Raw genomic sequence first — 115,343 nt, 5'->3', positions numbered from 1 at the left:
CCATGGTGCCAGATCTCACCCCCATATTTACCCAGTACGAAAAGCTGCGCGCCCTGGTGGACCAGGCCTTTGCCACGGTTGGCCAGAAGCACCCGGACTGCATGGCCTGCCATGTGGGCTGCAGCGACTGCTGCCATGCGCTTTTCGATGTGTCCCTGGTCGAGGCCATGTATATCAACAGGGCCTTCAGGCAGAAGTTCGACTACGGTCCCGAGCGCTCTGCCCTTCTGGAAAGGGCAAGCAAAATCGATCGTCAGCTTGCAAAGGTCAAGAAGAACCTCTTCAGCGAATACAAGCAGAGCAGGGATGCGGAGAATATCCTGCACGAGGCTGCGGAAATGCGCATGCCCTGTCCATTGCTTGACGAAAACAACAAGTGCCTCCTCTATGAGGCAAGGCCCATCACCTGCAGGGCCTACGGTGTTCCCACAAGCATTGCTGGCCAGGGGCACGTGTGCGGGCTTGCCGGCTTCAACCAGGGCGGACAGTATCCGACCCTGAAGCTGGACAGCATACAGGCTGCCCTGAACGATATGAGCATTGCCATCGAAAAGGCCGTGCACAGCCGTTTCGACAAATTGCACGAAGTACTCATGCCCGTTTCCATGGCCCTGCTCACTTCCTTTGACGACACCTTCCTGGGCATTGGACCAGCCAAGCGGGAACGTGACTAGAGGAGCATCCCATGCCGAGCTTTCTTTCCGAAATACACGCCTTCATGTACCGCGACGGCACCCCGCAGGAGCTGAACGAGGAGCAGGAGGCCAGCAAGCGCGAGATGTACGAGAGGATGAGTCCTCGCGGCAGGCGCTTTGTGGACCGCATAGGCTACGAGAACTGGGACCCCTTCCAGAAGCCGAACGATCCCCTGGACATACGTCAGGATGCGACCAAGAGGACAACACAGCAGCTTGTGCGCGAGTTTTTGCAGCTTGTGAGCAAGAGCGAGTCCTACAGCAACGAGTATGGCAGAGGTGCTTTGCAGGCAGCCTTGGGCATTGTCAATCGCGACGAGACCATGCGCGGCACCTTTGATTTTTGCCTGTGGTACGCGGATCTTCTTCGCCGCGAAGGCCACGTGAAACCCCATCTTGAGACCATGCCGAAGTAGGCATCCCCATAAACCAGTAAATAAGGGGATTTGAGCTCCCCGCCCAAGGTTTTTCCATGAAAGACAAGTACGACGACATCAACGAATATATCGCAGACCTTCAGGACGCCATTGCCAAATCCGATGGTGCCTGCGCCGCACACCACTACAACCTTGGCCTTGCCCTTTTGAGCAAGCGCGACTTTGTGGGCGCAGAGGGCGCTTTCCGCGATGCCTTGCGAGAATCTCCGCACATGGCCGAGGCCATGGTGCAGCTCGGCGGCATCTGCCTGCAGAGGGGCGACCTTGAAGGCTGCCTCAACTACAACACGGAAGCTACCACCTTCCGTCCCAAGTTTGCCATTGCCGAGAGCAACATTGCCTTTGTGCATCTGCAGCGCCGCGAGCCAGACAAGGCATTGAAGCACCTTGCCAAGGCACTCAAGTGGGAGCCCAAGTTTGTGCAGGCGCGCAACGACGAGGCCATTGCCTACTTCATGCAGGGCAACTACGAGCAGAGCGAGAAGTCGAGCCGTGCGCTCATCGCGGACGAGCCGAACTTTGCTCCTGCCTGGCAGAACCTCTCCCTGGCCCTTTTCGAACAGGGGCGCTACCCCGAGGCAAAGGAAGCCATGGAAAAGGCAGCAGAGCTTGGCTTTGACGTGCCCGAGGGCTACAGGCAGGAACTGGCAGAAAAGCTCGCCTAGTTTTTTTGAGGCACTTAAGCAAATTGAAGGGGGGACACCGGGATGCTTTCCGGTGTCCCCTTGTACATTGAGCTTGGGTTCAGGGTAATCAGAATTCCAGGGCAAGGCCCACGGGACAGTGATCCGAGCCAAACTGGCCGCTTTCGATCCAGGCATCGGCTATGTTGTCTTTCAGATCGCTTGTCACGAAGAAGTAGTCTATGCGCCAGCCGATGTTCTTCTCCCTGGCCCTGGACTTGTAGGACCACCAGGAATAGGCGTCCTTTTCGTCCCCGTGCACGTGGCGGAAGGTGTCGATCCAGCCAAGTTCCACAAAACGGTCCAAAAAGGCGCGCTCAAGAGGAAGGAAGCCAGTGTTCAGCACGTTTTGCTTGGGCCTTGCAAGATCGATTTCCCTGTGGGCTATGTTGAAATCGCCGCAAACCACCACGGGCTTTTTCTTGCGCAAATCCTCGGCATAGGAAAGGAAGGCCTCGAAAAAGCCCATCTTGTAGTCGAGGCGCTTGAAAAGCCCTTGATGCTTGCCGTTTTCGTCCAGGATTTCGGCTCCACCATTGGGAAAATAGCCGTTGATGAAATGGAACTTCTCGTATTCCAGATGAAGGATGCGTCCCTCGCCCTGCCATTTTTCGTCCGGAAGCTCATGGCGGACGCTTATGGGATCAATCTGGCTGAAGACTGCCACACCCGAATAGCCCTTCTTCACAGTGCTTGAGGCAAAGTAGCTGTGCCAGCCTTTGGGACTGGCAATTTCCGGAGCAAGCTGCTCCTTTGTGGCCTTGGTTTCCTGCAGGCCTATGATGTGGGCAGTGTCCCTGTTGAACCAGGACCAGTCCGGCTTGGCGGACACGGCCCTCAGGCCATTAACGTTCCAGGAAACGAGTCTGACTTGCATGCTGCGCGCTCTCCTCTTGGTCGGGCCCCATGCACGCAATGGTATCCCAAAGGCGTCCTGAGCCCGAAAAGGGTTGTGAATCAAAAAACTTAGGCAAATTGCATTTTCTATCGTCCTCTGCCATACTATCAAGGCTTCTGGCAAGCGCAAGAAAGGCCTGGCCTTCCCTGTTGCCGGCGAATACGAAAGCAAGGCAAAGGATTTGGGATCAGGATGTCTTTTTCGCGCACATACAGGACAATCTGGCTCAAACATTGAGAACAAAATACAACCATGCATACCGGGATACTCCCGACGCTGCCCAAGGAGGGCGCATGAGTTCAACCGCTCAGGTACTGAAAAACTGGGACTGGGACAAACTGCAGGAAAAAAGGGCCAAGCAGAAGGGGTTTACCCCTCCGCCGCGTGACCCAGAGCCCGAGGAGCCCAGACCCGACAACACGGACGACAGGGAACGCCGCGATTTCTTTGGCGGCGGCAATGGTGGCAACAACGGCGGCAACAATGGTGGCGGCGACAACGGCGGAGGCCGTGGCCGCGGGCCGCGCGTGGTCGCCTTCAAGGTGCCAAAGCCCGGCTTTGCCACAGGCAAGGGACTGTGGATGCTTTTGGGCATACTGCTTGCCGTCTGGCTCTTGTCCGGCATCTATATTGTCGAGCCGGACGAGGAAGGCGTTGTCCTGCGCTTTGGAAAATACAACCGCAGCACAGGCCCTGGCCCCCACTATGCCCTGCCTGCTCCCATTGAAACTGTCTACACGCCCAAGGTCACCCAGGTTTTGAGAAGCGAAATAGGCTACCGCAACGTGGGCGGCCAGTCGGCTACCTTCCAGCAGGGCAGAGTGCGCACCATGCCCCAGGAAGCTTCCATGCTGACAGGCGACGAGAATGTGGTGAACGTGCAGTTCTCTGTGCAGTACAAGATCAAGGACGCTGTGCAGTACCTCTTCAACGTGGCAGATCCTACCTCCCTTGTGCACAACGCAGCCGAGGCTGCCATGCGCGAGGTCATAGGCAACAACCTCATCGATTCGGCCATCACGGACGGCAAGCTGCAGATTCAGAGCGACGCAACCCAGCTTCTGCAGACCATTCTCGACCGCTACGGCGCTGGCATCCAGATCCTTGCCGTACAGCTGCAGGACGTGCATCCGCCGCAGGAAGTCATCGAGGCCTTCAAGGACGTGGCCTCTGCCCGCGAAGACAAGAGCCGCATCATCAACGAGGCCGAAGCCTACCGCAACGCCATCCTGCCTGAGGCACGAGGCGAGGCATCTGCCATACGCAACGCTGCCGAAGCCTATGCCGCAACCCGCGTGCAGAATGCCGAAGGTGCCGCAAGCCGCTTCAACGCCCTGCGCGTAGAGTACGAAAAGGCACCCGAGGTCACGGGACAGCGCCTCTACTACGAAACCATGGAAGACATTTTGAAGAAGGCCGAGGAGAAGGTTGTGCTGGACGGCCAGGCAGGAGAGCGCGCTCTCCCCTATCTGCCGCTGCCAACCCTTGGGGCCAAGGCCCCGAAGGCCGGGGAGGGAAGATAAATGAACAAGAAAGTCTCCTCTCTGGCCCTGATAGCCCTTCTGGCCCTGGCATTGCTCAGCCAGTCCATCTTTACAGTCAACCAGATGGAAACGGCCATAGTTCTCCAGCTTGGCGAGCCCCTGGACGATGTGTACAAGCCCGGCCTGCACTTCAAGCTCCCCTTCATCCAGAAGGTCATCTACTTTGATGCCCGCGTGCTGGACTACGAGGCAAGCTCAAGGGAAGCCTTCACAGTGGACAAGAAGGCCATAGTGCTGGACAACTACGCCCGCTGGCGCATCACGGATCCCCTGCAGTTCTACCGTACCATGAGAACCCTTGTGGGCGCACAGGCCCGTTTGGACGACGTTGTCTACTCGCAGCTGCGCGCCATGGTCGGTGCCTACACATTGTCCGAGGTCGTCTCTACCCAGAGGGCTGCCATCATGACCGAGGTCACGGAGAAGGTGAAGGGCATCATGAAGGGCTTTGGCGTGGAAGTTTTGGACGTGCGCATCAAGCGTACAGACCTTCCTGCAGAAAACCTGCGCGCCATCTTTGACCGCATGCGCGCGGAACGCGAGCGCCAGGCCAAACAGTATCGCTCGGAAGGCGAGGAAGAATCCACGCGCATCCGCTCCGACGCGGACAGGCAGAAGGCCATCATCCTGGCAGACGCTGCCAGGGACAGTCAGATCATCCGCGGTGACGCGGACGCGCGCGCTGCCCAGATCTATGCTGACGCCTACAACAAGAACAAGGACTTCTACGCCTTCCAGCGCTGGCTTGAAGCCATGAGGACGTCCTTCAACGAAAACAGCAAGATGGTCCTCTCCTCGCCGGAGGCCTTGCTGAAGCATCTGAAGTAGGTTCACGCCTTTTGCAAGAGAGCCCCCTTTGCGGGGCTCTCTTCGAACTGAAGCAGGAATACAAGACATGTATCGCATAACGATGGCTGTCCGGGAAGGTGTCCTGAAACGGGGCGCCTTTCTGTTTTTGCTCCTTTGCCTCACAACCCTTCCGGCCTGTGCTGCCCAAAAGGCGGAGGATGCACATCTTTCGTCAGGGGCAGACATTGGCAATGTTTCTTCCCATGGACTGATTGCGCCAGAGTGGCAGCATCTGCAAAAAAGGCTTGCTGCGGACGGCCTTGCCGGGCCAGAGGTAGACAGCCTTCTTGCGAGCCTTGGGCCCAAAAGCTCTGCGCCCATGGGCCGCAAGATGACTGAGCTCTACAAAAAGAACTTTTTGCCAAGCCCAACGCCCCCGAAAAAGCCGTCTGCAGATGTGTACAAGGGCGTTGTCACAGCAAAGAATGCGGACAAGTGCCTTGCCTTCATACAAAAGCATAAAGGGGCCTTTGCCCGGGCCGAGAAAAAATACGGAGTAGAGCCCTCTGTAGCCTGCGCGCTGCTCTTTGTGGAAACACGGCTTGGAGCGTATCTGGGCGCCAAGGGGGACAATGCCCTGCAGACGCTTGCAAGCATGGCCGAGAGCAGGGAAAAGTCCGATATCGCGGACTGGCTTGGCAGAATGCCAGGGCACGAGGAGCACGAAACCTGGTTTGCCCAAACCATGCGTAAGCGATCGGAGTGGGCCTATCGCGAAACCAGGGCCCTTGTGCGCTATATGGTGGACAACCGCATAGATCCTGCCACACTGCCTGGCTCTGTCTACGGGGCAGTGGGACTTTGCCAGTTCATGCCGAGCAACATTGCCCCCTACGGGGCTGACGGAAACGGCGATGGCATTGTCAACCTCTACACCCCTGAAGACGCAGTTGCGAGCCTTGCCAACTACCTTGCCAAACACGGCTGGAAAAAGAACGGCTCAAGGGCGCTCAAGCACAGGGTGCTCATGCGCTACAACAAATCCACTCGCTACGCCAACACCATCCTTGAACTTGCAAGCCTCACTGCCAAAAGGGCCGGCAAGACGCGCTAAGACATGAGCCCTGTCCCACGCGGGCAGGGCAAGGAGAAACCCTTGTCCACTTTTGATCTCGGGCAGATATTCCCACCCAAAGTGTCCATTCATCCCATAAGCGACAGCGCATGCCGTATTGCCCGCGAGCATATGGACATGCAGGCAAAGCCTGCCAAAAGCCTTGGACGCCTTGAAGAAATTGCAGAGCGCCTTGCCGGCATGAGCTATCCCCCTGCAGTTGAGCCTGCCAGACTGTTTACCGTGGCAGGGGATCACGGCGTTGCAAGGGAGGGTGTTTCCCTCTTCCCGCAGGAAGTAACGCGCCAGATGGTGGCAAACTTTCTCGCAGGCGGAGCTGCCATCAATGCCCTGACAAGGGCAAGCGGCATGGAGCTAGTAATTGTGGATGCTGGCTGCGCTGGCGGTCCCTTTGGCAGCCCTGTTGTGGACGCCCGCCTTGGCGATGGCACAGCCAACATGTGCGAGGGGCCTGCCATGGATGAGGCAACCTGCCTTGCAGGCCTTGCAAACGGCGCGCGTCTTGCCATGCAGGCAGTAAGTGAAGGATGCCACTGTCTTGCCATAGGCGAGATGGGCATAGCCAATTCCACGTCAGCCACTGCACTCTACTCCCACCTTCTGGACCTTCCGGCAGAAAAGGTGGTGGGGCCTGGCACGGGCGTGGACGACAGGGGAATGGCCCACAAGGCAGAAGTGGTGCAAAGGGCCATCGAAGTCAACAGGGAGCTGCTTGGGCGCAAGGATGAGCTTTGGCCAGATCCCGTGGCTGCCCTGTCCTGCCTTGGCGGATTCGAGATCGTCACCATGGCAGGCATAGTCCTTGGCGGGGCTGCCATGCGCGTGCCTGTCCTTGTGGACGGATTTATCGCCTCCTCAGCCTACATGGCTGCAGTTTTGCTCTGTCCCTGGGCAGCCCAGTACTGCTTTGTGGCCCACGCGTCCGCAGAGCCAGGGCACGAGCTTTCCATGAAAAGGCTTTCCTCTCTTCTGGATGCGCATTTTGGGCAGAACACGAAGCAAACGCATCCCTGGACGCAGGGAGAGCGACTGACTGCACCCCTTTTGAATCTTGGCATGCATCTTGGCGAGGGGACTGGCTGCGCGGTGGCCTATCCCCTTTTGCGCGCAGCTGTTGCTGCCTACAGGGAGATGGCTACCTTTGGCGAGGCTGGTGTCTCGACTGCGGACAAGGCTGACTAACGGAGAGACAAGGTGGACAGGGATTTGCTGGTAGTCGAGGATGTGAGCAGGGTCTTTCCCGTGCGCTCGCGCGAGGGGCTGCGCATGCTTTTTGCGGTAAACAAGGCAAGCTTTTCCCTTGAAAAGGGGGAATGTGTGGGCCTTGTGGGCGAATCCGGCTGTGGCAAATCCACGCTCGGGCGTCTGGTGTGCGGGCTGGATAGGCCAACATCCGGACAAGTTCTGTTCGACGGGGAGCCTCTGCCACTGGCCTGCGCTTCCTCGCCCGCAGTAGGCCGCATACAGATGGTGTTTCAGGACGCCTTCTCCTCCCTCGATCCCCGCCTGAGCGTAGGACGCACAGTGGCCGAGGGCCTCGAGAGCCGCGGTTTTCAGAGACGCAGGAAGATGGGCAGGGCGGAAATACGCGATGCTGTGCGGGACATGTTCGCAAAGGTAGGCCTGGCCGGCATGGAAAAACGCTTCCCCCACGAGTTTTCCGGTGGGCAACGCCAGCGCGTGGCGCTTGCCAGGGCCCTTGTGACAAGGCCGGATCTTGTGGTCTGTGACGAGCCTGTGTCCGCCCTGGACGCCTCCGTGCAGGCCCAGGTTCTCAATGTAATGCGCGATCTGCAGGAAGAATTCGGGCAGGCGCAGCTCTTTATCTCCCACAATCTGGCAGTGGTTGGCTACATGTGCTCGCGGGTGCTGGTTATGTACCTTGGACGCATCGTGGAGATGCTGGAAGCGAAGGATCTCGGCCGCGCAGCCCATCCCTATACCAGGGCGCTGTATCGGGCAATGCCGGGCAGAACAAGGGCAGGGGAGGGGCTGGTGGTCCTTGAGGGTGAGCTTCCCTCGCCGCTCAATCCTCCCCAGGGCTGCCATTTTCATCCGCGCTGCCCCAAGGCCCAGGACATATGCAAGGAAAAGGCGCCAGACTGGGAGGAACTTGCCCCAGGCTGGCGCGTGCGTTGTCATTTTGCGGAATAGTTTCAGGTTTTGAGCCCCAGCAACCTGCTCTCGATGGCCTTCATGAGCGTCTCAAGGCCTGTTCCCTTGAGGGCAGAGACGTGCAGGGCATCCGGCAGGGCGTCTCCCAGCTCGGCCTGCACGGCAGGGTCGAGCAGATCCCACTTGTTCAGCACAAGCAGGCGGGGGACCTTGCCAAGGTCCAGGGTATCCAGGATGGTTTCCACGGACGAGATTTGCAAAAAAAGGTCCGTGTGGGATGCGTCCGCCACGTGTATGAGCAGATCCGCGCTGTCCAGCTCCTCCAGGGTGGCCTGGAAGGCCTCCATGAGTTCAGCAGGAAGGTTGCGGATAAATCCCACTGTGTCCGCGAGCACGATTTCGCGCTCTGCCGGAAAGCGCAGGCGCCTTGTGGTCGTGTCCAGGGTGGCAAAGAGCTTGTTCTGGGCAAGGACCTCGGATTTCGTGAGGGTATTCAGAAGCGAGGATTTGCCTGCGTTGGTGTAGCCCACAAGCGCAGCCAGAGGAATGCCGTTGCGGCTCCTGTTGTTGCGCACATAAGACCTTTGCCTGCGCAAATTGTCCAGTTCCTTGCGCAATCTTCCCATGCGCTCGCGGCTTCTGCGCCTGTCTATTTCGAGTTTGGTTTCGCCTGGACCTCGGCCGCCTATACCGCCCATGAGTCTGTCCATGGCGCGGTTTTTGCCTGTCAGACGCGGTAGCATGTATTTTAGCTGGGCCAGCTCCACCTGCAGTTTGCCTGCCCTCGTCACTGCGTGCTGTGCAAAGATGTCCAGGATGAGCTGTGTCCTGTCGAGCACCTTGCGTTCTGTGATATCCGCGAGATTGTGCAGCTGGGCAGGGAGCAGTTCACCGTCAAAAATCAGCATGTCGGCCTGACCTGCCAGGGCCTGGACTTCCAGTTCCGCCATCTTGCCACGGCCAAGTATGTTTCTGGGCTGCAGGTTTTTGGTGCGCTGTATCATGCGCCCGCAGACAGTGATGCCAGCGGTTTTGGCCAGCTCAGCCAGTTCGTCCAGATTGCGCTCCTGGATTGAGCGCGGCTCCTCGGACACGGACACAAGGATGCAGCGGTTTTCCGAGGAAGAGGTTTTCCCGTCCGAGGAAACTCTTGCGAACTCCTCTTCAAGGGCCTGGGCCTGCTCTGTCAGATCGATGGCAGTGTCGCTCCAGGCGCGCATGGGCTCCACACGGTAGGGCTCGCTTGCTGTGGGCGGCAGAAGGTGCGCAAACTGCCACTGCAGGGGAAAGCCTTCTTCCGTGATGGTGAGCACGACCATGGCGTCAAGGCGCAGGAAGAGCATGTCCATGAGGTCTTCTTCGCTTAGGCCCTCCGATCCTAGGTGGGTGTGGAGAAGGCGCAGGCCTCTCAGTCTTTCTGAGCCCATGCGAGAGCGGGAGAGTTCCGGAATATAAATGCCGTCCGCCTTGCCCACGATGACCAGGGCGACACGACCCCTGCGATCAAGCAAAAGCCCTATCTGTCGCTCCAGGGAGCGGGACAGTAGGGCCAGTTCTCTTGCCTGATCGAGGGTGTAGACATCCCCTCTGGGAAACTTGCGTGTGCCAAGGCGCTCAAGGGACTTGAGCTGACTTGGGCTCAAGCCCTGCAGATTTCCGTCAAGACGTGAAATGGGAAGCCTCCGAAATCAGGGGCGGATAGGTTAGGGACGGATGTAGGAGGTGATGAGAGCGTCGTAGCGCGAGGTCGCGTCAAAGGCTCTGGAGGCCATGCGCTGGCGGAAGAGCAGGGAGGAGCACATGTTGTGTTCCTTCAGATCTTCCATGGCAGGCCCGTACCATTCCGTGCCGGGGATCACGAGCATGGAGTGGAAGTTCTTGGCTGCGGCCCTGATGAGGCAGGGACCGCCGATGTCGATTTCCTCCACGGCCTGCTCCAGGGAGAGGTGACGCGCAATGGCGCCAGCAAAATTGTAGAGATTGACGCAGACCAGATCAAAGGGTTTGATCTGCATCTCTTCGAGAACCTGCATGTGCTCTGGCACGTCCTTGTTGGCAAGGATGCCGGCATGAATTTTGGGGTGCAGCGTCTTGACCCTGCCGTTCAGGATTTCGGGGAAGCCTGTGACGGAGCTGACAGAGTGTACGGGAAGGCCAGCGTTTTCCAGAGCCTTCATGGTGCCGCCAGTGGACACGAGTTCCACTCCGTTGCTGCTCAGAAAGGAGGCAAATTCCACCAGCCCGCTCTTGTCCGTGACACTGAGAATTGCCCGCCGGATGGGAAGAAGTTCCATAGTGTTCTCCTGCGTGGAACAAAAAAGCGTTCCTCGCCATTGGTTTTCGAGGACAGAGTGAAGTATTGCACAAGTGTTGGGAAAAAGCAAAATGGGGAAAGGCTCCGTGCACGCGGCTAAAGTGGGTCGCACTGTGGATTTGCAACGTGGGGGAACAGGCCCTGCAACATGGCCTGGCAACCCTTTTGTCACAATGTCGACACCTGTTCGGTCCTTGACTTTTGCCCTGCTATTGGGCAAGGAAAAACTGCCTTAGGGCTGCTTTTGTCAATACCCCGTGTTTGCTCTTCTCTCTCACAAGATCAAATACCCGGCAGCTCCTTTTTGAGACGTGTCGCTACTGGTACCAAACCACAGGCTGGACACGTTTTTTTCTGTCTTGCGAAGCCCTTGGCCTTTGCAGGGCTGGGGAACAAGTGCATTTGGGGCCAGAAGCTCCAAAAAAAGCGGGCATGGCCTGCCCAATCCAAGGGGAGAACTAAAGGAATTGAACAATTTCCGTAGCTTGCTGCAGCCGTGGCGCGTCGAGGACAGCGCAGAGCTCTATGGCATCCATTCCTGGGGTGCCGGTTACTTTGACGTTTCCTCAAACGGCGATGTTGTTATCTGTCCCAATGGCCCCCAGGGTCCCAAAGTGTCCATTCCCGAGATCATCGAAGGCATCAAGGAACGGGGCTACGACATGCCCTGCCTGCTCAGGGTGGAAAACATTCTCGACACGCAGATTGCCAATCTGCACGAGTCCTTCCGCAAGGCCATCAAGAACCTTGGCTACAAGGGCAGCTACCGTGGCGTCTTCCCCGTCAAGGTCAATCAGCAGCAACAGGTGATTGAGGAAATCGCCGACTTCGGCTCGCGCTACCACCACGGCCTGGAAGTGGGCTCCAAGGGCGAGCTCATTGCCGCAGTCTCCCACCTTTCCGACAGGGAAGCCTGCCTTATCTGCAACGGCTACAAGGACGGGGAATTCATTGACCTGGGCCTTCAGGCACAGCGAATTGGTCTGAACGTCTTCTTTGTCATCGAAATGCCCGGCGAGCTCGAAACCATACTGCAGCGCGCCCGCATCCACGACATGCGGCCAAAACTTGGCGTGCGCTGCAAGCTGTCCACCAGGGCAAGTGGCCACTGGGCAGAGTCCGGTGGCGAGCGTTCGGTCTTCGGCCTCTCCCCTGCAGAAATCGTGGATCTTATTGACAAGCTCAAGGCAAACGACATGCTCGATTGCCTGCGCCTGCTTCACTACCATCTGGGATCCCAGGTTTCCAATATCCGCGACATCCGCCTGGGCGTGCAGGAAGGCGCCCGCTTCTACGCGGGCCTTGTGCAGGAAGGCGCGCCCATGGGCTACATCGACCTTGGCGGCGGCCTTGCCGTGGACTACGACGGCTCGCACACAAACTACGTCTCCTCGCGCAACTACACCCTGGACGAATACAGCGCGGACATAGTGGAAGCCATCATGGGCACCCTGGACGAGGTAGGTGTGCCCCATCCGCACATTGTGACCGAATCGGGCAGGGCCACGGTTGCCTACTATTCCCTTCTGCTCTTCAACATTCTTGACGCAAGTGTAGTCGAACCCATGCAGCTGCCCGAGGATTTGCCAGAGGACAGCCCGGAGCCAGTCAAGAACCTGCGCGAGGTTCTTGTCAACATTACTCCCCGCAATCTGCAGGAATGCTACAACGACGCCATCTACTACCGCGGCGAAATGCGTCAGCTTTTTGCCACAGGCGCTGTCAATCTGCGCCAGCGCTGCCTGTCCGAGCGCTTTTTCTGGGCAATCCTCATGCGCATTTCCGAGGAGAAGGACAAGCTCAAGGTTATTCCCAGGGACTTGCAGGACATCGACGCCTATCTTGCGGACATCTACTACGGCAACTTCAGTATTTTCCAGTCTCTGCCGGACTCCTGGGCCATTGATCAGCTCTTCCCCATCATGCCCGTGCACAGGCTGAAGGAATGCCCCACGCGCCTTGGCATCATTTCGGACATTACCTGCGACTCCGACGGCCAGATCAACCACTTTATCGATCAGCAGGGCAACAAGAGAACCCTGGAACTCCATCCCCTGAAGGCTGGTGAGGAGTACTATCTGGGTGTCTTCCTTGTTGGCGCCTACCAGGAAACGCTGGGCGATCTGCACAACCTCCTTGGCGACAACAACGTTGTTTCCATCCGCATCGAGGAAGACGGAAGCTACGAGTTTGTGCGCGAACAGGAAGGCGATACGGTTGCAGACGTCCTCTCTTATGTAGAGTACGATCCTCGGCGCATCATGGAATCCCTGCGCAGCATGGCAGAGCGTGCCGTGCGCGAGGGTCGCATAACTCCCAGCCAGCGTTTTGCCTTCCTGCAGATCTTCGAGGACGGCATACGCGGCTACACCTATTTCGAACGCTAGTCTTCTCCTGCCCATGGCAGGACAGGCAACAAATGGGCCGCTTCTCTTTTCAAGAGAGGCGGCCCATAGTGTTTTGGTACCTTGTGACGGCTAGATGGTCTCGGCCTTTGGTTCGGGCTGCTTCGGAGTGGCGGGCGTCTGAGGTGCCGGAGCAGCGTCCCTGGTGTTCGAAAGGATGGGCTTTGTATTGGTGGCAAACTTTGCTGCCTGATCCTCGAGGACTGCCTTGCCCACAATGAGCCACTTCTCGCCAACCTTGCGCAGGGCAAGCCAGCTTGTCATATTGGCAGGAGTCGTCACCCTGGCGATGGCAGCATCAGTGCCAAGTTCCTTGACCTCGGCCTTTTTCAGGGCCTGGGGTTCCCAGGGACAGTCGGAGCTCTGGGACCTTGTGCACTGGGCAACGAGCTCGCCTGTGCCCACCATGCGGGTGAAGGTCCTTGTGTACTGGCTCTTCAGATCCATGGCGGACTCAAGCCAGCGGTCCATCTCGTTGCCAATGCCGAACAGGGTGCCGAGATCGCCGGCAAAGTTGAGGAGACTGTTGTCTTCCTTGAGATTCACGAGCTCATGGCTGGCAAAGGCGTCCATGTCGAACTGTGCCATAAAGGCCTGGCTGTTCTTGTCCGTCAGGGCCTTGGCAGCGTCGTTGAGGGTTTTCTGGGGACCGGAGGTCTGGCAGGCTGCGAGGAGCAGGGCAAGCCCCAGAACGAAGATCAGGCTGACAATGTTTTTGCGCATGGGAATTTCTACCTCGTTTCGGCAACAAGTGCCGAAAGATATGATGTTTGCGGATTGTGTGCGTAGCGCTTTTTGAGGGCTTATTCGGTCACGGGCAGTGTAGCGAGGAACAGGGGGCCGGGCAAGCCCGCTGAAAACGCAAATGCAGGGCCTGACCCAGAGCTGCGTCAGAAACGGACCTTCCAGATTTGGACTGCAATGTCGGCCATGTGTTTCTGTCTTTTGCCAATGGTATCCGCGCACCATTCCCCGTAGTATTCGGCAATAGCCCTGGTCGTCTGGAAGACGCTTGTTTTGTAAACCTCCCGCTTTTGCTCGTAGGAGGAGTTTCCGACAGCGCGGTTTGAGGCTGCTTCAAGCAATGTCATGTTGCCAAGGCGAAAGACCATGCGCTGCATCTGCCTGAATTCGGCCGGACTCCAACCATCTTCGGGAGTGACGGGGAAAATGTGCTCTATGGTGTATTTGGGGGTGAAGGGGTCACAGGAGATGATAGATTGTTGCTCCTCTATCCTGAAAAGAATGTAGCGTACAAGTTCCCTGCTTTTTGGGGGTACAGTGTTGATAGACTTTCTTGAAAAGGACAGTCTGAAAAGATCATCTTCAGGGTAGAGGGCTTTGAGCGCATCGAGAATCTGCTGTTCTGAAGTGTACTCTTGTGCAAGAATTTTCAGGCAGATGTCATTGTAGATGCGCTCCTGCTCATTGAAAGTTGTGTTTCCGGCAATGCTGGAGCGAAATGCAATGCCAGCTGCAGCCTCGACGATTCTGGTAAATGTCTGCCTGCTGGATGAGAAAAAGACCTTGTAGCAGGTCAGAAGAAGAGAGAGGGGAGCTGTACTGTCCAAGATCTCGATCTCCCGCAGGGCAGCCTTCTCCCTAGGGTTCCACACAATGTCGGAAGGGGTGCGCAGTGCCGCGTACTGAGGTGCCGCACTCCCCAAATCTTTCAGCAGGACAAAAGCCTTGCGCGGATCCCGGGCCTCTCTGCTCAAAGTGGTGAAAAGGGCGTTTTTGCGGACAATTTTGTGTTGGGAGTTCCAGAATATGCGCAAGAATTCGCCAAAGTTTCCTTCTCCAACACAGGAGGCAATCTGATACCACCGCATCTCGAGATCCTGCAGGGCTGGCGGGCTTTCCATGTATTCGCTGGCAATACTGCTGAAAAGACGGTTTTTCAGAAGAGCTTCAGCCGAGAGTAAGGCACCCCGGGCATTGAGGCTTTCGAAGAGCGCAAATGCATCGCTCTCGTTGCTGACTGTGACCGTGGTGAAAAAGAGTCTGCTCACTACTGTGTCCACAAGGGCCGCAATGTGTGCACCTCTGTCCTTGTCTTTGGCGCAGAAAGCTTCCAGCTGCCCCTTGAACCAGAGAAAAGCCTGCCGCATAAGAATCTCGGACTCGTTCCGGCCCACGCTAGGCAGGTCCTCAAGCGCTGCAAGATAGTGTTGATAGTAGAAGTTGGTGTTCGGGTTCAGTGTGAGCTTTGTCGACACATTCAGAGTCACGAGATTGATATTTCCGATATAGCTGTCAAGAAAGAATTTTCCTCTCTGTGTGTTCAGCTCTGTATTTTCCCCATTGCTTGCCATATCCCGCAAAAGGCTTATGGCAGAAAGTATGAGGATACCGATGGTTGTCAGTCGCTGTTGCCCATCGAAAATGGTGAAATGCGCCCTGTCCTGTGCATAAAGGACAAGTAAGCCCATGAAATGGGACTGGGCAGTGTCGTCCAGTGGCAGACTAAGGATGTCCTGCCACAGAGCATCCCATTCGTGCTCACCCCAGGCGTAGCTTCTCTGAAAGAGGGGCACCTTATAGAAGCAGCCCGGCTCCATCACCTGCCTGAAGGTCATGTTTCGGAACTTGAAGGGAACAGTCGCCATGACAAGATCCTCATCAAATGTCTCAATCCGGAAGTATTCTGGCCCTGCCGTTGGTGCACTCTGCAAGGGCAAGAGTGAGTTCGTCTCTCCTGTCTGCCGGCATTTCCAGGGAAAGAACCATGGAGGAAGCAAACTCCTCTCCAATAATATTTGCCGCATGAGCTGGCAACAGGCGGTGTACCCTGTCGCTGTCCGCGTAGGCTATTTCCACCTTGAGGCTGGCAAGTTCTGTCTTGGCGCAGACAGGAAGGTTTTCGAGGCAGAGGGCAACGCTTTGCTGATAGGCGCGGACAAGGCCCCCTGTGCCAAGCTTGATGCCTCCGAAGTAGCGGGTGACCACGCAAAAAAGCTCTCCAACGTTTGAGTGCAGCAGGGTTGTGAGCATGGGCCGTCCAGCTGTTCCGTGAGGTTCCCCATCATCGCTGCAGCCAACCTGGGCGCTTGAGCCGGCAGGGCAGGCCACAAAGGCCCAACAGTTGTGGGTTGCGTCGGCGTAGGTGCTGCGGACGGCCTCGATGCCGTCCTTCGCCTCGGCCACGCTGGAACAGTGTCCTATATGGGTGATGAAGCGGCTTTTCTTTATAAGGAGAGAGGTTTCGTGCAGCTCTCCCATCGCAAGCGCAGGTATGAGGGATGTCGTCTCTTGTGTCATAAGATGCAGAAAATGTAGGAGGGAAGAAGCCCTTTTGTGCCCTGTCACACAAAATTTTGCAATCTGCCCCTTTACAGAAGAAATTTGGGCATTAGATATTGTCTGTCTGTGGCAAACAGACAACTATTATCAATAATTTTCAAATACCCTTGTGAAGAGAGGTTTACCATTATGAGCAAGACCGAGAAAAATTTGATGGACGCCTTTGCAGGCGAGAGCCAGGCCAACCGCAAGTACCTTGCCTACGCAAAGGTGGCAGATCAGGAAGGCAAGGCCCAGATTGCCAAGCTGTTCCGTGCAGCCGCAGCCGCCGAGACCATTCACGCCCATGCCCATCTGCGCAATGCCGGCAAGATCGGTGACACCGCTGCCAATCTGAAGGACGCTCTTGAGGGTGAAACCTACGAATTCACCAAGATGTATCCCGAAATGTACAAGGAAGCCTTGGAAGAAGGCAACGAGAAGGTGGCAAAGTACTTTGATTTCGCCAACAAGGTGGAAGAAGTGCATGCCAAGCTCTACAAGAAGGCCATCGAGGACGCCAACGCCTTCACCGGTGACTACTACATCTGCCCCGTGTGCGGCTACACCCACGAAGGTCCCTTTGACGGTGCCTGTCCCGTGTGCGGCGCCAAGGGTTCTTCCTTCATCAAGGTTGACTAACCTCGGGATAGATTCCTTTCCGGCCGCAAGGCCCATATTCTGAATGAAAGAGGGAGTGTTTTCGGTTTTTCCGAAGGCGCTCCCTTTTTTGGGTTCCCTTTAGCGGAAGTCTGCTTTCTCATTGCCTTTTGCAGGGAAAAAAGGCACGATGCGGCAACATTTTTCTGGAGGATAGCTTCATGCGACACCGCCTTGCAGGGGTTTGTCTCCTGCTGCTTATCTTGTGCTGCGGCTGCAGCATGCCTGTGCCCGCAGGGGCACAGCCTGCAGCGACAAAGCAGGCTCAGAACGAGGGCAAACAGCAGCCCTTGAGCAAATTCGACGCCCTGCGCCGTTTCGGACAGGTCCTCGACATAGTTGAACGTTCCTACGTGAACGACATAGGTCAGGCAGAACTTGTCGATGGAGCCATCAAGGGGATGCTGCAGGGGCTGGATCCGCATTCCTCCTTCATGAGCGCAGACGAATACAAGGAAATGCAGGAAACCACGTCGGGCGAGTTTTTCGGCATTGGCGTGGAAATTGCCATGGAAAACGGCCAGGTGACAGTGGTTGCCCCCATCGAGGACACCCCTGCCTTCAACGCCGGCATGAAGACCGGCGACATCATCCTGACCATCAACGGCCAGTCGACCCAGGAAATGACCCTGCAGGACGTGGTTTCGCGCATTCGCGGCCCCAAGGGAACCAAGGTCGAGCTTTCCATCCTGCACACCAATGGCAGGGAACCCGTTTCCTTGAGCATTGTGCGCGGGGCAATTCCCATTGTCAGCGTCAAGAGCAAGAAGCTGGAGGACGGCTACTACTGGATCCGTGTGACCCGCTTCTCGGAAAAGACCACGGACGAGCTCATCGAGGCTTTTGCCAAAGCAAAGAAAGAAGCCGGCAAGACAGGCATCAAGGGTATTGTGCTTGATTTGCGCAACAACCCCGGCGGTCTTCTCAGCCAGGCAGTGAGTGTTTCGGATCTCTTCCTGCAAAAGGGAACCATTGTTTCCATCAAGGGCAGAAGCAACGTGACCGAACGCGTGTACACGGCTCAGGCCCAGCCCACGGATGTTGAAGCTCCCATGGTTGTTCTTATCAACGCAGGCTCTGCATCCGCATCGGAAATCGTGGCAGGAGCCCTGAAGGATCAGCACAGGGCTGCCATTGTGGGCGAACGCTCCTTTGGCAAGGGTTCTGTGCAGAACATCATTCCCTTGGCAGACGGTTCGGGCCTCAAGCTCACGGTCGCCCTCTACTATACCCCGGACAACAGATCCATTCAGGCAGAAGGTGTTTCTCCGGACATAGAGATTCCCTTTGAAATGCCTTCGGACAAGGACAAGGAAAATCGCTTCCTTTTGCGCGAGGCAGACCTGAACCGCCATCTGGAAAACAGCAATGCCGAGGGTGATGCGCCAAACGCAGAGAAGAAGAGCGAAGACAAGCAGACGAAGGAGCAGCTTGCAAAGGACAATCAGCTGCGCCTTGCCCTGCAGATAGTAAAGGGTCTGCCGAGCATGCAGGCCATAAAGAACAAGTAGTTCGGGAACAGCCCGGACAAAAATACCGCAAGACAGATCAATGCCTGCCGCAATCGCGGCAGGCATTGTCATAGTGGAGGACAAAAATGGCAGAGCTTTGTGTGGGTATTCTTGGTTGCGGCAATATGGGCGGCGCCATCCTCAAGGGGCTGGCTGCTACTGGAAAGTACAGCCTTATTGGCTGGACAAGAACCATGAAAAGACTCGATCCGCTGCTTGAAATGGGAGTTGAGGCTGCTACGGACGCCAATGATCTTGTGCGCAAGAGTTCTGTTTTGATCCTTGGGGTCAAGCCCTATCAGATAGAGGATGTCATAGAGAGCCTCGACAAGAAGCTTCTTTCCGGCAAAATCCTTGTTTCCATCGCTGCCGGCACAAGCCTGAAGACCTTGAAAAAGGCTGCGGACAATTGCTGCACTGTGGTTCGGTGCATGCCGAACACGCCTGCCATGGTCAGCCGTGGCGTCTTTGCCCTGTGCTTTGACAAGAAGGCCGGGGAAAAAGAGAAGGAGTGCGTGAAGGGGATCTTCGCGGACCTTGGCCTGTGCCTGGAACTGACAGAAGAGCAGTTCACCCCCTTCTCGGCCCTCATAGGTGCCGGGCCTGCCTATGTCTTCGATCTCATGGAGGGCCTTGTCATGGCAGGCGTCACCCTGGGCTTTTCCCATGCCCAGAGTCGCAGTATGGTGACGGAACTCTTTGCAGGATGTGCGAAGATGGCAGCGGAAAATTCCGCAGAACACCTCATGGCCATGCGCGACAACGTGTGCTCGCCTGCTGGCCTCACCATTGCCGGGGTGAACGCCATGAACGAGGAAGGCCTTTCCGCAAAGCTTGGGCGGGCGGTGTTGAAGGCCAACGAGCGCGGACGAGAGATGGAAGACTAGGGTGCCCTTGCAGCAGCGGCGCCAACAGAAGGACGTGTAGCGGGACTCCGGTTCCGCTGCACGCAAAAAGAGGCAACATCGGAACACGCATGGACGAGTGCGAAAGGAAGATATTCGAGGCTTTGCGCCTTGGCGAGCGGGAAATGAAAATTCTACGCTCCCTGGCAAACTACATTTGGTGGAAGACTCCAGAAATGACGCTGCAAAGGCCGGATATGCTGATAGCGCAGGTCATGCAGCTGGGGACCTTCGAGGACAGCATGCGCCTTCTGGAAGCCCTGGGAAAGGAGCGCCTGCGCTGGGTCCTTGAGCATGCGCAGGCAGGGCAGTTCACACAAAGGCCCTGGCACTACTGGCACTACATGGTGGCAGACACAAGTGTGGGCGAGGTGCCGCCATTGCCTGTACGGAGGTTTTCATGACGACAACGCTCCACTACGAGATTCTCCCAAAGAGTCAGCAGGGGCTTTGGGCAGAGCTTGGGCCCGTCTCGCAATTTGGATTTGTCCTCTATGGGGGAACAGCAATAGCCCTGCAGCTCGAACACAGAACATCCCTTGATTTCGATTTCTTCACATCCTGCGACTTCGAGAAGACGAAGCTCCTTGAGATGCTGCCAGCTAGAGCAAGAGGAGCCATAGTTCAGGATGAGAGAAATACCCTGTCCCTGAAAACGGAAGAGGGTGTCTATCTGTCCTTCTTCGGTGGCATTGGCATTGGGCGTCTGGGAAGGCCGGTTGTAGACAGAAAATACGGGATACAGCTTGCCTGCCTTGAGGATTTGCTGGCGCTCAAGCTTGCGGTAGTGACGCAAAGGGCACAGTGGAAGGACTACTTTGATATGGCAGCCCTCCTGCGCGCTGGCTTGAGCCTTGCGGATGGCCTTGCAGGAGCAAGGGCTCTCTATGGCTCGGCCTTTGCTCCCAGGGCAGCCCTGCAGGCGCTCACCTTTTTTGAGGACGGGGATCTGGGAAGACTTGCAGTAAAGGACAGGGAAGAGCTTGTCCGTGCCGTGCAGCAGGTGCGTGCCCTGCCGGAAAAAGAGATTGTCTCGGCATCCCTGTACGATGCAAGCCAGGATGGAGCCATGGAATATTAGACTCTCCCATCTGCTCTCTGATTGGTCCTGCAGGTTAATCCGGGAGTATTTCGGATTTTGGAGCGTGTTCCCCTGCCACAAGATAGCGCTGGCTAGGACCTCTGCCCTTGCGCTCAAGATAGCCTTCCTCCACATAGAGCTGCAGATCGTACTGGGCTGTGCGCACCGAAACCTGAGCGAGCTCCTGATAGTCCTTGCGGCTGAATGAGCCAAGCTCGGTAAGTTTTGGCAAAAGCTTCTGCAGTCTCGGAAATTCGGAAATATCCTTTCTTCCGTCCTGGAATTCTGCGCTGGCTTCCGCTCTTTTTGCGGGTTCAGGGTTTGCTTCCCCGGGAGCAACCTTGGTCGGAGCAGGTTTCACAGCTTCCGAAATGGATTCCGGGAGAGGAGCCGGGACGGGTGCTGGCGTTTGGGGAACAACTGCCGGGAGTACGTTGTCGGTAGCCTTTTCGTCCTGCTTCCTGCCAGCTACGTCCGGCTGCTGGGCCTTGGAAGACTTGCCTTTGCGCAATTTGCCCTTTTTGTCGTTCTGGGAAGAGTCTGCTCCGAGATGCAGGTGATGGGGCAGGATGATGTCCCCGTCGCAGAAGGCTGCAGTGCGGAAAATGGTATTGCTCAGCTCGCGCACATTGCCTGGCCAGTGGTAGTGCATGAGCTGGCTTAGGGCGCCCTTGCTCATACGAGGAATGGGCTTGTTTGAATGGGCCTGAGCGCGAGCCTCGCGCAGGAAGAACATTACAAGATAGGGGATGTCCATCTTGTGTTCGCGCAAGGGGATGGTATGGATAGTGATGACAGCCAGGCGGAAATAGAGATCCTCCCTGAAGGTCCCCTTTTGTATTTCCTCGCGCAGGTCGGCGTTGGTGGCTGCAATGACCCTGGTGTTGAAGGGAACACTTGTATCCGAGCCAAGCGGGGTGATGCGCCTGTCGGAAAGAGCACGCAAAAGAGCCTGCTGGACCTTTGGGGAGGCGTTGCCTATCTCGTCGAGCATGAGTGTGCCACCCTCGGCAGTGAGGAAAGCACCCTTGCGCGCCTCGCGCGCTTCGGTGTAGGCCCCCTTCACGTGACCAAAAAGGCTGTCCATGAGAAGGCCTTCATCGAGAGCACCACAGTTGATGGTCATGAAGGGGCCTTCGCTGTTGGCAGAATGCATGTGAATGGCGCGGCTGATCAGTTCCTTGCCAGTACCGGTTTCTCCCATGACGAGCACGTCTGCCTGGACTTTGGCTGCCTGAAGGATGTTCTGGCGCAGGTTTCGCATCTCAAGGCTCACGCCTATGATGCCGTCCGGCGGAACGGGAATTTCGGTGGGCATGTTGTGCGCTTCCTCGACCTCTATGCGGGCAGAGGCGAGGGTATTTTCCATGTCTCGCTCGTCTTCAAGATTCCGCAGCTGTTCGAGCAGGCGATTGACCGATTCGCGCACCTCCTGCACCTCCTTCGGCGCGCTGCGGTCGGGCAGGGGCTTTGCAAGGGCAGAGGAGGTGGATTCGGCTATGTCGCGACCAAGGGTTCTTAGGCTTTTGCGTATGGCCATGCCGATGAAAAAGAGGGAGACGGAAAGAAGCAGGGCTGCAACGGCACAGGCCACAAGATAGCGGCTGTGGAGCTTGGAGCGCTGGGATGCGGCAGCAAAGGATGTGTCGAGAACAACTATGCCGCCCACAATGTCCCTGCGTCCCTCGGCACCGGACATATAGGTTACCGGTGCGTAGCTGACGGTTTCGACAGGAATGCCATCCTTGTTCCAGGGAATCCTGCTTGTCTGGAATTGGCCGGCCTCGTTTTTCTGGATGTGGTTCATCATGGTCCAGTAGGAATAGTACTCGGCTCCTGGGCGAAAGCCCGGGGCATAGCCTGCCCTGCCAAAATCGCCCTGGAAGCCCGAGCGGACCATGTCGATGACGGCTGCTCTGGAATGCCCGTTCTCCTTTTGAGCCCCTGTCTCGAAGATCATCCAGCCTGCGTTGTCCACAAAAAAGGTCAGAGGCGTTTGTTCCCCCTTGCGCATGGCTACCGCGCAAGAAGAAATCGTATCGCGCAACCAGGCAAGATCCACAGAGAGGATGAGGTACCCCGCAAAGGTTCCGTCCGAGAGTGTCACAGGAGCGGTAAAGCGCATGAGCTGCAGGGTCACCTGGGTCTGCGGAGTCTTGTTGGCGGGATCGCTGAAGGAATAGGAGACCTCTGTGGGAATGGAGAGCACAACTTCGTGTTCGCCTGGCTGACGCAGGGGAAGATGGAAGGGCGAGGCAGACTGTATTTCGATCTGCTCGGGGTCAATGGCTCTCATCTTGCCCTTGTCCTGGATCCAGAGGAAGCGTTTGCTGGACAATTGTCCCAGCCCCAAAAAGGCCGCTTCGCAAAAGCGTGCATCACCCATGGCGTTGAGGGTTTCGAGTCTGCGCCAGATGCGATGCCTGAGTTCCTCGAAACTGTTCGAACCGGTTGCGAGTACTGCAATCTGGTTGCGAGTTTCCTGCAGTGTCTGGGATAGCGCAATTCCCATGCTCTGGGAGAGGATATAGGAGTTTTGCGCGATTGCGTTTGCGAGATTCTCTTCCACGTTGCGATGCGTGATTAGAAAAAGCGCAACCAGGATTATCAGGGGAAATGGCAGGCAAAAAAGCATCAGCCTGCGGACAAGCCCGGATTTGCCCCAAAAGCGGGGTTTGGAAACGCGAAAAAGGCGCGGAGAAAAGTGCAGATCAGACATTGCGCGACTCCGGTGATGGTGACACGCCTTGTGTAGCATTGGAACAGTCAATTTGCAACTTTTTTCACAAGACACGGGGCTTGCATGGGTTTCTAAAAAATTTTTTCGCGCAAAATCACGCAATGGCACGCTTTATGCTACATGCCAGCTGGATTTCGAATTGATGCGCATTCACCCCATAATCAGGACTTGCGCTCAAGTCTCAGAACGATTTGACAAGGAGAGAGTCATGACGAAGCTGAGAAAACTGTCACTGAAAGTTTCAGCGTGGTTCGTAGGCTGTCTGGCAACAATGTTGCTGATAGCCCCTGGTTTGGCCGTTGCTGCCAAGAAGGCGGCAGCCAACGTGGTTATTGTCGCTGACACCAGGCGCCTCGACGGCATTCTGCTGTGGTGGGCCCAGATGTACAATGACAGCCATCTGTACTTCATGCTTCTGACCATCGTCATCATTCCGATTACCGGTTGTGTGTTCGGTATGCTGGCTGACCTGGTCATGAATCACATCGGCATCGACCTCAAGCACAGGAAAGCGGCCGAATAGGGAGGTACATTATGGACTGGTTGTATGTTTTGATGCCCATTTCCGGCTGCACCGTTTTCTGGCCCGGCCTCATCATCCTGGGTCTTGGTGTCGGCATCATCGGCGGCTTCTTCGGCATGGGCGGCGCCTGGATGGTTACCCCCGGCCTGAACATCCTTGGTTTCCCGATGGCCTTCGCCATTGGTACCGACGTGGCTCACATGGCTGGTAAATCCCTTATTTCCACCATGCGTCACGGCCGCTTCGGCAACGTTGACTACAAGCTCGGTCTGACAATGCTTGTCGGTACCGTGGTGGGCGTGGAAATCGGCGCCCAGATAGTCATGCAGCTCGAACGCCTCGGCAGCGTCGATCAGGTTGTCCGCTGGCTCTACGTTGTCCTGCTCATCCTCATGGCCTGGATGGTCTTCCATGACGTGGCCCTGCGCAAGAAGAAGGAACGCGAAGCCGCTGCCAAGGGCGAAGTCCTTGACGAAAAGGCCACCGGCCTTGACTGGGCTACCAAGCTCCACGCCATCAAGATCCCCCCGATGGTCCACTTCCATCAGGCCGGCATCTACTGCTCCGCATGGCTCCCCATCTGCGTGTCCTTCCTCACTGGCGTTCTCGCCGGTATCCTCGGCATCGGCGGCGGCCTCATCCGTATGCCCGCCCTGGTGTACCTCGTTGGCTGCCCGACCCACATCGCAGTCGGCACCGACCTCTTTGAAGTTGCCATCTCCGGCCTGTACGGCGCTGCCACCTACACCCTGAAGGGGCGTACCGAACTGGTTGCCGCTCTTATCATGCTCATCGGTGCTGCCGTTGGCGCCCAGATTGGCGCAGTTGCCACAAAGTACATCAAGGGCTACGGCATCCGCACAGCCTTCGGCCTGGCCGTCCTCGGCTGCCTGTGCTCCGTTGTCCTCAAGCTGATACAGCCCTACTTCCCCGCCTACGCTGGCTTCATCAACGGCGTGTCCACTGTGGTGGTGCTCGGCTTCGTGTCCGGTATCTCCATCTACATCGCCGCCAAGATGGTCCAGGGTGCCAAGCAGGAACTCGCGGAAAAGAGACGCGCTGCGCAGAACTAGGAGGACATCATGAGAACGTATTACAAGATATTGGCTTTGTTCGTCCTCTGCCTCGGCCTGGCTGCATGCGAGTTCGGACAGGTTGAACAGGGGCGCTGTGTGGCCTACGACGCCAGCAAACAGACCTTTACCATGGTCCTGGACGTCAATCACGATGTGCAGAATCCTTCCTACACCGGTGGTGTGATGACCTACACCATGCCCGCAGATCCTGCTGAAATCGGCCCCGAGCCCGTTCCCGGCGGACGCGTGCAGATCAACACCGAGAAGAGCGAAGTGATCATCTTCAGGGATGGCAAGCTTGAGACCGTCAAGGTCGAGTTCACCGACATCCAGAAGAACATCCTGCCCTCCAACCCCAAGGTTGCCGGCCACAAGTTCCCTGTCATCGACAAGGACAACGGCACCATCACCGAATACTCCAAGCGCCTGCATGAAATCGTCACCTTCAAGGTGCCCGCAGAATACCTTGAGCTGCCCCCCAGCACTTGGGAAGCCGGCGACGAATGCCGCATTTACTACAAGGAAAATGCCAAGCATCAGGCCCTGCGCTTCATGAACGTGTCTAAGACGAACATCTTCAAGAAGTAGCAATCCTACATTGATGTATCCCCCTTGGCGGGGCTCCCATTGGGGGCCCCGCCTAAGGGAGAAGGAGTGTAAAAATGAGAAGAAACAGCACAGACAATCAGTACAAGAGAACCATATGGCTGTGTGCCATCCGCGTAGCAGCAAATCTGGTCATGCTGGCTGCCGTGTGTGTTGCCATGTATCAGTCCTATCTGAATCCGGCTTCTTCTCTTTCCGTTTTCTGCCAGTACTTTTTCGGCATCACCATCGTGACATGGACTGCGGCAAGGTTTGCCTGTTCCCGTGTGCGCATGATGTACGCCGATGCGGACGAAGGACTTGTACGCCTGCCGGGCCACAAGAAACATTCCCTTGTGCACTGGAAGGTGGCCGAATCTTCCCTGTGTGTGCAGCGCCCCACACAGATCGCGCTCTAAAAATCTCCACAGACATCCCGCTTGTCGGCTCCCCTTGCCCGGCAAGTGGGGATGTCACCCTACACTGCCCCATTGGTTTGCGGGCAGTTTTTTTTTGCCCTCTTGCCTTTGCCTGAATGTCACAAGCATTGTGCTTGCCCAAGAGGCTGCTTCCATCTATTCTTGCAAAGGACAAATTCACAGGAAGGTAGATATATGCAAGCACAGACCCCTCAAACACCCCCGAGTGACGCCCACGAGGAACAGATGGTCAGGGACAGTATCCCGCTGGCCGAAAGCCCGGAATGGCTGCTTTACTCCGGCGCACGCAACAGGCAGCGCCTTGCGGGCGTTTTTGCCGCGGTGCTCCTTATTCTGGCCTTTGTGGTTCTGGCAGACGGTCTCTTGTCGCGCATGCGCGGGGGCGGATCCTACAGACTGGAAATGCTGCCTGGCACAAGCGAGGCAGTTTCCGGCCCCATGGGCAGCGGGCCTGCGCTTGCAAGCGAGATGCGCGCCTTCCCGATTCCGGCCGACGCCCCTCTTTCCTTCGAGTTTCAGGGCTTTTTCACAAGCTACTGGTTCGGAACAGGCATGTGGCGCGGCCTTGTGCATGTGAGTGAAACAGCACCCAGTGGAACCTATGCCCTGGCTGTGGGCATCGAGGGGCAGCCATCCTCTTCCTTCCAGACCTATACCATCAGTGTGGCTGCAAGCGCGCGGGAGCAGGATCGGGCCTCGCTTTCCATGGTTAGGCGCTACACAGGTTTCAATCCCTTCTACCTGGCAGCCATATTTGGTGTTTTTGGCATAGGTACGGGCATATCCAGCTTCTTTTTGGGCAGAAGACAAAACGCCCTTTTGCGGGATCTTGGCCTTGCCGAGATAGTGCGCGTCCAGCCAGAAGGCAATTTTATGCGTGTCTATGCAGTACAGGGAAAGCGCGAGGTTACGGGCAAGAGCTTTGTGGCCTACGACAGGGACATGAATCGTCTTGGCAAGGTTATCTACGACGAGGAAAAGAACGGTATTGCCAGCTGTCTCTTTATTCCTGCGGACCACGGGCTTCCCTCTTCCGGATCTTTTATAGCCTTCTGGGAAAGGGAGGATTTTGTGGGAACTCCCATGCGCAGGGGAGTCTTTTCTCCTCTCATTGAAAGGGGCATGCAGGGCATGCATGACAAAAAGGGCTGCTGCAAACAGGAAGAAGGAAGCCGGGACACTGATAATCGGCATACCAGGAACGGGCAATAGTTCCGGATCCATGCGTACGGCCACAGGGCTTTGCTGTCAGGAACGCAAGGTATATGTTTTTTGAGGATGCGAAAAAGGCCGAACACAGAATTGGGCCAAGGAGCAACATCCATGAGTGCAAGGAATGGCAAAAGCAGGACAGGGGCAGCACAACAGGCTGGCAAAAGGCAAAGGGATGACCTGTGTCCCTGCGGCAGTGGCAAGAGCTACAAGGAGTGCTGTGGACCCTACCATGGGCTCATGTATTGGCCAGAGGATGCCGAGACTCTGGTTCGTGCCCGTTTTTCGGCCTATTGCCTGCAGAACTGGGATTTTCTCAAGGGAACAGAGTACTACGACGAGGTCCCGGGCGAGAATACCTATGCATGCGAGGATATGGAAAAGGAAGCCAGGGAGGAAGGAAGGACCTGGAGTTCCTTGCGCATACTCGAGAGTGGCAGGGACAAGGACAGTGCGTATGAGTATGTGCGCTACGAATATACGCTCATGGATCCCAAGACCGGTGTGGAATACTGGGAACAAAAGGACTATTTGACCACGATAGACGGGAAAATATACTATACTACAGGGACAGACTTTATCGAGCGTGAGGCCCCAAGGTCAGAGTCAGATTTCTTGCGCCCTGCTGATGACGACAAGTGTCCCTGTGGCAGTGGCAAAAAGTATGGCAAATGCTGCGGTCCATATCTTGATGGCCTGCGCTGGCCCAGGGACGCCAAAACCCTGGTGCGTGCGCGCTTTGCTGCATATCGTCTGCAAGACTGGGATTTTCTGAATACTACGGAACACCTTGACGAGAACCCCGGCGAGACAACGTACTCGCTTGCAGACCTGCAGGAGGCATCGGCAAGCGGATGCACCTGGAGTGGACTGCGTATACTGGATGGCGGCAGAGATGATGACGGCTACGAGTTTGTGGAGTACGAATACAAGACAGAAGAGCCGGATGAGGGGGAGAGGAGAGTTGAGCAGAGGGACTATTTTGCTACCATAGACGGGAAAGTGTACTACACTACGGGGAAGGACCTCATTGACTCCGAGTATCTGGATGATACCGGGGGTGATGCTGATGCCCTGAAGACTTCCCATACGCCCTTTGAAAAGCCGGATCCCGACGCTTGTCCCTGCAGCAGTGGCAAAAAGTATGACGAATGCTGTGGTCCGTATCTTGAAGGCAAGAATTGGCCTGAAGATGTGGAGACCATGGTTCGTACGCGCTACACTGCCTGTGTACATCGTGACAGGGAGTATCTGGACAAGACTGCCAGGCTGTACACTCCCGAGGAAGAACATTTTTCCACGCAATATCTTCAGCAATATCTTGACGATCCGCAAATGCATTTCTTCACTTTTATCCTGTATAACAAGGGGGTGGACAGCGAAGGAAGGGAATTTGCAGACTGGAAGGCTCTGGCCGTAAGGTCCGAGGACGTGAAGGCTGGGCAATGGGTGGAGCGATCCCTCTGTGAGCGCATAGATGGGAAACTCTACTATGTAGACTCTTCTGCAACACCAAGGAGCGAATACAGGATTGCCCAAAGGGGGTATCCCTGCCCCTGTAGCAGTATGGAGCCGTACGAAAAGTGCTGCGCCCCGTATCTTGAAGGGAAACTGTGGCCAGAAGACGCCAAAACCATGGCGCGCACCCGTTTCTGTGCCCTTGCCTGCAACAACTGGGAGTATCTTGAGCGCACAGCCCTGCCCAGGGAGGGGAGAATCTTCTTTAGACCGGAAGAGCTGAATGCTCTTGCGGATGCTTGCGACATTGCGTGGGGATCAATGGATTCCCTTGAGCGCGGGGAGAAGGACGGCGAAGAATATCTGGAAAATCTGTACTTTGGAGAGATGCTGGACGGGGACATTCAATTGGAGACGCGCTGCTACTACAGGCGTGTTGACGGCAAAATCTACTATACCGGCTCAGAATCAGAAGACATACTATCCGAAGGACGCGATATACTCTGCCCCTGCAAAACGGGCAGGTACTTTGACGATGACTGGAGGTACTATCAGGAGTGTTGCGCACCGTATCACGATGGTTCCCGTCTGCCTGAAGATGCACTGACCTTTATGCGCACACGTATAAGCGCCATGAAGCTTGGCAGACGAGACTATCTTGAAAGGACATCCCGTCTCAAATATGGGGAAGACCCCCTGTCTTGCGATATGCTGATCATGCTCTATCGTATGGGGCTGATTTTGAGTGATCTCAAACAGTACTCGCAGGGTACAGACGAGCAGGGGCGCAACTACATTGATGGCACAGTTTGCTGGCTGGACTGCGAGGCGACATATCCACATGTTGCACGCTATTATTACGAAACAGAAGACGGCAGGTTTTTCTATACGGGCATGCGCGAGCTGACCTGGGAGGAAGCTGCCGAAGCCGGAGATTTTGCATTCCCCTGTCCCTGCGGAAGCGGACAGACATACGGAGAATGCTGCGCAAGGTACATTACCGGAGCAGAAGAGCCAGAGGATGCCGTCAGCTTTGTACGGGCAAGATGTTGTGCCTTTGCCATGGCAGTATTGCCTGATTTTCCTCAATTGGAGCCAGAGATGCTCGACTTTGACGAGGACGACAGGCGCAACCCCAATCTGAGGGATATCCTGCAAGAGTTCAGCACAGATTATACAGATATCCATGTGAAGCAAATGGTTATCTTGGGGAGGGGCAGAGAAGACCTTGGGGACAGTCAGCTGGATCTGGCTGCCCTGGACCTGGGTCTGGAGCACATGGAGTATGTGGACTATCAACTCGACTGTACTGCCGTGTACGAATGGCAGCCGTACGATGAAGATGGTGCTGACGATGACGAGTACGATGAAAAGTACGACGTTCAGGAGCACAGGATTCTCGAGAGGGCCTTGTTCGTAAGCTTTGAGGGAAAACTGATCTATCTTGGAGGTGTTCCCTTGAGCGCAAGGCCTGTCCGTCGTGCCCCCAAGGTGGGAAGAAACGATCCCTGCCCCTGTGGCAGCGGCAAGAAATACAAGAAATGCTGCGGCAAGAATGTGTAAGGATTTTTGCCTGCACAAACTGCAAAATACTCTCAAGAAGGAGGAGGCGCTTCCCGGGGACGGGAGCAAGGGCGCCGCAATTTGACCATGCCTGATACAGAAAGAATCGAAAGCACACCGGAACTGGAAAATACTGCTGCCTGCCCCTGCGGCAGTGGCAAGAGTTACGAGGAGTGCTGTGCCCCGTACCACGAGGAAAAATGCTGGCCCCAGGATACGCTTACCATGCTTCGGACCCGCTACTGCGCCTATGCAGTGGGCGCCTGGGACTATCTGGAAAAGACCGCCTGGCAGAGCGAGGACGAGGAGCCTGTAACTGCCGAGATGCTGAAAGAGCGCAGTGAAGGCATTGACTGGCTCGGTCTTAGCATTCTTCAGAGCGGCAGGGACGAGGAAGAGGGCTGTGACTACGTAGACTACATGGCAGCCTACGTTGTGGACGGAGTAGCCAGGGAGATAGGCGAGCACGCCTACTTCAAGACTGTCGAGGACAAGCTCTACTACACCGGTGGCGTACCCCTTGTCCGTGAGCCTGTTCGCCGCGAGGCCCCGAAGGTGGGGAGAAACGATCCCTGCCCCTGTGGCAGCGGCAAGAAATACAAGAAGTGCTGTGGCAAGAATGCCTGATGGCGCAAGCATCGGGCATACTCTCTTTTTTTGCAAACACTGGAGTGACTTATGGCCTATCTGGAATGGTCCAGGGCCTGCACGGCCCGGGTTCGTGAAAGCCATGTACAATCCCTTGGCGCAAGGGCGCAGGAACTCTCCCTGCGTCTTGCCAGAGAAGTGGATGCGGGACTCCTTCCCTTCCTGCGCATGGGCTATGTGGAAACATTGAAGCGCGACATGCCCCGTCTTGTGGAAAAGACAAGGCCCTACAAGCATATGCTGGTCCTTGGCATAGGTGGCTCTGCCCTTGGCACAAGGGCCATGCAAAAGGCCTTTGCAAGGGGTGTGGACATGCCCGGCCACGGCGGCCACGAGGGCAAGCAGATCTGGATTGCCGACAATGTCTGCCCGACAACCCTTGGCGACTGGTTCAAACTGCTGGATCCGCAAAGAACCGTTGTTGTGACCATCTCCAAATCCGGCGGCACCATCGAGACCATTTCCCAGTACTTTTTGGCCAGGGAATGGCTGCAAAAGGCCCTGAGAGAGGCCTGGAAGGATCACATGATCGTGGTCACGGACGAAGCAAAGGGCTTCTTGCGCGAAGAGGCTCGCGAGCACGGCCTGGATTCTCTGGAAGTGCCGGACAATCTCGGCGGCCGCTATTCTGCCCTCTCCGCAGTGGGTCTTCTGCCCGCAGCCTTCCTTGGCATAGACTGGGAAGCTCTGCTTGAGGGCGCAGCCTCCCTGGCAAGGCCCCTGGTGGAAAACCCGGGTTCCCTTGCCACCCACCCCTCCATGGCCCTGGCCTCCTGGGCAAAGGCCCTTGAGGACTACGGCTACACCGACCTCATCTTCTTCTGCTACGAGCCGCTCTTTGCGATGTACGGCCCCTGGTTTGCACAGCTGTGGGCCGAAAGCCTTGGCAAGGAAGGCCTTGGTACCATGCCTGTGCCAGCGACAGGCGTCACGGATCAGCATTCCGTAAACCAGATGTTTTTGGACGGCATACGCAACAAGGCCTGCCTCTTTGTCACAAGCTCCAGACACAATAGCGGTCCCACCTTCCCGGCGGCCCTTCCCAAGGGATGGGAGTTCCTTTCCGGCAAGCCCTTCTCCTGCCTGCTTGAGGCAGAAGCCCTGGGTACACGCATGGCGCTTTCCATGCACGATGTTCCCCTTGTGCAGATTTGCCTTGACGATGCCTCGGAAAAATCCGGGGGCAAGCTCATGATGCTCCTTGAGATTGCCACTGTGCTCACAGGCTGGCTCATGGGCATCAATCCTTTGGATCAGCCGGCAGTAGAGCTGGGCAAGCGCCTTGCCAATGCCCGCCTTGGCAAGCCGGATTACGCAGAGGAAGAGGCTCTTCTTGAGCGATATCTGAAGACTGCAGAGAAAAGGCAGGACTTCTAGCCAAAACAGGGAGGCAGGGACATGCCGGACAACAGGGGAATGGACGGACAGGCTGGAAACGGCCAGACAAACGGCAAGACCGGGGGCCTGTTTCGCGCAGGTATGCTGCACGGCGACGGGGGACTGTCGCTTAGCTACGCCCGTACCCTTTCCTGGCTGTCCCTGCTCGTGGTTTTGCTCGTGAGCCTTGGGCTCTCCTTCTTTATTTCCAACCAGGCCAGGCAGACGCTCATGGAGCGCCAGGAGGGCTTTGCCCTGCTTCTGGCCCAGAATCTGAACAACCAGATCTTCCAGCGTTTTGCAGTGCCCACCATCCTTGCCTACGGGCACATAGCCCTGCGCCAGGAAGAGCAGCACGACCGCCTGGACGGGGTGGTCCGCTCGGTTATCGAGGGACTGCCCGTGTCCAGACTGCGCGTGTACGACTTCAATCGCGTTGTGGCCTATTCCACGGACCCAGCAGAAATAGGGCGCAAGGGGCTGGCCCCCTTGAACATTGGGGGTGCCTTTCAGGGCGAGCTTCTGAAACCGGAGACGGTGTCGGACATCGAAGAGTGGAAGATGCCGCTGCACTGGCCCCTGAAGCCCAATACAGTCAAGCTGCGCGTCCTCTATCCCCTGCGCGGCGACGCCTACAATACAGGCGCATCCCCTGTGCTGGGGGTTCTTGAGCTCACCCAGGACATTACGGCAGACTACGCACAGGTTTTGCTCTTTCAGGCGGCCATCGTGATAATGTGCCTCATGTCCTCCATCATAATGTTCATTCTGCTCATAATCATCATCCACAGGGCGGAGCGTGTCCTGAGCCTTCGCATGCAGAAGAACATGCAGCTGGAAAAGGAATTGCAGAGCACGGAAAGGCTTGTGAGCATGGGGCGCGTTGTGGCAAGCATAGCCCACGAGATACGCAATCCCCTGGGTATCATCCGCTCCACAGCGGAGCTTTTGCAAAGACGCGCGTCCAGCAAATCGGACAAGGGCACAACCCTGCTCCTTCAGGCCATATACGACGAGTCGTTGCGTCTGTCCCAGACAGTGAACGATTTTCTCGACTACGCAAGGCCCAGGCAACCCAAACAGGATCCGGTTGACCTTGGGCTTGTGCTCAGGCAGATTCTGGCCTTTGTAGAGGGAGACTTTGCCAGGGACAACATAGTGGTCGAACCCAAAATGTGCGATCACCTGTGGGTTTTGGGAGACAAGGATTTGCTCTACAGGGCACTCTACAACGTGCTTGTGAATGGCCGCCAGGCCATGAAGAAGGACGGGACCCTAGTCATCCGCACCTTCGAGCGCGACAATTGGGCAGTGGTCGAGGTCACGGACTCTGGACCCGGCTTTGACCCGGACACCATAGACAAGCTCTTCGAACCCTTCTTCACCACCAAGGACGCTGGCACAGGCCTTGGCCTTCCCATTGTCCGCTCCATCATCGAATCCCATGGCGGCAGCGTCCACCTTTCCAACGCAGAGGAAGGCGGAGCCAGGGTGGAAGTGCTCCTTCCCCTGGTCGCAATGGAGAATCCAAACGAGGCAGAGTCGCAAAAGAACCTGCCCTCCTGAGTGCGAAGACATATATATCAGTGCGGAATGACACATATATTACAAATTTTGTATATAAATATTTTTGAAAATCCGTATATCCGCATACTGACATAATGAAGGCGGAACGCCTTTTTTGCCTATCGCGCAACGACAAATTAAATCGCGCAATCGTGCAATCGCGCAAGCAAGAATTGCGCGATTCGGAAGCCGAGAGCTGAAGCACGCTTCTCTGAATGCGCGAAAATCCGGGTTTCGGGACATCCGATTTGGCATGCAGACTCAGCCTGCAAACTCAGAATACAGACTCGCAACAGAGCATCATCATATATCCATACAGAGGTTCTCATCATGTCCGAAAATGCCCATATTCTCGTCATAGACGATGAAAAGAACTATCTTCTTGTGCTGCAGACCCTGCTTGAGGACGCGGGCTATACAGTGACAGCCATCAACGATCCCGTCACTGCCCTGACCTTCTTGCAGGAAAGCGAAGTGGACGTTGTGGTGACGGACATGAAAATGCCCCATGTGTCTGGTGTGGAAATTTTGATGCAGGTCAAAAAGCAGCTGCCCCACATACCGGTGCTCATCATGACTGCCTTCGGAACCATCGAAAGCGCAGTGGAAACCATGAAATACGGGGCCTTCGACTACATCACAAAACCCTTTTCCAATGACGAGCTTCTGCTCTCCATCCACAATGCGGTAGAACTCTCCCATGCCCACCGCCAGTACAGGCTGTTGCAGGAGGCCATGCAGGAGCGCTTTGGCGTGCACACCCTTGTGGGCAGAAGCAAGAACATTTCAAGCGTGCGGCAAAAGATCGAGCGCACTGCTCCTGGCAGAACCACTGTGCTCATCACTGGCGAGACAGGGACAGGCAAGGAAATGGCAGCCCGCGCCATACACCTTGCGAGCCCCCGCAAGGACAAGCCCTTTGTGGCTGTGGACTGCACATCGCTTTCTCCAGAGGCCCTTGAGCGCGAGCTCTTTGGCAGCGAGATTCCCTCCTCTGTGGAGGGCAGCCCAGCCATACAGCGCGGCCGCATAGAGCAGGCAGAGGGCGGGACACTCTTTTTGGACGAGCTTGCTGCCCTCTCCCCCGATTTGCAGGTCAAGCTTTTGCGCGTCCTGCAGGATCGCAGCCTGCAGCGTGTGGGTGGCACCCAGACCATCAACGTGGACGTGCGCTTTTGCATGGCAACGACCTGCGAGCTGCAAAAGAAGGTGGAGGAGGGGGTATTTCGCGAGGACCTCTACTACCGCGTGAATGTGGTTCAGCTGCACATGTCGCCCTTGCGCGAAAGAAGAGAGGACATCCCGCTGCTCATAGCCCACTTTGTGGACAAGATCCGCCAGGACAACAACATGACAGAGGTGAAGAGCTTTTCCACCAAGGCTCTCAACTACCTGACTGGCTACGACTGGCCGGGAAACATACGCCAGCTTGAAAACATAGTGGAAAACTGCATGGTTCTCGTTCCGGGGCAGGTCATTGACGAGGAGGATCTGCCAGCGGAAATCCGTGACGAGGAATCCCAGTTCAAGAGCGCAGTGGACCTTCTGCCGGTCCAGCTGGATCTTGTGGCAACCCTGAACAAGATAGAGGCTGCCATCATACGCAGGGCATTGGTTCGGGCAGACCTTGTCCAGGTGAAGGCTGCGGAGCTATTGAACATCTCCAAGAGTCTTTTGCAGTACAAACTCAAAAAGTATGGCATCACAGGACACTAGGCCGCACAAAAAGCCATGGAAAAGCCGGATCCGCAAAGCATCCCCAACTCGCCCGGAGTCTATCTCTACCGGGACGAGGGGGCTCACGTCATCTATGTCGGCAAGGCACGTATCTTGAGAAGACGCGTGCTCTCCTATTTTCGCAGCGACATTCCGGCCAAGACCGCGGCCATGCTGTCCCATGCCAAGAGTCTTGAGTATCTGACCACCACCACGGACAAGGAAGCCTTCTTGCTTGAGGCAAGCCTCATCAAGAAGTACAGGCCCCACTACAATATCCTGTTGCGCGACGACAAGCAGTACGCGCTCTTTCGTCTGGACGTAAAGGCAAAATATCCGCGCCTTGAGATAGTGCGTCACGCAAGACGCGATCAGGCCCGCTACTTTGGTCCCTTTACCTCGGCGCTGTCTGCAAGGCAGACCTGGAAGCTTTTGCACAAGGCCTTTCCCCTGCGCAGATGTACGGACAGGGCCATGCGCAATCGCGTGCGCCCCTGCCTCTACCACCACATGGGACAGTGTCTTGCTCCCTGCATGGGCAATGTGGCGGAAAAGGACTACCACGAGCACGTGGACCACGTCTGCCAGGTGCTTTCCGGAAAGGCGGACACCTTCCTTGCAGATCTGAAGGAGAAGATGCTGAAAGCATCGGACGATCTGGAGTTCGAACAGGCTGCCTTCTACCGCGATCAGATACAGGCTGTGGAGCGGACCATCGAGCAGCAGGCAGTGGTTTTGCCCAAGGGCGGGGACATGGACGTCATTGGCCTCTACGCTGCAGAGGAGGGGCTTGCCCTTGGCATCATCTTTGTGCGCTCTGGCGCTGTCATGGACGGTCGGGCCTTTTTCTGGCAGGGCCTGGACTTTGGCGACGCATCCGAGCTCCTCTTCAGCTTTGTGGGCCAGTTCTATATAGACGCGCTTCCCCCTGGACGCATACTCCTTCCTTGGATTCCCAGGGATGGGGAGGACAGTGATGCAGACGAGACCGGCACGGCTTCCGGAACATCTTCCGGAACCTCGAGGGATGTCCTTGAGCAGGGACTTTCCGAAAGGCGCGGGGGGCCGGTGCGCCTGGTCGCTCCGCAAAACGCGGCGGACAACAGGCTGGTGGACATAGCCCAGGGCAATGCCAGGGAGGAGGCATTGCGCAGGAAAAGGGCAGCGCAATACGGGCCCTTGCCAAGCATTGCAAGGCTTTTGCACCTTGAAAAGAATCTTTCCCGCATAGAGTGCGTGGATGTGTCCCACACGCAGGGAAAGCAGACCAGGGTGGGCCTTGTGGTCTACACGGAGGGTGTTGCGGACCGAAAGTTGTGGCGTGTGTACAACATGCCGGACAGCAACGACGACTACCAGACCCTGCATGCCTGGGTGGCAAGGCGCCTTGAAAGCGGACCACCCTGGCCGGATCTTTTGCTTGTGGACGGCGGACGCGGTCAGGTGGCCTCGGTTGTGCGCGCTCTGAAGGAAAAAGGCTCGGAAGACCTCTTTGCCGTGGCAGGCATAGCCAAGGCCAGGGACGAGGAGGGGCATGCGGACAGGCGTGCAGGCAATGTGGCGGACCGCATCTTTGTGCCAGGGCGTTCAAACCCGCTTCCCTTTCGCGAGGGAAGCCCGGAGCTGCTCTTCCTGCAGAGTGTGCGCGACAGCACCCACCACTTTGCCATCACAAGCCACAGGAAGGCCAGATCGCGCACGGCTCTTTCTGCAGAGCTCATGCGCCTGCCAGGCATTGGTGCTGCCACGGCAAGGCTGCTCTGGGACCATTTCTCATCTCTTTCAGCCATGCAAAAGGCAAGCATTGACGAGCTTGCGACCATACCTGGCATAGGAAAGGCCAGGGCCCAAAAGATCGCGGCCTGTCTGGCAGATCTTGCCGGGGAAGGCAGCAGAAGGGACTGAGGCCCTGCGGTACTGCTTTCGTCTCTTGCGCCCGTCTTTTTTTGCCCCTGGCAGGAACAAGGGCAAAATCTCATTGACAGGCCAGTGCGGGCAAGGATAGAGGCTTGCGCAACATTTGGCAGCCACAAAGCGCGCCTTTTCCTCATTCTCCCCTTTCCCCCTTTTTGATGATCTCTTCCCGGTCGTTTGTTCCATGTCGTCCGCACTTGTTTTGCACAGGCCTTTGCTGCTTGTCCTTTGTACCATTTTCTGGGAATGCCTTGTTCTTTCCCAGGCATCTTCCCTGTTAAGCGCACCATTGCTCAATCTGGAAAAGTACCTGTATCTTCAGCAAAACAGCCAGGATCCGCCAAATCCCGACGACGCAGGGCAAGCTGGAAGAACCGCACAGCCAGGCGAAGCAGCCATCCGCGCGCAGGGCGGGGCTGGCCAGACGGCTGTGACGAAAGCTCTCCTTGAGCGCACTGGGCGCAGACACAGTCCCGACATACTCTTTCAGTACCCTCGCTTTGGCAGGAGTGACGTTGACCGGGACATAGAGGCCTGGGTCTGGCATCTGGCCTCCACCTTCGAAAACGACTTTTCCTCCCCGGAACTGGGCAGGACAGGCGTTTTGCAGGAAGACTACAATGTGGCCTGGCTCAATGCGAGCTACACTGTCTTCAGGGCATCCTCTGTCTGTGCGAGTGTGGTCTTTGACGTGTGGATGCACACGGGCTCATCGCGCTTGAGCCAGGACATCCTCACCCTGAACTACAATCTCTTGAGCGGGCAGAGGCTGAACATAGTGGACATATTCGAGAATGTGGACACTGCCCTGCGCATCCTTTCCCGCGAGTCGCGCAAGCAACTTTTGCAGGGTGCCGGCAGGCTCCTGCAGGAAGACATAGAAGACGGAACCCTTCCCCTGCCGGAAAACTTTGCGAGCATAGCCCTTACAAGCCGCGGGATCCGGGTGTACTTTCAGCCCTATCAGGTGATGCGCATGCCGGACGCGAAGGATGTGGAAATCCCCCTGGAAACCCTCATGCCCGCTGGTCCACTGCTTGCGCTGTGGGGCAGGGAGTAGGCCGGGCTTGGGCCGCGCGCGATGGCGGCCCGGACAAATTTTTTTAGGAGGTGGCGTTTGACAAGCCTGAAAGCCCAAGGGGCGTTCAAGCTTGCGCCAAAAGAGCATGAACAATTTGATACAAAAGGCTACGGACCTTCTGCAGGGCAGGGGCAGGCTGCTCTTTCTGACCAGATTCGGCTCGGATCTCTACGGTACAAGGGTGGAGGGCATTTCGGACACGGATGTGCGCGGCATATTCCTGCCCATGGATGTGCCAGCCTCTCTGGAAGAGGCCTGCATGCAAAAGGGTGTGCACTCTTCGACCAGTGTGTCCGACCAGAAAAACGGACCCCAAGACGAGGACATGGATCTTCTGCCCCTTGAGCGCTGGCTTTGCCAGATGCTGCCCCTGGGCAACACGGGTGCCCTGGATCTGCTCTTTGCGCCGACCAATCCCTCCTGCACACTGTACTGCCACGAGGGCATGCGGGAAGTGTTCGACAATGCCAAAACCTTTCTGAACCTCGCAAATGGCACAGGCTGCCTTGCCTACTGCCAGGGTCAGGGCAAGAGCTACGGCATGGCAGGCACGCGCCTTGGCGTGCTCTACCGCGCGCTGCGCATCCTGGAAAGGGTGGACGGCAGAAAGCGCCTTGAAGAGGTGGCAGAGGAAATTGTGGCTGAAATCGCCACCCCGCAGTACTGCAAGCTGGCAGAGGACAGGGGACTGGTTCTTGCGGAACAGTGGCACATGGGCCGCACAAGGGTGGACGAAGTCTTGCCGCGCCTCAAAAAGACATTGCAGCCCAATATCGAGCGCATAGAGCTTGCAAGAGAAGACAGGGATATAGACTGGAAGGCCATGTCCCATGCTGTGCGCGCCATACGCCAGCAGGAAGAGCTCCTTAGCACAGGTACCCTGCGCTATCCCCTGGCCTGCAGGGAGGAGATCTTGCGCATCAAGAAGGGCGAGTGCACCTTTGCCGAGGTCGAGGAGCTGGTACGTTCCGGCCTGGCTTCCCTTGAGGAAATGCGCAAGGTCTCGGCCTTTGTCACCAGCCCCGACTTTGAAAGGATTTTTGCCGAGGCAAAAAGGGTGCGCAAACTGTGCCAGGGCCAGGCCTAGCCTGAACGCCTTTTTTGATTTTTCCCATTTCCCTGCCGCCCGAACGAGGACCGAATATGAAGATACAGTGCCCCAACTGCGCCTACACCAGAGAAATGGCAGACGAGCGCATCCCTTCAGGCGTTGTGACAGCGCGCTGCCCGCAGTGCGGCCAGACCTTCCGCTTTTCCAGGGAGAGTGCAGACAGCGAGCAGGAGACAAGGCCCTCTGCAGTGCGCCTTTCCTCGTTGTGCAAGGACAGGGACGCTGAAAGGCCAGATCCGGACACTGCCCCGAAGGCGGATGCCGAAGTCAGTGTTTCCCAAAAGGACGCGGCCCCGGATCTTCCCCAGGGCGCAGTCGTGCACGAGCAGGAGGAAAACCTCTTTGCAAGGCCCCTTGCGAGGAAGGGTGACGAGAACACAGAAAATCCGGATGTCCGCAATGTCCGCGTTGACGAGACAGGGACATATCGTGAAGAGCCCCTGAAGCGTGAAGATCGCAAGAAGCCAGAGGCTATCGGGGCTTCCGAGGCCCCCGAGAACCCTGAGGATCGCGTGCACACGGAAGACGAGGAGGGTTGGAGCTTCAACCCCTGGGAGTGCGCTCGCACCCTGCAGGAATACGTGCCTGCCCTCTACCAGACCTGCCTGCGCGTCATGTTTGCACCGCAGCGCTTCTTTGCGGGGATCGTTCCGAGATCGGGCCTGCTTGCCCTGGCCTTCTTCCTCGCCATCTGTGTCTTGCAAACCCTCATAGAGCATGTGTGGAGCATAGCCTTTTTCAGCTATATCATGCCCACCACCACGGATCCGGAACTGCGTCAGCTGGGCGAGCTCATCTCCGGCAAGGGGAATTTCCTTTTCTGGCTTGTGTTGCGCTGCGTCATGCTCTGCCTGCAGCTCTACATCTATACGGCCATACTTTTTTTGTGCTGGCGCCTTTTAGCACGCGCACAAGCGGACTTTTCCGTCATACTGCAGGTCTTGTGCTACGCGCAGGCTCCGCTCATTCTCTGCATCATTCCAGGCGTTGGCACCATTGCCGGCATGATCTGGAGCTTTGTGTGTGCGCTTGTCGGCTGCAAGGTGGCCCTGCGTCTTTCTTGGGCACAGACAATCCTTGGCGCTGCCCCGCTCGTTTTGCTCATCGCCTTTTCCTACATGCACTTCATGTCCCTTCTCTAGCCTCAAGCTTAGACCATTGCCCAAGGCTCAAGGACAAAAAAACAGACCCTGCGGACAAAAAGCCCGCGGGGTCTTTTGTTGTGCAAAAAAAGAAGGGGCAGTGGAGGAATGAGGCAAGCAACGAGAAGATATTGTCTTTCTGACAGACATAAGCGAGCGTGAATTTGGCAAGAACAAGAGCGAAAAATGCAGGGAAATGTTTCACACGAAGTGAAAGAAAGGGGCAGGAACAGGGAACAGCGTCTTGTGAAATAGGGAACAAGTTTTGCATTTCCGTACAGAAAGTGTCCCAAGACTGCATCTGTCATTGACATTTTTTGCCAGTCTACTAATGTACAAGCAAGTCAGGTGCGCTGACTTTTCTCTCGACAGACGTTTAGGCCATCCCCTGGCCTGTATGCCCCATGCGGCATATCCCCGAGGAGGAATCTGAATTTTATGAAACGCTTGACCCTGTTGTCGGGACTTGTTCTGGCAATCCTGACCCTTGTGCCCGGCCTTGCCGAGGCTTCCGAGGCCCTGCCTCATATTCCGGGCGCGGAACTTTCCATTCTCTGGGCAGTTCCCTTTGCCTGCATGCTCCTTTCCATTGCCCTTGGACCGCTCTTCTTTGCCCATTTCTGGGAACATCACTTCGGCAAGGTCGCAGTGTTCTGGGGCATGGCCTTCCTTGTGCCCTGTGCCATTGTCTACGGCCCAAGCACAGCCATCTACGAGGGCTTGCACTCCATTATTCTTGAGTACATTCCCTTTATCATCCTGCTCTTTTCCCTCTTTACGGTCGCAGGCGGCGTGCGCCTCAAGGGCTCGCTTGTCGGCACTCCTGCAGTGAACACAGGCCTTTTGCTCACAGGTACCGTGCTTGCCAGCTGGATGGGTACCACGGGTGCAGCCATGTTGCTCATCCGTCCCCTCCTGCGCGCCAATGCCCACAGAAAGTACCGCGTGCATCAGGTGGTTTTCTTCATCTTCCTTGTGGCAAACATCGGCGGCTCCCTCACTCCCCTTGGCGACCCGCCGCTCTTCCTTGGCTACCTGAAGGGCGTGGACTTCTTCTGGACCTTGCAGCACCTCTTGTTGAAGACCTGCTTCATGACAGTGATCCTGCTCGGACTCTACTTTGTCATCGACACCATCCTCTACAAGAAGGAAGGCTCTCCCATGCCGCCCCATGATCCCAACGCTGCAGAAGAAAAGCTCGGCCTCGAGGGCAAGGTCAACCTGATCCTGCTCCTCGGAATCGTTTTGGCAGTGCTCATTTCCGGTGTCGTGGACCTTGGCGAGCTTGGCTCCATCATGGGCATACACATTTCCACCTCCGGCACACTGCGTGATGTTGTCCTGCTCATTATCGCATGGCTTTCCTGGAAGCTGACCTCGAGAGAAAGCCGCGAGCTCAACGGCTTTACCTGGGGTCCCATCCTGGAAGTGGGCAAGCTCTTCTTCGGCATCTTCCTCTCCATGATTCCGGCAATCGCCATTTTGCGTGCAGGCACGGACGGTGCCCTGGCAGGCCTTATCAACATGGTGTTCCATGACGGCCAGCCAGTCAACGCAGCCTTCTTCTGGCTCACTGGCGCTCTTTCGAGCTTCCTTGACAACGCTCCGACCTACGTTGTGTTCTTCAACACCGCAGGTGGTGATCCGCAGACCCTCATGACCACCATGGCAGACACCCTGGTCGCCATTTCCGCTGGTGCCGTGTTCATGGGCGCCAACACCTACATCGGCAATGCGCCCAACTTCATGGTGCGCTCCATTGCCGAAGAGCGCGGCGTGCCCATGCCCAGCTTCTTTGGCTACATGATGTGGTCCTGCGGCATCCTTGTCCCGCTCTTCCTCGTTGTGACCTTCATCTTCTTCTAAACCGAAGAAATTCCTCTTCTTTCGGGCTCCCGGTTTTTTGCCGGGGGCCCTTCCTTGTTTTGGGTGCCCTCCAATGGCCTGGGCCAGACCTGTTGCACAGGGCGAAAATTCACAGTATTTGCTGGCTCGACACTCATAGCCTTTTTCGGACGTTTCCAAACTGGCGCATGGCCTCATGCGCCCCAAACCCAAATCCCGGCACAGGCACAGGAGCAGAACATGCCAAAAATACCCACTGAAAGGCGGCGCGAGAAGATGGCCAGGGTCCTGCAGCACAGGCAGCCCGACCTCACCCTGGTTCTTGCCAATATCCACGATCCCCACAATGTCTCGGCCATCTACCGCTCCTGCGACGCCTTCGGGGTGGAATCCGTACATCTGTACTACACGGACACGGCCTTTCCCCTGCTCGGGCGCAAGTCATCGGCCTCTGCCCGCAAGTGGGTGGGTACAGTGCGCCACAGGGACGAGAAGGAACTTAAGGCTGCACTTTCAGGCTACCAGATCCTTGTCACGGACTGTACGCCGACTGCACGGCCCCTGCGCTCCTACGATTTTACAAAACCCACGGCCATAGTCCTTGGCAACGAGCACAGCGGTGTGGCTCCGGAACTTGCAAACATTGCCACTGGGGAGCTCTATATTCCCATGTACGGCATGATCCAGAGCTTCAACGTCTCTGTGGCTGCTGCCATCATCCTTGCAGAGGCAAGCAGGCAAAGGGAACTTGCCGGCATGTACGACTCCTGCCGCTACGACGAGGCAATCTTTGAGGCAAAACTCGCGGACTGGATAGAACGCTAGTCCAAAAAAGAAACACCGACCCCTCCCATTTTTCAGATACGAAGATGACGCAAAATCCCCAAGAGAGCGCAAAAGCAGGCTCGCGCTGCATCCATATAGAACACGCGCGCCAGCACAATCTGCACGACATAAGCCTTGATATTCCCCGCGACGAGCTCGTGGTCATCTGCGGGCCCTCGGGTTCCGGCAAATCCACGCTGGCCTTTGACATTGTCTATGCTGAAGGCCAGAGGCGCTATGTGGAAAGCCTCTCGGCCTATGCAAGGCAGTTTCTGCCCAAGATGGACAAGCCGGACGTTGGCAAGATCGAGGGCCTCACACCTGCCATAAGCCTTGAGCAGAGTACGACCTCCCACAACCCCCGCTCCACAGTGGGCACAGTGACGGAGATCTACGACTTTTTGCGCGTCTTCTTTGCAAGGCTGGGCAAGGTCTATTGCCCGAAGTGCGGACGGCCCATTGAGGCCAGATCCACGGACGAGATCCTGGAGGAAATCCTGGGCTTCGAGCAGGGGACAAGGATCATCGTCATGGCGCCCTTGGTCGAACTGCAAAAGGGAACACAGGCGGACAGGCTCAAGAAACTTAAAGCTCGGGGCTTTGCCAGGGTGCGCGTGGACGGGGTCATGTACACCATCGACGATGTGCCGCCCCTGGACAAGAATCGCAAGCACAGCCTGGATCTTGTGGTGGACAGGCTGGTTGTGAAGGAGGGCGTGCGCTCCCGCCTTGCGGAATCCGTGGAGCTGGCCCTGAAGGAAGCGGAAGGGCGCCTTGTGCTCCACTGCCCGGACAAAGCGAAGGAAGAACAGGACAGGCTCTATTCCACAACCTCGGCCTGCCCTGTGTGCCATATCTCCATGCCAGCGCCAAGTCCGCAGCTCTTTTCCTTCAATACGCCACAGGGCGCCTGCCCCCGCTGCGTGGGCCTTGGCACCATAGACTACTTTGAGCCGCGCCTCATTGCCCCGAACAGGGGTCTTTCCCTGAAGGGCGGAGCCCTTTTGCCCTGGGCGGACAAAAAGGTCCTTGCCCGCTACGAGGAGGCTTTGACAGCCCTTGGGCAAAGGCACGGCTTTGACCTTCAGACACCCCTGGAGGACTTTGGCGAGGAGGCCTGGCTTGCGCTCTTCTATGGGGAGGACGAGGAGGGCAGGCCTTCGACCACATCCCCGGGACTTCGTCGCAACTGGATGGGCGGAAGTGTCGCAGTGTATGCCACAGGCGACTACCAGTCGGATCACTATGAGTTTGGCAAAAAGGCCAATCTCGCAGTCACGACCTTACGCTGGCCTGGTGTCGTGCCATTGCTGGAACAGGGCATGCAGTACGGGGACGCCTGGCGCGACGAGCTTGCGCGCTACCGTCAGACTACGGACTGTCCCGACTGCCATGGGGCAAGGCTCAAGCCAGAGGCATTGTCCGTGCGCGTGGAGGATTTGAATATTGCCTCATTTTGCTCTTTGTCCGTTGAGCGCGAGCTTGCCTGGCTGAACGGCCTGCACTTTGGCGGGCGCTGGGCGCTCATAGCGAATCCGCTTTTGAAGGAATTGCGCCACAGGCTGGGATTTTTGCAGAACGTGGGCCTTGAATACCTCTCGCTTGCCAGATCCATGGTGACGCTCTCGGGCGGCGAGGCCCAGCGCATACGCCTGGCCTCCCAGCTTGGGGCAGGCCTTGTGGGCGTGACCTATGTCCTGGACGAGCCTTCCATTGGCCTGCATCCGCGCGACAACGAGCGACTTTTGCAAACCCTGCGCTCCCTGCAGCGCAGGGGCAATACGGTGCTTGTGGTCGAGCACGACGAGTCTACCATCTGCGAGGCGGACACTGTCATAGAACTTGGGCCGGGCTCCGGTATACAGGGCGGCAACGTGACCTTCGAGGGTTCCGTGGCAAGCCTTCTGGAAAGCCAGACCCTCACTGCCAAATACCTGCGCGGGGACATGTGTGTACCCATGCCGGAGGAGAGGCGCAGCCCCAGGGGCGAGATAGTCCTGAAAAAGGTCACCACCAACAATCTGCAGGGCATGGACGTGGCCTTCCCCCTGGGCGTGCTCACCTGCGTGACCGGTGTCTCTGGTTCCGGCAAAAGCTCCCTTGTGGTGGACACGCTCTACAAACACTTGTGCCTGCGTCAGGGCCTGCGCGTGGACAACCCCGGAACCATTGGCGGGATCGAAGGGGCAGAAGAAGTCGAGAGGGTGGTTGCCATCGACCAGACGCCCATTGGCAGAACGCCCAGATCCAATCCGGCCACCTACACCAAGGTTTTCGACGAGATACGCAACATCTTTGCCATGACCCCGGACGCAAGGCGCAAGGGCTACACGCCAGGGCGCTTCAGCTTCAATGTCTCGGGCGGGCGCTGCGAGACCTGCAAGGGCGACGGGCAGATACAGGTGGAGATGCACTTTCTGCCGGACGTGTACGTGACCTGCGATGTCTGCCACGGCAAGCGCTACAACCACGAGACATTGCAGGTGCGCTACAAGGGTCTCAACATATCCGAGGTTCTGGAGCTCACGGTAAGCCAGGCGCGCAACTTCTTTGCAAGCTACCCGTCCCTTGAGCGGCGCCTGGGGGTTCTGGAAGACGTGGGCCTTGGCTACATTCAGCTTGGACAGGCAGCCACAACCCTTTCGGGAGGCGAGGCGCAGCGCATAAAGATAAGCCGCGAACTGGGAAAGCGCAGCCTGCCTGGCACGCTCTACATCCTGGACGAGCCTACCACAGGCCTGCACATGCACGAGGTGGGAAAGCTCATAAGTGTCCTGCACGCCCTGGTGGACAAGGGTGCAACCGTAGTTGTCATAGAGCACAACACGGACTTTATCCTGGCTGCGGACTGGGTCATAGACATGGGACCCGGAGGCGGCGAGCGGGGTGGGCGCATAGTGTCTTCGGGAACACCGGAAGGGATAGTTGCGGATCCGGCCTCGATCACGGGACGCTTTCTCATGGAGGAGAGGAAGGCAAGGTTGAGACGCAGGGCCGGGTAGATGGTGCAAGGACATAGGCGATCTGTTTTTGCACCATAGACGTAACCTCTGAGATGCAAATAGAGCTTGGCAGAAAAGGCCAATGAGGGGATACCTACCCACAAATCCCCTCGAAGAGTTCCAAGATTGATACTGATCTTGACAGTGTGCTCAAATGAGCTACAATCCTAATGAAGCAACGGCCATCACGATTTCCGATAGAGGAGCCAACCTCTATTTCACTGATAGGGGTGTGTCGGAAGACACATGAATTGTTTGTTTGGAAAGGAGGTAGACAAATGTCTGCTAATGATTATGTGCGCGCACGTATCAATCCTGTCATCAAGAACGAAGCTGCTGTGGTGCTGGCTGGAATGGGCCTGACTGTCTCTGATGCATGTCGTATGATGCTCACAAAAATAGCCATTGATAAGTGTTTGCCTTTCGGTGTAGAAATTCCCAATGAGCTGACTCGAAAGACTTTGGAACAGGTGGACAGAGGCGAAAATCTGCATCGAGCAAAGGATGCGGAGGATCTTTTCCGTCAATTGGGTATCTAAATGCGTAATCCCGTGTATTCAACACAGTTCCGTCGTGATTTGAAAAAGATGGAACAACGTGGCTATGATATAGAAAAACTCAAAACTGTTATTTTGCTTCTGCTAAATGAAGAAATACTTCCTCAGGAGTATAAAGACCATCCTTTGAAAGGCTCTTGGAAACCGCACAGAGATCTGCATATTACTCCAGACTGGATATTGATATATAAAATAAATGGAGACGATTGTATATTTTCCCGTACTGGTACGCATGCAGACATATTTTATAAATAGAACAAAAGTATATTTATCTTGGTTGTTATTACTTGCAGCACTAGTGTCCGTTTGCTTTTAAAATGAAGTTTGATAGAAAATACATGGCTCATGAAGGTAACCTTTATGGGCCTTTTTTGTGCAATGCTGGTCCTTTGAGAGGAGTGGAGGGGCGGGCTTAAGTTGGTTTGAGACTTCAGGCAAGCTACAATGAGCCTGAATTTTCCCAAAAAGAACACTTTTTTGTGACGTGCAAGTATTTGCCAAAGACTGTCTTTCGGTATACGTTCCTTTTTTCACTCCCGAAAATCTCCCTGCCTGGGAAGCCTGGCTTCCCATCCCCCGGACAGGGGCTTGTGCGGGAGGACATTACTTCTCCCGGAGGAGATAGAATTCAATGAACAGGCTGTCCGGACGGCATTTTCTCAAGGAAATCGACTTTACCCCAGCGGATCTCGAATACCTCATCGATCTCGCGGCGCGTCTCAAGGCCGCCAAGAAGGCCCGCAACGAGCCAAAACTCATGGAAGGGCGCAACATTGCCCTTTTGTTCGAAAAGGACAGCACAAGAACGCGCTGCTCCTTCGAGGTGGCTGCGCACGACCAGGGCGCACATGTGACCTATATTGGCCCCAGCGGATCGCAGATGGGCAAGAAGGAGTCCCTTGCGGACACGGCTCGCGTCTTGAGCGGCTTTTTTGACGGCATTGAGTACCGCGGTTTTGAGCAAAAAAGGGTTGAGACCCTTGCAAGGTACAGCTCTGTTCCCGTGTGGAACGGCCTTACCAACGAGTGGCACCCGACCCAGCTTCTGGCTGATATGCTCACCATGAAGGAATGCGCAGGGCACTTGAAGGGACTTACCATGGCCTACCTTGGCGATGCGCGCTACAATATGGGCAATTCCCTCATGATCGTGTGCGCCATGCTTGGCGTGAACTTCCGCTCCGTGGCACCCAAGAGTCTTTGGACCAGTGACGACATCTTTGCAAGGGCTGAAGAGTACGCAAAGCTTTCCGGTGCGAAAGTCGAGCGCACAGAAGATGTGCAAAAGGGTGTCGAAGGCTGTGACTTCCTCTACACGGACGTATGGGTCTCCATGGGCGAGCCCGACGAGGTGTGGAAGGAGAGAATCGAGCTTCTGTCTCCCTACAGGGTGACCAACGAGGTCATGGACATGACCGGCAACCCAAACTGCGGCTTCTTGCACTGTCTGCCGGCCTTCCACAACCGCGAGACGACCATAGGCGAGCAGATCTACCAGAAGTACGGCGTAGACTGCATGGAAGTGAACGACGACGTCTTCGAATCCGAGCGCAACAAGGCCTTCCTTGAGGCGGAAAACCGCATGCACACCATCAAGGCCGTGATGGTGGCAACCCTGGCGGATACGGACATAGACGCTGCCCTGGCAGAAAGGGGCTTTTAGAGAACATTCAGGGCCCGGAAAGACTGGCCTTTCCGGGCCGGATACAAACGCCTTTTTTCTTAGCTTGCGCAAGGGATTGTGCCATCGGGGGATGCATGGATCTGGAACGCAACAGAAAGGATGACTGGAAGGATGTCGGGGCCAGTGGCAACCTCTTTGCCGCGGACTTTGACGAGATTTCCGACAGCGCGCGGGGAAGCGGCTACCTGTCCCTTCTCTTCGAGATAGCAAGGGTCTTGAGCTCTACGCCGGACGTCAAGCAAAGCCTTGAGGGAGTGCTTTCCCTTTTGGCCCAAAGACTGCACATGATGCAGGGCACCATCACCCTGGTGTCCCCGAAAAGCGGGCAGATACGCATAGAGGCAAGCCATGGCCTGAAACCCTCAGAGCGCTCGCGCGGGCACTACCATCCGGGCGAGGGCATCATAGGGCATGTGGTACAAAGCGGCGAGCCCATGTACATCTCGCGTGTCTCCGAGGAACCGCGCTTTTTGAACAGGACCAGATCCCGCGATCTGGAAAAAAGCGACATTTCCTACATCTGCGTGCCCATACGACTGAACCGTCAGGTGGTGGGTGCTCTTTCGGTAGACAGACTGCTCACGGACGATAAGCGCCTTGAGGAAGAGGAGCAGCTGCTCTTCATCATAGCGATGCTTTTGGGCTACGCCGCCTGGGAAACGCAGCGCAAGATGGACGAGAGCATGGCCATGCCAGGCAGGCCCAAGGGCTTTATCGGCAATTCGGATGTGATGCGCCATGTCTATGCCCAGATCATGCAGGTGAGCCAGTCCCAGGCAACGGTCTTTGTGCAGGGCGAATCCGGCACAGGCAAGGAGCTTGCGGCAAGGGCCATACACGATGCCTCCTCAAGGGCAGAGAAGCGCTTCGAGGCCATCAACTGTGCGGCTCTTCCGGAAAACCTCATAGAAAGCGAGCTTTTCGGCCACGAGAAGGGGGCCTTTACCGGAGCCGTGAACACCCGCAAGGGGCGCTTTGAGCTGGCAAACGGGGGCACACTCTTTCTGGACGAGGTAGGCGAGCTCTCGCTCCTTGCCCAGGCAAAGCTTTTGCGCGTCTTGCAGGAGCGCAGCATTGACCGCATAGGCGGAAGCTCTCCCATACCAGTGGACGTGCGCCTTATCACAGCCACCAACAGGGATCTGGAAAAAATGGTGGCAGAGGGCACCTTCAGACGCGATCTCTACTACCGCCTGAATGTCTTTCCCATTGTGCTGCCGCCCTTGCGCGACCGTCAGGATGACATATTGCCTTTGGCAAACCATTTTGTGAAACGCTTTGCAAGGGAAATGGGCAGGGAGGATGTGCGCATCTCGCTTGCTGCCATGGACATGCTGCAGCGCTACAACTGGCCTGGCAACATACGCGAGCTGGAAAACGCCATGGAGCGGGCAGTGCTCCTTTTGGGCAGCCAGAACCTCATTTTGCCCCAGCATCTGCCAACGGTCATGCACGTGTATGCTGGCACAACCACAAAGGACGGAAAGCCTGCGCAAAAAAGGGCAGCAGCGACCCTGCAGGAACATCTGGACGAGCTGGAAAAGGCCTGCATCATAGACGCCATGGAGGCAAGCGACGGCCAGATAGCCCGCGCTGCCGCAGCGTTGGGACTCACCCAGCGCATTTTGGGCCTTCGTTTGAAAAAGTACGGTATCAGCTACAAGGACTTCAGACACAAAAAGCAGGCCGATGCCTGAGGTGCAAAAACGACAAATTTGTCATTTTTGTGCTTTTGGCAAGAGTGTTATGTGATTTCGGCATCTTGAAAGCCCATAGTGGAAAAATATCAGTCCAGGACAGGCGCTTTCAGGTATAAAAAATACAAATTTGTAGATTAGAGACAAAAATTGTGCGCAGGCAGCTTCATGAAATTCGTGAGGGTGCCTGCGCCCTTTTTTTGCAAGGACTGGAAATGGCGGGAAAAACGCTTTTGTTCACAAGCCGTTTGCACTGCTTCTTGCCCCAAAATGAGCTTTTGGCACGCTCCTTGCTTTAGGGGAAGAGCGGGCGAAAACGTCCGGACAACTTTCTTCACAAGGCAAGGCGCAAGCCTGCCAGAGGGGATGGGCCAGGGGATGCTTCCCCTGGACGGTTTTCCCGGGAGAATCACGATGACACAAGCAAGAACACAGGCTGTCTTTGCGGCCCAGGCAACGAGCCCTGTCACAGGGACCACAGGCCACAAGAGCACAGACGAGATATTTGGCGAATACGTCTTCACCCTGGAGGAGATGCGCAAGCGCCTGCCGAAGGATGTCTACAAGAACCTTGAGCGCATCATCCACAGCGGTGGTCGCCTCGATCCTGCCATGGCGGACAGCGTTGCTGCTGCCATGAAGGAATGGGCCATGGCAAAGGGTGCCACCCACTACACCCACTGGTTCCAGCCCATGACCGGAACCACTGCGGAAAAGCACGATGCCTTCCTCTCTCCCGTAGGCGACGGCAAGGCCATCAGCGACTTTTCCGGCAAGATGCTCATAAGCGGCGAGCCGGATGCGTCCTCCTTCCCGTCTGGCGGCATACGCTCTACCTTCGAGGCCCGCGGCTACACGGCCTGGGATCCGTCCGTGCCGGTCTTCGTGATCCCAGGACCCTATTCCGCAACCCTGCACATTCCCACCTTCTTCTACTCCTATTCGGGCGAGGCGCTCGATCGCAAGATCCCGCTCATCCGCTCCATCGCTGCCCTCTCGAAGCAGGCTCTGCGCATACTGCGCCTTTTTGGCAACACAACGGCAACAAGCGTACATGCACAGGTGGGCCCCGAGCAGGAATACTTTTTGGTGGACAAAAACCTCGCAGCCCTTCGTCCGGACCTTTTGCTCTGCGGAAGGACCCTTCTTGGCGCCCCCTCTCCCAAGGGGCAGGAGCTTGAGGACCATTACTTTGGTGCCATTCCCTCCCGTGTGCAAAGCTTCATGGAGGATGTGGAAAACGAGCTCATCCGCCTTGGCATCCCAGCCAAGACCCGCCACAACGAGGTGGCGCCAGGCCAGTTCGAGCTGGCTCCTGTCTACGAGGACGCCAACATGGCCTGTGACCACAACATGCTCACCATGAACATGATGCGTCACATGGCTGCCAAGCACGGCTTTGTCTGTCTTCTGCACGAAAAGCCTTTTGCCGGCGTGAATGGCTCCGGCAAGCACAACAACTGGTCCATGTCCGACAACGAGGGCCACAATCTTCTGAACCCCGGCTCAACGCCGAGAGACAACGCCCAGTTCCTGGTTTTTCTGGCAGCAGTGTTGCGCGCAGTGCACAAGCATTCTGTGGCCCTGCGCCTTGGAACCATCGGTGCAGGCAACGATCATCGCCTTGGCGCCAACGAGGCCCCGCCGGCCATTATCTCGGTCTACCTTGGCGATCAGCTGAACGAGGTCATAACCAGCATCATCACAGGCGAGCCCATGCGCAGCCACAAGGCAGGCAGTATGGAGATTGGTGTCTCCTCCCTGCCGCCCCTGCCGGTGGATCTTTCCGACCGCAACAGGACAAGCCCCTTTGCCTTCACCGGCAACAAGTTCGAATTCCGCGCTGTGGGTTCCTCGCAGTCCATAGCTCCTGTGAACATTGCCCTGAACGCGGCAGTGGCCTGTGCCTTGGACGACATTGCAACCCAGCTTGAGGCAGCAGTTGCCGCAGGCGCAAGCCTGAACCAGGCCCTGCAGGACTTTTTGCCCAGGGAGTTCAAGGAACATCTGCCTGTCATCTTCAACGGCAATGGCTACGCGCCAAGCTGGACCGAAGAGGCGGAGCGCCGCGGACTTCCCAATCTCAACAACACCGTGGACGCCCTTGAGCGCTACTCCGACCCAGAGGTCATGAACGTCTTCTTGCGCCACGGAATCCTGAGCGAGCGCGAGATGCTCTCCCGCCAGGAGATCCTCCTCGACGCCTACGCAAAGGCCCTTGTGCTTGAAGGCCACGTCATGAGCGATATGGTGCTTTCACGCATACTGCCAACCTGCAAGGATGCCGTGAAGGCGGAGGCGGACCTTGTGGCAAGCCTAAAGAACGCCGGCCTCGACACAAAGGCAGAGGCAAAGGAGCTCAAGACAAGGTACGATCACGTGCTTGCCATGGAGGAGCTTTGCGCAAGGCTCGATGCGGCCATCACCCACGTGAACTCCATTCCGGATGTGCAGGCAAGGGCCAGGGCTGCCAGGGACGAGATACTCTCCCTCATGGCAGAGCTGCGAACCCATGCGGATGCCATGGAAAGGGTTGTGGACGACGCTTGCTGGCCCCTTCCCAAGTATTCGGAATTGCTCTGGATCCACTAGGGATTACTCTGGAGCAGAAACATAAATAGCAAATTGCCTTCAAAATCGGTTTTCCCCGTCCCTTTAGCCCACTTCGGGGGAAAGGGGCCAGGGGATGGGAAAAGCTTAAAGAAGGCAAAATGTCCTGGCAAGAGCCGGCACCTTCCGGGGGGATGCCGTGTCGGCTATAGGGCCAGGTTCAAACAGGGCTCTTCGAAGGGTTTCTTTCGGGGGAATAGAGGTCCTTTGAAGAGCCCATATCTTTCCCCCATGCATGTCTTCTGAAATGGGGCATGCTGGGTCTTGCCTTGCAGGACCATCCCCGTACTCTTGAGACAAGAGAGGAGATTGCAAGCAATTGGGGCTTGTAACAGGGGATGCGTCTTGGCAAGCTTGCGGCCTGCGTGCTAGATTTGGCGAACATACTCCCAAAAAGACACCAAACAGACGCCGGTCAGCGCGACAAGTCCGACATTAACGAAAAAGGGCCCTTGCCCTGGACTTTTCGTGCGGCCATGAAGGAGAAATGCATGAAAACCATCAAATTTACCAAGATGCAGGGCTGCGGCAACGACTACGTGTACATCAACGGCTTTTCCGAACACGTGAACGATCCTTCGGCTCTTGCGAAGAGGGTTTCCGACCGCCACTTTGGCATAGGCTCCGACGGCCTTGTGATCATGGAGCCCTCCAACAGGGCTGATGTGCGCATGCGCATGTTCAATCCCGACGGCACAGAGGCCCAGATGTGCGGCAACGCCACCCGCTGCGTGGCCCGCTATGTGTACGAGCGCGGCCTTGTGCGCGAAAAGGTGATACGCATAGAGACAGGTGCCGGCATCAAGGTGGCTCGCCTCATCCTGGACGAGGGCCAGGTGAGTGGCGCAACCATCGACATGGGCGAACCCATTCTGGGCATGGCAGCCATCCCCCTGAAGGTGGCGGAAGGCCAGGATCCCAACGCCATGTATGTGAAGAAATCCCTCGAGATTATGGGACAGACCTGGAACGTGACCTGCGTGTCCATGGGCAACCCCCACTGCGTTGTGTTCCTGGGAGAAAACGATCCCGAACTCATGGACATGGACCTTGAGAAAATCGGCCCTTGCTTCGAGCACAACGAGCTTTTCCCCGAGAGGATCAACACCGAATTTGTGCGCGTCAAATCCGTCACCAGCGTCGAGATGCGCGTGTGGGAGCGCGGCACAGGCGAGACCATGGCCTGCGGCACAGGCGCCTGCGCAACGGCTGTTGCCTGCGCGCTCAACAATCTCACTGGCCGCACAGTGGACGTGCGCCTGCGCGGAGGAACACTTCGCATCAACTGGAACGAGCACGACAACCACGTCTACATGACTGGGCCCGCAGTGCCGGTCTTTGACGGAACACTCTACCTCTAGCCTGACATATGGGAGCTGAAAGGCAGGAGCAGGCGCAAGAAGGCTGCCGGAAAATCCCTGTCACAAGGGTGCGCTCCTGCCAGGGGAAATATCTCCGTACAGCTCCCCTCTGCAATTATCTCCAAGCAATACACTTGTTTTACTAAGGATTCCCAAGGATATTCCCCCATGCCAGAAATCAATTCAAACTACCTTTCCCTGCAAAAGAGCTATCTCTTTACCGATATTGCCCACAGGGTCCAGGCCTACAAGAGCGCAAACCCCGACAAGAAGGTCATAAGCCTCGGCATTGGCGATGTGACAAAACCCCTTGTGCCAGCTGTTATCGAGGCACTGCACGCGGCAGTGGACGAGATGGGGAGCGCCGAACACTTTCACGGCTACGGTCCCGAACAGGGCTACGCCTTCCTTCGCGAGGCTGTCGTGCGCGAATACATGGGACGCGGCGTTGGCATTGCCCCTGACGAGGTCTTCATAGGAGATGGCGCAAAGTCGGACCTTGGCAACTTCCAGGAGCTCTTTTCGGAAAGCGCTGTGGTGGCAGTGACGGATCCCGTCTACCCTGTCTACGTGGACACCAACGTCATGGCTGGCCGCGCCGGTTCTCCGCTTGAAAGCGGAAGCTTCGAGAAGATCGTGTATCTTCCCTGCGTGCGCGAGAACAACTTCGTACCGGACTTTCCGGAAAAGGCGCCGGACATTGTCTACATCTGCTCGCCCAACAACCCAACCGGCACAGTCCTTGGCCGCGAGGCACTGGCAGCCTGGGTGCGCTACGCACGAAAGAACGGCTGCGTCATCCTCTTTGACGCTGCCTACGAGGCCTACATCACGGACAAGGACATCCCCCACTCCATCTACGAGATAGAGGGTGCCCAGGAAGTGGCAGTGGAGTTCAGAAGCTATTCCAAGCTGGCAGGCTTTACCGGCCTGCGCTGTTCGGCAACCATCGTGCCCCATTCTCTGAAAGTGGCAGACGGGCGCGGGGGCAAGATAGAGCTCAATGGCCTGTGGAACCGCCGCCAGTGCACAAAGTACAACGGCTGCCCCTATATAGTGCAGCGCGCAGCCCAGGCAGTGCATTCCCCTGTGGGCAAGGCTCAAGTCATGAAGCAGGTCCAGGGCTACCTTGAAAACGCAAAGGCCCTGCGTGAAGGCATGAAGGCTTTGGGCCTTGAGGTCTACGGCGGCGAAAACGCACCATACATCTGGGTGCGCACACCACACAATGTGGACAGCTGGGGCTTTTTCAATCTTTTGCTCGACAGGGCACAGCTTGTGTGCACGCCAGGCGTGGGCTTTGGCAAGAGCGGCGAGGGCTACGTGCGCCTTACTGCCTTCGGAACGCCCGAAAACACGGCCGAGGCCATCGAGCGTTTGAGCGGCCTGCAACTTTGATTTTTTCATAGAACGCGGAGCCGGCCCTTAAATGCGTATATGCCCTTGTTTGCGCACCTTGAGGGCAGGCTCCCATAAGGGGCACTGGCCTTTGGCAGTGCTCTTTTGGGGGGCTACCAGGGTAGCCCCTTGTTTTCCCGGAGAACGACATGTGCAGAATAGGTTCCATAAAGAGTCTAGAGCCAGTTCCCCCTTCTGTGGCCTTACGACTCATGATCTCCCAGCAGGAGGGGCATGACAATTCGGGCTTTGCCATGGTGATGAAGGACCTTGCCGGAGCCTTTCTTCACTACAAGAATTTCCCGCTCCTCTCCATGGCCTGTACGGGCAGGGGCGTTCAGCTCGTGAACGAGTACATGGAACAGCACGGCTTTGTGCAGGTGGCCCAGTGGGTTCCAGAGGTGGACCGTCAGCCAAACCTCAAGATTGAGGCCATGCCGCGCTACGTGTTCCGCAACTACGACTATCCGGAAATCTACCGCTACCGCACGCAGGCAGAGCGCGAGGACCTTTTGCTCGACACGCGCCTTGCCCTGAGAAAGCTCCTTGAAGAGGGCAACGACGGCTATGTGTACTCCTTCTGGCCGGATGTGCTGACACTGAAGGAAATCGGCGATCCTGCGGACATAGCAACCTATTTCCGCCTCTGGGACGACGACAGCCGCCTTCTTTCCCGCAACATTGTCGTCCAGTGCCGCCAGAACACAAACTACGCCATCGTGCGCTACGCTGCCCACCCCTTCTTTTTGCAGGGATTCACCTTGTGCGCCAACGGCGAGAACACCTTCTTCACCAAGAACATGGAGTTCCAGAAATCCCTCTTCCGTGGCTACATAGGCTTTGAATCGGATTCCCAGAACTTCCTCTATTCCCTGCACTACGTCCTGCACGAGCTGAAATGGCCCATACGCTACTTCAAGCACGTCATAACTCCTCTGCCTTTCGCGGAAATAGAGGCAAGGCCGGATAGAGAGGTGCTGAAACTGATCAGGGAATCCCTGGCGCACCTTGAAATCAACGGTCCCAATACCATTATCGGCATGCTGCCGGATTCGACCATGATCACCTGTTGTGATTCGAAGAAGCTGAGACCGGTGGTTGTGGCAAGAGACGAGAAGATGGTGGCCATAGCCTCGGAAGTGTGCGGCATAAACGAAATCATGCCGGAGCGCGACACGGCAAGGGACATCTATCCCAACGAGCGTGAACTCATAGAAATACGCAACGATTTGGAGATAGTCAGATGGAAGCAGTGAGAACCCAGGACATCACGGTCAACGATCTGCAGTGGAAGATCGAGTATCACTCCGATCAGTGCACCCTGTGCGGCTCCTGCGTGGCTGCCTGTACCTTTGGCGCCATCTATGTGGACATGGAGCGCCTGGACAAGCCCGTCTTCACAGGCTCCGTGCCTGAGGGTATCCGCAAGCATAGTGCCATGCCGGTCATACGCCAGCGCGCGGACATAGCCCATGCTTGTGTGGGCTGCGGCATGTGCGAAAAGATCTGTCCCAACGCTGCCATACGCCCCGTGCGTAATGAAGACTCCAGAATGGCCCTTCTGCAGCGCCAGGGTCACCCCATAAAGCGCGGCGGGCGCACCAACCTGAACAGGCAAAGGACCCTCGACAGCATCGTTGTTGGCCGCATCTCGCAGATGACAGACCCTGCCCTTGACAGCGAGCGCCACACCTTTGACATGCGGGCCCCCCTGGGCCGCGTGGTGGATGCAAGGCATCTGCCGCTTGCCATAGACGGGAACAATCTGCTCATCCAGGGCAAGACCCCGCCTGTGCGCTGGATCTATCCTCTCCTCTTTTCGGACATGTCCATTGGCGCACTCTCGCCCAGGGCCTGGGAGGCCCTGACCCTGGCTGTTGGCTATTTGAACGAGCATTGTCACCTGCCTGTGCGCATGAGCTCGGGCGAGGGCGGCGTTCCCCGCAGGCTCATGGAAAGCGACAAGCTCAAGTACATGATTTTGCAGATTGCCTCCGGCCACTTTGGCTGGAATCGCATTGTGCGCGCCATGCCCCTCATGAAGACAGACCCCTGCGCCATCCTCATAAAGATAGGCCAGGGTGCCAAGCCTGGCGACGGCGGCCTTTTGCCAGCTGCCAAGGTGGGGCCCCACATCCAGGCCCTGCGCGGTGTGCCGAAGGCTACCCTCCATTCTCCGCCAAACCACCAGGGCCTCTATTCCATAGAGGAGAGTGTGCAGAAGATGCACCTTTCCTTGAATGCCGCCTTCGGCTTTCGCGTGCCTGTTGCCATCAAGTGCGCTGCCTCTGCCACCTCGGTCTCGGTGTACAACAACCTTCTGCGCGACCCCTACCGCATCTGCGGGGGCTTTTTCCTGGACGGCATCCAGGGCGGCACAGGTGCAGCCAACGAAGTGAGCCTTGACCACACTGGTCACCCCATTGTCTCAAAGCTGCGCGACTGCTACCAGGCTGCTGTTGCACAAGGCCTGCAGGGACAGATTCCGCTCTGGGCTGGCGGTGGCATTGGCATGACAGGCAACGCCGCAGCAGACGCCTTCAAGATGATCTGTCTTGGCGCAAACGGCGTCATAGTGGGCAAGATCCTCATTCAGCTTCTTGGCTGCATAGGCAACGAACACGGGCGCTGCAACAAATGCAATACGGACAAGTGCCCCACTGGCATCTGTACCCAGGACCCAAGGCTCATGAAGCGCCTTGACGTGGACAGGGGCGCCCAGAATGTGGTGGACTATGTCCTTGCCTTTGACGCAGAGCTCAGAAAGCTCATGGCACCCATTGGCAACTCCTCGCTGCCTGTGGGCCGCTCGGATGCCCTGGTTTCCACGGACAGGGCCGTGGCGGACAAGCTCGGCATACAGTACGCATGCTGATTGGAGGCTTTTTATGCTCACAATACATACGCTGAACGAACATGTCCGCATGTCCACCCAGGATTTGCTCCTCGCCATAGAGGACGCAGTGGCAAGGGGCGAGACGGACTTCAATGTGGATGCCTCAGGCCAGCACGACATTGGCGGCCCCTTGTGGAACGCCGAAGGCAAGAAGCTCACCTTCAAGGTGCGCAACCCGGGCCAGCGCGTGGGCTCCATGGCCATGCCCAACACGGAAGTGGTGGTGGAAGGCCCTGCTCCGGCAGATGTTGGCTGGCTCAACGCTGGCGGCCGCATCGTGGTGCGCGGGGATGCTGGCGACACGGCAGGCCACTGCGCAGCAGGCGGCGTCATCTATATTGGCGGCAGGGCAGGCACTCGCTCAGGCTCCCTCATGAAGCACGACCCGCTCTACGAAGAGCCGGAACTGTGGATTTTGAAAAGCACAGGAAGCTTCTCCTTCGAATTCATGGGTGGTGGTCGCGCCATTGTCTGCGGCTGCGACAGCCAGACACTGTCTTCTGTCCTTGGGGATCGCCCTTGCGTTGGCATGGTGGGCGGTGTTGTCTACGTGCGCGGGCCTGTTGCTACCTTGCCTTCGGACGTGCGTCTTGTGGACATAGACAGGGACGATGTGCTCTTTTTGCAGCGCGGCCTTGAGGACTTCCTTGGCGCAGTGCAGGAGCAAAAGCGCATGAAGGAACTCTCTGTCTGGAAGCAGTGGCACAAGATTGTTCCTGCCAGAGACGAAAACGGACAGAAGACTGCGCTTCCCACGGTTGCCGACTACCACAAGAACGAGTGGGTGCCGGGCGGCATTTTCGCGGACGTCTTCCCGGACGCAGGCGAGCACAACGGCCTTGTGGCCCACGGTATCTGGCGGCTGCGCGTGCCGGAATGGGAAAACCGCGCACACTGCGCTCCCTGCGAGTACGCCTGTCCTGCGGGCATCCCGACCCAGCTGCGCTACAACCTCTTGCGCGAGGGCAAGAGCGAGGAGGCCTTGCGCCTTGTCCTCGACTACACACCCTTCCCTGGCTGCGTGTGCGGAAGCGTTTGCCCCAATCCCTGCATGCAATCCTGTACAAGGGCTGGCCTTGACAGCGCCATACAGATTGGTCCCCTGGGCAGGGCCTCGAAGGACGTGCAGCTTGCAAGGCCCAAGGCAAAGACCGGAAAGAAGATCGCCGTCATAGGCGGTGGCGTGGGCGGCCTTGCCGCTGCCTGGCGCCTTGCACGCAAGGGGCACGAGGTCACTGTTTTCGAGAGGGAAAGGCGCATGGGCGGCAAGATGGAGCAGGTCATCCCCCGCGAGCGCCTGGACGAGACGCTTTTGAACCACGAGATCGAGCGCATTGCCAAGATGGGCGTCAAGTTTGCAAACGGCGTCAACGTGGATGCGAAGAAGTTCGAGGAAATACGTGCGAGCTTTGACGCAGTCATTGTTGCTACAGGCGGACACGTTGCGCGTATCTTCAACTGGCCGGGTGCTGAGCGCATCGTGGCAGGCATTGATTTCATGAAGGCAGTCAATGCAGGCAAAAAGCCGAAGGTGGCTGACAACGTCATTGTTATTGGCTGCGGCAACGCAGGTATGGACGCAGCTGCCGGCGCCTACAAGATGGGTGCCAAGAAGGTCATCTGCATTGATGTGCAAAAGCCCGCTGCCTTTGCGCATGAGATTGAGCACATCAAGAGCCTTGGCGGTGAGATCCTGTGGCCTGTAATGACGAAGGAAATCACGGAAGAGGGGATCCTTACCGAAGACGGCAGGCTCATCCCTGGCGAAGAGGTGATCATCACCATCGGCGAGGCGCCGGATTTGTCCTTCCTTCCTGAAAACACCCCGAAGTTCCGCTCCTGGCTTGCCCCGCAGGCGGATCAGAGCATCATGAAGGGTGTCTTTGCAGTGGGCGATACCATACGGCCAGGCCTTCTTGTGCACGCCATAGGATCAGGCAACAGCGCAGCGGACGCGGCAGACGCCTACGTGCGCGGCGTGGAATACGTTCCTCAACAAAAGACCCTTGTGGACGCTGGCAAGCTGCACACTGCCTCCTTTGCGAGGACTAGGGATGTGTGCGCAAATCCTTGCGACGACTACAAGCGCTGCGTTTCCTGCGGAACCTGCAGGGATTGCCACACCTGCGAGGAAAGCTGTCCGGAACTTGCCATCTCGCGCGTTGCGGACAATGCGGGCGGCTTTTCCTACGTGTCCGATCCAGAGCGCTGCATAGGGTGCGGCGTGTGCGCCGGCGTATGTCCCTGCGGCATCTGGACCATGCACGACAACGTGGCCCTGGAACACGGTTAGGACACAACACAAAGACAACAAGAATAGAGCCAACAATCTTGGCAAGAGACCATACTGCGAAAAGGGATCTGTCACGCGCAATGCGTTACGGATCCCTTTTTTAGTGCGGGGCTTTTGTGCAGGCAAGAGCGCACAAGGCCTCTGGATTGCCTGTGATGCGCTTTTGCAAAAAAGAAAGGTGTATTGCGTGAAGGCCTGGTTTCGGCTAGGGTGCAAGGAACGATGAGTCCAAGGGCCCAGCAGTCATTCCCGGATTTGCGTGGGGATGAGGAAAAGAGGCAATGCTGCCTTCCATGGGACAGGAATAGGGCAATCTCTTCGGGCAGCGCCCGAGAGGTGTGAAAAAGAGAGTGCGCAAAAAAGCGGCAATGGTTGTGTCAAATGCGACAAGGCCCCTGTTTTGCGAAACAAATTGAAAAGACGACTTTCATTCGCAAGAACGGCAAGGGAGAGCTGTTAGACACTGACAGATAAGGACTGTCCAGTAACCACCAAACAGACGTAACAGAGGAGTGAAGAAAGATGGCGAAACTCAACATCATCAACACGGATAACTTTGCAAGGACGCGTTTGGGAAACGGCTATTATGTCGACAAGACTGGTTTTTTGGAGAAATTTCTGCGTGCCCCTGCAGACGCTACGCTTTTCACCCGCCCCAGGCTTTTCGGAAAGACCATGTTCTTGTCCATGCTGGAGGAGTTCTTTGATATAGCAAAGGACAGTCGCAAGCTCTTTGAAGGGCTTGCCGTGTCTGCCAACAGGGAATTGTGTGCTCAGTGGATGAATCAGTATCCGGTCATTTTTCTGTCCTTGAGGAATGTGAGTGGAAGAACTTTTGCCGACGCCCTGGCTTTTTTCAGCTACAGGATAGTGCGCCTTTTCGGGCATTACAGCGAGATTCTTTCTTCAGGCAAGATAAGCGCAAGAGACAGGATGCTTTTTGAGGATATCATCAACCAGAGTGCAACAGAGGCAGGCCTCAGGAATTCTCTCAAGATTCTGACCCGTATTCTGACCGAATACTACCAAAAGCAACCCATAGTCCTGGTAGACGACTATGATGCCCCAATCGCAAGGGCAGCCGAAAACGGCTATTACGACGAGATGCTCGATTTTTTGCATGGCTTTCTTTCTGCCGGGCTCAAAACCAATTGGGACAACCTGAAGTTTGGTATTATCACAGGCAGGTTGCACATCCCTCTGCAAAGCGGTCTGAACAATCTCGACGTTGATGACATCACAACAACTTGCAGGTATGCAGATGTCTTTGGCTTCACTCAAGGTGAAGTGGACAAACTCCTTTGCGACGTTGGCTTTTCTGAAAAGAGAGAAGTCTTTAGGGATTGGTACGGAGGGTATCGCCTTGGCGACAAAACAGAAGTATACAGCCTCTGGAGTACCATGCAATACCTGAGAGATCTGCAGGCGTACCCGACTTTGGAGCCAGAGTCCAATGCGCACGACAGCTCGCAGTCTTTCTTTGTCAAAAAGCTGTTCCCTGACGAATACCTCGAAATGGCTGCCGAAATAGCCAATCTTGTCTTGGGTGGTGTACTCCTAAAAAGGATACCCCGGACGTCAACCTACAAAAACCTTGATTTTTCTGCAAATCTCTGGGCAGTGCTCTACCAGTGCGGCTGTCTGACAAGGGCATCCAAAGAACAGCTGCAGAGCCTTGATGTCTCCCCCAATCCAGCGAGAGACGAGATGGCGCTTGTCATCCCCAACGAGGAAATCCGCACCGTGTTCTGGTACACGGTCAGCACCTGGTACAGGGATACTGTTGATACGGAACAGCAGCGAAGAGCCCTTCTTGATGCTTTCTGGCAGGCAGATACAGAGGGCTTCAGAAACAAGCTTCACGCGATTTTGCTGAAAAATGTGAAAAGGAGTGAGGCAAAGGCTTCTGCTTTGTCTGCCAAAGCTTTGAGCGAGAACTTTTTTCACGGTCTTTTGGCAGGCTTCTTCCTTGTGGGCTGCCCCCAAATCCTGTCCTTTACTGAAGTGAGCGACAGGAGCTACGATCTTCAGGTACTGGACAACAGGGCAGGAAGGGCAGCCATAGTGGAGGTCAGGCGTGCTTTCGACGAAAGGGAGGATCTCTTGAGGCTAGCCGAAACGGGCCTCAAGCAGATCGAAAAGAACAGGAACAATGCGCGGCTTCTCTCCGATTCATCGGTGAAAACGCTGCTTCACTGGAGCATAGCCTTCTGCAAGAAGAGATGCGAAGCGAAGGCGCTTATTCTCAAACACCCATAACAACAAGGTCTGTTCCGAAAGTTACGAAACAAAAGCCATTGCCAGAGGAGTATGTTCAATGCCAGCCATCAATATCATCAATACAGACGACTTTGCAGAGATGCGCTTGGGAAACGGCTATTATGTCGACAAGACAGGCTTTATTGAAGAATTTTTGCAAAACCCTGCTGACGGCCCCAAATTTCGTGTCCCTGCCGACGCCATACTTTTCACCCGCCCCAGACGTTTCGGAAAGACCTTGTTCATGTCCATGCTGGCCGAATTCTTCGATATTACCAAGGATAGCCGTGAGCTTTTTGAAGGGCTCGCAGTATCTTCCAATAAGGATTTGTGCGACCAGTGGATGAACCAGTATCCAGTCATCTTTCTTTCACTTAAGGATGTGGACAAGCCAACCTATAAAGAAGCGCTGAAAAAGATTCGCAGTCTTGTCAGCGACGTATGTTTAGCACATAATTATCTTTTGAAAAGCTCCATGCTGGATGACGAAGAGCGCAAAAAACTCAAAGAATTGCGTTCAGAAAAAGCTGATGACAATATACTTGCCGATGCTCTGCTGATTTTGAGCAGAGCCTTGCGTTACCACTATGACAAACCAGCCATTGTCCTGATAGACGAATATGACGCTCCCATCGCAAAAGCAGCGGACAATGGCTATTATGATGAGATAGTTGATTTTATGCGCAACTTTCTCTCAGCATGTCTCAAATCCAACAGAAAAAATATGAAACTTGGCATTCTTACAGGCTGCCTGCAAATAGCTCAGCGTAGCATCTTCAGTGGTCTCAATCACTTTAAGAGTTACGATATCTCTGATTATGAATACATGGATGTCTTTGGGCTCACACAAGACGATGTGGATACCATTTTGTTAAAGGCCGGTCTGTGGGACAGAAGGGAAGAACTCAAGGAATGGTATGATGGCTATTGTTTTGGCGAACATCAGGAAATGTACTGTCCGTGGAGCATTCTGAATCGGGTATACGCCCTTCAGAAAAATCCAAGGGTTCCTCCCAAGGCCTATTGGAACAAGACCTCGGAAAATACAGTAATCAAAAGATTATTCCCAGGTAAATATCTCGAGATGGCTGATGATATAGCTAAGCTTGTCTCCGGTGGTGTGCTCGTGACACAGGTTAATCTGGAGCCGACGTATGATAGTCTGGACTCTTCAGCCGAAAACCTTTGGTCACTGCTCTACCTGTCTGGCTATCTGACAACGGCATCCGAAGAACAGACGCAAAAGTCCGGTATCTCTCCCAATCCAAACAGGGATGAGATGGCCCTTGTCATACCGAACATGGAAATTCACAAAATCTTCGAGAAAGAGGTCCAACGCTGGTTCGATGGCGCCGTCAGCAAAAAGCAGACGACGGCTCTCCTTGAGGCTTTCTGGAAGACAGACACAGAGCGCTTCAAGAAAGAGATCGAAGCGATTCTTCTGAAAAATGTGAGCAGCAAGGACCTTGCAAAGGAGCCTGCTTCTTCTGCCAAATCCAGCGATGAATCTCCGCGCGAGAACTTCTATCATGGCCTTTTGGTCGGCTACTTCCTTGTCGCCTATCCAGACACTCTTTCCAACATGGAAGTTGGCGAAGGCTTCTATGATATCCAGGTTCTGGACAACAATACTGGAAGGGCAGCCATAGTAGAGGTTAAGCGCTGTGCCGACGAGAAGGAGGATCTCTTGGGCCTTGCCGAAAAGGGCCTCAAGCAGATCGAAAAGAACAAGTACAATGTGAGGCTTCTCTCCGATCCATCGGTGAAAACGCTGATCCACTGGAGCATAGCCTTCTGCAAGAAGAGCTGCGAGGCCAGGGCAATCATTGTTCGGCAGCCGTAGTTTCTCTGTGTGGGCTGTCGAAAAAAGAGACAGCCCTGTCTTCTTCGTGGACAGGAAACGCAGGCCCCTTTTGCGGGTACCCCGGCTTCTCGGGCCTTTCATCCGGGCCTGCTTCGTGCTATCTCGTTGCCTGCCTTAAGGGACACATTTGCCCCTGGATATGCATCCCGGGGATTCGTCCTTGCTGGCAGAAGACATTTTTGGAGGAAGGCAAGGCATGGTACAGGACGGGCACAATGCTCAGGGACAGGAACAGGAAAAGGACGAGCTTGAGACTCTCCTGCGCGAGATAGGAGAGCGCTTCGAGGTCGATTTCAAGCCCCTGACCTTCAACGACAGCGTTTTTGAGGTTCTGGACGTCAACAACATGCGCCAGTATCTGGACAGACTGGTGCAGACAAAGGCGCTCAAGAATCCCCTGAAGGATCTGCCCCTGTGGGCCAAGATCTGGCCCGGATCCTTTGTGCTCGAAACCTATCTGCGCAAGAAGGTGGCGTGCGCCGGCAAAAGCCTGCTTGAGCTTGGGGCAGGGTGCGCTGTTTTGTCCATCCTGGCCTCGCGCCTTGGCTTTTCCCATATAACTGCCTCGGACGTGGAGGACATGGCCCTGCTTTTTGCAAGGGCCAATGTGCTCAAAAACAATCTGCAGGAGCAGATTGACGTGAGGCACATCGATGTGACAAGGCCCGGCGTCTGCCCGGGGCTTTCCACGGACATTGACGTCATTGTCGCTTCGGAAATCCTCTATCTCGACGATTTGCACAAGCCCTTGCTCAACTTCCTGGAAAGACATCTGGCAAGGGACGGTCAGGCTGTCTTTTGCACGGATATGGCAAGGCGCAAGCCGCATTTTGCCAAGACTGCAGCAAAAAGGTTCAGGGTAAGCGAACTTTATCTGCCAGGCTCCTTCACCAACGACGAGGGCGAGGCACAAAAACGCCTCTATTCGCTCCTCATCCTGCAAAGGCAGGCCTAAGGCCCCCTGGCAGACAGTTTCCGAAAAAAAGCATCAAGGACAACATATGACAGCACAAGGCCAGGAACTTCCTCTCATTCGTCTGAACCCCTGCCCCAAGGGCTATACAAAGGACAGCGACAAGGCCATTTCTCCTGCGGACACAGTGCAAAAAGTGCTCGGCCGCCTAGAAGAACTGGGCAGCGATATCTTGCGCGAGACCCGCAGGGTGGACGTAGGCCGCCTTGGCATACCGGTCTATTTGAGCGTGTGCGGCGCGGATGCGAGAAGAATACTTCCCACGCGCAAGCAGATGGGCAAGGGTGCGTCTGCAGATCAGGCAAGGGCCTCTGCGCTCATGGAGCTCATGGAGCGCTACGCCTTCTTCTCTTTCTGGGAGCGCGAACCCCATTTTGTGAAGGCGACCTATAGTGCTGCCATGAAACGCTTTGGCGCGGACTGCATGCCTCCCGCTGATGTGAACAGATCCGTCCTGGATCACTTGAGCGATCGCGATGTCATAAAGGTCATGGATTGCGTGGAATGGAACTTCTACCCTGCCACGCGCCTAAATGACGGTAAACTTGTCTGGATTCCCCTGGACTGGTTCAGGGTCTTGAGCGAATTCAACGGCTCAAGCTGCGGCAATACGGTGGAAGAATCCCTTTTGCAGGGCATGTGCGAGCTTGTGGAGCGCCACGTGTGCGCCCTTGTGGACAAAGACCACCTTGTGACGCCAACAATCGATCCCGAAAGCCTGGAAGACGAGGTTTTGAAGGACCTTGTGCAGCGTTTCAAGGCCCAGGGCATAGAACTCATCCTGAAGGATTTTTCCTTGGGCATGCCTGCTCCCACGGTTGCTGCCCTGGCCTGGGATCCGGCAACCTTGGGGAAGACAAGCGAAATCGTCTTTACGGCAGGAACGTCTTCCTCGCCTGTCAAGGCTGCCATCAGGGCTGTCACGGAAGTGGCCCAGCTAGGCGGAGATTTTTGTACCAATGCCTGCTACGAGGCCTCCGGACTTCCCAAATTTGCCTCTCTTGACGAATGCCAGTGGCTTTTGGAGGGCGAAACATGCTCCCTTTCAAGCCTTCCCAGCATTGAGGATACGGATATAGCAAACGAGGTGCGAAATCTTGTGCAGGGCCTTGGGGACTATTCCGTGTACGCAGTGGAGACCACGAACCCCGAGATTGGAGTTCCTGCCCACTACCTTGTCATCCCCGGCCTTGCCTTCAGGGAAAGGGATCGCAACGCAAGCGTTGGCCTTTTTGCCGGCCGCGTTGTGAGCGAGACCCAGGGTGTGACCAAGGCCAGGCGCCATCTCGAAACCATTGCCACTGTGTATCCCACAGCGCACTTTCTGCCCTTCTTTGCCGGCATGCTCGCCATGCGCGAGGAGCGCTGGCAGGAGAGCGCAGAGCTCTTTGCCCAGAGCGTGGATCGTCAGCCGGACGATTTGGCAAAAGGGCTTGCAAGCTTTTACGCAGGCTACGCGCTTTCCATGAACGGAAACTGGAAGGGTGCGGAAGGCTTTTTTGCAAGGGCAGCAGAGCTTTGCCCCGGCATGAAGGAGTACACAAACTACCTTGGCGTTGCCCTCTTCAAGCAGGAGCGCTACGAGGAGGCTGCAAGGGCCTTCGAGACATCCCTTGCCTGGGACAAGGGGTCGGTCATGGATTTGGCAAACTTAGGGATGTGCGAACTGCGCCTGGGACGCCTTGAGGCAGCTGCAGAGCACCTTGCAAGCGCCCTTGAGCTTGATCCAGGACTTGAATTTGCAAGGAAGGCCCTTGAGGAAATAGAGGGCTTGAGACAGCAGGCTGGGGAGTAGCAAATATTCTCACCTTTCCCTGTGGCAAAATCGCAGGGAATGCTTATTTCCTTTGTACTCTGCTCACGCACACGAAGTTTCTCATTTGCATACAGGTGGAAGACAGGGGTAAGGATCCGTCTTCCGTGGAGGTATTTCTCTTGGCACTTTCTTCCAAACGTACCTGGGTGGTCCGCGGTCTTGCCGGACTTGTCGCTGTGTATGTTCTCTATCTTCTCGCAGTTGGCCTGTTCACCACTGTGGCCGGCCAGTCCTACAAGGCGCCGGCAGAAGCCCCGGCTGACGACAGGGCAAAGGCCACTTGTATTGCCGACGCTCTGGTGCAGCCCCTGGAAGAAGAGCTGGACGGCGCATTCGGCTGGCTTCCCAATGACATTCTTCTTGTTCCCCGCATCATAGACAACAAGACGAGCTTCCAGCTCGGCGTCATCTACGCCACCCGCTCTGGCTCCGAGGTCCTCGCCCGCACTGTCGCCCGCTTTGGCGATCGCGATACACTCCCCCACATGCTGGTGGACGCCACCCAGAAGCACTTTGCCTACGCTGAAGACTCCTGGGGCTGGTGGTTCCTCTACAACAGCGAAAAGCGCTACCGCGAGGGCATTGCAGACTGGCGCCTGTGGGCTTCCAGGGTCACTGGCGAGCAGACAAAGCAGGCACAGGTCTACAATGTAACCACGAGCGACATTGTGGAAATCATGAACTGGGCCATCAAGACTATGGAGTACACCCTGGGCGTTCTCAACGACGACAAGGTGGGCCATTTCTACGGTGACAACGTCATCTACTACGTCAAGGGTATAAGCCGCGTGGTGGACAATATCATCGAGGGCCTTTTGCAGTGCGACAGCTCCATTATCGAGCGCGGCGGCAAGGAAAACGTGGACGAACTCTTAAAGCGTCTGCACATGATTTCGCAGTTCAACCCCATCTATGTTGTGGGTGGCTCCTACGGTGTGGGCGACTCCTTCTGGCCCAACCACATTGCTGCCATGGCAAGGCATATCGACGTTGTGAGCAACAGGCTCACGGACATCCGCAACGCCATGGAAAAGTAGGCGCAACGCACGAAGGGACTTTTCGTCCTGACAAAAGACCAATCACAGGCACAGGGGCCAGCAGGCTTCCTGTGCCTGTCCTGTGCAAGGGGATCCAAAACTCCAATGGCAACCACAAAAACAACAACCGGCAAAGCCTTCCCTCGCCCTGTGGCGCCTTTTGTCCTGCTTGTCCTTTTGCTCGTGACTTCCGGCTGCGCACTCATGGGCAAGGGCGCGGAAGTTGTGGACAACAGGGAATACGCAAGGCTCATCCGCACCCTGCCCAAGGTCATGCAGGCGCAAGGCCTTGCAGACGAAAACCTTGCCTACACGGACAGGGGCAGGCCGTCCGGAAAGTTCTCGGACATACTGTTTGCGCAGCTTTCCCCGGACTTTCTTTTCAATGAGCAGGGCCACCACATCTATTTTGGCTCCAATTTCCACGCTACACTTACGCCCTCAAGCAGAGTCTATCCGGACAGCGACGGCCAGGGCTTTGCCATTGTCCATCCAACGCAGCGCCTTGCCATGCGCATGCTGGCCGTTGTGGACTGGAATGGCGACAAGACAGAGGACTGGCTTGTGCGCTGCACAGTGGAAAGCTTCAGGGGCAATCGCGTGCGCCACTACTATGTGCTTGCTCCTGCCCCAAAGGGCAGCGAGATGACGCATGGCACCATCCTCGCAAGTGTTGAGGAAATGGGCTATGCCAAGCCCATCATAGACGTGCGTGACATCTCTTCCTACGGCAAGGGAGAGGAAATGCCGCCAACGGACGTGGAGGACGTCTTGCCAGGGGACACGACAGTGACAACACCCCCGAGCGGCGAGAAGCCATCCGGCGGAGTGCAGGAAGTAAACATTTAGCTTGCCTGGGTCTTGTTCCTGAAGCTTGCCCCTTGCCGGGGGAGCCTTGGGACGGGGCCTTTTTCACACTTTGAGGAAGAAAGGCATGAACAAAAAGCACGCGTTCATTGGTCTTGTGGTCGTCTGCCTGCTTGTTTGCGCTCTTGTCTGGGCCTGGCAGGCGCGCGAGGAAAAGAAGGTCTCGCAGGTGCCGCTGCAGGCAGGCCTTGAGGAGAGCTTTCGCGATCTGAAGGTGGAGATTGCAAAACGCTTTGCGCAAGCAGCGGATCTGCTCAACAAGGATGCGCCAAAGACATTGCAGCCGGGCATTGTCCTGAAAAGGGTTGATGTGGGGGAAGGGCCCTCCATGACCTACCACTATGTCCTTGAGAACGGTGCTGCAGCGCTCGATACAGAGCCTGTGGTCGAGAGGACCTGCAGCGTGCCCGAGATGCGCGACTACATGCAGTACGGTGTCTTCTATACCTATGTCTACGAGGACGGGCAGGGGAAGGAGATCATGTCTCTTACCGTGGACGAGGCTGCCTGCGAGGCGCACGAGAGGGAGAAGGCCAAAAAGGATGTGAACGGGACAGGGCAGGCAGGAAGTCAGGCAAGCGGCCAATAGGCTTTTTGCGTCTGAATGTCTTAGACACACCCATTATCGGCAAAACAAATGCCAAAATACGTAAATTTTGACTTGTTTTATTGCCGATGCTCTCCTATGCTTACTACATGTAAACACATTTGTAAGTATTTGAAAAAAATTATATATACATTTTTTGCATGCACGTTATCGGCAAAAAAAGTATCCGCTATCGGCAAGAAATGTCTGGAAGTTTTTTATCAATAGTTTGTTTTGTTGCCGATAGATTGTTGTAGGCTTGTTTGCGTGGGGTGAGCCATGAACTTTGTTTCTGTTGCGGAAATCGCAAAACGTTGGGGTGTGTCGGAAAGAACGGTCAGAAACATGTGCGCAACCGGCAGGATAGCCGGAGCGTATCTTTCTGGCAAAACGTGGAATATACCAGCCGATTCAGTCCCTCCGAAACGTCGTAAGAGTGCTCCCCGCACGTTGTTGAAACGTCTTCAGGAAGAAAGGGAGGCCCGTCTTCCCGGAGGCATCTATCACCGCGTCCAGATCGATTTGACATACAATTCAAACCACATGGAAGGCAGCCGCCTCACGCACGAGCAGACGCGTTTTATCTTCGAGACCAATACCATAGGTTTCGACAAAGAAACGGTCAAAGTGGATGATGTCGTTGAAACTGCGAATCACTTCCGTTGTGTCGATTGGGTAATCGATAACGCCAAACGTCCCTTGAGCGAGAAAGACATACGCTCCCTGCATGCGATGCTGAAAAATGGTACCACTGACAGCCGCAAGAGCTGGTTTAGAGTGGGAGCATACAAGCTCATAGAGAACGAGGTGGGCGGAAGAGAGACCACGCATCCCAAGCGCGTGGCAAAGGAGATGGCAGACCTTTTGGTCAGCTACAAGGCCTCACGAGTTAAAACGCTCGAGGAGCTTTTGGACTTTCACGTCCGCTTCGAGCGCATCCATCCCTTCCAGGACGGCAACGGGCGCGTAGGCAGACTCATCCTCTTCAAGGAGTGCCTGCGCTTTGGCATAGTTCCCTTCATCATCGAGGAGGATCTCAAGAGGTTCTACTACCGCGGGATCAATGAATGGGACGATTTGCCGGGGTATCTCATGGATACCTGCCTCACGGCCCAGGATCGCTTCAAAAAGGCGCTGGACTATTTCGGGATACGCTATTGAGCGGGCCGGATACTACACCGATAAACTTTTGTCAGGAGCTGGCAGGGCAGGATGTGTCCACCAGTACACTGCAAAGACTGCCAGAAAGAGGCTTGTCAAAACCCAGGCCAATCCTGTGCCTGCAAGGGCAATGACAGTGTAGGCAAAGAGGGGGCCTGCAGCTGCGCCAAGGTCCGTGAAAAGGGCAAAGGCCGAGAGGTAGGTGCGAGAATTTTCCGAGAGCAGGGCAGCGTCGTTGCCAAGGGCGTCCGTTGCTGTGGTAAGCAGTGTGCCGGAAAGCAGGACAAGCAATATGACCAGGGAGAGGGGCACAAGGGCAAGGTCCAGAGCACCTGGCAAGAGTGTCACTGCACTTATGGCAAAGGCTATGGCGCTAAGCCTGCAGCGGCCCATGCGCCCGTCGGAAAGGGAGCCGAAGAAGGGGGCAAGAAAGGGCTCCCACACCCAGCGCATGGCCTGAAGCCCGCCGGAGAGAGTGGCTGCCGAAAGGGTGAGCCCAAGGATGACCAGCTTTTCGTGGCTGTGCGCATCAAGCAGCATGGAGATGGTTGATGCTGTCACACCCTGATAGGTCATGGCAACCACAAAGGCTGTCATCATGACCCAAAGCGCAGGGCCCTTTGCAAGGATCTCCTTCCAGCCTGCACGGTTTGCAGCCTGTAGGGCAGATGTTTGGGAGGCGTTTCCTCTTGTACGCTCTTCGCTTTTTTGCATCTTGAGCATGACAAGGGGAGCCAGGCAGGAGACGGCAGCAAAGAAGAGGGCTGTAGTCTGCAGGCCGAAGCTGTCGGCAAGAAGGCCGCCCAAAAGCATGCCTGCAAGGCTTCCCAGGCGGTAGAGGCCATTGTTGATGCCTGTGAGATACCCAAGGGTGGAGGGCGATGAGACGCGCAATATGGTGAAAAGGGTTCCAAGGCGAAGCAAGGTCCAGGAAAGGCCCCACAAAAAGCGCATGCATAGCCAAAGGAACAGACCCTGCGAGAGGCCGTAGCCAGCAGTCGAGATGATGGCAAGGATGGTAGCTATCCAGATGCCGGTTCGGCAGGACACCCTGTTGTAGAAAAGGGTGATGAGAGGGTTCAAGGGGATGCGCACAAGCCTGTTGGCAGCAAGGATGACACCCACCTCGAAGAGGGTGGCAAGACCAGCGGACTCCCAGTGCAGGGGGAGTGCTACATAGAGGAAGGAGTCGCCCACAAGACAGAGGGCAGTGACTATGGAGATGAGGGTGATTTCCGCCTTTGCGGCCTTTGGACAGTGTTCTTTAGCCATTGCATGCCTTCCCTACCATATGCGCGCAGGATTTTGTCGTGGATTTGACGCCAAAATGTCACGAAATCGCAATGTACTGCTTTTGTTTGGGGCAAACAAGCTTGGGCAAAAACGCAACATGAAAGAGCAGGATCTGGCTTCACGCAAGCCCTTGTCAGTGCAAGGCCTTGCCTGTATCACTTTTCGGGAAAACAAAAAGGCCATGCGGCCATTGCCATGGGGCTTTGCCGCAATGCCCGAAATCACAAGTATCGAGGTATGGCATGAGCGAGGAACTTGTCCGTCTGGAAATTACGGCACAGGAAGAGGACTACGAAGGGATAACTGGGCTCTTGTGTCTTAAGCTCTCCTCTGGCTGGGAAGAGGAGAGTCTTGCCACAGGGGAAACGCTTTTTCGCGTGCACTGCGAAAATGCTGGTCTTGTGGACGATATAGAGCAGTCCGTGAAGGCCCTCTATCCTGCAGCATCTTTGAAACGCGACAGGGTGGTCGTAGAAGATTGGGTGACTGCCTGGAAGGACTTCTTCACTCCCGTGCCCTGCGGAAAGCGCTTTGTGGTTTTGCCGCCCTGGCTTGCGGGCAAGGGAAGCTTTCCGGAACGCACGGAGATAGTCATAGAACCCAAGTCCGCCTTTGGCACTGGTCATCACGCTACAACGGCCCTGTGCCTTTCTGCCTTGTCAGATCTTCTGGATGCCGGTGTCCTGCGCTCTGGGCAGACCTTTCTGGACCTCGGGACTGGTTCCGGCGTGCTCGGCATGGGCCTTGCCATGAATGGGCTTACGGGTGAAGGCTACGACATAGACCCCCTTGCCATGGACAATGCTACGGAAAACAGGGACCTCAACGGCATCTCTGCGGAAAGCTTCAAGCTTGGCCTTGGCAGCATAGAAAAGGTTGCTGGCAAGACCTTTGACCTTGTGGTTGCCAATATTTTGGCCCAGCCCCTCATTGACATGGCTCAGGACATCATGGCCTGCAAAAAGAGCGTCCTTATCCTTTCAGGCATTTTGAGCGTGCAGGCGGCACGGGTTGCCGAGGCCTATGCTGCCCTTGGAAAACCGGAAGAATTTGTGCAGGGCGAGTGGTCCTGCCTTGTGTGGAAATAGGGCAGGAAACCTGGCAAAAAACGTCTTTTGCCCCTTGACTTCATAAGAGGAATGATTATTATTTACAAAGTGAGCAGCCTGCCAGGTTGCTCGTTGCATCCCAATCCAGACAGCAAGTAAGTTTGAGAAATTCAAGGAGATACAAATGTCCCAGGTTACCTTTGCCGGCAATGCCATGAATCTTGAGGGCGTTCTTCCCGCAGTTGGCGCTGCTGCCCCCGACTTCGCCCTCACTGCCAACGACCTTTCTTCCAAAAAGCTTTCCGACTACGAGGGCAAGGTGCTTGTGCTCGTGAGCGTGCCCTCCCTCGACACACCTGTGTGCGACCTCGAGGTGAAGCGTTTCAACAAGGAAGCCGCAGCCCTTTCCGACAAGGTGGCCATCGTGGCAGTGTCCCGCGACCTTCCCTTTGCCCAGGCCCGCTGGTGCGGTGCAGCAGACGTTAAGGCAGTGGAAACCCTCTCCGACTACCGTGACGGCAGCTTCGGTAAAGCTTACGGCCTTTACGTGAAGGAGCTCGATCTGCTCTGCCGCGCCATTGTCATCGTGAAGGACGGCAAGGTCGCCTACACCCAGGTTGTGAGCGAAATGACAGAACAGCCCGACTTCGACGCGGTCCTTAAGGCCGTGAAGGCTCTTGTGTAGGGCTTTGAGACAAAATATCCGTGTTTCATTGTGAGCGCGTTGCGTGATCGCAAGGTCACGATGAAACGCCTGCCTTTCGGGGTTTTTGCCAAGGAGAGTGTCTTGGCAAAAACCCCTTTTTTTGTGCCCCACCCAATTGTCCTTAGCGGAAAGGCTCTCTTCGCTGCTTCGCCTTGCAGGCGAAAAATGCCGCAATACATGGATATTGCAATCTCGGGAAATTGGTCTATGCTGATCATTTTGGGATCCCCATGCTTTCCCTTGGGACGGAATGGATCCCTCTTCCTTTTCAAGGGCAAGGAGAAGGGGGAAATAATCACGCTTTTTTCGCAAGGCCGTTATGCTCTCCCAAATGGTCACGATTCTTTTGCCCCAAGGAGCATAAGGCCTTGAAAAGCAACAATATGGCCAGTTTTTCCGGCTTTTTTTCAAAAAAAGTTTGTCTTTTTTCGTGTTCACATGTATTTGTAAGGGAAACAGCCATAGCCTTTTCCTGACCGGAGAATACACGTTTTTTTGAAATTCGTGTCCAGAAAGGCAAGGGCAGGGCTGTCTCCCTTAAAGGAGTTGTGATGAGCTTTTCCATGAAAACCATACCCGTGCAGGACGCTGTGGGCACTATCCTCTGTCAGGACATCACCCGCATCGTTCCCGGCCAGTACAAGGGCCCAGTGTTTCGCAAGGGACACGTGGTGACAGAAGAGGACATTCCTGTCCTGCTCGATGTGGGCAAGGAACACCTCTATGTCTATAGACCCGAGCCCGGCATGGTGCACGAGGAGGATGCCGCATGGCGCATAGCGCGCTGTGTTGGCGGTGCAAACCTTGTTCTCAAGGGACCCAAGGAAGGCCGCATCGACTTTGTGGCCGAGTGCGACGGCCTTTTGAACGTGGACGAAGACCTCCTTTTCGACTTCAACTCTCTTGGGGAAATGACACTCGCGACACTTCCCGGCAACATTCGCGTGTGTCAGGGACAGGCCCTGGGTGCTACGCGCGTAACACCCCTGGTTGTGGAAGAAGACCTTCTTCGCAGGATGGAGAGCACCATCACCCGTCCCGTTCTTTCCGTGACCCTCTTTGCCTCGCCTCTTGTGGGCATAGTCACCACAGGATCCGAGGTATACGCTGGCCGCATCAGGGACGGCTTTGGTCCTGTCCTGCGCGAGCGCTTTGCCTCCCTTGGCTGCCCTGTGGCAGGCCAAAAGCTCAGCGGCGATGATGCAAACGTCATCGCAAACGCAATCCTTGATTTTGCGGCAGAGGGCTGTGGCCTCATCTGTGTCACAGGCGGCATGTCCGTGGACCCGGACGACAGGACCCCTGCCGCCATACGAAAGACAGGGGCTTCGGTTGTCTGCTACGGGGCGCCCGTATATCCGGGAGCCATGTTCATGCTGGCCTACCTTGAAAGGGATGGCAAAACCATCCCCGTCCTGGGACTTCCGGGAGGGGTTATGTACAGCAAGGTCAGCATCTTCGATCTCGTTGTCCCAAGGCTTCTTGCCGGGCAGATTCTCTCGGCTCGCGACGTGCACCGCATGGGGCACGGAGGTTTTCTCACGCAGCTGAGCTCCATGCCATATTCCTGCCTGTAGTTCTTGAAAACATCCTCCCGGCAATTGGGCTTGTAAGGAAGCCTGGGGGTTGCGGGGGGATTTGCCAAGGCTTTTTGCGGGAATATGGCGCCAACCGCTTCCAACAAGGTCCCCAGACCTTTTCCTTTAGTATCCAGACCCGGGGCCCCCGTGCCTATCCCATGGGTTTTTCCGGGCGGGAGGGAATGCATGCTTACCAAAACTCTCGTTGTCAATGGCACCGAACACCGCGTCCTTTGTGACGACAACGACTTTCTCGTGGATGTGCTGCGCAATCAGCTGCACTACACAAGCGTGAAAATCGGCTGCGGCAAGGGCGCCTGCGGTGCCTGCTCCGTGATCCTCAACGGCAAGGTGACCCGCGCCTGTATCACAAAGATGCGCCGCGTGCCCGATTTTGCCTCCATCACCACAGTGGAAGGTGTTGGCAGGGCCACCAACCTGCATCCCCTGCAGCAGGCCTGGATCTACCATGGCGCAGTGCAGTGCGGCTTCTGCACCCCCGGCTTCATCGTTTCCGCCTACCAGCTTCTGCAGGAAAACCTCTCTCCCACCAGGGAAGACGTGCGCGACTGGTTCCAGAAGCACCACAACGTCTGCCGCTGCACAGGCTACAAGCACCTTGTTGACGCAGTCATGGACGCTGCCGCCATCATGCGCGGCGAAAAGACCATTGACGACATCACCTGGAAGAAACCCGAGGACGGCCGCATCTGGGGCACTCGCATGCCGAGGCGCACAGGTGTTGCCAAGGTGACAGGCCAGGCAGAGTACGGCGCAGACCTTGCTCTCAAGATGCCCCCGGACACCCTGCACCTTGCCCTCACCCAGGCCAAGGTCTCCCACGCCAACATCCTCAATATCGACACCTCCGAGGCAGAGAAGATGCCCGGCGTGTACCGCGTCCTCACCTACAAGGACGTGAAGGGCAAAAACCGCATCACAGGCCTTATCACCTTCCCCTCCAACCTTGGCGATGGCTGGGATCGTCCTATCCTGAACGACACCAAGATCTTCCAGTACGGTGACGCTTTGGCAATCGTCTGCGCAGATACGGAAAAGCACGCCCGCGCAGCAGCAGAGAAGGTGAAGGTCGATCTCGAGCTTCTGCCCGAATATATGGACGCTCCTTCTGCCAAGGCTCCCGACGCCATCGAGATCCATCCCGGCACCCCCAACACCTATTTCATCACCCATGTGGTGAAGGGCGACGATCCCGAGCCTGCCTTCAGCGATCCCGAAAACGAGTGGGTGGAGGAAAGCTACTACACCCAGCGTCAGCCCCATCTTCCCCTGGAACCCGACTGCGGCTTTGCCTACATCAACGAACAGGGCCAGCTTGTCATCCACTCCAAATCCATCGGCATCCATCTGCACGGCCTCATGATCGCTCCTGGCCTTGGCGTTGAGCTCGGCAAGGATCTGGTCATGGTGGCAAACACAGCCGGCGGTACCTTCGGCTACAAGTTCAGCCCCACCCTGGAAGCCCTGGTTGGCGTGGCAGCCCTTGCCACTGGCCGCCCCGTGCACCTGAACTACAACTACGAGCAGCAGCAAAACTACACCGGCAAGCGTTCGCCTTTCTGGACGACCCTGAAGCTTGCTGCCAACAAGAAGACCGGCAAGATTGCTGGCCTTGTCTCCGACTGGGATTGCGACCACGGTCCCTACTCCGAATTCGGTGACCTCCTCACCCTGCGTGGCTCCCAGTACATCGGCGCTGGCTACGGCATTGCCAACATCCGTGGCGAAGGCCGCACAGTGTGCACCAACCACTGCTGGGGCTCTGCCTTCCGCGGTTACGGCGCACCCGAAGTGGAATTCCCCTTCGAAGTGTGCATGGACGAACTGGCCCACAAGATGGGCTGGGATCCCTTCGAATTCCGCTATGTGAACGTCTACCGTCCCGGTGACACCACTCCCACCCAGCAGGTGCCGGAAGTGTTCTCCCTGCCGGAGATGTTCGACAAGATGCGTCCCATCTACGAGGATTCCAAGAAGAGGACAGCTGCCAGAAGCACCGCAGAGGTGAAATGCGGCACAGGTATTGCCCTTGGCGTGTACGCTGCTGGCCTTGACGGCGCAGACTCCTCCGAGGCCTGGGCAGAGTTGAACGACGACGGCACCATTACCATCGGCGCCTCCTGGGGCGACCACGGCCAGGGTGCCACCTGCGGCATGCTCGGTTCCGCCCACGAAACCCTGCGCGTCATGGGCATAGACGAGAGCCAGATCAGGCTTGTCATGAACGATTCCAGCAAGACCCCCAACTCCGGTCCTGCAGGCGGTTCCCGCTCTCAGGTGGTGGTTGGCAACTCCATCCGCGTTGCCTGCGAGCAGCTGGTGGACGTCATGAGAAAGCCCGAGGGTGGCTGGTACACCCGCAAGGAACTGGTGGAACTCGGCCGTGAGCCCAAACAGCAGGGCAAGTGGACTGCCCCCTGCACGGACTGCGACGTTGAGACCGGCAAGGGCGATCCCTTCTGCTGCTACATGTATGGCCTCTTCCTCGCCGAAGTGTCCGTTGAGGTGAAGACCGGCAAGACCACTGTGGACCGCCTTGTGTGCGTGACCGATATCGGCAAGGTCAACAACTACCTGGTTGTGGACGGCCAGATCTTCGGCGGCATGGCCCAGGGCGTGGGCCTGGCCCTCACCGAGGACTACGAGGATCTGAAGAAGCACGCCACCATGGCCGGCGCCGGCATCCCCACCATCAAGGACATCCCGGACGACATGGAGATCATCTATGTCGAGACCCCGCGCAAGGACGGCCCCTACGGCGCATCCGGCGTGGGCGAAATGCCCCTGACTGCTCCGCATCCGGCAATCATCAACGCCATCTACAATGCCTGCGGCGCACGCATTCGCCATCTGCCTGCCTATCCCGAGAAGGTGCTTGCGGCAATGCCGAAGTAGTGCCTTTCGCATAGCGTAGACAAAACGTATACCATGGGGGGAACGGGACAACCCGTTCCCCCCTTTTTAACAGCCCGAAGCTTTTGGAGATACGACAGTATGGACATCGTTTTTGATCAAAAGGGCATGCACGCCCTGGAAGCTCGCTGCACACAGGAAAACCCGCCCCGCTGCCAGGTGGCCTGTCCCTTCAACCTCGATGTCCGCGCTGTCATGACTTGTCTTGCGAAGGGCAATGCGCACGAGGCAAGAAGGCTTGTGCAGCGCTCTCTTCCTCTGCCAGGCATTTTTGCCCACATCTGCGATCACCCCTGCGAAACAATGTGCCTGAGGGAGAACCTTGGCGGCCCTCTCAACGTGGGGGAGATTGAGCGCTTCCTAGTGCGCGAGGTTGAAGCTCCCCTTGAGCGCTCGTACGTTCGCAAGAAGAGTCAGCGCATGGCTATAGTAGGTGCTGGAGTTGCGGGCCTTGTGTGCGCCTATGACCTGGCTGCCAAGGGCTTTGACGTGGACGTGTACCACACAGGGGAGCCAGAGTATGCGCTGAAAGAGAGGTTTCCCAATCTTGACTGGGAGGCGCCCAACGGGCCAGCGGCAGAGTGGGAGAGGCTTTGCGCAAAGGTTGCCTTCCTTAAGGTGGAGAGTCTTGATGCCGGGCTTTTGACAGAGCTTGTGGCCTCGTACGAAGCGATCTTTGTGGACGCCTCGTGCGGGGAATTCGGCATTTCCCGGAATACGTGCAATGCAACAAGTCTTGTGTACGAGGAAGGATTTGACGGCAGGGTCGTTGCAGGCGGATGGGAAGATGCGACATTTTCTGCTGCGCGTGCAGGAGGAGAGGGGCGCAAGGGCGCTCTCACCATGGAGCGCATGGTAAGTGGTGTCTCGCTTACTGCAGCACGGGAAAGGGAGACAAAAAGTCCTGCCATGAAGTTGGATGGCATGGAAGAAGCAGTCAGAGTGTCTCCCGCAAAGGGGGTCTACACGAAGGAAGAGGCAGTGCGTGAGGCTTCCCGCTGCCTTGACTGCCGCTGCGACATCTGTGTCAGGGCTTGCGCCTACATGCAAAAATACCAGGGCTATCCAAAGGTCTTTGCGCGCAGGATTTTCAACAACCTCTCCATTGCCCAGGGCATACGCAAGGCCAATACCCTCATCAACAGCTGTGCCCTGTGCGGACAGTGCGAGGAGCTGTGTCCGGATGGCTTTTCCATGAAGGATTTGTGTCTGGCAGCGAGGGAAGAGCTTGTAAGACAGGGCTTCATGTCAAAGAGTGCTTTTGAGTTTGCCCTAGAGGACATGGAACAGGCTTCAGGAAGCGAAAGCTTCTTTGTGCACGAAGGAAATGGCGAAAATGCCCCAAGATACGTCTTTTTCCCTGGCTGTCAGCTTGCGGGTGCAAGGCCCAAACAGGTTGCCGACGTGTACGATTTTCTTTGCAAGGGGCTTCGCGGCGGCGTTGGCGTCTACCTTTCCTGTTGTGGCATTCCCGCGCACTGGGCAGGGGAGAAGGAATATTTTGCAAGGCATGTGCAGCAGATGCGGGAGAGGCTCGCTTCCCTTGGAAATCCCACTATCATTGCCGCCTGTCCCACGTGCCTCAATGTCTTTAAGGAATATCTCCCCGAGGTTGCGTCTGCGTCGCTTTGGGAAGTGCTGGACGGCATGGATCTGGGGGACAGGAAGCTTGGGCCAGATGTGCCGGACACCCTGGTCATCCACGATCCCTGCGCAGCAAGGCACAATACGGCCTGGCAGAAGGCTGTGCGCAGCCTTGCCAAAAAGTGCGGAGTCACAGTCCTGGAGCCGAAGCATACCCGCAAGACCACGGCCTGCTGCGGCCACGGAGGCAATCAGTGGTGTGCCGACTTTGAGGCAGCCCGTGTCATGGCAAGGAAGAGGGCAAGGGAGCTGGGTGGCCCTGCCATGACAAGCTGCATCATGTGTCGGGAAAACCTCGCAGCCCAGGGGCTGCCTGCCTGGCATCTTCTGGACATCCTGCCCGTAGGCTGGGAGGTCGGTGCTCCATATCCTGCCACAAGCCTGTCGCAAAGAAGGGCAGGGCGGATTGAGGCAAGGCGCATATTTGTGAGGAAGCTTGACAAGGAAGAGATGCCCCAAGGGGAGCACAAGGTGCGTCTGCGCTTTGCAAGGACGTTTCCCGTGAGGCAGAATGAGAGCGTTTTGGGGGAAGGCTCAAAGGCTAGAGAAGCGGCATGTCTGGCTGCCCTGGAGGCAAGGCAGATTTTGCTTAATGATGTAGAAGAGACGATTTTTGTGGCTGAGAGAGAAGGGCGCTTTTTTGTGAACCCCGATACTGGACACAGACTTGCGAGTCATCGTCCCCGCACTGTGACCTTCTGGGTCGAATACTATAGGGACGAGGCTGGGGACATATATGTCGTGTCTGACGCCTGGTGTCACCGCACCCTTGTGCCAGGAGCAGGTGGAGAAAAGCTCAATCAGCCAAGGGCCCAGTCTGAGGCAGGGGAAGGCTGCGCGTGGCTTTGCGGGCGCTGCGAGAAGGCGCTTTTCCAGGAAGATGTGCCCACACGCTACGCCCACGGGGGGCTCACCATGCGCCTTTGGCGCTGCCCAAAGTGTGGCCTTACCTATGTGCGGAAGGATTTGGCAGAGGGCATGATGCTTGATATGCAGGGGCGCATGGAAGAGACTTGGCACGGAGGAGGGCAGCGCTGGATGGCGGAAGAGGGAGAATAAGGCCTCTCATCTCCTTTTAAGTGCCTCAGTGGCCCGTTTCTCCTATAAACGAGCGAGTCGAAGGTACATTATTGTGAATGTATGAGGAGGGAAAGATAAATGAAAGAGATGAGATATTATCCTGGATTTGAAATTATGGATGAAAATTGGTTGAAGTTTGCACTGCTTTATTTTGATGTACTTCATCCGATTATGCCAGATTCTCTTGATCAAAAAGAAATGTATTTAAGTAAAAAATTTCAAATTGTTATGGATGAAACTGATTTAATTGATCGATATAGCCCAAGTTATGAACATAAAGCATGTGCATTTAGACGTACATATGAAGAAATTAAAAAATATTTAGAAGATCCAAAGATTTATAATATATATTTTCCAGTAAAAAACAATGAAAATATTATAGAAAAATGGAAAAATAAAAACAATCAAAATTTTATACTTTTTAGAGAAAAATATTCACAAAATTTTTTTTAATTTTGTATTAAAAGCAAATTAGGGGAAAATGTGATGAAGGGATTAAAATTTCTTATGATATAGCTTATTTGTATATGAGCTTTCTTGCAAATTGTATTTCAAGATCAAATGGATACGAAATTATTACTGATGAAAAAATATATTCTGATTTTTTAGTTCATGATGATCTTATTTTGTTAAAACTAAATAAAAATAAAATTTCAAATGTCTATAATAAAATTTATTTAGAATTTCCAGCAAATATATCATATATTAAACTTTAAACAATAATAAATTTGAGAAAAATAATGATTTTAATAATTATATAAGTGCTTATATTCATGAAATAGATAAAATACTAGATTGTAAAGAAGGAAATAAAGAGTAATCTTTGCGTGATATGTTAACATATAAAAAGAATTTTTGAAAATTTGTTGATCAGTTATTAAGTGTACTGCATCAGTAATACTAAGTGTGTTTAGTGCTTCTTCTTTAATATCAGGTAATAGCGAAGGTATATTATCATCTTTGGCGTCAACTGCTATGGATATAAGTACTGTGAGAGATGTATATAGAGAAATGCCGACTTCTATTGAAAACATAAAGACGAAGTACTTAGCAAGAAAGTATATTGCATCTCTTAAACAGCTTAATAGATCTACAAGAATTGATAGATATCGGTAAATCCACAAGAGTACGGAAACTGGAAGCTTCTCGTTGGTGTAAGTAACAAATGTCTGTAATGACAGAAGGGGCGTATTGTCTTCGACTGAGCTGTAGCAGGAGGTGTTCGCCTGATGCCTATGCCCGTCAGTTGTTCAGAAGCTGCAGGCGAAAGTCGAGCATGGCAAGAACAGGGATTTCGCCAAACCGCTCCCTCAGGGCTTCGATGGCCTTTTGCGCTTCCATGGCATTGCCCTGTTCGATCAGCGTCTCAATAATGTGGACTTCACTCGCTGCCTCGTCTACGGCTCCAGGGACCTGGAAGAAGGAGGCAAGTATGTTCTCTATGCTTGCTCCCCTGGCAAAGGAAACCCGCTTTTGCGCGACCTTGCCCTTTTCGTTGTAGTCGAGCCACACTATCTCCCGTCTGTCCAGGCTGGCCCACATGAAGGGGGAGAGGCTTGCAAGAATGAACTGCACCTTTGGGAAGGTCTTTTTGAGAAGGGGGCAGAGCTGCATCTGCCAGAGTGGATGCAGACTTGCTTCCGGATTGTCCAGAAGGACTATCATGTCCTGGTTTGCACGGGAAGCAGTGTCCAGCTCAAGTGCTATGTGCGCCAAAAGGCCTACAAGAAAGTTTTCTCCTGCGGATAGCTCGCTTGCGACATCAAGGATCATACCGTTCTTTTCAACGCACAAGGGGTGTCCCACCCGTTCCTTCTTGATATGGAGATTTTGCAGGCCGGGAGCAATTTCCGCAATGGATGCACGTATTCTCTCCAGGATTGGATCCCTGTAGGTACTGTCCCTTTGCCGTTCGTGTTGCTCCTGACTTTCCAGACGCGCAAAACGGGTCTTGAGCCTTGCAAAGTGGATATCCCTTTTCCCTGAGAGGATGGACACGATGCGCGGACCCTGTGGCATGGCATCCTTGTCTTGGCTTCCGTCATCCTGTGTGGCGTGTATCCCGCGCTCGGAGCAATGGACAATACAGCTGCCGCTTGCTCCTTCAAGAGTGGCTGTTACCTGGCAGTCGCTGCTCCCGGCTTTTTGCAAGGAAGGCTGCAGCATAGCCTTGCGAGCCTTTGGGGAGGGGAGGGCATGCAGCACATCGGCAAGAGCACGCAGGATGGTGGTCTTGCCTGTGCCGTTCACGCCGAAGAGGACGTTCATGCCTTGCCTGAAGGCAAGCTCAAGGTCGTCAAACGTTGCGTAGTTTCTGAAGTGAACGCTTGAGAGCAGCATAATCCTTCTCCCTGGAAAAGGGGCACATGGGGGGCAGGCGCCCTGGAAAGGCAAGTATATGGGCGTGCCTCATCATACTCCTTGGGCCCATGGGGACACAACAGCAATGGAGGGCAAAGGGAGGATGGCAGTACCGCACAACAAGTTTGAGGAATCAAATGCTCAAACTGTCGTTAGGGACCACTTTTGAGCAGTTATCTTGTCAAACTTCGAAAGTAGTGTTCACGCTGGGCATGACACAAGAGGATATTTGGGACAAGGCTACCTGACGCAGAAAGCTTTGCTGGAGGCATAGAGTCGAATGACGAGGGTGCATGGTCGACTGACGGTACAGGCGGGAGAAAAGCTCATGGCCTTGCACAAGGAGAAAAGATTGCGCGCTCCGCTCTACTTTTGGCGTGACATAGAGAAACCCGGGTTTGTTTGAGGTAATCTCGGGGGACAGCCTTGTTTTGCGCTCGAAAAAATTGTCTTGACAGAAAACAGGAACAGGACATAGAAGATTTTTTCGGCGGACCCGTAGCTCAATTGGCAGAGCTTCCGGCTCATAACCGGCTGGTTCCAGGTTCGACTCCTGGCGGGTCCACCAGCAAATCAACAAAAGTCGTATGGCCCCTGTCTCCTGATTTTCGGACACAGGGGCCTTTTTTGTGCCCGAGAGACGCTGTATCGTACCCATTGCCCGCAGCTGGACGACAAAAAAATACGCAGTGGGAGTACTGCGTATTTGGGAAATTTCCGGTACTTTCTGGAGCCGTTTGAGCTTCCTTAGGGATTAGTCTTGGTCGTTTTCAAGCTGAGCGAAGGCTTCCTTTCTGTGCTTTTTGAGAAGCTCCATGGCTTCGTCCTTGGTGAGGATACGCCCCTTGCAGGCGGGATTGATGAGTCTGTTTTCCGGACAATAGCCAAGCTGGACACAGGAGGGGCCTGCGCCTGCGAAAAGATCCGGGGCAGCCTTGCGGCAGAGGCGCAGCATCTTGTTTGCCAGATCCCGGATTTCTGCCTGGGCGTTCTTGCAGCAGCGGATGGCAAACCAGTCGCGCAGTGCGTGAGCGTTCATGCCGATGATGGCTTTGAACTCTGTGGCCTGAGGTTTCAGGTAGCGCAGATCCTGTTCCGGCAGGCCTGCCTCAAGGCCCGCGTCGTACCACTGGGAGGAGATGGCGGCCAGCTCCCTGCCAGTAAGGCGCGTCATATGCCCGTCCGGCAGGGTGACTTCGGCTGCGAAGTTGGCGACGGATTCGGGGTAGACAACGGAGAAGGTCCGCTTGCCCCCCAGCTCCGCGCGGCCGGACTTTATGAGATAGGAGGCAATGCGCTTTCGCACAAGCTGGGTTTCGGTCACGCGGCTGTAGCCTTCGATGCCGAAGAGGAAGAAGTCGAATTCCAGGGCTGCGCCGTGGTTGCTGGAGACAATGTTCTCGACGATTTTCTTTGAATACTCGGAGGCGACAATGTCTTCGAGGCTGCGCTCCGAGCGCACAAAACGGGCAGCAATGTCCGTATAAATCTTGCCGCCTCCTGCGAGCAGCAGAACCTTTCCCTGGCCTGTGTACTGTTCCTTGATCATATATGGGCCCTCCCTTGGCGTGCTCTCTTATGCGGGATTTGCATCCATTGTCAAAGAGTGGGCAGACTGTTCAAAAAATACAACGTTAGCAATTTCAGATACTTGAAGTTTTGTTTGCCTAGGGATCAGGAAAAATCCGGGATCCCGGTTAAAGATTTTTGCCCGAAGGTCGATAAGATATTCAGGCGGGGTAACCCGGAGGAAAAATCGGTTTTCCTCACAGTCTGCAGGAGTGGATGCAAAAGATTGTACCATTCCTGCTGGGCTTTCGAAGGCCATCCATAGCCCATGAAAAGCCCATATCGCCCTGCAAGCCCATTTGCAGGAAAATTTTTTGTTCGAACCTTGAGAAATTGACTTTGAAGAAAAATTTTTTGAATTTGGTTAACCTACTGAAATTCTTGAATTTGGCTTCACAAAGAAATTTCTTCCAGGGCTAAAGAGTAAAAAATTTTTGACGATAAGACTTGCATACCGGGTTGGAACTGAGTATCTTGCATCCAACAAGGGTGAGCGAACCAGCTTAACCCGTCAAACCTAGATCTTTTGGGCAACGCCCGAGGTCAGGAAATTTTGCCAAAACTTGGTGCCAATTTTCCATATATGGCGCCTCATTTAAGGAAGGAAAGTCATGAAAAAGCTTGCTACGCTTCTGATTGCCGCCGGTCTCGTGTTTGGTGCGACCGCTCCGGCTGCAAACGCCATTGACTTCAAGGCCAAGGGCGAGTGGGTCATGAGCTTCGATTACGGCCAGAACGGTAACTTCACCGGTGGCCATGGTCAGACTGGCTACAACGGCAAGGAAGACGAGTTCGAAGCCAAGCAGCGTCTGCGCTTGCAGTTGGATGCTGTGGCCTCCGAAAACCTCTCCGGTACCGTGTTCTTCGAAATCGGCAACACCACTTGGGGTGAAAGCGAGAGTGGCGGTGCCCTTGGTGCCGATAAGCAGATCGTTGAAGTGCGTCGCGCCTACATCGACTGGATGGTTCCCAACACCGAACTCAAGGTTCGTATGGGTCTCCAGGGCATGAGCATCCCCTCCTTCACCATGAAGAAGTCCCAGGTGTTCGAGGATGATGTGGCGGGCATCACCTTGTCCTATCAGTTCACCGACAACGTAGGTGTTACCGCTTTCTGGGCTCGTCCTTACAACGACAACTATGGTGGCTGGAAGGATAACAATGGTTCCCACAACCAGAACTTCATGGACAATGTTGACGCCTTTGGTCTGACCGTTCCGCTGACCTTTGACGGCATCAAGGTAACTCCTTGGGGTATGATCGTAGCCATTGGTCCTAATGCATTTCGTGGTAATGGCGACCATACCACCGATGCCTTTGTAAACTACGAAAATCTTGGCACAAGCAAGGCCCAAATGCTGAATGGTTTGCTGCCTGCTTGGGGTGTCGCAGGATCCGGTGGTCAGACTGCTAACAACTTGGAATTGAAGGAATACGCCACAGCTTGGTGGGCTGGCCTGACTGCCGACATCACCTACTTTGATCCCTTCCGCATCGCCTTTGATTTCATGGGTGGCGGCGTGCAGTGGGATGACAGCCGCCTGAACCGCGCTGGCTGGATGGCTGCCCTGCTCGTTGAGTACAAGATGGATTGGGGTATTCCCGGAATCCTTGGTTGGTACGCTTCCGGTGACAACAGCAACCTCGGCGACGGTTCCGAGCGTCTGCCTTACCTGTCCCTGGGCAATGGCGACAACCAGTTCTCCAACTTTGCCTTTGACGGTCATCCCTACATCGCCCGTGAAGGAGTTCTTGGCCCCAGCATGGCCGGTACCTGGGGCGTTGGCCTGCGCGTGAGGGATATGTCCTTCATCGAAGACCTGAAGCACACCTTCCGTGTCAACCTCATTGGCGGTACCAACGATCATGGTATCTTCAGGCAGTTGGCCAAGGGTGCTGCGACTGTGGCCGGTTACCCTGTTAATAATAGCGATGACTATGGTTTCAAGGGCCTGTACCTCACCGATCAGGATACCGCTCTGGAAATTTCTCTGCACAACGAGTACAAGATGTACGAGAACTTTACCATCATGCTGGACGCCAGCTACTTGGCTCTGTGGCTTGAAGATACCAAGTACGAAGGTATCCGTCGCCAGATGATGGGCGCAACTACGTCCGGCGAAACCCGCGACGCTTGGAACGTCAACGTGTCCTTCGTGTACTCCTTCTAGTACATCAAAGAGCACGACAGATTTTGCGAGGGGCTGAAAAGCCCCTCCCAAGATTGCATAAAAAAGAGGATCTCTTTCGAGGTCCTCTTTTTTCATACCTTGCAAAAACCGTTTTTTGCAGAATTTGGCTTCGCGCCTACCTCCCAGTCCCCTCTGCCCCAAATCGCTCATCCAGCGCCGCATTGTCCCCGGGCGTCAAAAAATACCCCTCCTTCTCGCGCACAGGCTTTCCCATGGCCAAAAGTTCCCCAACACTCACAAAGCGATACCCCTGCCTTCTCAATCCCTCAGCCACATAGCGCAAGAGCTGGAACGAGCCCCTTGGCACCAGATTTGCGTGGAAGAGGAGAATAGAGCCAGGCTTGACGGACCCTATCACATGCCTTGCCTGAGCTATGCTTGCATTGTTGCCTCCAGTCTCTGCCACCACATCCCACTGTATGGGCTCAAGGCCCAGTTCCGCCAATATGTTCAGAGCAGCCTCGGAAGATCTGCCGTAGGGGAAGCGGAAATACCTCAAGACTTCCGGCAGGGGAAAGTCGTTGCCAACTCGAAAGCGCTTCCTGTCCTTCAAAGCCTTGTCCCGCAAAATCTCGTACTGGCACTGGGTATCCAGTATCTCTTCCTTCATGCGCTCAGGGGAGAGCAGCGCAAAGTTCCCATGGGCCCAGGCGTGGTTTCCCAGCTCAAACAAGGGATCCTGCAGTATCTCCCGCACACGTCGCTCGTGCGAGCGCATCCACTTGCCGCCCACAAAGAATGTGGCTGGCACGTTGTTGTCCTGCAGCCAGAGCACGATGTCCGCGTCAAAGCCCGTAGTCGTTGTGGCAAGCTCGCACATGTCGAAGGTGAGTGCACAGACCTTCTCTTCTCCCACAATGTCCACCCTGCGAATGGCACCCTCTCTTGCTTCGGGATTGGCAGGTAGGGAAAAGTCCGGGACGCGCTTTTGCGGGGGACGGTTATTGTTGGGGATGACACCGCGCCTGTCCCTTGCCTGCAGGGCCTGCAGGCGCAGCTCGTTTCTGTTCTCTTCGTGGAAGAAGAGCCGCTCCGCATAGCGGGAAAGCACCTCGTCCTTCGTGCTTGCTGCTGCCTCATGGGGCAGATGCCCCATGCCTGCGAAAAGCCCCAGGGCAAGGCCTGCCCGCAAAAACTCGCGCCTGCCTCTTGCGTCTTCCTTGATTTGCGCCTTCTGCTTCGTATTTCGTGCGTGTCTCGGGTACATAGGTATCCTGGCTCAATTCTTGTTGAAAAAAAGGTCCGGCCTGTCTCCCAGGCCGGACCTTAAACATATTTGTTGGTCTTGACGACTATTCGCCCCTGGCAGCCTTGTATTCTGCCACAACCTTTTCGACAACGGGCTGGGGCGCTTCCTCGTAGTGGTCAAATTCCATGGTGAAGAAGCCTTGGCCGCCTGTCATGGAGCGCAGGTCAGAAGCGTAGCGCAAGATCTCGCTCATGGGCACATGGGCCTTGATTTCGGTGACACCGCCCTGGGAGTCTGAGCCAATGACCTTGCCGCGGCGGGAGGAAAGGTCGCCTATGACATCGCCCATGCTCTCGTCCGGGATGGACACTGTCATGAGGACAATGGGTTCAAGCAATATGGCCTTGAGCTTTTCCATGGCATTTTTGAAGGCCAGGGAGCCAGCGATCTTGAAGGCCATTTCCGAGGAGTCCACGGTGTGGTAGGAGCCGTCGTAGAGGCGCACCTTGAAGTCCACCACAGGATAGCCTGCGATGTAGCCTCTGGCTGCAGCTTCCTGAATGCCCTTGTCTACTGCGGGGATGTACTGCTTCGGAATAGCACCACCCACGATGGCATCCTCGAAGACGTAGCCGGAACCCCTGGGCAGTCCCTCCATCTCGATCCAGCAGTCGCCGAACTGGCCGCGGCCACCGGACTGTTTCTTGTGACGGCCCTGGACCTGCACCTTGCCCTTGACTGTCTCGCGGTAGGGAACCTTGGGGGTCTTCAGGACAATGTCCACCTTGAAGCGGCGCTTTGCGCGCTCGACTGCAAGCTCGATGTGCAGCTGGCCCATGCCGGAGAGCAGGATGTCGCCTGTCTCCTCATCGTGCTCAAGCTTCAGGGTGATGTCGTCGTCCAGAAGCTTTTGTATGGCAGCAAAGACCTTGTCTTCCTCGCCACGGGTCTTGGGAGCAATGGCAAAGGTGATGAGCTGTGGCGGAAGGGCAGGCACTGCCACCTTGAAGGGGGCCTTGGGATCTGCCAGGGTGTCGCCGGTCCTGGTATTCTTGAGCTTTGAGACAGCAACGATGCTGCCAGGGCCCATGGCGTCCTTGCAGGAGACTGTGGTCTTGCCGGTGATGCTCAAAAGGCCGCCCATGCGCTCCGTCTCGCCGCTTGTCATGTTGAGCAGCTGTGCGTCGGAGGTCAGGGTGCCTGTGAGCACGCGAAGAAGCGAATAGAGCTGGCCGGAAACGGGGTCTGCAACGCTTTTGAACACAAAGCAGGCCAGGGGGCCTTCGGGATCGGCCTTGTGGGTACCGCCAGCCTCGTCCAGGATACCGGGATTTTCCAGGGGAGAGGGGAAGAGGTCCTCGATGGTGGAAAGAAGGGCGGAACCTCCCTTGTTCTCAAGGGCAGCAGTCACAAGCACAGGGTAGATCTGTTCTGTCAAAACACCCTTGCGAAGGCCCGTGTGCAGCTCTTCAGCAGAAAGGGCACCCTCGTCCAGATACTTTTCAAGGAGCTCCTCATCGCTTTCTGCAATGTTTTCCACAGCAAGGTCATGGGTGATGGTCACCTCGTCCTGCATGGCCTCGGGGATCGGGCATTCTGTCACAGCACCGTTGTCGCCAAAGCGGTAGGCCTTGCCGGCAAGAACGTCCACGTAGCCTGCAAAGGTCGCACCCTCCATGATGGGCAGCTGCAAAACAACAGGGCGCACGCCAAGAGTTGCGAGGCTTTCCACTGCCATGGAGAAGTTTGCACGATCCCTGTCCATCTTGCCTATGACAAGGAGAGTGGGGAGATTTGCCTCGCGCACATGGTTCCAGAAACGCTTTGTCAGGGGACGCACGCCGTCCACTGCGTCTATGACAAAGAGAACGCTGTCCACGCCCTTGAGCAGATACTCGAGATCTCCGGTGAAGTTCCCGTCTCCGGGAATGTCCAGCAGGAAGTGGCGGTTCTTGTTCCAGAGGAAGGAAGCCACTGCAGGCTGAATGGAACCGCGGCGGCGGATTTCTTCCGGCTCGTAGTCGAGGCAGGTGGTTCCTTCCTCGATGGCGCCCATCCTGGTGATGGCGCCGGCATCAAAGAGCAGCATTTCTGCAAGGGAGGTCTTGCCGCAGCCGCCCGTACCCACAATGGCGTATGAGCGCTGCATATCGAGAGGGTTTGCCATGAAGTACTCCCGTGGTTGACGTGGACAGGGGAAAAACGAACCGGACGTGTCCGTACAAAAAAGACCGGTTCTGCAACAAATTCGGCCAAATTCTGCCAGTATTGGAATTCAGGCTGATACTGGATTTCACTCTATACGCCAATTTCCAAAAAGAAAAGTCCCGGACGCGTGAAACATGAACCGGATTTTGCAATCGGTTCAAGCCCCTTGCTCACGCGCCCGGGAATTTGTGCGGGATCCGCCCCTCATGCCTCTCTCTGGATAGGGTCAGCCCTGCTTGATTCTTGTGTCTTTCTAGCTGGCAGTCTCGCAGCCTGCGCCGCTCTCGCAAAGCCCGGAACTCTCCTTCTCCTCAGCTTCCTGCGCCTTGTCTGCACCCTGCACCTGTCCTGCAAGAGAGGCATCAAGGTGATGCCTTCCACCGTCAAGGACAGCCCTTGCGGCAATAAGCTGAGCCACGATGCTTATGCCAATTTCTGCAGGTGTTTCGGCACCAATGTCGAGGCCCACCGGAGCCGTCACCCGTGCAAGGTCTTCCTTTGCAAAGCCTTCCTCGTTCAAAAGCATGTCGTAGATGGTCCTGATCTTGCGCTTTGAGCCGATCATGCCAAGGTAGGCCGGCTTTTTTTTCAAAGCCTGAACGAGGACTACCTTGTCATAGCTGTGCCCCCTGGTCACGATGACAACAAGGGTCTTGTTTTCCAGGGCCATGCCTGCAAAGCAGTCCTTGTACTCCGGAACAGCGCGCACCAATGCCGCCATGGGGAAGCGGTCTTTATTGGCAAACTCCTCCCTGTCGTCCAGGACACAGACAGTAAAATCCGCCCTTGCGGCAATCTCTGCAGTTGCCTGGGCCACGTGGCCACCGCCTGCAAGGACAAGCCTCCAGGGTGCTGACCAGGGGATGACAACAAAGTTCTGGCCCATGGAATCGGAAATCTCCAGGGGCACGTCCAGCTCCCCCTTCTCGAGCTTTTCCCTTAAGGTGCAGGCGATCTCCGTGGGGATGGGCCAGGTGGCAGCCTTCTTGCGGCACAAAACCCGCCTTCCGGGCGCACGCACGGGGATCACGGAAAACATGTCGTCCCCGCAGCCCATGGCTATGGCAAGGCGCTGGTAGAGCACTTGGGTTCTGCTCTCCGGGTGTATGGGTTCGAGGAAAAGGCGCATGCTGCCCCCGCAGATCATGCCGGCAGAGGCCGCGTCCTTGCCAGTGAGCCTGAAGTCCATGAATTCGGAGCGGCCGGACTTTGCCACCTCCATGCCCCTTTCTATGGCCTGACCCTCCAGAAGGCCTCCGCCAATGGTGCCGGCGACAAGGCCTTCCTCGTCAACCAGCATGCAGGAGCCCGCATGCCTCGGTGCAGAGGCAAGCTGCTTTACAATGGAGACCAGGGCAAGGTTCTTCTTCTTTTGGAGTTCCTGGCAAATACTCTCTACTATGGACATGAAAATACACTCCTGAAAGACGGGGCCTGAAAGCCGCGATTGCAAAGGCCGCGATGAAAGCCGTGACAGGCAGCAGGGGCTTTTTGGGGATGCCCCGCTCTATCTTCCCCAAAGAAGGCTCATGGCCCCGTAGGGCTGGGGGATACTCATGGCGCATTCCAATGGCAGGGCAAGGTAGTCCGCAAGAATGGTCCTGTTGAAGGCGCAATGCCCCACAACCACGAAAAGGCCTTCTGGCGTGTGCATGCGTGCCCTAAGGATTGCCATGAGTGCCCTTCTTTGCAGCATGGCAAGGCTCTCGCCCCCTGCTGGTGCGTAGTTCGCAAAATCCTTCCCGCGCTCTGCCAAGGCTCCTGGAAAGCGTTTTTCCACCTCTTCCTTGGCAAGACCCTCCCAGGCGCCAAGGGATATTTCCCGAAAGCCGGGATCCGCAATGACAGGCATGGTTCCGCCCCTGGGTCTGAAGGCCCTGCGCAGGATGTCGGCACAGGCTATGCCCCTGCGCAAATCCGAACAGAAAAAGGCCTTGGGTGGTGTTTTTTCCAGGGCTTCGGCAATCTCTTCTGCCAGGCGGGTCATGTGCGCCTCTCCGTATGACGAGAGCTCCACGTCTCGTTGTCCCACAAAGCGGTGTTCGGGATTCGGGACAAGCTCGCAGTGGCGAAGAAGAAGGATTGCCTGACCGTTTTCAGGAAGGGTAGGGGAGGAAGTATCCGGCATGGCTCATGTTGTGGCAGGGTAGGCCTGCCTTCGGAAAGGTTGCGATTCGGGAGTTGGGATTTGGGGGAGAAGGCCCTGAACACTGGCTCGCCCCGAAGTGGCCCTTGGGCACAATATCAGTTCAGAGTGTCCCGGGCAATGTCTGCAGGACTTTTCTTTAGCTCCCTGCGTATCCTCTTTTCCAGGGCCAAAGCGTGGGAGAGGCGCTTTTGTATGCCTGCGACAGCTTTTTCGTTGTCCGCAAAAAGCTCCATCTTCATGCCAAAGCGCCGTTCAAGGGGAACAAAGCGCGGGCCAAAACAGTACTTGTCTGCAAGGTACACAAGCTCCCTGGGGCTCACGTCCTCGTCTTTGGCAAGCACAAGGTCCCTGTGATCGCGCACGCAACGCGCAAGATCGGAAAGGCCCAGAAAATCGAGGAAATGGCCGCCAATTTTTTCGTGGTGCCCAAAGCCCTTGGCAATGTCGTGCACATAGCCCGCAGCACAGGAGAGAGCCTCGTCCACTGGCTCGCCCTTGAGGATATAGTGCATCGCAAGGACCTTTGCCGTGCGGCCTACTGCCATGGCGTGTGCTATGCCGCGCTCTGGCACATTGAGGAAGCGAAGAAGCGCAAGGGCTTCCTCAGGGGAAAGGGATTTTTGCAAAAGGCTTGCGTATCTTTCCTGCAGTGGGTCCTGGGGCAGGGTGGAGAGTTCGTCCAAGAGGTCCTTGTCCTGCGCTTGCCTTGCAATGTCATCGAGAGAGGCTGTGCCCAAGGCTAGGGATGCCAGATCCCCTTTTGCAAGATAGATGGGCCAGCCTGGCCCGGCAAGCGAGCAGGGACAATGCGAGATCTTCGGGGAATTTGCTGCGAGTTCAAGAAGGCAACACAGTGTCGAGCGCCTTGTATAGGGAAAGGCTGCAGGGTGGAAGAGGACGGGATCCGAGACAAGGTTTTCCAAAGCCTTCCACATCTCCCTCTCGCCTGCGAGCAGGAACACTCGGCACCCAAGAAGGGCCATTTTGCACGCAAGAGCCGGAAGGCCTCCTGGTTTGCCCTTCTTTTTGTGTCCCTTGGAAAGCTCCTTTGCGGGGAGTCCTGCATGGATCACAAAGAGGGGTTCCAGGTTGAGATTATGGTAGAGAGCAAGAAGTCTTTGCGCAGCAGCAAAGAGTCTTTCTTCTCCCTTGGTTCCGGAAAGAGCGTTTTTTTGATCCGCAAGGGGTTTGAACATAATCACTGGCACGGCACGGGCGTGCAGGGCCCCCTTCCAGGGAAAATCGTCCGGATAGCGGAAGGGACGGGATGGTCTGAAACGAAAGGGGGCTTCCTCGCTGTTGGCTGTCCTGCCAAAGTCCTGTCCTTGAACTGTCATGCCCTGGTCTGCCTCCCGAATTTTTGGAGAAGGGTGAAAAAAGTGGCGCAAAAGCCGGCCCGCAGGGGGAAGGTCTTTTGCGCCCGGATGTACGCCCGAGTGCCTGTGTGTGTCGGTGTGTCTGATGCGCTATTTGAGCTTTGTGGCCAGTCTTGCCTGTTCGTCCAGCTCTTCCTCGCTGTCCTTGTGCGCGCGGCACTCGGAGCAAAGCCCATAGAGCACGTGAAAATGTCCCAGAAGCGTAAAGCCGTATCTTTCGGCAATGCTCTTTTGCAGCTGCTCGATGTTGTTGTCGTAGACTTCCACTATCTTGCCGCAATTGACACAGGTCAGATGATCGTGATGCGTGCCTGCGTTGACGATTTCGTAGTGGGCAACCGTGTCCGTCAGATGGATTTCCGCTGCAAGCCCTGCAGCGCACAGCAGCTTCAGAGTCCTGTAGACCGTTGTCTGCCCTATGCTGGAATCCAGTGTCTGTACGTACTGGTAGAATTCTTCCAGGGTATGGTGGCCGGGATAGTTGAAGAAGGCCTCGGCTATGCGGCGCCGCTGGGCCGTGATGTTCATCTTGTTCCTGGTCATGAATTCCACGAACTGCTCGACAGTCGGCCCTGCATGGGACGTATTCTTCTGGACTTTGTTTGGCATTGTCCCTCCAATGCTCCAAGGGGGCTCGCCCTGCAAAAGCATTCCTTTTTTCGGGAAAGCCTTTTTGCCTTGCTGTCGCGAGTTTTAAGGAGAAGACTCTGCAAAAGACAGGCCAGACAGGGACAAGAATGGGTAGACAAAAGGAGTGCATCCGCCTGGAAGCCAGGCTCTGCACGCCTTTTACGCATGGAAAAACTAGCACACGCAGGCCCTGTTTACAACAGCAAAAGAGGCCATTTGGGGAAGAAGCCGGCCAGGAAAGGGCATGTTTGCAAAGACTTGTGTTCCAGCTGGCATGGGCTCGGGAATGGGATGCCTTGCCCCTGCGCCTTGCCCGGGACTTCGTTGATACAGCATTGAGGCTTTGGGGCCACTGCTCTGGTCGTCCATCTCCAGTGCAGTAGGAAAGTGAAGCGTTATGCTCCATAATATTGATTGAACGTTCAATCTTTTGTTTTTCCAGCTTTTTTGGGTAGGGCGTCAAGAATTGCAATGGTGCTTTGCAAAAAAAAAGTGAAAAATTTTTGCCTCAGGACAAAATGAACGTTCAAACAGTGGATACAGTCTGGCTCCTCTCTTGCTAATTACGTACAATTACAGGGAAAATATTCTTCAAAAACAGCCTTTCGATACGTGAATTTTGGATCAAGAGGATGAAAGGCAGGAAAAAGGGTGCAAAATTGCGACTTGTTCCTGTTTCGCAGCCCGCATTTTGGAGCAGGAAACAGGAAAGTGACTTGACGAAACAGGGAAAAAGCCCTTAATCGCTAAAAATGGGCGAATGCCCGTTGTGCATCGTCCATAATCCTTCATTGGATTCCAGTATGACTGTCACGCGCAGGAGGAGAATCATGTCTCAGGAAAGCCGCAAAAACTCGCTGACTCAGCAGACGGGAAGCTATTTGCCACCCTTGCACGGCAAGGCTTCCGCATGGGTATGCGGCAGCGAAGAAGCCGAAGTGTTGTACAAGCAGGCCCTCGAGAACCCGGAAGAATTCTGGGCAGGACGTGCTTCGCAGCTACTGCACTGGTTCAAGCGCTGGGACAAGGTATTGGAAGCCGACGAGGAAAGGCACAAGTACCGCTGGTTCACAGGCGCAAAGCTCAACGCCTCCTTCAACTGCATCGACCGCCACATTCTCATTGGTCGCCGCAACAAGGCAGCCCTCATCTGGCAGGGCGAAAACGAAATGGACGTGCGCTGCTTCACCTACCAGATGCTCTACACCGAGGTCTGTCGTGTAGCCCACGCCTTGAGCTCCCTGCGCGTCCGCAAGGGCGATCGTGTGGCCCTCTACATGCCCATGATCCCGGAGCTCGTCATAGCCATGCTCGCCTGCGCACGTATCGGTGCCATCCACACAGCCATTTTCTCCGGCTATGCCGAGGGTGGCGTGCGCAGCCGTATCCAGGGCGCCAAGGCCAAGATCGTGATCACTGCCGACGCTGCCATTCGTGCCGGCAAGAAAAAGCCTCTCAAGGCCAATCTTGATCCCATCATCGAAAAGTGCCCCTCCGTCGCTCATGTGGTTGTCGTGAACCACGCCAACCTTGAAGACGTCAAGATGCAGCCCAACCGTGACATCTGGTGGCACGATTTGGTCGAGGACTTCACCCTGGACGTGGATTACCCTTGCGAGCGCATGAATTCCACGGATCCGCTCTTTTTGCTGCACACAAGCGGCAGCACCGGCAAGCCCACTGGTGTTCTGCACTCCACAGGCGGCTATCTCACCTATGCCGCCCACACCACTCAGTGGCTTTTTGACATGCACGACGACGACGTGCACTGGTGCACTGCAGACATAGGCTGGATCACTGGCCACACCTATGGCGTCTACGGCCCCCTGGCCCTTGGTGCCACTGTCCTCATGTTCGAGGGCGTGCCCACCTGGCCCAAGCCCGACCGCTACTGGCGCATAGTGGAAAAGTTCCGCGTGAACATCCTCTACACTGCCCCCACAGTCATCCGCTCCCTCATGCGCCTTGGCGAGGCCTGGTGCGAGCGCTACGATTTGCGCACCCTGCGCATCCTTGGTTCCGTTGGCGAGCCCATCAGCCCCGAGGTCTGGCAGTGGTACTACCGCAATATCGGTGACAGCGAACTGCCCATCGTGGACACGTGGTGGCAGACCGAGACCGGCGGCGCCATGATTGCGCCCCTGCCCTATGCCACACGCCTGAAGCCCGGTTCCGCCACAAGACCGCTGCCAGGCATTGACGCCACCGTCATGCGCGATTCCACCTCGCCCGACATGGACACAAGCGAGGATCGCCAGTCCGGCCACCTTGTCATTCGCAAGCCCTGGCCCGGCATCATGCTTGGCGTCTACAACGATGAGGCAAAGTACCAGTCCTACTTCAGTCGCTTTGGCTGCTACGAGTCCGGCGACGGTGCGGAAGTGGACGAGGACGGCTATTTCTGGATCCTGGGACGCATAGACGACAGTATCAACGTCTCCGGCCACAGGCTCTCCACTGCCGAAATCGAGGCCGTGCTTGCCTCCTGCGAGGAAGTGGGTGAGGCAGCCGTAGTGCCCATGCCCCATCCCTTGAAGGGCGAGGCCATCTACGTCTACATTGTCACCAGGGACGAGGTGCCGTGGACGGATTCCTTGCGCAAGAAGCTGGTGGAAACCGTTCGCCGCGACATTGGCGCCCTGGCAAGCCCGGAATACATCCAGTTTGTGGAAGCCCTGCCCAAGACCCATTCCGGCAAGGTCATACGCCGCATCCTGCGCAAGATAGCCGGCGGTGCGACCCTGGAGGATCTGGGTGAGCTCACCACTGTGGCAAGGCCCGAGGTTGTGCAGCACATCATCTTCGGTCACCAAAACATCTTGCTTGGCATGCATGAGTCCGCTTCCGTTGACGTGGAGCGCGACCACGATGAAAGGGCCAAAGAATAAGTCCAAACAGTTTTGAAGCCGATGCGGCCGCAAGGGGAATATCCCCTTGCGGCCGCATCTAGCTTTGTGGAGGGCGAAAAGAGCAAAAGCTGTTGACAAAGCGTGGGGATGGATTTCAGAGTAGCGCGAACCTCCGCTTCCCGGCTCCTTGTGCCACAAACATGGAAAGCCCTGGATGAACGGAGCAAGTGGAAACCGGCACTCGAGACAGATGCAGGAGCTTTTTTTGCGCACCATATCCTCCAGGCCTGGCATAGCGGATATCCTCTTTGCCTGCATGAGCCTCCTCTTCAGCCTTGCTGCCCTGAAGGGCACGCTGCAGCTCTCTCCCCTGGGCGCTGGCATAGACACGGATCTGCAAAACTATGCACAGATTCTTGAGGCTGCCAGGTATCCGGCAGCTTTTGCTGCCGACCCCATCGCGCGACTCTTTGTCCACGACCCTGGTGTCCCCAATCTTATGACGGATCTCGCAGGCCTTTTTTCTTCCAGTGCCAATGCGGCAGTGGCTATTCTAAAGGCAGGAGCCATTGCCATTTGGCTGCATCTGTTAAGCTGGTATGCACTGGGAAGGTTTCTTGGGATCCGGGCATCCCTTGCCGTCCTGCTGAGCCTTGCCTGCAGCATTACCTTTTACTGGGCCTATGGCACGTACTGGGGCGCTACCCAGGCAGAACCCATTCCCCGCGTCTTTTTCAACTCCTGCCTTGCTCTCTTCCTCGGCCTGGCCCTGCCGGCCCTGAAAAGCTATGGCATACGGCTTCTTTTGGCAGCACTGCTTGGGGCAAGCGTCTTTGTCCATTCCGTGAGTGCTCTCATGGCCGGGGCCATGTTCCTGACCTCTTTTTTGCTTTTGCCCTGCCAAAAGGATGGAGCACGTTTCAATTTTATACGACACTTGTTCCAGACCCTTGGGTGTACGCTGCTCTACCTTGTTCCCGTAGCCTGTTTCCTGCTCTGGCGTGTGCCCGTTGCCCAGCCAACGGGTGAAGACATGGCGCTTTTCGAACAGGTCTTTGCCTTGCGCTACTCCAACAACTGGCAGGACGTGTGGGGGAGTCTCTTTGCAGTTCTTGCACAGTACACGTATAAAATCCCCCTGTTCCCCCTGGGGCTGATAGCTCTCGTCCTTCTCTTTTGCAAAAGGCATCTTTTGCCCCGCAGGATGCAGGAGCTTCCAAAGCTTTTGCTTGTGCTTGTCCTGGGTATGGCAGCCGGCTGCATAGTCTGTTTTTTGGAGATGCAGCTCGCTGCATCTCTTGGGCGTCAATCAATGAGCCAGGAAATGTTGCGTGGCACGCGCTTTCTTGTCCCCTTGTGTCTTTTGAGTTTTGCCTGTGTTGTAAGCATTGCCTGGCGCAAGCTTCCTGGCCTTGTTGCATCTTGCGCTGTCGTTGCCGGTACCCTGGCGCTTTTTTCGCTCTCTCAGGACAGACAGGTCATGGCTGCCCGTTACTATCTGGCCTCGGTCTGTCACCTGGACGCTGAAGACGGTGCCTTGCGGGAACAGGAAAGAAACAGGCTTGAAGTGGACGCCATGCAGGCCATAGTTCGCCTTGTTCCGCAAAACGAGATCATTTTTGCCCCGGAAGACACCATGGCAGTGCGCTATATCGCCCGGCATCCCCTGCATGCAGTCCACAAGGATGGAAATGCCATCTACTACTCTCGCAATCCTGCCGTGGCGAGACAATGGCTGCATGAGCAGTCAAGACTTGCCGCAAGTCCCGACAGCGTCATCCCCGTCTGGATTGAGACGGACGCAAAATGGCTTCTGGTCCGCAAATCCGGACGGTTCTGGACTGCGCTGAACCAAGACATGACAGGTTTCCCTGTGGTGTACGACAATGCGGACTGGCAGCTCTTACGCAAGCCATAAGGGGAAATTGCCGTACTGTCCCAGAAGCTGGCAATCATCTTGCTTCAGTATCTCTGCAAAACAAGAGCCAGTCGCTGTTTTCGTACATTGGCGCAAGGCTGATTTCTGGCCCCCTCTGGGCAAGAGTGTGCTTGTGCACCAGCATCCACTTTGTGTTTGTGCTCTCCCATATGGAGGAGAGGCTGTCGTTTCTCGCAAAGGCCTCCTGTTCTCGCAGCCACTGCCAGGCAAGAGCGTAGTCCCTGGCGTAGTAAAGGATGATGCCGTCCTTGTGGACCGGGTGCAGGGGGTGACGTATCACATAGCGCACGGACAGAGTGTTGTCCGGTGAGTATATGGGCTCGCTCTTTGGAACAAGGCGCTTGATCGCCAAAAGCGCATCCAGCTCTGTTGTGTTGTCCCTGCGCATCTGTTCGGCAGCGCCCTGGGCCGGAAGATGCAGTGTCTGGCAGACGTAGTACCTTGCGGCAAGTACCATTCTGTCCGGGGAAAGGCAGAGGAGCACAAGCGTTGTGGAAAGAACCAGTGAGACACATAACCATCGGGGAAGCCTGCGCCAGAAAAGAAAGAGCGCGCAGGTTACTGCCACAAGGCAGACTGGTATGATGAACCTTGTTCCGCGCAGAATTTCCTGTCCCATGGACATGCGTCCAAGACGCGGGGCAAGAGCCATCTCAAATGAGCAGACAAGGCAGACTGCTGCGATGCCAACCAGCAGGAGAGGCAGGACAATTGCCAGCGGCCGGCAGCTTTCGGGAAGAGCCCTTTTTTTGAGAAAGAGGAAGAGCATGGATGTCAGGGCCAGGGGAATAACCGGTGTTGTGGTGGAAAACAGCAGGATTTGCTCAGTGAGGCTTCCCCAGACATTGCCCCAGTCATGCGCAAAACGGGCGGCAAAGATGGTGCGCACAAGATTGTAGGAACCGGGAAGTGGAGGCTCCAGGGTTACGCGCATGCCAAGAAAGGCCAGTATGGGCAAAGCAAGAAGCACAACGCACAAGAGTGTTGAGGCAAGGTGACGCAGGACATTGTTTCTCCATCCTCCGACAGGAAGAAGAAAGAAGAGTGTCAGGAACATGCCACCGCACATGAAGGCGCTTACAGAGTGAATGAAGACACCAAGGCCTGTAAGAAAGCAGCAAAGATACCTTGGCATACTCCTCTCAAGACCCCTGCAACTCAAAAGCAGCAAAAAGGCCCACAGGGCATTGAAGAAGATGCGGGGTACTGCTTCCTCGTGGGTTGCTCCCCAGTAGGTCCCGAAACACCAGTACCAGGTGATGCTGGAAAGAAGGGTCAGGAGAACGGCAAGACCTGCCCGTCCGAAGAGGACCCTGCCGCAGATGTACCAGCAAACAAGCTGCGCAAAGATGGCAAGCCCGCCGGCAAGGACAAGGGAGATGGCAGTGGTATCTGCCGGGAAAAGGCCAGCCAGCATGGTGAGCAGATTTGGAAGGCCTGGATCGTGGGGGAGGTAGTGGACCAGGGGATCTGCCGCGAAGGGCGCCGGGTTGTGGCTCACCTCAAGGACCTGGGCGTAGTTTTGCAAATCCGTGTTGATGCCGCAGCCCATGGGGCACAGAAGCAATATCCCCTGAACGGCAGCATAGGAGAAGAATGCGCAACAAAGGACTACGAGTAGATCTGTAGCCCAGACAGAATTTTTCCCGGAATACAAGTGCGTCACAAACTCTCTCCTGCTGAATGGCTGGCTTCCCCTCCTTGTACGAAGGGGGCAAGCAGCTCTTGGCACGTATGAGATCTCTTGGCAAGAAGCCGTGAACGCACAGCGTGCAAAATCACTGGACAATGTATAGCAAAAAAGAATAGAAATCAGCACCTTATATTTTTTATCTTATCCTGGTTATACCCCCCCCCGTTGTGAAATTTTACACAAATTGCATACGGGTGTGAGGTGGGCCAGGCCTGGAGATATGCATGACTCTCGACACAGGGAAACGCCATATTGTCATCGGAGCAGGCCCTGCTGGCCTGACGGCTGCCAAGAGCCTGCTTGCACAGGGCTGCACGAATGTTCTTGTCCTTGAGCAGGAAGACGTGGCTGGGGGAATTTCCAAGACCGTCTGCCACAATGGCAATCGCATAGACCTTGGAGGGCACAGATTCTTCTCCAAATCAGACGAGGTCATGCAGTGGTGGCAGTCCGTCTTGCCCATGGAAAGCGCTGCAATGGGGCAGGACGAAGAGGCTTTTCTTGTGCGCCACAGGCTCTCGCGCATATTGTATGAGCGGAAGTTCTTTGCCTATCCCGTGTCCTTGAGCATGGACACACTTGTGAAGCTTGGGCTTGTGCGCCTTGTGAAGATTGCTTTTTCCTACGCACTGGCCCGTCTGCATCCCGTCCGGCCGGAAAAGAGCCTTGAGGAGTTTTTTGTGAACCGCTTTGGGCGGGAGCTGTACCAGACCTTTTTCCGCGACTACACGCAAAAGGTGTGGGGCCTTCCCTGCAGCGAACTTTCCGCGGACTGGGGTGCGCAAAGAGTCAAGGGGCTCTCCGTCACGGCAGTTCTGGCCCATGCTATCAAAAGCATTGGCAAGAGCCTGCGCGGGAGGAGCAAGTCCGGTATTGCGCAAAAGGATGTGGAGACAAGCCTCATCGAATACTTCCTCTATCCCAAGCACGGCCCGGGATCTTTGTGGGAGACCGTGGCCCATGACGTAGAGCGCATGGGCGGCACAATTCTCTACAAGACCAAAGTGACTGGCCTCGAATACGCGGATAACCGCATTACAGGCGTTGCCGTCGCTCCTACTGCAGGCGGAAGAGGCGCAGAAGAGACAGTGTATCCTGCGGACGTAGTCATTTCGTCCATGCCCCTGCAGGAACTTGTGGCCGATGTGCGGGGCAGCGTGCCGGAAGACGTCCTTCATGTGGCAAGGGGGCTTGCCTATCGCGATTTCATGACCGTCGGCCTTGTCCTGCGCACAAGCGAGCGCCTGGCAAACCTCAAGGACAACTGGATCTATGTGCAGGAGCCTGATGTGCACATGGGCCGCATACAGATCTTCAACAACTGGAGCCCGTATCTCGCAAAGGACAGGCAGACGCTTTTGCTTGGCCTGGAATACTTTTGCAGCGAGGGAGACCGTTTCTGGACCATGGACGATCGGGATTTCATTGCCATGGCCGCAGGGGAGCTCGAAAAGATCGGTCTTGCCAGGAGGGAAGACGTTCTTGAGGCCTTTGTGGTGCGCGTGCCCAAGGCCTATCCTGCCTACTTTGGCAGCTACGAGAGGATCGATGTTTTGCAAAAGTGGCTGAACAGCGTGCAAAACCTCTATCCCGTGGGCAGAAACGGCATGCACAGGTACAACAACATGGATCACTCCATGCTTTCCGCCCTGCGCACTGTAGATTGTCTTGCCGGCAAGGGTGTTGCCAAGAATGATGTCTGGCAGGTCAATGCGGAAAAGGAGTACCACGAGGAGAAGGGGTAGGGCTGACGGTCAGTACCTCTTTGGTGCAAACCCCGCTTTGGTCAGGGATTGTAGCGTCCAAGGGCGTTTCTGAGCAGGATTTTCATAAGCTCTGCATTGCCCTTGAAGAAGCTTATCTTCGTCGGGACCTTGCCTTTCTTGGGATAGGCACGCGTGACAGGGATTTCACACGCCCTGTACCCGAGCTGTGTGGCGCGCACAGAAAGGTAGGCCAACAATTCGTACGTTGCAAAAACGTCTCTCAAGGGACGCACGCGTTCGTCCGACAGATACTCTGCCGAATAGCCCCTGAAGGCGTTCGTGGTATCGGTAAAGCGCTGCCTGGCTGTCAGGGAGATAATCGGTGCGTGGATGAGGCGGACAGCTATGGTGCGGACAAGGGGCGTATTGATGGCCCTGCCTCCGGCTACAAAGCGGGAGCCCTGCACGAAGGCATAGCCTTCCTGCAGCTTTGAGATGAATCTTGGCACATCCTCGATGCTGTCCTTGTTGTTGCCGTCAACGGTTATAATGCCCTTGTAGCCTCTTTTAAGTGCCCACCAGATTCCCATGCGCAGCTGGGCTCCCTGCTTTCCTGTGTCCCGCTTGACCAAAAGCGTGTTCACCCCAAGCAGTTGCAAGTTAGTAGCGTCCGTGCTTCCGTCCGTGGAGCCTCCGTCGCAGAGAACAATGTCGGCACGCTCTGCAACATGGTGTTCACGGGCCCTTTCAAGCTCCTTGATGATGCGCTCGCCCTCGTTGATGACAGGGATGAGTACGACATACTCACTTGTCTTTTCCCCGTACTCCTCGCACTCGAATCTTGGCACGCCCTTTTGCCGCTCATAAACAACCATTCTTCCCTCTCCCAAAGCATCATTGCACCACAGTTTCCGGCCTACAGGTAGTTCCGGCGCACAAGCCCCACAGCCTGCACAATGGCTTTTTCAATCAGGGAGGTTCTGTCTGCACCATCCCCTTTGGGTATCAGCATTTCAATGGTGACAATGGATGATGTTTGTCCCATGGCCTTTTTGAAGCTCTCCCCAATTTGCGCGTGGCTGACTCCGCTCTCTCCAAGGGGAGCAAGTTGTGGTTCGCTTATATGGATATGCCCAATCCAGTCCCTGACTTGTTCGATGGTCTCGGGGGACTCGTTGTTCATAAACATGGCCCCGGTATCCAGCTGCATACGGATGCCGGGATGATCGAGTTTTACGACAAAGTCGCAGGCATCCATGGTATTGGTCAGAAAATTTGCTCCGTATGCTTTGGGATTGGGCTCAAGACAAACCACGACGCCAAACTTTTGTGCGATGTCTCCAAGGCGCGTGAAGAAATCACGGGCCATGTCCATGGTCTGCTCATCCGTAAGGCCAGTGCGGTCGCGGTTCTTGGGGCTGCCGAACACAAGTCTTTTTGCCCCAAGGCCAGCTGCAATGCGGCAAATGTGACAAAGGCGTTCAAGCATGCGCTCCTGAACTTCTTCGGAACCAAACACATTGAGCCCCTGGGTGCCGAAAAGCAGGGACTGAAAGCCCGCCAAGGCAAAGCCCCGCTCTTCCCAAGACATTCGCACGGCAGCAATGTCCGCATCCGACGCCTCTTCCGGATTGGGGAAGTATTTTCCCGGGGCTATGTCTATGTGGTGGACGTCTAGGGATGCCAGTATCCCGGAAACCAGAACATCGTCTGTAGTATCCCAGGCGATATTGGAGATGGAGATCTGTGTCATGGAGCCCCCTATGCCTGCTTCATGTGCTTGGGTTCTGTCAGGGCGTATTCCCTGATTGCGGCAAGGGATGCTTCTGCGGAATACTGATAGTCCTTCCTGCCCCAGAAACCTGCATGCAGGGAACGGAAATCATAGCGTATGGCAGGGCGGGGAAGGGTGTTTTCAAAATCCAGTCCAAAGGCCTCTTTTGCCACTCGTGCGACGTTCAGGGGCTCCGCTGTCAGGTGGACAAGCTTGAGACCGTGCGCAAGGCATTTTTCAATATCGCTCCACAAGTGGACCATGGGGTAGAACTGGAAGACATCCCGCGCATTGATGTTGTGCACGTTGTTGTCGTTCAGAAAGTCAAAGACAATGTTTTTCCTGAGCCCCGGGCCTACAAGGCCCGGCAGTCTGACTGTGAGGGAATTTGCAAACTGCTTTTGCACAAACTGTTCCAGACGCCACCTGTTGTAGCCATAGGGATGCAGTCCCTCTGTTTCCACAGTATTGGTTTCATCAACAGAGACAGGTTTTCCAAAGACATCGACTGTGCTTATCAGCACGAATCTCTCAGCCTTAATGGATTCAAGACACGAGATGAGGCTGTCGATGCTTTTTGCATCCGTCAGGGGCTCCTTGTTTGCCAGCCATTTCTGGCCCGGGGCACCGGCACAGACAACGAGATCAAAGCTTTGTCCGACAATGTCCTGTATGTTGGTTGACCTGTAGAGATGCTCAAAGCTTGCTGCGTGCAGCAGCGTCTGACCAACAAAGCCGCTATAGCCAATCAATGCTGTCTTCATGTCCTCTCCTTCGGAGAACGTTAGCGTGTGGTGAAAGCCATCAATGCAATTCCAGCTGCAATTCTATCGATCCCGTCCGGTCTGGACCAGATTGACCTCGGAGTTGTCGCTTTCCTCAAGGACGTTGATCCTGTCCTGGTTGATCATGGTGAGGGAATTGCGTTCAAAGACAATGGCGTATTTTTCCCGATCGCGTATCTCTGTGAGAATTCTGCCCACATACTCGCTCAGGAACATCAGGATGACGAACTGCAAAAGGGAGAAAAACGAGATTATGAGCACAGTAGACGCCCAGCCTACGGCAACGTCGTCCTTGAAGAGACGCACGAGAAGCGCAAAGAGCGAGATCAGACAGGCTATTGTGGAGCCGACAAGTCCGAGCAATGATACAAGGCGCAAGGGGGCTACCGAATTGAAGACCATCAGGCGCATTGTTTCCTTTAAGCCCGAATAGAGTGTTTTTACAGCTGCCTGTCTCTTGGCTTCACCTGCCCCAAGCAGGGTGTAGGGCATTTCTCTGCAGGCGTAGCCGCTATTCTGGATCTGCATCGCAAGCTGCTGATAGTGCCTTCCTGTCTCCATCACTGCGTTGGCAGCGCGTCTGGAAAGGCAGCGGAAATGGGTGGCATTGTGCGGGAGCCTGTAGTCGATGCAGCGTAAAAGCCAGGATGCAAGCGGGCGCACAATTCTATACGGGAGCGTGCATGGGACATGCGCTGTTCCGACAACGACATCGTTCCCGTTCTTGCACAACTCAACCGCAGTACCAACTGTTTCCAGGGGATCGCAGTCCAGCCGCATCATGACAATGAAGTCCCCAATGGCGTTTTCCAGTCCTGCGGCAAAGGCTACGTCGTCATGAACATTGTCCGAAAGCTGGAGATAGCGGATGGACGGTACCTTCTGCAGCATGGCATCGAGGCCCTTCGAGCAGGAAGACTGTGCGTCCTTCTTCGCCACGATAAGCACTTCGTAGTCATTGTAGCGTTCCCCAAGGTAGGAGCACAGTTCAGGCAGTTTGCCAAGGGCCTTTGAGCATGCAGCATCTACCACAGTGATGACAGAAACAAAAGATTGACTTTTTTTCACCCCCCCCCCCTTATGATTTTGTATGTGCTTGTTTTGTCTTGCATATTCATCAGTTGATCCCAAAATGGGCATAGACTGCGTCAACGACATCGTAGATATTGTCTATCTTGCCGCCCATGATGCAGTGAAAACCATGAAGTCCATGGTCAAAGCGACAGAGGATGGGACGGGAATCGTCCACCTCGCTGCTGGGAAGTACGGTCTTGACCTCCCAGAGAGAGTCCAGGTAGCTGCAGTCCTCAAGGCAGGGAATGTACCTTGCTGCATCCTTGCGCATGTACTCCCAGGCCGTAAAGTGTCTGGTTTGAATCATGCGCGCATACGGATCCCTGTATGCCAAACCTTCAGTGTCATGCCACTCGAAATGGGGTGTGTAGCGCACGTGGCTGAAGGAATGGACCACGTGTCCCATGTGCTGCACGGCAGGGAAGGGCATCACGGAAAAGAATGGGCCACACATGATGGTAATGCCCAGATTGCGGATTTCTTCAGGGACGTCCACAAGGCACATTTCGGTTAGCTCGTGCTTGAGCGGAATGACCTCGAGACCGGACTGCGTGACTATGAAATTGATGCGCGAATAGGTGCAGTTGAACACATGGTTGGCCGCAAAAAGCTCTATATCGCCGCTCTTTGTTTTGGCCTCGACAATGAGTCTGACAGCCTTTGGGGGATCCGCATAGACCCTTTGCGCCTCGACATTCTTCAGTATGGTGACAGGGAGGGACGCGATCCTTGCCACAAGCATGTCGCGCAGCTTGTGCGCGTCAAAGGCAAATTCCCTGACTGCAAAGACCGCCTCGATGTGGCGGGGATTGAACAGTGAGACAACGCGCGAGGGAGCTGTATCAATCTCGGCTCCAATACGCTCGCAAAAGCGCCTGAACTGGTAGGCTGATACCTTGCTGAGCGGGTGTCCTATGCAATAGTACTTCTCAAAGTCCGAATCGATGCAGTCGGGAAATTCGGCAACAAATCTCGGGAAGGACACACGCGAGCGCAGGGCCGTCAGGACACTTCTGGGATAGTGGTAGCCATTGTGTACCCTGGCCTGATTGTTGTACGAGGCGCGCGTGAAAAGGTCAGAGGCAGCCTCGAGCAGTGTAATGTTCCACCCCTTCCGGGCCAGGGAAAGGGCCAGATAGAGCCCGTACTGACCACCGCCAAGCACTACAGCCGAGTTGGAGTTGTTCATAGTTTGCTATCCGGGATTGGCCATGCCAGCAGCCAGTATCTGTTCTGATACAAGCTCTGAAATGTCTTCAGCGCTGCCTACACCTGTATTCGTTCTTCTTTTGTTTTCAAAAAACTTGTCAGTATTAGCATTATTGCCAACACGCTGACTGCGAGATTTCTGTAGGTAAAGTACCCATGCATGTAGGCATGATTTTTTAAAACAGAATACCAAAAAACTGGCATAATCATGATAAGCAAATACAGAACAGCGTTTGAATTTTCTTTTAGGCTTGTTTTTCCGTATTTTCTAAACAGGATATAGAAAGAGCAAATTATAGCAAAAACAAACGAGATGAGAACTATGAGATCCATAGCATGGACTTGTTTGACAAGCACATCAAGAACATTGAAATGATCTGTCTTGTTGACTGAACTTGCCCTGATGAGCATGGCATTATAGGCATTGGCTATAATGTTCTCGTCTGTAACCAGAGTAGCCAAAACCCATTTCCCTGCCCACATTCCTGCGTATCCAATGCACCATGACCAGCCAAGGAAAACAATCTTTTTGACAGATTCAAATAGGGGAATAGAGTCTTTTTCATCTCTCAGACACATGTAGGTGAGTAATGGTATGCCCAATGTAATCAGAGGGAATGTCAGCAAATCCAGGTATGAAGTAACAATTCCTATACAGGTGAAAAATATTCCACAAAACGGGAGGTTTTCTCTTCCTTTAGCAAGTTTATAAACTATGTAGTTCAGGGCAGCAAAAGTGATTATCGTGCATGTGGAAAACTGCATACACATCGTTGTGCACAGCGGATTCATGAATACCCAGCATATCACGAAAGCAGGAACAAGTTCTATTTTGTGCAGCTTGATGAGCCCTACGCAGAACAGGGCAAACAATCCAAGCTGAATGACAGTATTGATGGATCTGATATGACCGTAATGCAGGCCTGGGCAGGCAAGGAGAGGTTTCAGGATAGAGGCATATCCATGCCAGTATCTGGCATATGAAATGACATTTTGGCTATCAGCAGAAGTACTGTTTATCTCATTGTTTTTGCTGTAGGCATGATACAGTGTTTGCGCAGGATTTTTTCCAGAATAGCCAATGCGATTGTTCAGCAATGATGCGACATATGAAGGTTCTGTATTATTGTATCCGGATGTCAAAAGCATCAGGGCATCGGTAAACAGATCCAACTGGGTTGACCCATAGAATGTGAACCTTGGATAGGTTTCCTTGAAGTAGCGAGCAGAATTTTCTATATTGTCGTTTATTCTTGCTGTGGGAATTGAATAGGCAGCAGTCAATAAAATCCAGCCAGCAAGTATGCCGAGAACAACAAGACATACTTGTTTTATTGTAGTATTCTTCAAATTGTATGAAGTTTCCATGCTCTGTCCCATAGTTTTTTTGTTAGACTGATTCAAGGCTGTCAGTTGCTGCTGTTGAAGTATGCTGCTTGAGCTCCATATGGAGCATATTCAGCAGTATCTCAAGATTCTGGCGTTGCCCAAGATAGATACGTTCCATAATGAGGCCTGCGCAGAAGCTCAGCATGGCCATGCTCATGCTCAGGCCGGATACAATGAGGGTGGGAAGCCTTGGGACAAGACCTGTGACAAGATATTCTCCAAAAACCGGAACAAAGAGTACGAGGGAAAGCAGGGCCAGAAAGCAGGCAGCGATCCCGAAAACCTTGAAAGGCCGGTAGTCGCGGTACATCCTGAATATGGTTTTGAGCACCTTGAAGCCGTCACGATAGGTGCTGAGCTTGGATGTGCTTCCTTCTGGGCGATCGCGATACGGAACGGGACAGGAGCGTATTCTGAACCTGTTTTCAAGGGCAAAGATGGTCAGTTCGGTCTCAAGCTCGAAGCCCGGGCTCATGACAGGATAGGCCTTGGCAAAGAGTGGTGACAGAGCCCGCATGCCGGTCATGACATCGTTGATGTCCCTGCCTCCCTGCCTGTGCCACAGGGAACGGATAAAGCGCCGTACTATGACATTGCCCGAATTGTGGAAGGGCCTCTTGTTTTCCGTGAAATAGGTCGAGGACAGCCTGTCCCCTATGACCATATCGCATTCACCCTTCAATATGGGGTCACAAAGTGCCCTGGCACATTCTGCCGGGTAGGTATCGTCGCCATCGACCATGATATAGCAGCGGGCGTCGATATCCCTCAGCATGGAACGAACCACATTGCCCTTGCCCTGTCTCGGTTCGTGGCGCACAATCGCACCGGCTTCGGCAGCAAGTGCCGCTGTGTTGTCGCTGGAATTGTTGTCGTAAACGTAGATGGTTGCTTCGGGCAGATGCGTTTTGAAGTCGCGAACGACCTTGGCAATGGTCTGCGCCTCGTTAAAGCAGGGTATAAGGACGGCTATTGTATCCATGGGTATATCTCGAAAAGAGTGCTGATGCGTGCTTTGACTCAGGATCCTTCTTCTCCCAATCCATTTTGTCTGTCCTGTTCACAGGGAAAAGGCAAAAGGATGCGACATGGAATGCAAGGGAATGCCTGTTCAGCCCCCGAGACAGAAAGTCTTCTCTATCCCCTGCCCTTCAGGGCAACAAGCAGACGTGCCTTGCGCTCGCCATGCTTTCTTGCAAGCCTGCGCAAGAGATACTTGTGGCGCATGTTGTCCAGGGTGAGGAAGATGACTGGTGTCGTGTAGAGGGTGAGCAGCTGGCTTACAGCAAGGCCGCCCACGATGGCAATACCCAATGGCTGGCGAAGCTCCGCACCATCCCCCTGACCCAATGCCAGGGGCACAGCACCCAGCATGGCCGCAAAGGTTGTCATCATGATGGGCCGAAAACGCAGCCTGCAGGCTGTGAGGATGGCGTCCATGGACTTCATCTTCCCCTCGCGCTCTGCCGTGAGCGCAAAGTCGATCATGAGGATGGCGTTTTTCTTGACAAGGCCGCAGAGCAAAAGCACGCCTATAAGGGCTATGATGCTGAACTCCTTGCCAAAGAGCATGAGCGCAATAAGTGCTCCTCCGCCTGCTGGCGGCAGGGTTGAGAGAATGGTCAAGGGATGGATGAGGCTTTCATAGAGTATGCCAAGGACCACGTAGAGCACTGCAATGGCTGTGAGGATCAGGATGAGCTCGTTAGCCACAGTCTCGCTGTAGAGCTTTGCCGTGCCCTGGAAGGAGCCTATGACTGTATTGGGTATGCCCACCTGGACGGACTTTTCCTCTATGATGCGCTGCGCATCCGAAAGCGAGTAGCCTGCTGCCAGGTTGAAGGAAATCGTAATTGCCGCAAACTGCCCCTGGTGGGAGACCGAAAGGGAGCTGAAGCCTGCACCTACCTCGGCAACGCTTGCAAGGGGCACAAGGCCGTCTCTACCCGGCAGGCGCACCACTTCAAGCTGCGAAGGCGACTGCCACCATTCCTCGTTGAAGCCCAGGACCACCTTGTACTGGTTTTTGTCCTTGTAGATGGTGCTGATCTGGCTTTGTCCGTAGGCAAGGCCAAGGGCATTGTCAAAGTCCCGCATGCTGACGCCAAGGCGCGCCATGACGTCGCGGTTGGAGGTGAGCATGGTCTCAAGGCCCCGCTCCTCGAGGTCCGAGTCCACGTCCTTGATGATGGGGTTGTCGGAAAGGGCCTGCACAAGCTTGCGGCTCAATGCGCGCAGCTCTCCTATGTTGTCTCCCTGCAGGGTATACTGGTACTGGCTTCTGGAAGAACGGCCTCCCATTTGCAGGTCCTGGGCAGGCTGCAGAAAAACCTGAACACCAGGCTCACCCATAAGTCTTGGCCTTAGTCTGTCAATGACAGCCTGGGCCGAGACCTTGCGCTCCTTCAAGGGCTTTAGTGTTATGAACATGCCCGAACTTCCCCTGCCTCCGCTATAGTGGGAAGAGACCATGTCCACAGCCGGATCCTGGCGTATGGTTGCCTGTATGCGCCTAAGCTTCTCGCTTCCTGCCTGGAAGGAGAGGCTCTGGTCCATGCGTATGCCCCCCATGATGACACCTGTATCCTGCTGCGGAAAAAAGCCCTTGGGAATGACAATGTAGAGCCAGACGTTGGCCGCAAGGACTAGGAAGAAGACAAAGAGCGTGATCCTTGGGTGCCGCACCACCACAGTGAGGCTTGCAGCGTATTTGTCGCGCAACCCGTCCAGCATGCGGCTCCACAGATCGAGCAGCCTTTTCCAGCACCTTGCCACAAAATCAAGAAGGCCTCCCCTGTCAGCCCGAACGAGCCGTGCGCTCAAAACCTCCTCCCTGCTTTTCAGCATGGTTGCGCACATCATGGGCGTTGTGGTGAGCGAGATGACCATGGAGATGAGCACTGCCACCGAGAGGACAACGGCAAATTCCCTGAAGATGCTGCCAAGGATGCCTGGCATGAGCAGAATGGGGATGAAGACTGCCACAAGGGAGAGTGTCATGGAGACAATGGTAAAGCCCACCTCGCGCGAGCCGTTCAGGGCCGCGCGCAGGGGCGTTTCCCCCTTTTCCAGCCTGCGCACTATGTTTTCCAGAACGACTATGGCGTCGTCCACCACAAAGCCCGTGGCAATGGTTAGGGCCATGAGGGAGAGATTGTCCAGGGTGTAGCCAAGGACGTACATGACCGCAAAGGTCCCGATGAGGGAGACGGGGGCTGCTACTGCCGGTATGGACGTTGCCCTGTTGTTGCGCAAGAAGAGGAAGACCACCAAAATGACCAGGATCATGGAGAGCACAAGGCTCAGCTCCACCTCCGCCAGGGAGGAGCGGATGGTGATGGATCTGTCCATGGTCACGTCCATGGTCACGGCTTCTGTCACCCACTGGCGCATGCCCGGCACCATGGCCTTTATGCGATCCACTGTCTCTATGATGTTGGCGCCCTGGGCCTTGAAGATCATGAGCAGGACTGCGGGCTTGTTGTTGAAGATGGCCATGGAGCGCACATCCTGCGGCCCACCCTGAATGGTTGCCACATCCTTCAGGCGCACCACACCCCTGTCGGAGGATTTCAGGATGAGCTCCCCGTAGTCCTTGGGATCGTCCAGCTGATCGTTGACCCCCACAAGCCAGTAGTGGTTGCCGTTTTCAACCAGGCCCCTGGGCATGAAGACGTTTGAGTTGCGTATGCATTGCTGCACGTCCGCCATGGTGAGATTATTGCGGAAAAGGGCCTGCGGGTTCACGTCCACCCTGATGCTTGGAAGCGCACCGCCTCCCAGATTGACCTCGCCCACACCTGGCACCTGGGCTATCTTTTGTGCCAGCACACTCTGGGCCATGTCGTACATCTGGTAGTTCGAGATGGTCTCCGAAGTGAGTGCCAGGACCAGGATGGGCGCACCTGCAGGGTTCACCTTGCGGTAGGTGGGGTTGGAGGGCATGGTGGGCAGCGTGGACCTTGCCGCATTGATGGCTGCCTGCACGTCGCGGGCAGCGCCATTGATGTCGCGGTCGAGTTCGAACTGCAAAATGACATTGCTTGACCCCTGCGAGCTTCTTGAGGTCATCTCTGTAATGCCCGCAATGCGCCCCAGTGCCCTCTCAAGAGGTGTTGCAACCGTTGTTGCCATGATCTCCGGGCTTGCGCCAGGAAGGCGCGCGCGGACAACGACCACCGGAAAGTCCATTTCCGGCAATGGCGCCACTGGCAGGGTTGTGAAGGCAATGCTTCCTGCAAGGGCTATGGCTATGGTCAGAAGTGTTGTCGCAACAGGGCGCCGTATAAAGGGGGCTGAAATGTTGAAGGGCACGTACTTTGGCCCAATGCGCCTTTTTCTGCCTGCCTCTTCCCCTGTATCCTGGGCATCCTGTGCGTCCAGCGCATTTTTTGTATCCCAGGCTTCACTATCCCCGGAAAGGCACCCTGCAGCCTCTCCCTTCCTGGTCCCTTTTGTCTTGTCTTCGGGCATGGGGTGAGAGGCTTCGGGATTTTCCGAAGCCAAATGGTCCGAGTCCGGGTGATCCGAAGCCACAGGACGCCCAAGGTCAACGACCCGATCCTCTTTCTTGCCCCCGAAGAGTCCGGCAAGCCTTTTCAAAAGCGACCACATACGTCGCTACCCCTTTCTCTTGCGGGAGAATTTGTCGAACCAGATGTAGATGACCGGGGTTGTGAAGAGGGTGAGCAGCTGACTGAAGATAAGGCCTCCGACCATGGTCACACCCAGGGGGCGTCTGAGTTCCGCGCCCATGCCAGTGGTGAGGATAAGGGGCAGGGCACTAAGAAGTGCGCACAGTGTTGTCATGAGGATGGGGCGAAGACGCAAGAGGCAGGCCTCGTGTATGGCGCTCACACTGTCCCTGCCCTCCCTGTTTTCCAGCTCAAGTGCAAAGTCCACCATCATGATGGCGTTTTTCTTGACTATGCCTATGAGCAGGATAAGGCCAATGATGCCCACAACCCCCAGTTCCATGTCCAGCATGATGAGCGCAAGGATTGCGCCTATGCCTGCAGAGGGCAGGGTAGAGAGGATGGTCAGGGGGTGCACATAGCTTTCGTAGAGCACGCCAAGCACAATGTAGACCGTGGCAATGGCTGCCAGGATGAGCCAGAGCTGGTTGTTGGTCGAGGAGTCAAAGGCCCTTGCTGCACCTTGGAAGAGGAAGCGCACGGATTCCGGGGCCTCGATCTCCTGTATGGCCCTTTTCACTGCCTCCACCGCGTCTCCCAGATGCCAGCCCTCTGCCACGTTGAAGGAGAGGGTTGCTGCCGGAAACTGTCCCTGCCTTGCAAGGCCCAGCTGCACTGGCCGCTCCTCGATTGTGGCAACACTTGTGAGCGGCACAGGCTTTCCGTCTCCCGCTTCCACAAAGATGGCCTCCATGTCCTGCGGCCCCTTTCTGAAGGTCGAAGCGGATTCGAGCACTACCTTGTACTGGTTTGTTTGTGTGAAGATGGTGGAGATGAGCCTCTGACCAAGGGCATTGTAGAGGGCGTTGTCTATGTCCTGCATGCTGATGCCGAGCCTGCCAGCCATGTCGCGGTTCACGTTGACATAGACCATGGTCCCCTGTGGCAGAAGGTCCGTTGCAACGTTTGAGAGCTCTTCCTGTTCGTTTAAAGA

General features: G+C 55.6%; 86 protein-coding genes, 1 tRNA gene and 2 pseudogenes (1 of these 89 only partly in view). 62 read left to right on the top strand and 27 right to left on the bottom strand.

Features of this window, described 5'->3' with window-relative positions; translation table 11 throughout:
* Positions 1-2: 2 nt before the first annotated feature.
* The 3 genes from B5F76_RS01245 to B5F76_RS01235 are packed head-to-tail and all read left to right on the top strand — an operon-like array spanning position 3 to position 1,797.
* Positions 3-674: a YkgJ family cysteine cluster protein gene (locus B5F76_RS01245; protein ID WP_087349860.1), complete on the top strand. Its 672-nt coding sequence runs from the start codon at positions 3-5 to the stop codon at positions 672-674.
* 11 nt (positions 675-685) lie between these two features.
* A complete protein-coding gene (locus B5F76_RS01240; RefSeq protein ID WP_087349858.1) occupies positions 686-1,111 on the top strand; it encodes a hypothetical protein in 426 nt (141 codons plus the stop codon).
* Between the two features lie 56 nt (positions 1,112-1,167).
* Positions 1,168-1,797: a tetratricopeptide repeat protein gene (locus B5F76_RS01235; RefSeq protein ID WP_087349856.1), complete on the top strand. Its 630-nt coding sequence runs from the start codon at positions 1,168-1,170 to the stop codon at positions 1,795-1,797.
* 88 nt (positions 1,798-1,885) lie between these two features.
* Here B5F76_RS01235 and B5F76_RS01230 read toward each other — a convergent pair whose 3' ends face one another.
* Complete coding sequence (locus B5F76_RS01230) at positions 1,886-2,692, bottom strand: exodeoxyribonuclease III (protein ID WP_087349854.1); 807 nt, start codon at positions 2,690-2,692, stop codon at positions 1,886-1,888.
* Positions 2,693-3,006: 314 nt separating this feature from the next.
* Between B5F76_RS01230 and hflK the strand changes: the two genes are divergently transcribed.
* The 5 genes from hflK (at position 3,007) to B5F76_RS01205 (ending at position 8,335) form a co-directional block, all read left to right on the top strand.
* Positions 3,007-4,236: an FtsH protease activity modulator HflK gene (gene hflK, locus B5F76_RS01225; protein ID WP_087349852.1), complete on the top strand. Its 1,230-nt coding sequence runs from the start codon at positions 3,007-3,009 to the stop codon at positions 4,234-4,236.
* Positions 4,237-5,085 (top strand): protease modulator HflC, encoded by an 849-nt coding sequence (gene hflC / locus B5F76_RS01220; RefSeq protein ID WP_087349850.1) that lies wholly within the window; start codon positions 4,237-4,239, stop codon positions 5,083-5,085.
* A 67-nt stretch (positions 5,086-5,152) separates the two neighbouring features.
* Positions 5,153-6,160, top strand: a complete 1,008-nt coding sequence (locus tag B5F76_RS01215; protein ID WP_087349848.1) for a lytic murein transglycosylase — start codon at positions 5,153-5,155, stop codon at positions 6,158-6,160.
* Between the two features lie 42 nt (positions 6,161-6,202).
* Positions 6,203-7,363 carry a nicotinate-nucleotide--dimethylbenzimidazole phosphoribosyltransferase gene (cobT, locus tag B5F76_RS01210; protein ID WP_239406906.1) on the top strand — a complete coding sequence of 387 codons (1,161 nt, stop codon included), beginning with the start codon at positions 6,203-6,205 and terminating at the stop codon, positions 7,361-7,363.
* A gap of 84 nt (positions 7,364-7,447) precedes the next feature.
* Positions 7,448-8,335, top strand: a complete 888-nt coding sequence (locus tag B5F76_RS01205) for an oligopeptide/dipeptide ABC transporter ATP-binding protein (RefSeq protein ID WP_087350238.1) — start codon at positions 7,448-7,450, stop codon at positions 8,333-8,335.
* Between the two features lie 2 nt (positions 8,336-8,337).
* On the opposite strand, the gene hflX is transcribed toward B5F76_RS01205, so the two are convergent.
* Positions 8,338-9,948, bottom strand: coding sequence for a GTPase HflX (gene hflX / locus B5F76_RS01200; protein WP_087349844.1), 1,611 nt, complete (start codon positions 9,946-9,948; stop codon positions 8,338-8,340).
* A 51-nt stretch (positions 9,949-9,999) separates the two neighbouring features.
* A complete protein-coding gene (locus B5F76_RS01195; RefSeq protein WP_087349842.1) occupies positions 10,000-10,590 on the bottom strand; it encodes an IMP cyclohydrolase in 591 nt (196 codons plus the stop codon).
* 487 nt (positions 10,591-11,077) lie between these two features.
* Here B5F76_RS01195 and speA point away from each other — a divergent pair, with 487 nt between their 5' ends.
* Positions 11,078-12,997 carry a biosynthetic arginine decarboxylase gene (gene speA / locus B5F76_RS01190; protein WP_087349840.1) on the top strand — a complete coding sequence of 640 codons (1,920 nt, stop codon included), beginning with the start codon at positions 11,078-11,080 and terminating at the stop codon, positions 12,995-12,997.
* A gap of 90 nt (positions 12,998-13,087) precedes the next feature.
* On the opposite strand, the gene B5F76_RS01185 is transcribed toward speA, so the two are convergent.
* The 3 genes from B5F76_RS01185 to B5F76_RS01175 all read right to left on the bottom strand — a co-directional run bounded on the left by B5F76_RS01185 (position 13,088) and on the right by B5F76_RS01175 (position 16,276).
* Positions 13,088-13,738, bottom strand: coding sequence for a hypothetical protein (locus tag B5F76_RS01185; RefSeq protein ID WP_087349838.1), 651 nt, complete (start codon positions 13,736-13,738; stop codon positions 13,088-13,090).
* Between the two features lie 167 nt (positions 13,739-13,905).
* Positions 13,906-15,624: a DUF262 domain-containing protein gene (locus B5F76_RS01180; RefSeq protein WP_087349836.1), complete on the bottom strand. Its 1,719-nt coding sequence runs from the start codon at positions 15,622-15,624 to the stop codon at positions 13,906-13,908.
* A 22-nt stretch (positions 15,625-15,646) separates the two neighbouring features.
* Positions 15,647-16,276 (bottom strand): YigZ family protein, encoded by a 630-nt coding sequence (locus tag B5F76_RS01175; RefSeq protein WP_204218287.1) that lies wholly within the window; start codon positions 16,274-16,276, stop codon positions 15,647-15,649.
* Positions 16,277-16,447: 171 nt separating this feature from the next.
* Between B5F76_RS01175 and B5F76_RS01170 the strand changes: the two genes are divergently transcribed.
* From B5F76_RS01170 to B5F76_RS01150, 5 genes are all read left to right on the top strand, one after another.
* Positions 16,448-16,939 (top strand): rubrerythrin family protein, encoded by a 492-nt coding sequence (locus tag B5F76_RS01170; RefSeq protein WP_087349832.1) that lies wholly within the window; start codon positions 16,448-16,450, stop codon positions 16,937-16,939.
* 179 nt (positions 16,940-17,118) lie between these two features.
* The gene (locus B5F76_RS01165) at positions 17,119-18,468 is read left to right on the top strand and encodes a S41 family peptidase (protein ID WP_087349830.1); all 1,350 of its coding nucleotides are present in this window, start codon (positions 17,119-17,121) and stop codon (positions 18,466-18,468) included.
* Between the two features lie 86 nt (positions 18,469-18,554).
* Entirely contained in the window at positions 18,555-19,355 is an 801-nt protein-coding gene (gene proC / locus B5F76_RS01160) for a pyrroline-5-carboxylate reductase (RefSeq protein WP_087349828.1), read from the top strand.
* Positions 19,356-19,444: 89 nt separating this feature from the next.
* Positions 19,445-19,777, top strand: coding sequence for a hypothetical protein (locus B5F76_RS01155; RefSeq protein ID WP_204218286.1), 333 nt, complete (start codon positions 19,445-19,447; stop codon positions 19,775-19,777).
* Positions 19,774-20,454: a nucleotidyl transferase AbiEii/AbiGii toxin family protein gene (locus tag B5F76_RS01150; protein ID WP_087349826.1), complete on the top strand. Its 681-nt coding sequence runs from the start codon at positions 19,774-19,776 to the stop codon at positions 20,452-20,454. Before B5F76_RS01155 ends, B5F76_RS01150 begins: the two co-directional genes overlap by 4 nt.
* 34 nt (positions 20,455-20,488) lie before the next feature.
* On the opposite strand, the gene B5F76_RS01145 is transcribed toward B5F76_RS01150, so the two are convergent.
* Positions 20,489-23,173, bottom strand: a complete 2,685-nt coding sequence (locus tag B5F76_RS01145) for a sigma-54-dependent transcriptional regulator (RefSeq protein WP_162608615.1) — start codon at positions 23,171-23,173, stop codon at positions 20,489-20,491.
* Between the two features lie 229 nt (positions 23,174-23,402).
* Here B5F76_RS01145 and B5F76_RS01140 point away from each other — a divergent pair, with 229 nt between their 5' ends.
* The 36 genes and pseudogenes from B5F76_RS01140 (at position 23,403) to B5F76_RS00965 (ending at position 71,337) form a co-directional block, all read left to right on the top strand.
* Positions 23,403-23,717 (top strand): DVU0150 family protein, encoded by a 315-nt coding sequence (locus tag B5F76_RS01140; RefSeq protein WP_087349821.1) that lies wholly within the window; start codon positions 23,403-23,405, stop codon positions 23,715-23,717.
* An 11-nt stretch (positions 23,718-23,728) separates the two neighbouring features.
* Positions 23,729-24,790 carry a sulfite exporter TauE/SafE family protein gene (locus tag B5F76_RS01135; RefSeq protein ID WP_087349819.1) on the top strand — a complete coding sequence of 354 codons (1,062 nt, stop codon included), beginning with the start codon at positions 23,729-23,731 and terminating at the stop codon, positions 24,788-24,790.
* Positions 24,791-24,799: 9 nt separating this feature from the next.
* Positions 24,800-25,381, top strand: coding sequence for a DUF4881 domain-containing protein (locus tag B5F76_RS01130; RefSeq protein ID WP_087349817.1), 582 nt, complete (start codon positions 24,800-24,802; stop codon positions 25,379-25,381).
* 74 nt (positions 25,382-25,455) lie between these two features.
* Positions 25,456-25,797 (top strand): hypothetical protein, encoded by a 342-nt coding sequence (locus B5F76_RS01125; RefSeq protein ID WP_087349815.1) that lies wholly within the window; start codon positions 25,456-25,458, stop codon positions 25,795-25,797.
* Between the two features lie 195 nt (positions 25,798-25,992).
* The gene (locus tag B5F76_RS01120) at positions 25,993-27,030 is read left to right on the top strand and encodes a hypothetical protein (protein ID WP_144268356.1); all 1,038 of its coding nucleotides are present in this window, start codon (positions 25,993-25,995) and stop codon (positions 27,028-27,030) included.
* A 66-nt stretch (positions 27,031-27,096) separates the two neighbouring features.
* Positions 27,097-29,481 (top strand): annotated as a pseudogene (locus tag B5F76_RS01115) (YchJ family metal-binding protein); the annotation flags it as partial.
* Positions 29,482-29,958: 477 nt separating this feature from the next.
* Positions 29,959-30,051: pseudogene (locus tag B5F76_RS15275) on the top strand (SEC-C metal-binding domain-containing protein); the annotation flags it as partial.
* Between the two features lie 87 nt (positions 30,052-30,138).
* On the top strand, positions 30,139-30,678 hold the full coding sequence (locus tag B5F76_RS15050; RefSeq protein ID WP_144268355.1) for a YchJ family protein: 540 nt from the start codon (positions 30,139-30,141) through the stop codon (positions 30,676-30,678).
* 51 nt (positions 30,679-30,729) lie between these two features.
* The gene (locus B5F76_RS01105; RefSeq protein ID WP_087349806.1) at positions 30,730-32,076 is read left to right on the top strand and encodes a glucose-6-phosphate isomerase; all 1,347 of its coding nucleotides are present in this window, start codon (positions 30,730-30,732) and stop codon (positions 32,074-32,076) included.
* Positions 32,077-32,097: 21 nt separating this feature from the next.
* Positions 32,098-33,642 (top strand): sensor histidine kinase, encoded by a 1,545-nt coding sequence (locus B5F76_RS01100; RefSeq protein WP_342633797.1) that lies wholly within the window; start codon positions 32,098-32,100, stop codon positions 33,640-33,642.
* Between the two features lie 330 nt (positions 33,643-33,972).
* Entirely contained in the window at positions 33,973-35,358 is a 1,386-nt protein-coding gene (locus tag B5F76_RS01095; protein WP_087349804.1) for a sigma-54-dependent transcriptional regulator, read from the top strand.
* A 15-nt stretch (positions 35,359-35,373) separates the two neighbouring features.
* Positions 35,374-37,263, top strand: a complete 1,890-nt coding sequence (uvrC, locus tag B5F76_RS01090; RefSeq protein WP_087349802.1) for an excinuclease ABC subunit UvrC — start codon at positions 35,374-35,376, stop codon at positions 37,261-37,263.
* Between the two features lie 193 nt (positions 37,264-37,456).
* Positions 37,457-38,332, top strand: coding sequence for an RsiV family protein (locus B5F76_RS01085; protein ID WP_144268354.1), 876 nt, complete (start codon positions 37,457-37,459; stop codon positions 38,330-38,332).
* A 106-nt stretch (positions 38,333-38,438) separates the two neighbouring features.
* Positions 38,439-39,440, top strand: coding sequence for a hypothetical protein (locus B5F76_RS01080; protein WP_087349798.1), 1,002 nt, complete (start codon positions 38,439-38,441; stop codon positions 39,438-39,440).
* Between the two features lie 56 nt (positions 39,441-39,496).
* Positions 39,497-40,606, top strand: coding sequence for a YIP1 family protein (locus tag B5F76_RS01075; protein WP_087349796.1), 1,110 nt, complete (start codon positions 39,497-39,499; stop codon positions 40,604-40,606).
* A 438-nt stretch (positions 40,607-41,044) separates the two neighbouring features.
* On the top strand, positions 41,045-42,472 hold the full coding sequence (locus B5F76_RS01065) for a sodium:proton antiporter (RefSeq protein WP_087349792.1): 1,428 nt from the start codon (positions 41,045-41,047) through the stop codon (positions 42,470-42,472).
* A gap of 219 nt (positions 42,473-42,691) precedes the next feature.
* On the top strand, positions 42,692-43,276 hold the full coding sequence (locus tag B5F76_RS01060) for a TrmH family RNA methyltransferase (RefSeq protein WP_087349790.1): 585 nt from the start codon (positions 42,692-42,694) through the stop codon (positions 43,274-43,276).
* 44 nt (positions 43,277-43,320) lie between these two features.
* Entirely contained in the window at positions 43,321-46,278 is a 2,958-nt protein-coding gene (uvrA, locus tag B5F76_RS01055) for an excinuclease ABC subunit UvrA (protein ID WP_087349788.1), read from the top strand.
* Positions 46,279-46,556: 278 nt separating this feature from the next.
* On the top strand, positions 46,557-46,817 hold the full coding sequence (locus B5F76_RS15045; protein ID WP_087349786.1) for a type II toxin-antitoxin system RelB/DinJ family antitoxin: 261 nt from the start codon (positions 46,557-46,559) through the stop codon (positions 46,815-46,817).
* Entirely contained in the window at positions 46,818-47,090 is a 273-nt protein-coding gene (locus B5F76_RS15040; RefSeq protein WP_087349784.1) for a type II toxin-antitoxin system YafQ family toxin, read from the top strand.
* Positions 47,091-47,466: 376 nt separating this feature from the next.
* Positions 47,467-48,498 (top strand): ornithine carbamoyltransferase, encoded by a 1,032-nt coding sequence (gene argF, locus B5F76_RS01040; RefSeq protein ID WP_087349782.1) that lies wholly within the window; start codon positions 47,467-47,469, stop codon positions 48,496-48,498.
* A gap of 95 nt (positions 48,499-48,593) precedes the next feature.
* Entirely contained in the window at positions 48,594-50,216 is a 1,623-nt protein-coding gene (locus B5F76_RS01035) for a sigma-54 interaction domain-containing protein (RefSeq protein WP_087349780.1), read from the top strand.
* Between the two features lie 414 nt (positions 50,217-50,630).
* Complete coding sequence (locus B5F76_RS01030) at positions 50,631-52,808, top strand: glutamine synthetase III family protein (RefSeq protein ID WP_087349778.1); 2,178 nt, start codon at positions 50,631-50,633, stop codon at positions 52,806-52,808.
* Positions 52,809-53,317: 509 nt separating this feature from the next.
* The gene (dapF, locus tag B5F76_RS01025) at positions 53,318-54,187 is read left to right on the top strand and encodes a diaminopimelate epimerase (protein WP_087350230.1); all 870 of its coding nucleotides are present in this window, start codon (positions 53,318-53,320) and stop codon (positions 54,185-54,187) included.
* A 168-nt stretch (positions 54,188-54,355) separates the two neighbouring features.
* Complete coding sequence (locus tag B5F76_RS01020) at positions 54,356-55,585, top strand: LL-diaminopimelate aminotransferase (protein ID WP_087349776.1); 1,230 nt, start codon at positions 54,356-54,358, stop codon at positions 55,583-55,585.
* Between the two features lie 212 nt (positions 55,586-55,797).
* Positions 55,798-56,841 carry a glutamate synthase gene (locus B5F76_RS01015; RefSeq protein ID WP_239406904.1) on the top strand — a complete coding sequence of 348 codons (1,044 nt, stop codon included), beginning with the start codon at positions 55,798-55,800 and terminating at the stop codon, positions 56,839-56,841.
* Positions 56,829-58,460 (top strand): glutamate synthase-related protein, encoded by a 1,632-nt coding sequence (locus B5F76_RS01010; RefSeq protein ID WP_087349772.1) that lies wholly within the window; start codon positions 56,829-56,831, stop codon positions 58,458-58,460. Before B5F76_RS01015 ends, B5F76_RS01010 begins: the two co-directional genes overlap by 13 nt.
* Before the next feature lie 13 nt (positions 58,461-58,473).
* Entirely contained in the window at positions 58,474-60,774 is a 2,301-nt protein-coding gene (locus B5F76_RS01005) for an FAD-dependent oxidoreductase (RefSeq protein ID WP_087349770.1), read from the top strand.
* A gap of 522 nt (positions 60,775-61,296) precedes the next feature.
* A complete protein-coding gene (locus B5F76_RS01000) occupies positions 61,297-63,033 on the top strand; it encodes an AAA family ATPase (RefSeq protein ID WP_087349768.1) in 1,737 nt (578 codons plus the stop codon).
* Positions 63,034-63,091: 58 nt separating this feature from the next.
* Positions 63,092-64,876, top strand: a complete 1,785-nt coding sequence (locus B5F76_RS00995; protein ID WP_087349766.1) for an AAA family ATPase — start codon at positions 63,092-63,094, stop codon at positions 64,874-64,876.
* Positions 64,877-65,093: 217 nt separating this feature from the next.
* Complete coding sequence (locus B5F76_RS00990) at positions 65,094-65,852, top strand: class I SAM-dependent methyltransferase (protein WP_087350228.1); 759 nt, start codon at positions 65,094-65,096, stop codon at positions 65,850-65,852.
* A gap of 46 nt (positions 65,853-65,898) precedes the next feature.
* Positions 65,899-67,665, top strand: a complete 1,767-nt coding sequence (locus tag B5F76_RS00985) for a YcaO-like family protein (RefSeq protein WP_087349764.1) — start codon at positions 65,899-65,901, stop codon at positions 67,663-67,665.
* Between the two features lie 140 nt (positions 67,666-67,805).
* Entirely contained in the window at positions 67,806-68,723 is a 918-nt protein-coding gene (locus tag B5F76_RS00980; RefSeq protein WP_162608613.1) for a DUF2333 family protein, read from the top strand.
* Between the two features lie 105 nt (positions 68,724-68,828).
* Positions 68,829-69,572, top strand: a complete 744-nt coding sequence (locus tag B5F76_RS00975; RefSeq protein ID WP_087349760.1) for a hypothetical protein — start codon at positions 68,829-68,831, stop codon at positions 69,570-69,572.
* Between the two features lie 85 nt (positions 69,573-69,657).
* A complete protein-coding gene (locus tag B5F76_RS00970; RefSeq protein ID WP_087349758.1) occupies positions 69,658-70,179 on the top strand; it encodes a hypothetical protein in 522 nt (173 codons plus the stop codon).
* Between the two features lie 519 nt (positions 70,180-70,698).
* The gene (locus B5F76_RS00965) at positions 70,699-71,337 is read left to right on the top strand and encodes a Fic family protein (protein WP_204218284.1); all 639 of its coding nucleotides are present in this window, start codon (positions 70,699-70,701) and stop codon (positions 71,335-71,337) included.
* Between the two features lie 12 nt (positions 71,338-71,349).
* Here the strand turns inward: B5F76_RS00965 and B5F76_RS00960 are convergent, their stop codons facing one another.
* Entirely contained in the window at positions 71,350-72,609 is a 1,260-nt protein-coding gene (locus B5F76_RS00960; protein WP_087349755.1) for an MFS transporter, read from the bottom strand.
* A gap of 263 nt (positions 72,610-72,872) precedes the next feature.
* Between B5F76_RS00960 and B5F76_RS00955 the strand changes: the two genes are divergently transcribed.
* Both B5F76_RS00955 and tpx read left to right on the top strand, forming a co-directional pair.
* Positions 72,873-73,718: a 50S ribosomal protein L11 methyltransferase gene (locus B5F76_RS00955; RefSeq protein ID WP_087349752.1), complete on the top strand. Its 846-nt coding sequence runs from the start codon at positions 72,873-72,875 to the stop codon at positions 73,716-73,718.
* Between the two features lie 145 nt (positions 73,719-73,863).
* Positions 73,864-74,364, top strand: coding sequence for a thiol peroxidase (gene tpx, locus B5F76_RS00950; protein WP_087349750.1), 501 nt, complete (start codon positions 73,864-73,866; stop codon positions 74,362-74,364).
* Positions 74,365-74,680: 316 nt separating this feature from the next.
* Here the strand turns inward: tpx and B5F76_RS14390 are convergent, their stop codons facing one another.
* Positions 74,681-74,950, bottom strand: a complete 270-nt coding sequence (locus B5F76_RS14390; protein WP_144268352.1) for a hypothetical protein — start codon at positions 74,948-74,950, stop codon at positions 74,681-74,683.
* Between B5F76_RS14390 and B5F76_RS00945 the strand changes: the two genes are divergently transcribed.
* The 5 genes from B5F76_RS00945 to B5F76_RS14705 all read left to right on the top strand — a co-directional run bounded on the left by B5F76_RS00945 (position 74,949) and on the right by B5F76_RS14705 (position 82,339).
* Positions 74,949-75,962: a molybdopterin-binding protein gene (locus B5F76_RS00945; protein WP_087350225.1), complete on the top strand. Its 1,014-nt coding sequence runs from the start codon at positions 74,949-74,951 to the stop codon at positions 75,960-75,962. The two genes, B5F76_RS14390 and B5F76_RS00945, sit on opposite strands and share 2 nt — an antisense overlap.
* Before the next feature lie 189 nt (positions 75,963-76,151).
* Positions 76,152-78,881, top strand: a complete 2,730-nt coding sequence (locus B5F76_RS00940) for a molybdopterin-dependent aldehyde oxidoreductase (RefSeq protein ID WP_087349748.1) — start codon at positions 76,152-76,154, stop codon at positions 78,879-78,881.
* Positions 78,882-78,980: 99 nt separating this feature from the next.
* Positions 78,981-81,602, top strand: coding sequence for a pyridine nucleotide-disulfide oxidoreductase/dicluster-binding protein (locus tag B5F76_RS00935; protein WP_162608612.1), 2,622 nt, complete (start codon positions 78,981-78,983; stop codon positions 81,600-81,602).
* A gap of 99 nt (positions 81,603-81,701) precedes the next feature.
* Complete coding sequence (locus B5F76_RS00930) at positions 81,702-82,076, top strand: hypothetical protein (protein ID WP_087349744.1); 375 nt, start codon at positions 81,702-81,704, stop codon at positions 82,074-82,076.
* A 74-nt stretch (positions 82,077-82,150) separates the two neighbouring features.
* Positions 82,151-82,339 carry a hypothetical protein gene (locus B5F76_RS14705; protein WP_162608611.1) on the top strand — a complete coding sequence of 63 codons (189 nt, stop codon included), beginning with the start codon at positions 82,151-82,153 and terminating at the stop codon, positions 82,337-82,339.
* 526 nt (positions 82,340-82,865) lie between these two features.
* Here B5F76_RS14705 and B5F76_RS00925 read toward each other — a convergent pair.
* Positions 82,866-83,963 carry an AAA family ATPase gene (locus tag B5F76_RS00925; RefSeq protein ID WP_087349742.1) on the bottom strand — a complete coding sequence of 366 codons (1,098 nt, stop codon included), beginning with the start codon at positions 83,961-83,963 and terminating at the stop codon, positions 82,866-82,868.
* A gap of 513 nt (positions 83,964-84,476) precedes the next feature.
* Between B5F76_RS00925 and B5F76_RS00915 the strand changes: the two genes are divergently transcribed.
* Positions 84,477-84,552, top strand: a tRNA-Ile gene (locus tag B5F76_RS00915).
* Between the two features lie 186 nt (positions 84,553-84,738).
* Here the strand turns inward: B5F76_RS00915 and thyX are convergent.
* Positions 84,739-85,533 carry an FAD-dependent thymidylate synthase gene (gene thyX / locus B5F76_RS00910; RefSeq protein ID WP_087349738.1) on the bottom strand — a complete coding sequence of 265 codons (795 nt, stop codon included), beginning with the start codon at positions 85,531-85,533 and terminating at the stop codon, positions 84,739-84,741.
* 631 nt (positions 85,534-86,164) lie between these two features.
* Between thyX and B5F76_RS00900 the strand changes: the two genes are divergently transcribed.
* The gene (locus B5F76_RS00900) at positions 86,165-87,724 is read left to right on the top strand and encodes an outer membrane homotrimeric porin (protein WP_162608610.1); all 1,560 of its coding nucleotides are present in this window, start codon (positions 86,165-86,167) and stop codon (positions 87,722-87,724) included.
* A gap of 136 nt (positions 87,725-87,860) precedes the next feature.
* Here B5F76_RS00900 and B5F76_RS00895 read toward each other — a convergent pair whose 3' ends face one another.
* The 6 genes from B5F76_RS00895 to B5F76_RS00870 all read right to left on the bottom strand — a co-directional run bounded on the left by B5F76_RS00895 (position 87,861) and on the right by B5F76_RS00870 (position 95,276).
* Positions 87,861-88,952 carry a polysaccharide deacetylase family protein gene (locus tag B5F76_RS00895; RefSeq protein ID WP_087349734.1) on the bottom strand — a complete coding sequence of 364 codons (1,092 nt, stop codon included), beginning with the start codon at positions 88,950-88,952 and terminating at the stop codon, positions 87,861-87,863.
* An 85-nt stretch (positions 88,953-89,037) separates the two neighbouring features.
* Complete coding sequence (locus B5F76_RS00890) at positions 89,038-91,101, bottom strand: elongation factor G (RefSeq protein ID WP_087349732.1); 2,064 nt, start codon at positions 91,099-91,101, stop codon at positions 89,038-89,040.
* Positions 91,102-91,395: 294 nt separating this feature from the next.
* Positions 91,396-92,550, bottom strand: a complete 1,155-nt coding sequence (locus tag B5F76_RS00885; protein ID WP_087349730.1) for an XdhC family protein — start codon at positions 92,548-92,550, stop codon at positions 91,396-91,398.
* A gap of 99 nt (positions 92,551-92,649) precedes the next feature.
* Positions 92,650-93,270, bottom strand: a complete 621-nt coding sequence (locus B5F76_RS00880) for a histidine phosphatase family protein (RefSeq protein WP_087349728.1) — start codon at positions 93,268-93,270, stop codon at positions 92,650-92,652.
* A 116-nt stretch (positions 93,271-93,386) separates the two neighbouring features.
* The gene (locus tag B5F76_RS00875) at positions 93,387-94,628 is read right to left on the bottom strand and encodes an HD domain-containing protein (protein ID WP_087349726.1); all 1,242 of its coding nucleotides are present in this window, start codon (positions 94,626-94,628) and stop codon (positions 93,387-93,389) included.
* A gap of 129 nt (positions 94,629-94,757) precedes the next feature.
* The gene (locus tag B5F76_RS00870) at positions 94,758-95,276 is read right to left on the bottom strand and encodes a Fur family transcriptional regulator (protein ID WP_087349724.1); all 519 of its coding nucleotides are present in this window, start codon (positions 95,274-95,276) and stop codon (positions 94,758-94,760) included.
* 851 nt (positions 95,277-96,127) lie between these two features.
* On the opposite strand from B5F76_RS00870, the gene acs reads away from it, so the two are divergent.
* On the top strand, positions 96,128-98,185 hold the full coding sequence (gene acs, locus B5F76_RS00865) for an acetate--CoA ligase (RefSeq protein WP_087349722.1): 2,058 nt from the start codon (positions 96,128-96,130) through the stop codon (positions 98,183-98,185).
* Positions 98,186-98,411: 226 nt separating this feature from the next.
* Positions 98,412-100,064: a hypothetical protein gene (locus B5F76_RS00860; protein WP_144268351.1), complete on the top strand. Its 1,653-nt coding sequence runs from the start codon at positions 98,412-98,414 to the stop codon at positions 100,062-100,064.
* A 34-nt stretch (positions 100,065-100,098) separates the two neighbouring features.
* On the opposite strand, the gene B5F76_RS00855 is transcribed toward B5F76_RS00860, so the two are convergent.
* Entirely contained in the window at positions 100,099-101,751 is a 1,653-nt protein-coding gene (locus B5F76_RS00855) for a hypothetical protein (protein ID WP_144268350.1), read from the bottom strand.
* A gap of 251 nt (positions 101,752-102,002) precedes the next feature.
* Between B5F76_RS00855 and B5F76_RS00850 the strand changes: the two genes are divergently transcribed.
* Positions 102,003-103,523: an NAD(P)/FAD-dependent oxidoreductase gene (locus B5F76_RS00850; RefSeq protein ID WP_087349716.1), complete on the top strand. Its 1,521-nt coding sequence runs from the start codon at positions 102,003-102,005 to the stop codon at positions 103,521-103,523.
* Positions 103,524-103,564: 41 nt separating this feature from the next.
* On the opposite strand, the gene B5F76_RS00845 is transcribed toward B5F76_RS00850, so the two are convergent.
* The 9 genes from B5F76_RS00845 to B5F76_RS00805 all read right to left on the bottom strand — a co-directional run.
* Positions 103,565-104,359 carry a glycosyltransferase family 2 protein gene (locus B5F76_RS00845; RefSeq protein ID WP_087349714.1) on the bottom strand — a complete coding sequence of 265 codons (795 nt, stop codon included), beginning with the start codon at positions 104,357-104,359 and terminating at the stop codon, positions 103,565-103,567.
* A 41-nt stretch (positions 104,360-104,400) separates the two neighbouring features.
* The gene (locus B5F76_RS00840) at positions 104,401-105,237 is read right to left on the bottom strand and encodes a sugar phosphate isomerase/epimerase family protein (protein WP_087349712.1); all 837 of its coding nucleotides are present in this window, start codon (positions 105,235-105,237) and stop codon (positions 104,401-104,403) included.
* A gap of 8 nt (positions 105,238-105,245) precedes the next feature.
* Complete coding sequence (locus B5F76_RS00835; RefSeq protein ID WP_087349710.1) at positions 105,246-106,022, bottom strand: NAD-dependent epimerase/dehydratase family protein; 777 nt, start codon at positions 106,020-106,022, stop codon at positions 105,246-105,248.
* Between the two features lie 63 nt (positions 106,023-106,085).
* Positions 106,086-107,111: a hypothetical protein gene (locus tag B5F76_RS00830; protein WP_087349708.1), complete on the bottom strand. Its 1,026-nt coding sequence runs from the start codon at positions 107,109-107,111 to the stop codon at positions 106,086-106,088.
* A gap of 49 nt (positions 107,112-107,160) precedes the next feature.
* On the bottom strand, positions 107,161-108,306 hold the full coding sequence (locus tag B5F76_RS00825; RefSeq protein WP_087349706.1) for an FAD-dependent oxidoreductase: 1,146 nt from the start codon (positions 108,304-108,306) through the stop codon (positions 107,161-107,163).
* Positions 108,307-108,383: 77 nt separating this feature from the next.
* Positions 108,384-109,694, bottom strand: a complete 1,311-nt coding sequence (locus B5F76_RS00820; protein ID WP_087349704.1) for a hypothetical protein — start codon at positions 109,692-109,694, stop codon at positions 108,384-108,386.
* Positions 109,695-109,716: 22 nt separating this feature from the next.
* The gene (locus tag B5F76_RS00815; RefSeq protein WP_087349702.1) at positions 109,717-110,697 is read right to left on the bottom strand and encodes a glycosyltransferase family 2 protein; all 981 of its coding nucleotides are present in this window, start codon (positions 110,695-110,697) and stop codon (positions 109,717-109,719) included.
* A gap of 155 nt (positions 110,698-110,852) precedes the next feature.
* On the bottom strand, positions 110,853-114,329 hold the full coding sequence (locus tag B5F76_RS00810; protein ID WP_239406903.1) for an efflux RND transporter permease subunit: 3,477 nt from the start codon (positions 114,327-114,329) through the stop codon (positions 110,853-110,855).
* Positions 114,330-114,335: 6 nt separating this feature from the next.
* A protein-coding gene (locus B5F76_RS00805; RefSeq protein ID WP_087349700.1) for an efflux RND transporter permease subunit crosses the window boundary here: on the bottom strand, positions 114,336-115,343 show its 3' portion. The gene runs 2,103 nt beyond the window's last position; only the last 1,008 of its 3,111 coding nucleotides appear in the window; the start codon falls outside the window, past its right edge; the stop codon is at positions 114,336-114,338.

This window comes from Desulfovibrio sp. An276 (assembly GCF_002159665.1).
Taxonomy (GTDB): domain Bacteria; phylum Desulfobacterota; class Desulfovibrionia; order Desulfovibrionales; family Desulfovibrionaceae; genus Desulfovibrio; species Desulfovibrio faecigallinarum.
The sequence above is the reverse complement of the archived record's forward strand: the minus strand, read 5'-3'. Positions and strand labels throughout refer to the sequence as shown.

Bases quoted from the DNA above. Each gene is read 5' to 3' on its own strand.
- B5F76_RS00935 (WP_162608612.1), top strand. From the start codon at position 78,981: ATGGACATCGTTTTTGATCAAAAGGGCATGCACGCCCTGGAAGCTCGC.
- proC (WP_087349828.1), top strand. From the start codon at position 18,555: ATGGCAGAGCTTTGTGTGGGTATTCTTGGTTGCGGCAATATGGGCGGC.
- B5F76_RS00810 (WP_239406903.1), bottom strand. From the start codon at position 114,329: ATGTGGTCGCTTTTGAAAAGGCTTGCCGGACTCTTCGGGGGCAAGAAA.
- B5F76_RS00870 (WP_087349724.1), bottom strand. From the start codon at position 95,276: ATGCCAAACAAAGTCCAGAAGAATACGTCCCATGCAGGGCCGACTGTC.
- dapF (WP_087350230.1), top strand. From the start codon at position 53,318: ATGAAAACCATCAAATTTACCAAGATGCAGGGCTGCGGCAACGACTAC.
- B5F76_RS01005 (WP_087349770.1), top strand. From the start codon at position 58,474: ATGCTCACAATACATACGCTGAACGAACATGTCCGCATGTCCACCCAG.
- B5F76_RS01240 (WP_087349858.1), top strand. From the start codon at position 686: ATGCCGAGCTTTCTTTCCGAAATACACGCCTTCATGTACCGCGACGGC.
- B5F76_RS01235 (WP_087349856.1), top strand. From the start codon at position 1,168: ATGAAAGACAAGTACGACGACATCAACGAATATATCGCAGACCTTCAG.
- B5F76_RS01120 (WP_144268356.1), top strand. From the start codon at position 25,993: ATGCAAGCACAGACCCCTCAAACACCCCCGAGTGACGCCCACGAGGAA.
- B5F76_RS01010 (WP_087349772.1), top strand. From the start codon at position 56,829: ATGGAAGCAGTGAGAACCCAGGACATCACGGTCAACGATCTGCAGTGG.
- B5F76_RS01195 (WP_087349842.1), bottom strand. From the start codon at position 10,590: ATGGAACTTCTTCCCATCCGGCGGGCAATTCTCAGTGTCACGGACAAG.
- B5F76_RS00845 (WP_087349714.1), bottom strand. From the start codon at position 104,359: ATGGTTGTTTATGAGCGGCAAAAGGGCGTGCCAAGATTCGAGTGCGAG.
- B5F76_RS01095 (WP_087349804.1), top strand. From the start codon at position 33,973: ATGTCCGAAAATGCCCATATTCTCGTCATAGACGATGAAAAGAACTAT.
- B5F76_RS01180 (WP_087349836.1), bottom strand. From the start codon at position 15,624: ATGGCGACTGTTCCCTTCAAGTTCCGAAACATGACCTTCAGGCAGGTG.
- B5F76_RS01085 (WP_144268354.1), top strand. From the start codon at position 37,457: ATGTCGTCCGCACTTGTTTTGCACAGGCCTTTGCTGCTTGTCCTTTGT.
- B5F76_RS00825 (WP_087349706.1), bottom strand. From the start codon at position 108,306: ATGAACAACTCCAACTCGGCTGTAGTGCTTGGCGGTGGTCAGTACGGG.
- B5F76_RS01165 (WP_087349830.1), top strand. From the start codon at position 17,119: ATGCGACACCGCCTTGCAGGGGTTTGTCTCCTGCTGCTTATCTTGTGC.
- B5F76_RS01075 (WP_087349796.1), top strand. From the start codon at position 39,497: ATGAAGATACAGTGCCCCAACTGCGCCTACACCAGAGAAATGGCAGAC.
- B5F76_RS01140 (WP_087349821.1), top strand. From the start codon at position 23,403: ATGACGAAGCTGAGAAAACTGTCACTGAAAGTTTCAGCGTGGTTCGTA.
- B5F76_RS01205 (WP_087350238.1), top strand. From the start codon at position 7,448: ATGCTTTTTGCGGTAAACAAGGCAAGCTTTTCCCTTGAAAAGGGGGAA.
- B5F76_RS01105 (WP_087349806.1), top strand. From the start codon at position 30,730: ATGGCCTATCTGGAATGGTCCAGGGCCTGCACGGCCCGGGTTCGTGAA.
- B5F76_RS00925 (WP_087349742.1), bottom strand. From the start codon at position 83,963: ATGCTGCTCTCAAGCGTTCACTTCAGAAACTACGCAACGTTTGACGAC.
- B5F76_RS00820 (WP_087349704.1), bottom strand. From the start codon at position 109,694: ATGGAAACTTCATACAATTTGAAGAATACTACAATAAAACAAGTATGT.
- B5F76_RS00995 (WP_087349766.1), top strand. From the start codon at position 63,092: ATGCCAGCCATCAATATCATCAATACAGACGACTTTGCAGAGATGCGC.
- B5F76_RS00890 (WP_087349732.1), bottom strand. From the start codon at position 91,101: ATGGCAAACCCTCTCGATATGCAGCGCTCATACGCCATTGTGGGTACG.
- B5F76_RS15050 (WP_144268355.1), top strand. From the start codon at position 30,139: ATGCCTGATACAGAAAGAATCGAAAGCACACCGGAACTGGAAAATACT.
- B5F76_RS00990 (WP_087350228.1), top strand. From the start codon at position 65,094: ATGGTACAGGACGGGCACAATGCTCAGGGACAGGAACAGGAAAAGGAC.
- hflK (WP_087349852.1), top strand. From the start codon at position 3,007: ATGAGTTCAACCGCTCAGGTACTGAAAAACTGGGACTGGGACAAACTG.
- B5F76_RS01000 (WP_087349768.1), top strand. From the start codon at position 61,297: ATGGCGAAACTCAACATCATCAACACGGATAACTTTGCAAGGACGCGT.
- argF (WP_087349782.1), top strand. From the start codon at position 47,467: ATGAACAGGCTGTCCGGACGGCATTTTCTCAAGGAAATCGACTTTACC.
- B5F76_RS00960 (WP_087349755.1), bottom strand. From the start codon at position 72,609: ATGGCTAAAGAACACTGTCCAAAGGCCGCAAAGGCGGAAATCACCCTC.
- B5F76_RS00985 (WP_087349764.1), top strand. From the start codon at position 65,899: ATGACAGCACAAGGCCAGGAACTTCCTCTCATTCGTCTGAACCCCTGC.
- B5F76_RS15040 (WP_087349784.1), top strand. From the start codon at position 46,818: ATGCGTAATCCCGTGTATTCAACACAGTTCCGTCGTGATTTGAAAAAG.
- B5F76_RS00900 (WP_162608610.1), top strand. From the start codon at position 86,165: ATGAAAAAGCTTGCTACGCTTCTGATTGCCGCCGGTCTCGTGTTTGGT.
- B5F76_RS00945 (WP_087350225.1), top strand. From the start codon at position 74,949: ATGAAAACCATACCCGTGCAGGACGCTGTGGGCACTATCCTCTGTCAG.
- B5F76_RS00835 (WP_087349710.1), bottom strand. From the start codon at position 106,022: ATGAAGACAGCATTGATTGGCTATAGCGGCTTTGTTGGTCAGACGCTG.
- B5F76_RS00930 (WP_087349744.1), top strand. From the start codon at position 81,702: ATGAAAGAGATGAGATATTATCCTGGATTTGAAATTATGGATGAAAAT.
- B5F76_RS01135 (WP_087349819.1), top strand. From the start codon at position 23,729: ATGGACTGGTTGTATGTTTTGATGCCCATTTCCGGCTGCACCGTTTTC.
- B5F76_RS01080 (WP_087349798.1), top strand. From the start codon at position 38,439: ATGAACAATTTGATACAAAAGGCTACGGACCTTCTGCAGGGCAGGGGC.
- uvrA (WP_087349788.1), top strand. From the start codon at position 43,321: ATGACGCAAAATCCCCAAGAGAGCGCAAAAGCAGGCTCGCGCTGCATC.
- B5F76_RS01020 (WP_087349776.1), top strand. From the start codon at position 54,356: ATGCCAGAAATCAATTCAAACTACCTTTCCCTGCAAAAGAGCTATCTC.
- B5F76_RS00850 (WP_087349716.1), top strand. From the start codon at position 102,003: ATGACTCTCGACACAGGGAAACGCCATATTGTCATCGGAGCAGGCCCT.
- hflC (WP_087349850.1), top strand. From the start codon at position 4,237: ATGAACAAGAAAGTCTCCTCTCTGGCCCTGATAGCCCTTCTGGCCCTG.
- B5F76_RS01100 (WP_342633797.1), top strand. From the start codon at position 32,098: ATGCCGGACAACAGGGGAATGGACGGACAGGCTGGAAACGGCCAGACA.
- B5F76_RS15045 (WP_087349786.1), top strand. From the start codon at position 46,557: ATGTCTGCTAATGATTATGTGCGCGCACGTATCAATCCTGTCATCAAG.
- B5F76_RS14390 (WP_144268352.1), bottom strand. From the start codon at position 74,950: ATGGAAAAGCTCATCACAACTCCTTTAAGGGAGACAGCCCTGCCCTTG.
- B5F76_RS14705 (WP_162608611.1), top strand. From the start codon at position 82,151: ATGAGCTTTCTTGCAAATTGTATTTCAAGATCAAATGGATACGAAATT.
- B5F76_RS01155 (WP_204218286.1), top strand. From the start codon at position 19,445: ATGGACGAGTGCGAAAGGAAGATATTCGAGGCTTTGCGCCTTGGCGAG.
- B5F76_RS00880 (WP_087349728.1), bottom strand. From the start codon at position 93,270: ATGCCGGATACTTCCTCCCCTACCCTTCCTGAAAACGGTCAGGCAATC.
- B5F76_RS00975 (WP_087349760.1), top strand. From the start codon at position 68,829: ATGGCAACCACAAAAACAACAACCGGCAAAGCCTTCCCTCGCCCTGTG.
- uvrC (WP_087349802.1), top strand. From the start codon at position 35,374: ATGGAAAAGCCGGATCCGCAAAGCATCCCCAACTCGCCCGGAGTCTAT.
- B5F76_RS00970 (WP_087349758.1), top strand. From the start codon at position 69,658: ATGAACAAAAAGCACGCGTTCATTGGTCTTGTGGTCGTCTGCCTGCTT.
- B5F76_RS01125 (WP_087349815.1), top strand. From the start codon at position 25,456: ATGAGAAGAAACAGCACAGACAATCAGTACAAGAGAACCATATGGCTG.
- B5F76_RS01170 (WP_087349832.1), top strand. From the start codon at position 16,448: ATGAGCAAGACCGAGAAAAATTTGATGGACGCCTTTGCAGGCGAGAGC.
- B5F76_RS01175 (WP_204218287.1), bottom strand. From the start codon at position 16,276: ATGACACAAGAGACGACATCCCTCATACCTGCGCTTGCGATGGGAGAG.
- B5F76_RS00955 (WP_087349752.1), top strand. From the start codon at position 72,873: ATGAGCGAGGAACTTGTCCGTCTGGAAATTACGGCACAGGAAGAGGAC.
- B5F76_RS01145 (WP_162608615.1), bottom strand. From the start codon at position 23,173: ATGTCTGATCTGCACTTTTCTCCGCGCCTTTTTCGCGTTTCCAAACCC.
- B5F76_RS00885 (WP_087349730.1), bottom strand. From the start codon at position 92,550: ATGTCCATAGTAGAGAGTATTTGCCAGGAACTCCAAAAGAAGAAGAAC.
- B5F76_RS00895 (WP_087349734.1), bottom strand. From the start codon at position 88,952: ATGTACCCGAGACACGCACGAAATACGAAGCAGAAGGCGCAAATCAAG.
- B5F76_RS01065 (WP_087349792.1), top strand. From the start codon at position 41,045: ATGAAACGCTTGACCCTGTTGTCGGGACTTGTTCTGGCAATCCTGACC.
- B5F76_RS01230 (WP_087349854.1), bottom strand. From the start codon at position 2,692: ATGCAAGTCAGACTCGTTTCCTGGAACGTTAATGGCCTGAGGGCCGTG.
- B5F76_RS01185 (WP_087349838.1), bottom strand. From the start codon at position 13,738: ATGCGCAAAAACATTGTCAGCCTGATCTTCGTTCTGGGGCTTGCCCTG.
- B5F76_RS00840 (WP_087349712.1), bottom strand. From the start codon at position 105,237: ATGACACAGATCTCCATCTCCAATATCGCCTGGGATACTACAGACGAT.
- B5F76_RS01130 (WP_087349817.1), top strand. From the start codon at position 24,800: ATGAGAACGTATTACAAGATATTGGCTTTGTTCGTCCTCTGCCTCGGC.
- thyX (WP_087349738.1), bottom strand. From the start codon at position 85,533: ATGATCAAGGAACAGTACACAGGCCAGGGAAAGGTTCTGCTGCTCGCA.
- acs (WP_087349722.1), top strand. From the start codon at position 96,128: ATGTCTCAGGAAAGCCGCAAAAACTCGCTGACTCAGCAGACGGGAAGC.
- B5F76_RS00940 (WP_087349748.1), top strand. From the start codon at position 76,152: ATGCTTACCAAAACTCTCGTTGTCAATGGCACCGAACACCGCGTCCTT.
- B5F76_RS01030 (WP_087349778.1), top strand. From the start codon at position 50,631: ATGACACAAGCAAGAACACAGGCTGTCTTTGCGGCCCAGGCAACGAGC.
- B5F76_RS00815 (WP_087349702.1), bottom strand. From the start codon at position 110,697: ATGGATACAATAGCCGTCCTTATACCCTGCTTTAACGAGGCGCAGACC.
- B5F76_RS01015 (WP_239406904.1), top strand. From the start codon at position 55,798: ATGATCTCCCAGCAGGAGGGGCATGACAATTCGGGCTTTGCCATGGTG.
- B5F76_RS01060 (WP_087349790.1), top strand. From the start codon at position 42,692: ATGCCAAAAATACCCACTGAAAGGCGGCGCGAGAAGATGGCCAGGGTC.
- B5F76_RS00875 (WP_087349726.1), bottom strand. From the start codon at position 94,628: ATGACAGTTCAAGGACAGGACTTTGGCAGGACAGCCAACAGCGAGGAA.
- B5F76_RS01215 (WP_087349848.1), top strand. From the start codon at position 5,153: ATGTATCGCATAACGATGGCTGTCCGGGAAGGTGTCCTGAAACGGGGC.
- B5F76_RS01245 (WP_087349860.1), top strand. From the start codon at position 3: ATGGTGCCAGATCTCACCCCCATATTTACCCAGTACGAAAAGCTGCGC.
- B5F76_RS01150 (WP_087349826.1), top strand. From the start codon at position 19,774: ATGACGACAACGCTCCACTACGAGATTCTCCCAAAGAGTCAGCAGGGG.
- tpx (WP_087349750.1), top strand. From the start codon at position 73,864: ATGTCCCAGGTTACCTTTGCCGGCAATGCCATGAATCTTGAGGGCGTT.
- B5F76_RS01035 (WP_087349780.1), top strand. From the start codon at position 48,594: ATGGATCTGGAACGCAACAGAAAGGATGACTGGAAGGATGTCGGGGCC.